Below are 114153 nucleotides of genomic sequence, written 5' to 3'. Positions count from 1 at the left end.
CCCTCGTTCTTCGGGGCGGCGAAGGCCTGCAGCTGCACGGCGCTGTCGCGCAGCACGACGGTGGCCGCGACGATCGCGTCGCCCGCCACCTCGACCCGCAGCTCCATGCCCTCGACTCCGGGCACGAAGACGCCCCCGAGGTCGACGCGGCCGTCCTCCGGCGTGGTGACCTCGGAGATGTCCCACGGTCCGTCGGGCCGGGGCGCCGGCGGAAGGTTCACCCGACGCGGCGCGTCGGCCGATGTCCCACCATCGCCGGACCCGACCTCCTCGACGACCTGCTCGGCCTCGCCCGCTGCGTCCTCAGCGGCACCGCTCTTCTTGCGACGTCCGAACACGTCACTGTCCTTCCCGGTCGGATACGACCGAAGCGTATCGATTCCCACCCGTTGAGCCGTCCACGGCGGCATGGCCGCCGGTGGACCCGAAGCCCCCCTCGGCCCGCGCCGAGCCGGGAAGCTCCGCCACCTCGTGGAAGCGAACCTTCTCGACCTGCTGGACGACCAGTTGGGCAATCCGGTCGAACCGCTCGAACCGCACGCTCTCGCGCGGGTCGAGATTGACCACGATCACTTTGATCTCTCCACGGTACCCGGCATCCACCGTCCCCGGGGCATTCACGAGCGCGACTCCGCAGCGGGCGGCCAGGCCGGAGCGCGGGTGCACGAAGGCCGCGTACCCGTCCGGCAGCGCGATGGAGACGCCGGTGGGCAGCACGGCGCGCTCCCCGGGGGCGAGGACGGCGGCCTCGGTGGTCACGAGGTCGGCTCCGGCGTCGCCGGGGTGCCCGTAGGCCGGGATCGGCACCTCCGGGTCCACTCGCCGGATCAGTACGTCGACAGGGTTGCGCATCAGGGGTTCACCTCGAAGGCGCGGGCGCGCCTTACCTGGTCGGGGTCGGACATGGCGGCCTGGATCTCCTCCGGCCGGCCGTTGTCGATGAAGTGGTCGACCTTGACCTCTATGAAGAGTGCCTCGGCGCGGACGGCGACGGGGCCCTCGGGCCCGCCGATCCGGCCGACGGCGGTCGAGAAGATCTTGCGGCCGTGTACGGCGGTGACCGCGGCCTCCAGGTGGAGCACGGTGCCGACCGGGACGGGCCGGACGAAGTCGGTCTCCAGCCTGCCGGTCACGGCGATGACCCGCAGCAGCCAGTTCAGGGAGCCGAGGGTCTCGTCGAGCGCGGTGGCGAGGACGCCGCCGTGCGCGAGGCCGGGGGCGCCCTGGTGGTCGGGGGTCACGGTGAACTCGGCGGTGACGGTCACGCCCTCGCCCGCCCGCGCCTCCAGGTGGAGGCCGTGGGGCTGCCCGCCGCCGCACCCGAAGCAGTGCTCGTAGTGCGAACCGAGCAGCTCGCCGGGGGCCGGGGCGTCGGGGTGGCGTACCGGCGGTATGGCGTCGGCCGGCGGGGTGAGGGCGGCAGATGTTGCAGTCACAGGCGCAGACCTTACCCGCGCGGCCGGGCGCGGGTCGCGCCGTGCCAAGCTTGGACGCATGCAGCCTTCCGTGCCGTCCCCCGCCGCCTCCTCCGAGCCTTCGCCCGTGCCGTCCGCCGAGTCGTCCACGGGGACGCCCGTCGCGTCGTCCCCGGTGACGGCCTCGGGGGCGACCGCGCCCCGCTTCGACGAGCGGCTGACGGCGCCCCGGTCGTGGTGGGTCATCGCGGGCCTGCTCGGCCTCTCCGGCGGCCTGGTCATGTTCCCGCTGGGTACGGTCCCGACGCTGGGCGGTCTGATCGTGGCGGCGGTGCTCGCCGGTGTGGCGGTCTCCTCGTACGGCTCCGCCCGGGTCCGGGTGGTGGCCGGTTCGCTGGTGGCGGGCGACGCGCGGATCCCGGTCTCGGCGCTCGGGGCGGCCGAGGTGCTGGACGCGGAGGAGGCGCGCGCCTGGCGCACCCACAAGGCCGACCCGCGCGCCTTCATGCTGATGCGCAGCTATGTGCCGCGGGCGGTACGCGTCGAGGTCACGGACCCGGCGGACCCGACGCCCTACGTGTACCTGTCCAGCCGCGAGCCGGAGGCCCTGGTGGCCGCCCTGGAGTCCGTACGCGCCGAGGCCTGACCCCGCGGGCCGCCCCGGGCCGGGTCTTCTCGTCCGGCCCGGCGGTGGGCGGCTAGAAGCCGATCTCCTTGGGGTTCTCGGGCTGGTCCAGTGGGGGCAGTCCCCGAAGGGTGTCCCAGGGAACCTGACGGGCGCGAAGGTCCTTGCGGATGTGCGCGGCGAGCTTCTTGGTGTCGCGCCGGTTCATGACCGCGCCCACGGCGGCGCCGACCATGAAGGGCGTGAGGTTCGGCAGGTTGCGCACCATGCGCTTCATGATCTGCTGGCGCAGTTCGCGCTTGAGCTGCCCGCCGAGCGCCGCGTTGACCGTGGTGGGCTTGGAGGGGTCGATACCCCGCTCCTCGGCCCAGGAGGTCAGGTAGGCCGTCGAGCGCTGGGGGATCCGGCCCGGCGGGCGCAGTCCGTACACCTCGTGCAGTTCGGCGATGAGTTTGAGTTCCACGGCGGCGACGCCGGTGATCTCGGCGGCCAGTTCGGCCGGCATGGCCGGCGGTACGGGAAGCATGGCGGCGGCGCCGACGCTCGCGCCGACGGTCGAGCTCGCGTTCGCCGCGCCCGTGACGAGCTTGTCGGCGATCTCCTCGGGTCCGAGCCCGGGGAACTGTTTGCGGAGGGTCGCCAGGTCGCGGACCGGGATCCGCGGGGCGAGATCGATCAGCCGGTCGGCCAGATGGCCGATGCCGGCCTTGGCGCTGTCGCCGCCGCGCTTCACGCCGTCCTTGACGCCGCGCGCGACGCCGCGCCGGACGGCGTCGATCCGGTCGCTGTCGATCTTGATCTTGTCGAGCTGTGCCCGCGCGGGGTTGGCCAGCCGCCTGACGGCGCCCAGACGCCCCTTGCGCGCCTCGCCCCGGCCCTCGCTCCGCTCAGCGGGGAGCCGTGCCGCGTCCGGCCCGGCGGCCGGCTCGACGTGCACACCGGTCACCGCCTCGATGTCCGCGACGACGGCTTCGAGCGAGGCCGAAGGGCCCCGCTCGTCGTCACGTGCACCGAGGGAGGGCAGGGAAGCGGCCTGCTCGGCGTCAGGGGCCGTCTGGGCACCCTCCGCCGGGCTCATGCCGCCCTTGTACGTCTCCGAGCTCCCAGGGAGCCGGAGACGCCGCTTCCGGGACGGTGTCTCGCCTGCCACGGCCGGGCGATCTCAGTCGCAGTCGCGGCAGATCGGCTGGCCGTTCTTCTCCCGGGCCAGCTGGCTGCGGTGGTGCACGAGGAAGCAGCTCATGCACGTGAACTCGTCGGCCTGCTTCGGCAGGACCCGGACGGCCAGCTCTTCGTTCGAGAGGTCCGCACCGGGCAGCTCCAGGCCTTCGGCGGCCTCGAACTCGTCGACGTCGACCGTCGAGGTCGACTTGTCGTTCCGGCGGGCCTTCAGTTCTTCAAGGCTGTCCGAGTCGACGTCGTCGTCGGTCTTGCGTGGGGTGTCGTAATCCGTTGCCATGTCGCTCTCCCCCTCTGGGTAGTTGCGGTGTCTCCAGCGCACGTAACGCGTGAGAGGTCGGACTTGTGCCCGACCTGAGGCGGAGATTTTGCCTCACATCAAGGTCTGTTACTCAATCGACACCCGTCGAGCGCTCTCACGAGTGATCGGCTTGGGGTGGCGAACCGGACCGTACACGGTCCTGCGGGTGCCCTTCACAAGCACCACCCCGTGTACTTCCCGTCATTCCGGGCCCCGGAAACCCGGACTTTTCCTGGTTTTCCGAGGGATTTCTCGGTCACGGAGAGTGGAGGTCAGGACACCCTCTCCTGTGATCGATCACACATGAGCGTCTCAGAAGCGGGGCCTGAGAATTCCGCGCAAAGCGAACGGAACCGGTCGGCTCGTGCAGTGTGTCAGATCGGCAGAGTGACACGCATCACGAGACCACCGCCCTCGCGGGGCTCCGCGATGATACGGCCGCCATGGGCGCGCGCCACGGACCGGGCGATCGACAGGCCGAGACCGACCCCCTTGTCGCTTCCCGTGCGCTCCTGCCGGAGCCGCCGGAACGGCTCGAAGAGGTTGTCGATCTCGTACGCGGGGACCACCGGTCCCGCGTTCGAGACGACCAGGACCGCCTGACCGTGCTCGGTCTCGGTGGTGACCTCCACCCAGCCTCCTTCCGGCACGTTGTACCGCACGGCGTTCTGGAGCAGGTTCAGCGCGATCCGCTCCAGCAGGACGCCGTTGCCCTGGACCACCGCCGGAGCGCGCTCGCCCCGGATCTCGACGCCCTTGGCCACGGCCTCCGCGTGCGTCTGGTCGACCGCCCGGGAGGCGACCTCGGCGAGGTCGACGGCCTTGCGCTCGATGATCTGATTGTCGCTCCTGGCGAGCAGGAGCAGGCCCTCCACGAGCTGCTCACTGCGCTCGTTGGTGGCGAGCAGGGTCTTGCCGAGCTGCTGGAGCTCCACCGGGGCCCCGGGGTCCGAGAGGTGGACCTCCAGGAGCGTGCGGTTGATCGCGAGCGGGGTGCGCAGCTCGTGCGAGGCGTTCGCGACGAAGCGCTGCTGGGCCGTGAAGGCCCGCTCCAGGCGCTCCAGCATCTCGTCGAAGGTGTCGGCGAGCTCCTTGAGCTCGTCGTCGGGGCCGTCCAGCTCGATCCGGCGGGACAGGTCGGAACCCGCCACCTGGCGGGCGGTACGGGTGATCCGGCCGAGCGGGGAGAGCACCCGTCCCGCCATGGCGTAGCCGAAGGCGAAGGCGATGATGCTCAGGCCGAGCAGGGCGAAGAGCGAGCGGCGCAGGAGGTCGTCGAGCGCCCGGTCGCTCTGGTATCGCAGACAGGCCGACACGGCGTCGTTGAACTGCTTGCCGCTGCCCTGGACGGGCAGCTCGCACGAGGACGTGGTGGGCTGCACCTTGCCCGTGACGATCTCGAACGGCAGTTTGGCCGCGCTCTCGCCCAGTGTCTGCGCCGTGAAGAGGTAGATGATCGAGAGCAGCAGGATGCCGGCGATCAGGAACATCCCGCCGTACAGCAGCGTGAGCCGTATCCGGATGGTGGGGCGCAGCAGCGGCCGGACAGGGTCCCTGGGGTCCCAGGTCGGCTTCGGCGGCGCCTGGGGGTGTGGCACTGAGGTGGTGGGCATCGGGTCAGATCCGGTACCCGGAGCCGGGCACGGTGACGATGACCGGGGGCTCGCCGAGCTTGCGGCGCAGGGTCATGACGGTGACGCGCACGACGTTGGTGAAGGGGTCGGTGTTCTCGTCCCAGGCCTTCTCCAGGAGCTGCTCGGCCGAGACGACGGCGCCCTCGCTGCGCATGAGGACCTCCAGGACGGCGAACTCCTTCGGCGCGAGCTGGACCTCCTTGCCCTCGCGGAAGACCTCGCGGCGGTTCGGGTCGAGCTTGATGCCGGCGCGCTCCAGCACGGGCGGCAGCGGCACCGTGGTGCGCCGGCCGAGCGCGCGCACCCGCGCGGTGAGCTCGGTGAAGGCGAAGGGCTTCGGAAGGTAGTCGTCCGCGCCGAGCTCCAGGCCCTCGACGCGGTCGCTGACGTCGCCGGACGCGGTGAGCATCAGCACGCGCGTGGGCATGCCGAGCTCGACGATCTTGCGGCAGACGTCGTCGCCGTGGACGAGCGGGAGGTCGCGGTCGAGGACGACGACGTCGTAGTCGTTCACCCCGATGCGCTCCAGAGCCGCGGCGCCGTCGTACACGACGTCGACGGCCATGGCCTCCCGGCGCAGTCCGGTGGCCACCGCATCGGCGAGCAGCTGCTCGTCCTCGACGACGAGTACGCGCACGTCGTAGTCCTTCCCTTGAGCCGCGGTCCGAAGGCGGACCGGCTGAGACCTGAGCACTGACTGTGCGCGTCCATCCTGCCCCGAACGCGCGTAAACCGGCTGTAAGACGGGTGTGCGGGGCCCGGGGCGCGGGGGTGGTGCAGAGGGGGCGTGCGGTGGGGCGCGTGACTCCTTCCGCGGTGGCCCGGGAAGAATTCACCTGATTCACGGGCCAGTTGAGGTTTCTGTGAGGAAGGGGGTGGGGAGGACGTCTGCACACCCCGTGATCACGCCCTGTATGTGGCGCGCCGCCTACCGCCTTCTGTCCCCCAGAGGCAGCAGTGTGTGATCCATCCACCCTCGGCACACCCCCGTGCCACCGGACCCACGACGAGGGGGCGCACGATGGACGCTTTCACCGCAGGCCTGCTGCACCGGATCAGGGCCGCGCAAACCGACCTCACGCGTGCTCGTGAGACGGGCGACGACTTCCTCGCGGACGTCGAGCAGGCCGAGCTGGACGACCTGCACCGCCTGGCCGCCGAGCACGGTGTGGAGGTCTCCGCACCGGTCGTCTGACCGGCCCGGCCCGTAACACGCGTCGAGGGCCCCGGAGCCGTACTGGCTCCGGGGCCCTCGCATATCCGGTCTCCGTGAAGACCAGGAGACCTTCTCGCTAGTCGTGCCAGGCCCCGAGCTCCTCCAGGAGCTCCTGGAGGGGCGCGAAGACGCCTGAGGAGGCCGCCAGCGTCAGCTCACCGGACTCCGGCTCCCCCGGTCGGCCACCGGTCAGCGCGCCCGCCTCGCGGGCGATGAGCGCCCCCGCGGCGAGGTCCCAGGGGTTGAGTCCGCGCTCGTAGTACGCGTCGAGGCGGCCGGCCGCGACGTCGCAGAGGTCGATCGCGGCCGAACCGCCCCGGCGGATGTCGCGGACGCGCGGGATCACGCGCTGGGCGACGTCGGCCTGACGGGCGCGACGGGACTGCACGTATCCGAAGCCGGTGCCCACGAGTGCCTGGTCGAGCTCGGGCGAGGGGCGGACGGCGAGGCGCCGCTCCCCCGCGTAGGCGCCGCCGCCCAGGACCGCCCGGTACGTCTCGCCGCGCATCGGCGCGTCGACCACGCCGACCACGGTCTCGCCGTCCCGCTCGGCGGCGATCGAGACCGCCCAGGTGGGCAGGCCGTAGAGGTAGTTCACGGTGCCGTCGAGCGGGTCGATCACCCAGCGGATCCCGCTCGTGCCGGGGCTCGACGCGCCCTCCTCGCCGAGGAAGCCGTCCTGCGGGCGGTGCTCGGCGAGGAAACCGGTGATCAGCTTCTCGGCGGCGATGTCCATCTCGGTGACCACGTCGATGGGGCTCGACTTGGTCTTCGCCACGGCCAGGTCGTCCGGCCGGCCGTCACGCAGCAGCGCTCCGGCCCGCCGTGCGGCCTCCAGGCCGAGGTCGAGCAGTTCGGCGAGCAGCGGGTCGCTCACGTCGTTCACGCCGTTCAGGTCGGTCACAGGGGCTCCTTACGCGTACGGACTGTCGGCACCGGCCGCCGCCGGCCGCTCCGCCCTGGCCGGGCAGCAGCCGATCGGGCACAGGTCGTGGGAGGCGCCGAGAGCGCCCAGGGCGCACCGCTCCACCCGGGTGCCCCGCTCGCGCGCCGCCCGCTCCAGGACGAGGTCGCGGACGGCAGCGGCGAAGCGCGGGTCGGCCCCGACGGTCGCCGAGCGCCGGACGGGCAGGCCGAGCTCGGCCGCCTTGGCGGTGGCCTCCGTGTCGAGGTCGTAGAGGACCTCCATGTGGTCGGAGACGAAGCCGATGGGGACCATCACGGCCGCGGGCACCCCGGCGCCGTGCAGCTCCTCCAGGTGGTCGCAGATGTCGGGCTCCAGCCACGGGATGTGCGGTGCGCCGCTGCGGGACTGGTAGACGAGCTTCCAGGGGTACGCGACGCCGGTCGCCTCGCGGACCGCCTCGACGATCACCCGTGCCACGTCGAGGTGCTGCCGCACGTAGGCGCCGCCCTCGCCGTGCTCGGCGACCGGCCCGGAGCTGTCGGCGGCGGAGTCGGGGATGGAGTGCGTGGTGAAGGCGAGGTGGGCCCCGTCGCGCACGGACGCGTCGAGGTCGGCGAGGGAGGCGAGGACGCCCTCCACCATGGGCTCGACGAAGCCGGGGTGGTTGAAGTAGTGCCGGAGCTTGTCGACGCGGGGCAGCGGAAGCCCCTCCGCTTCCAGGGTGGCGAGCGCGTCGGCGAGGTTCTCGCGGTACTGGCGGCAGCCGGAGTAGGAGGCGTACGCGCTGGTGGTGAGGACGGCGATGTGGCGTCGGCCGTCGGTGATCATCTCGCGGAGGGTGTCGGTGAGGTACGGCGCCCAGTTCCGGTTTCCCCAGTAGACCGGGAGGCGGAGGCCGGCCTCCGCGAAGTCCGTCCGCAGCGCGTCGAGCAGCGCGCGGTTCTGGTCGTTGATCGGGCTGACGCCGCCGAAGAGGAAGTAGTGCTGCCCCACTTCCTTGAGCCGTTCCTTCGGAATGCCGCGGCCGCGCGTCACGTTCTCCAGGAACGGGACCACGTCGTCCGGGCCCTCGGGGCCGCCGAACGAGAGCAGCAGCAGGGCGTCGTACGGGGCGGGATCGTGCTGATCGGACATGGCACCGATCCTCCCACCCGCCTCCGACGGTGGAGGGCGCGGCCCGACCGACGGCGTCCGGCCCCCGGCAGTCGTCCTGAATCAGGGTGCTCGTCCGAAAAAGGGGGATGACCGATCGACTTCAACACCGTAGGCTTTAGCTATTAATTACACGTGTTGAGTCGTCGCGCGGAGCCCGCTCCGGAGCACGGAGATCCGGAGAGCCTCTTGCCCAGCCCCTACCGCGCGATCTTCGCAGCGCCCGGAACGACCTCGTTCTCCGTCGCCGGTCTCCTCGGCCGCATGCCGCTGTCCATGATGGGCATCGGCGTCGTCACCATGATTTCGCAGGTCACCGGCAGGTACGGCCTCGCCGGCGCGCTCTCGGCGATGCTCGCGATGTCCGCCGCGGTCCTCGGTCCGCTGGTGTCGCGCCTGGTCGACCGTCACGGACAGCGCAAGGTGCTCCGCCCGGTGACGCTGATCTCGCTCGCCGGTGCCGCCGGACTCCTCGTCTGCGTACAGCAGAAGAGCCCGGACTGGACGCTCTTCGTCTTCACCGCCGTCATCGGCTGCGTGCCGAGCATCGGGGCGATGACCCGGTCCCGGTGGGCGGAGATCTACCGGGGCGACGAGCGGCGCCTGCACACGGCGTACTCGTGGGAGTCGATCGTCGACGAGGTGTGCTTCATCTTCGGTCCGATCATCTCCATCGGTCTTTCGACGACCTGGTTCCCCGAGGCCGGCCCGCTGTTCGCCGGGGTGTTCCTGGCCATCGGCGTCTTCTGGCTGACCTCGCAGCGCGCGACGGAGCCCGTGCCGCACCCGCGGGAGATCGGCGTGAAGAGCGTGTCCGCCCTCCGCTCCCCCGGCCTCCAGGTCCTGGCCCTCGCCTTCGTCGCCACCGGAGCCGTCTTCGGCTCGGTGGACGTGGTGACCGTGGCCTTCGCCGAGGAGCAGGGGCACAAGGCGGCCGCGAGCCTCGTCCTGGCCGTCTACGCGCTGGGCTCCTGCCTCGCCGGCGCCGTCTTCGGGCTCCTGCACCTCAAGGGCGAGCCGTCCCGCCGCTGGCTCCTGGGCGTCTGCACGATGGCCGTGAGTATGATCCCCCTCCTACTGGCCGGGAACTTGCCGTTGCTGGCCGTGGCGCTCTTTGTCGCGGGCCTGTCCATCGCACCGACGATGGTGACCACGATGGCCCTCGTCGAAGCGCACGTACCGCGCACCAAGCTGACCGAGGGCATGACCTGGACGGGTACCGGGCTCGCGGTCGGCGTGGCGCTCGGCTCCTCGGCCGCCGGCTGGGTGGTCGACGCGTCCGGGGCCGAGGCGGGGTACGTGGTGCCCGTCGTCTCGGGTGCGCTCGCGGTCGCGGTGGGTCTCCTCGGACATCGCCGGCTGCGCAAGCCGGCAACGGACCGGGAGGGGAAGCGTGAGCGGGACGACAACAGCGGGCTCGGGGAGCACCAGGACGGCGAGCAGCCCGTGGCGTAACTGGGCGGGGAACGTCACCTCCCGTCCGGTACGGGAGGTGAGCCCGGCCTCGGCCGAGGAGCTCGCCGAGGTGGTGCGCAAGGCGGCCGCGGACGGCCTGCGCGTGAAGACGGTCGGTACCGGCCACTCCTTCACCTCGATCGCGGCGACCGACGGCGTGCTGATCCGGCCGGGGCTGCTGACCGGGATCCGGCGGATCGACCGCGAGGCGATGACCGTGACGGTCGAGTCGGGCACTCCGCTCAAGCGGCTCAACGTGGCGCTGGCCCGGGAGGGCCTGTCGCTCACGAACATGGGCGACATCATGGACCAGACCGTCGCCGGGGCCACCTCCACGGGCACGCACGGCACGGGCCGCGACTCGGCCTCGATAGCGGCGCAGATCCGCGAGCTGGAGCTGGTCACGGCGGACGGGCAGCTGATGACGTGCTCGAAGGAGGAGCATCCCGAGGTCTTCGCGGCCGCCCGGATCGGGCTCGGCGCCCTCGGCGTGGTCACGGCGATCACCTTCGCGGTGGAGCCGGTCTTCCTGCTCACCGCGCGCGAGGAGCCGATGACCTTCGACCGGGTCACCTCGGAGTTCGACGCGCTGCACGCGGAGAACGAGCACTTCGAGTTCTACTGGTTCCCCCACACGGACAACTGCAACACCAAGCGCAACAACCGCAGCACGGGCCCCGCCGCCCCTCCCGGGAAGGTGAGCGGCTGGATCGAGGACGAGCTCCTCTCCAACGGGCTGTTCCAGGTGGCCTGCTCCCTGGGCCGCGCGGTCCCGCCGGTCATCCCCTCGATCGCCAAGGTCTCCAGCCGGGCCCTGTCGGCCCGTACGTACACCGACATCCCGTACAAGGTCTTCACCTCGCCGCGCCGGGTGCGCTTCCTGGAAATGGAGTACGCGCTGCCGCGTGAGGCGGCGGTCGCCGCGCTGCGCGAGGTCAAGGAGATGGTCGAGCGCTCGCCGCTCAAGGTGAGCTTCCCGGTGGAGGTGCGCACCGCCCCGGCGGACGACATCGCGCTGTCCACGGCCTCCGGGCGGGAGACCGCCTACATCGCCGTCCACCTCTACAAGGGAACGCCCCACCGCGCGTACTTCACCGCGGTGGAGCGCATCATGACGGCGCACGGGGGCCGCCCCCACTGGGGCAAGGTCCACACCCGTGACGCCGCCTACTTCTCCGAGGTCTACCCGCGCTTCGCCGAGTTCACGGCGCTGCGCGACCGGCTGGACCCGGACCGGCTCTTCGCCAACGACTACCTGCGCCGGGTCCTGGGCGACTGACGGTCACCCGGCGTCGCCCGTGGCCGGGGCCGACGGGGCTCCCGGATCGGCGGCGCCGGTGGTCGGGGCCCCGGTCGGCGCGGTCGGCGGCGCCGGATCCGTGGGCTCCGTCGGCGCCGTGGGCTCGGTCGGCTCCGTCGGTTCCGTCGGGGCGGTCGGGTCGGTCGTGGGGCCGGTCGGCGTCGGAGTGGGCGTCGTCCCGCCGTCGGTGGAGCCCGAGGACGTCGACTCCGGGTCGGGGGTCGCGGTGCCGGTCCCGCCGGTGCCCGGGCCGTCCGGGTCCGGGGTGGCGCCCGTCTCGGGGGTGCCGTCGCCGTCCTCCCGCTGTCCGGTGTCGCCGGCGGATCCGGACGGCGTCGGCGCCGGGTTCTCGGTCCGGTCCGGCGCGTCCTGCCCGGAGCTCCCGCGGACGACGGAGCCGAAGGTGGTGGTCCCCTGGGTGCCGCTGAAGTCCTGACCGGAGACCAGCTCGTAGGCCGTGATGCCGCCCATGGTGACGCCGAAGACCAGGGCCGCGGCGATCGCCGGGCGCTTCCAGCCGCGGACGCGGGTGCCGTGCGTGGTCGCCGCGCCGAACTCCTCGTCGGCCTGCTCGCCGCCCGGGACCGCGTACGCGCCGGGGCGCGCGATCGTGCCGAGCAGCATGGTCCGCCGGTCCCCGTCCCCCGCCGGACGCGCGGCCGGGAACGGCACCTGGCGGGCCTTGGGCTTGGCGGCGGCGGTCACGTCGCGCACCTGCTCGCCCGTCCGTTTGAGCAGGTGCTGGAAGAGCGGACCGCCGCAGGTGGCGATGATGCTGATCACGCCGGCGCCGACGATCGTGCCGTACACGCCGAGGGTGGAGGCGAGCTTGGCGGCGATGACCGCGGCCAGGGCACTGCCCGAGACCTGGGCCACGCTCAGGTCGATCCTTCTCCTGCCGCGATCGTTCTCCCCCGCGGCGCTCGTCCCCTGTCCCACCTCCGTCTTCTCCGGATTCTCCGGCTCGTCCGTGTCGGTCTCCGGCCTGTGACGCATCTCCGACCCCTGATGGCTCATCCGTTCGCCTTGCACCCAGAAGGGACAAATGGGCGGAGAGAATAGTTCCGCTTCTGTTGGTTCTGTGAAGAGGGACACGTGAGGGGGAAGATCGCGGAGACTCAACTCCCGTACCGCCCGAGAAGTTGGGCGGCGCGCCGGTCCACCCAAGTGGCCCGAATGGAGTACATTGGCGAACCCTGGGTCCGGACGCCTTCACGGGTGCCCGGGATCGGGTAGGGGGCCGAACGCGGCACTCGAACCGGCGGCGTCGCGCACCGCACGGAGACCCGCTGCACAGCGTGACCGTCAGTCACTCTGAGTGGCGAACAGGTAACCGTGCCATAACGACGCCCCAGGGTCCATGCCCGACACGCCGGGCAACTCGGCAAGGTAGTGGCAGGCTGCACCCGGGCAGGCCACACTCGACTAGCGGAAGCAGCGACGCACGTGACGTCGGCAGGCACCACCCGGGAGGTCCCCATGCCCGAACTGCGTGTCGTGGCCGTCTCCAACGACGGCACACGACTGGTGCTGAAGGCTGCTGACAGCACGGAGTACACACTTCCGATCGACGAGCGGCTCCGCGCCGCCGTGCGCAACGACCGCGCGCGTCTCGGTCAGATCGAGATCGAGGTGGAGAGCCACCTCCGCCCCCGTGACATCCAGGCGCGGATACGTGCCGGTGCCTCCGCCGAGGAGGTCGCCCAGCTCGCCGGTATCCCCGTCGACCGCGTACGCCGCTTCGAGGGCCCCGTCCTCGCGGAGCGCGCCTTCATGGCCGAGCGGGCCCGCAAGACCCCGGTCCGCAGGCCCGGCGAGAACAGCGGCCCGCAGCTCGGCGAGGCGGTGCAGGAGCGGCTGCTGCTGCGCGGCGCCGACAAGGACACCGTGCAGTGGGACTCGTGGCGCCGTGACGACGGCACCTGGGAAGTACTGCTCGTCTACCGCGTCGCGGGCGAGGTCCACACGGCCAGCTGGACGTACGACCCGCCCAGGCGGCTCGTCCAGGCCGTGGACGACGAGGCGCGGGCGCTGATCGGCGAGACGGACGACACGATCGCCGCCGCGCCGGAGCCGAGCTTCCCCTTCGTGCCGCGCATCGCCCGGCTGCCCCGGGACAGGCCCCTGGACCGGGCGCTCGACCGCCAGATGGACCGGCTGGAGCGGACGCCCGCCCCGGCGCCCGAGCCGGAGGAGGAGCGGGACACGCTGACGAGCCTCCTGGAGGCCGTCCCGAGCTTCCGCGGCGACATGGTCGTGCCCGAGCCTCCGGACACGGAGCCGTCGGAGGAGTCGGAGGCGGAGGAGCCGCCGGCCCCGGCCGCCTCGGCGGGCGCGGGTTCCGCGTACGCCGACGTCCTGATGCCGCGCGCCGTCTCTGGCCACCGGGACCGCCTCACCGGCACCACGGACCGCCAGGCCGAGGCCGACGGCGTCCGCCCCGGCCGCCGCGCGGCGGTGCCCAGCTGGGACGAGATCGTCTTCGGCACCCGGCGCAAGAAGCAGGAGTGACCGGCGCACTCGCCGGTACGTGAAGGGCCCGCGCCGGGCTGATCGCCGGCGCGGGCCTTTCGCGTGGGGCCACGGGCCTTTCGTGTGGGGCACGGGCGTTTCGTGCGGGGCGTGGGCCTTTCACGTGGGGCGCGAGCCGGTGCTCGTGTGGCGCGACCCGGTGTTCGTGTGATGCGACCCGGTGCTCGTGTGGTGCGACCCGGTGTTACTGCGGGTCCGGCCCGGTGGCCACCGGGCGGGCGGGGTCCCCCGACCACTCCGACCAGGAGCCGGCGTAGAGCGCCGCGTCGATGCCCGCGATCTCCAGGGCCAGGACCTCATGCGCGCCGGAGACGCCGGAGCCGCAGTAGACCGCGACCGGCGTGCCCTCGACCGCGCCCAGGGAGGTGAAACGGTCCCGCAGGGCGTCGGCAGCCAGGAACCGGCCGTCCGCGTCCACGTTCTCCGTCGTCGGGGCCGAGACCGCGCCCGGGATGTGCCCGCCGACCCGGTCGATCGGCTCCACGTCGCCCCGGTAGCGCTCCGCTGCCCGGGCGTCCAGGAGCAGCCCGGCGCGGGCCAGCTCCGCCGCCCCGTCGGCGTCGAGCAGACCGAGGGCGCCCGGCTCCGGCCGGAAGTCGCCCGGCTCCGGCTCGGGGGTCTTGTCGGAGAGCTCCCCCGTCCAGGCCGCGAGGCCCCCGTCCAGGACCCGCACGTCCGGGTGACCCGTCCAGCGGAGCAGCCACCAGGCGCGGGCGGCGCCCCAGCCGAGACCGCCGTCGTAGACGACGACGGGCCGTCCCGCCGAGACACCCGCCCGGCGCATCGCGGCCCCGAAGGCCGCCATGTCGGGCAGCGGGTGCCGCCCGCCCCTCCCGGGCGGTCCGGCGAGTTCCGCGTCCAGGTCGACGTAGACCGCGCCCGGGAGGTGACCGGCCTCGTACGCGGGCCGTCCGGGCGGGCCGGCGAGCGTCCAGCGGACGTCCAGGAGGACCGTCGGCCGCGCCCCGGCCGACTCGCTCAGAAGTTCGCTTGCGGAGATGATGGGCTTCATGGGTGTCATCCTCGCGCAGCCGGCACGGCCGCGGAGGAACATCCCGGCGCACTCCCGCGACAACGCGCCCCCCGAAACGCGCGCGGCCGGGACGCGCCGCCCGCCCGTCGGTGCGACCATCGGCCGTAGGGCCTGTCCGGCGGATCACGGCCGGATGGGCACTAGGGCACGCGGCACGGCCACGACGATGGTCCGAGGAGAGAGTGACGATGACCGAGGCGACTCGGCGCACACCCGGCACACCCTGCTGGGTGAGCCTGATGGTGCACGGGCTTGACGGGACACAGGAGTTCTACAACGCGCTCTTCGGCTGGGAGTTCGTGCCCGGCCCGCAGCACCTCGGCCCGTACGTCCGGGCACTGCTCGACGGCAAGGAGGTGGCGGGCATCGGCCAGCTGCCGCCGGACCGGCACCTGCCCATCGCCTGGACCACCTACCTGGCCACCGACGACGCCGACGAGACCGCCGAGACGATCCGCTGCTGCGGCGGCACGGTCGCGGTCGGCCCGCTGGACGCGGGCGAGGCCGGCCGCCTGGCGATCTGCTCCGACCCGGTCGGCGCGGTCTTCGGCGTCTGGCAGGCGGAGGCGCACCACGGCACGGCGGCCGCCGGGCCGCCGGGGACCCCGGTGTGGAACGAGCTCCTCACGTACGAGACGTCCTCGGTCGGCAAGTTCTACCGGTCGATCTTCGGCTACGAGGTGGAGCCGGTCGTCTCCGCCGACTTCGACTTCGCCACGCTCCACCTGGACGGACGTCCGGTGGCCTCCCTGCACGGCGTCGGGAACGCGCTGCCCAGGGACCGGGGCGCGCACTGGATGACGTACTTCGAGGTCGAGGACACGGACGGCGCCGCCCGGCTGGTCGCGGAGCTCGGCGGGCATGTGCTGCGGCCGCCGAGGAACGGTACGGCGGGGCGGCAGGCCCTGGTGACGGACCCGGAGGGCGCGGTGTTCACGCTCGTCAGGTCCGTCGACCACTGATCCCCGAGCCCCTGGTCACGGGGCGGCGGGTCAGGCCCGGCGGGCCCTGATCAGGCCGCGGCGGAACCGCGACGTGCCGGTGGCGACGGCCGCCGGCTCCGGGACGGCGAGCTCCGCCGCACCCGGCAGGCCCAGCTGGGTCAGCCGCAGCTCCGTGAAGTGGTGCGCGATGCCCGGCTCCGCGTGGTGCTCGGCCAGGAAGCGGGTGGCCTCCTCGCGGAGCCCCGGGTGGCTCTTGTGCCGCATGCAGTAGCCGACGGCCCGTACCAGGGGCGCGAGTGAGTCCGGGGCCACTCCGGGGAGCGCGGGCTCCTCTCCCCCTTCCAGGTCCGCGACCAGGTGGTCGACGACGGTGAGCGGGATCCGGTTGCTGTTCTCGAAGGGGGTGAGCCGTTCGAGGACCTCGGCCGTGCCCACGCGGGCGATCGGGATGCCGTAGTAGACGGCGGCGGTGAGCATCGCCGTGGAGAAGCAGCCGACGACGAGCCGCGGCCGGCACCGCTCGTAGAAGGTCTCGGCGAGCAGCGGCCCGTCGAGGACCGTCAGCCGTACGCCGAGCTCCGCCGCCTCCTCGTCGAGGGCCTGGGAGTAGCGGACGGGAGCGGTCGGGTGCGGCTTGAAGACCACCGAGGTGTGTCCGGCCGCGGCAGCTCCGCGCAGCATCCGCACGTGCAGCTCCTCTTCCTCCTCGGCGGTGAGGAGGTTGAGGGCGGCGAGGTACTGGCCGAGCAGGAGGGCCGTCGGCTCGGCGGCCACGGCCCGCGCGATCGGCGAACCCCCGTCCGCGTCCGCCCGCTCGTCGGCGCGGGAGGCCTCGGCGATCTCGGCGAGCACCGCTCGGAAGGCGTCGTCGGGGACGAGCTCGGGCTCGACCCCGTACTCGCTCAGGAGCAGGGGCTTCAGCCCCGGTACCAGATCGAGGTGGAGGACCCGGCGGATGCGGATGGCGATCGACTGGGCGAGGTCGGAGCGCGTCGGGCCGTAGCTCATGAGGCCGTCCGCGTAGACGTCGACCGAGCTCTCCGGGAAGGCGGCGGCGAGGGCCTTGGCGGGGTTGACCTGGATGGATTCGACGATCAGCTCGACCCGTGCGGTGCCGAGGTCCCAGGCGGTCCGCAGCACGCGCTGCCAGAGCGGGGACTCCTCGGGCCGGGGCGCCCAGGCGGCGGGGTGGTACGGGTGGATCGTCTCGTTCCAGTCGAGCGTGCCGTCGAAGCGGGCGGCGATCCGCTCGTAGCCGGTCATCGTCTCCAGGCGCAGCGCCGTCTCCGGGATCTCGGCGTTGTGCGAGATCAGCAGGAGCCGGCGGGCGTCCTCACGGGGGCCGAAGCGTCCGGCGTCCAGCGCGGCCGCGAGGGTGGCCGCGCCGTAGAGGGTGGACACCTGGAAGATCTGCACCAGGCGGGGGTCGTGGGCCGTGCCGGAGGCCATGGCGGAGTGCGTGTCGGGAGCCATGGGTCAGGCGGTCCTTCCGGTTTCGCGCAGGCTCCGGAGGAGCGTGCTGCGCGGGGTGTCCATCGTGGTCAGGGTCTCGTCGAGGACCTGCTGCGGCATGCGGCGCAGGGCGTCGCCGACGTCGGTGCGCAGCCGTGCGGCGACCTCGGGCTCGTACTTCCCGACCTTGCCCATGTGGAAGGCGATCATCGCGCAGTAGGTGCGGACGGCCTTCGGCAGGAATCGGTCCGCCTCGGCGTCCCGGGAGACGTCGTCGAGGAGGAGGTCGTACGAGGTGATGAAGTCCAGCTGCCGGTTGTCGGTGATCTGGGTGAGCGAGGTGGTGACACCGCGCCGGTAGAAGACACCGTGCAGGGAAAGCGCGGCGAACGTCCGGGCCTTGAGGTGGAGACGCCAGATCCAGAGGCGGTCCTCGGCTGTTTTCAGAGAGGTCTCGAAACGCGAGGCGCCGTTCTCGAAGAGCCACCCGCCGTAAATGCCGAAGGGGACGAAGGGATAGTCGACCATCGTCACCATGCTGGCGGGCGAGATGCCGTCCCTGGGGTCCATCACCGCGTCGCGGATCTTGGCCGGGGCGTATCGGATCTGTCGCTTCCGGCCTTCCGCCAGGACGTGGTCGGTACGGGCGAAATCGCAGTCCAGGCCGGAGATTCCGGCCACGGCGGCGCTCAGATGGCCGGGCGCGTACCAGTCGTCGCCGTCCAGGAAGGTGAGGTAGTCGCCCTTCGCCGCGTCGATTCCGGTGTTACGTGCCTGGGCGACGCCGAGATTCGTCTCGTGCCGGATGACGGTGGCGTTCGGAAGGCGGTCGCGCCAGCGGTCGAGGATTTCCGGCGTCTCGTCCGTCGAGCAGTCGTCGATCAGCAGGAACTCGAATTCCGGGTTCGCGTTGTTCGCGAGACTGCGCAGGGTGTCGGGCGCATAGGGCCCGACATTGTGGAACGGGACGACGACGGACAGCTTTGGCACTCGGAATCCCCATACTGAATCGAACAATTAAACGCCGGTACGGCGGGCACAGTAGCCGTCCACATTTCCGGCCGAACGATCCACGGGTGCACTCCGGGTGAACTCTTGTCGTCCCTGATGGAAACCCGTCAGGTCCGGGCGCGGAGGGACCGGCGACGCAGGAGCTCCGTCGCGGCCAGGGCGAGGAGCGCGGCCGCTCCGACGGCGCCGCCGAGCCGGAGACCCGGTGGCCGGAAGGAGCAGCTCACCGTGGTCGCCCGCCCGTCGAGGGGGACGGCGACGAGGCCCTGGTAGGCGCGGGCGGGTGCGGCTTCCGCGCCGCCCGCGGCGCAGCGCCAGCCGGAGACGCGCGGTGCGGCGAGCACGGCGACGCCCGTGCTGCCCGGGGGCAGTTCGGCCGTGACGCCGTGGCCGCCGGCGCTCACGCGGGTGGCGCCGGTGGCGGTGAGCTCTCGTACGGCGGAGTCGAGCCGTGCCCGGACGAGGCAGCCGACGGGTTGACCGGGCAGTCGGATCCCGGTCTTGGGCAGCAGGTCGATCCGCACCTCGCCGGAGGCGGGCACGGTACCGAGGGCCCGCATGGGGGCGCGTACGGCGGGCGGCTTGCCCTCGAACTCGACGGCGCCCTCCCCCGCCAGGGTCGCCGAGCCCTTGTACTCGGGGGCCCAGAACCAGACGTCGGAACCCGCCGGGCAGCGGGCGGTGAGGGTGCGTCCGGCGCGGCGCGTGTCCCGCGGCAGCTCGTACACCGAGGAGCCGAGGAGGAGTTCCTGCCGGACGAAGGCGGAGTCCCCCGGGCGCGGTGCACGTGCCGCGCGCGGACGGACGGTCACCAGGGGCGGTACGGGGGTCGTGGTGACGGTGACCGTGGCCCGGGGCAGGGCGTCCTGACGTACCGGCTCCGTGGGCTCCGAACGGATCCGGGCGCCGATGGAGAACAGGGCGTCGGTCACGGGGTTGTCGAGGGTGACCGGGTGCCGGCCCTTGGCGTAGGAGCCGAAGCCCAGCGCGGAGAGGGTGGACGACGTCACCTCGGCGGTGAGGCTGCTGTAGACCTCGGCGCCCTGGCCGCCGACGATCAGGACGTCGTTGCCGCCGGGCACCTCGCCGGGGTCCGTACGGTAGCGGGGCCAGGCGTCGGCGCGGGCCGCCTCGCGGGCGGCGGCGGTGTGCCAGGGACCGATCCGGGGCGACCAGGCGACCTCGCTCCGCTGCTGCTCCTCGATCCGCTTGCCGGTGACGGCCGTCTCGCCCGCCTGGGCGCCGACGAAGAGGACCAGGGCGAGGACGGGCAGGACACGGGCGGGCAGGGCACGGGTAGGCAGGGCACGGGTAGGCAGGGCTCGGGCGGGCAGGGCGCGGGCCGGCAGGGCGCGGGCGGTGTTCCGTCGGGTGCCTTCCCGGGCCAGGAGGGCCGCCGCGAGTGCCAGAGCCGCGGCGACGAGGAAGGCGGGGAAGGTCCATGCGTCGATCTCGACGCTCCCCCGGGCCGCCCAGGCCAGGGCGACCAGCAGCGCGCCGCCCGCGAGGAGCGCGCTCGGCCGGGGCACGCCCTGGGCGACCGAGAACCAGGCGGCGATGAGCAACAGCCCGCACAGGACGAAGGTCTGACGGTACGGAGCGCCGTTGGGCGAGGCTCCCGCGTGCCAGAGCAGATGGGTGGGCTCCCACTGGAGGGAGAGCGTCACCAGGACGACCGCCGCCGTCCAGCCGGCCCGGACGCGCGGGGCGACGGCCCCGTTGAACGGCAGCGTCAGGGCCAGGGCGAGGGCGGGCGTACCGATGAAGAGGGCGGGGCTCGAGACGCTCGCCGTGCCGGGCAGGAAGCGGGCGAGGACGTCCGTCCAGGGGACGGGCGCGAAGGTGGTCACGGGGGTCGGGTCGGCGACCTTGGTGGCGAGGAAGACGATCACGACGAGCGGCGCGGCGAGCCCGATGCCGATGAGCACGCCCCGGGCGGCGCGGAGTGCTCCGGCGATCCGCTGCCGGGCGGTCGCGCTCTCCTCGGCGGTGAGGAGCCGGACGGCGAGGAAGACGGCCGCACCGAGGGTGGCCATGTAGGCGGTGTAGAAGTTGGCGATCCAGGCCAGGGCGACGACGACGGGACCGAGGACGGGACGGCGGCCGGTGCGGGCCCACTCGCCGACCAGGCAGAGCAGCGGGAAGGCGACGAGCCCGTCGAGCCACATCGGGACGGTGGCGCCGAGGTTGAGGGTCCAGCCGGAGAGCGCGTACGCGGTGCCCAGCGCGGCGGCGACCGGCCAGGGACCGGGGCGCAGCCGCAGGAGCAGCAGCGCCGCCGCGCCTCCCGCGGCGCTGATCTTGACGGCCGTGACGACGTAGAGGGCGAGCTCGATCCGGTCCGCCGGGAAGAGGACGACGAGCAGGTCGAAGGGGCTGCTCAGGTAGGTGCCGATGTCGCCGAGGAAGTTGGAGCCGAAGCCGGTGTTCCAGTTGAGGAAGGCGTCGCCGTGCGTCTCGCCGCGGAGGAAGGCGCGCCAGTAGGCGTGATACGGCAGGTACTGCTGGCCGAGATCGACGACGTTCCTGGTCACGGGCCCGAAGGGGTACGTGCGGGACAGCGCGGTCGCGAGGCAGAGCAGCGCGGCGGAGAACAGGGAGGCGGCGAGCGGGGCGGCGGCGGCCGGGGCGAGCGGGCCCCGCAGCCGGAGACCCGGCCGGAGGACCCACCGGAGCCCCGACCGGAGACCCGGCCGGCGCCGGACCCCGCCGCCCCCCTCCTCGCCGTCGACCTCGTCGAGCACGGTCTCGGCGGCGGGGGGCACACGTCCTCCAGGGGGCGCACGGAGCGGGAACGCCCGGGGTGAAGTCGTCACGGGCCGACCGCCATTACCGCCGAGGCGGACGACCCGTAACCGATCATCAGGCGGTTTTCCGGTACACCCCGGGTGAACTCCCGGTGCCACGGGGTGGGTGGCTCAGCCGTTCGAGGCCCCGAGCTCGTCGACCGTCCGGGCGACGGTGCCGAACAGGTCGGAGACCGTCGTCAGGCTCGCGACCTGGAGCGCGTCGGACGCGACGACCGTGCCCGTGTCGTCCGGCGCCGCCAGGGGGCGGGTGGCGGTGGCCTCGGCGACGACGGTCGGGCGGTAGCCGAGGTTGAAGGCGCCCTGTGCGGTGAAGAGGACGCACATGTGGGTCATGAATCCGGCGATGACGAGGTCGCCGCCGGCGCCGGCGCCGAGGTCCTTGAGGGTCTCCTCCAGGTCCGTGCCGTGGAAGGCGTTCGGGACCTGCTTGACGACCACCTTCTCGCCCGCGATCGGGGCGACTTCGGCGCTGATCGAGCCGATCTCGGCCCGGATGTCGTACGGGGTGCCCTCGCCACCGTCGTTCACGACGTGCACGACGGGCGCTCCGGCGGCACGGGCGGCCGCGAGCAGGCGCGCGCCGGCGGCCACGGCCTCTTCGGCCCCGTCGAGCCGCATGACGCCGGTGCGGTAGGTGTTCTGGAAGTCGATCATGATCAGGGTGGACTCGCCGAGGCGCGGGAGCTCCTGGGGCAGGCCGATCACGTCGCGCAGGGTGGTGGACGCGGTCATGGTGGTTCCTTTCGATGCGTTACGGGACGGAGGAGCGGCTCGGGAAGGGACCGGGCGGCGCGCCGCGCGCCTAGGAGAGGTCCTTCGTGGCGCCGGCGGGCGCGAGGTCGACGAGCTTCCCGTCGATGCCCTGCTCCTGGAAGGCCTTCACCAGGGACTTCAGGTCTTCGGAGTAGATGTTCCAGCTGTCGGTGTGGACCGGGACGACCTTGCGGGGGTCGAGGTCCTTCGCCACCAGGGCGGCGTTCTTCGAGGTGAGGGTCAGCGGCGCGTTGTCGAGGATCGCGGGGGTGCGGGCGGCGCCGGCGAAGAGGACGGCCGTGTCGATGGGCCCGATCTCCTTCCTGACGCGGTCCCCGACCCGCTTCGCGACCGCGACCGAGGCGTTGTCGCCGGAGATGTAGGTGGTGGGGACGCCCTTGCCGCTGAGGACGAAGCCGGTGACCTCGCCGTCCGCCCCGCGGTCCACTCCGTCCGGCCCGTGCAGGGCGGGCACCGCGGTGACCGTGACGGTGCCGCCGGAGGTCTTCAGCTCGTGGGTGGCCCAGGATTTCAGGCCCGTGACGTGGTCGCCGAGGCGCTGCCGTGCGCCGGGCGTGGAGAGGACGACGGGCACGGTCCTGAGCAGCTCGCGGCCCTTGTCGTCGAGGTTGTCGTCGTGCTGGTCGTGCGAGAGCAGGACGGCGTCGATCTCGCCGATGCCGTCGGCGCCGACCGCCGGCGCCTGGTTCTTCTCCAGGCCGCTCTTGTACTTCTTCGGCGCGTCGAAGGTCGGGTCGAGCAGGATGCGCAGGCCGGCGATCTCCAGGATCGTGGTCGGCCCGCCGACGTGCGTGGCGGTGAACGCGGCGGCGGGGTCCGGCGTGGCCGATGCCTTCGAGCCGTCGGCGGTGCCCTTGCCGCCGCAGGCGGCGAGGAGGGCCACGCCCACGGCGGCTGCGACGGCGCCGGTGGCGACGCGAAGGAACGTCGAACGGTTCATCGGGGATTACCAGCTCTCTCGTGGCGAACGGGCGACATCTCGAAAGACGTCTCGGAGGCGGCCACCCCCCGGGAACGTTCATCACGCTAACACATTCCGTAATCATCGATAACAGCGTTCCGCGCCAACGCCCTCCAGCGGCACAAAACCCCAGGTCCCCCTTGTTAGCGCTGTTATCGTGGGAGCCATGTCGACGGCACGAGAGCGCATCCTGGAAGCCACCGGGGAACTGCTCGCCACCAAGGACGCCCTGGCGATCTCGACCCGGGCCATCTGCGACCGGGCGAAGGTCGGCATGCCCGAGATCTATCGCCAGTTCGGCGACAAGCAGGGGCTGCTCACCGCGGTCGCCGACATCGGCTTCGAGCGCTTCCTCGCCGCCAAGAGGCGCAATCCGCTCACCGACGATCCCGTGGCGGACCTGCGGACGGCCTGGGACAGCCACGTCGCGTTCGCCCTCCACAACCCGTACCTGTACCGCTTGATGTTCACGCCGACGGGCGACGCCAAGCCGCAGGCGATCAAGGAGGCGCAGGCCATCCTCCTGACGGCCGTGGAGCGCTGCCGGGACGCCGGGCGGCTGCGCATGACCCCCGAACTGGCCGGGCAGTCGATCCTCTCCGCCAACGTGGGCGTGTGCATGATGGCGCTGTCGTTCCCCGAACTGTTCGCGGGCGACGAGATCTCCCGGGCGGTGCGCGACGCCGTGATCGGCAAGGCCACCGGGGACGAGCGCGAGGACTCCAGGATCGGTACCGCGACGGTCCTCGCCCAGGCGCTGGTCGGCACCCTCACGGGCACGTCACCCGTCAGCGGCGCCGCCCTCGATCAGCTGACCCGCTCACTCCGCCCGCCTACCGCGCCCCCGGAGGCGTAACGGCTTCGAGGCCGAACCCCTCGACGCGCGCCTGCGAGCGGAAGGTGCGGCGGTACGTGTCCGGGGGCACGCCGACCGTGCGATGGAAGTGCCGGCGCAGCGTCGTGGCGGTGCCCATGCCGGTCGCCGTCGCGATGGCGTCGACACCGTCGTCGGTGGCCTCCAGCAACTCCTGGGCCCGGCGGATGCGTTGTGTCAGCAGCCACTGGAGCGGGGTGGTGCCGGTCGCCGCCCTGAAGTGGCGGCTCAGGTTGCGCGAGCTCATCCGCGCCTGGCGGGCCAGGCCCTCCACCGTCAGCGGTCGGTCGAGGCGTTCGACGATCCAGGGCAGCAGGCCGGTGAGCGGGTGGTCGTCCTGGGCGGGTACCGGGGTGGTGACGAACTGGGCCTGACCACCGGCCCGATGCGGGGGCACGACCAGGCGGCGGGCGACCGTGTTGGCGATCGCCGGGCCGTGGTCGAGGCGGACCAGATGGAGGCACAGGTCCATCGCGGCGGCCTTGCCGGCGGAGGTGAGCACGCTGCCGTTGTCCACGTAGAGCACGTCCGGATCGACCTCGACCCCGGGGTAGCGGTCGGCCAGGACCCGCGTGTGCGCCCAGTGCGTGGTCGCGCGCCGCCCGTCGAGGAGCCCGGCGGCGGCCAGGACGAACGCGCCCGTACACAGGGAGACCACCCGCGCGCCCGCCTCGTGGGCCGCGCGCACGGCGTCGACCAGCTCGGCGGGCGGGTCCACGTCGACGTCGGCCCAGCCGGGGACGATCACCGTGTCGGCGTACGGGAGCCGGTCGAGCCCGTGGTCGGGCTCCAGCTGGAACCTGCCGACCCGCACGGCGCCGGGTCCGTGGACGGCGAAGTCGTACCAGGGGTCGACCAGATGGGTCAGGTCGGCGCCGAAGACCTCGTACGCCACGGAGAGTTCGAAGTGCAGCATTCCGTCGGTGACGGCCAACGCGACTGTCTTCATGTCCGAAATTGTACGCACCATGTCGTTCCAGACACTCACGGCGGTCGATCGCCATCCCGCAAGATGTTCACAGTTGAACAAGTTGAGCGAACGAACAGACGAGTCGAAACTCAGAGCGGCAGGAGAAGTCGATGACTGCGGGTCAGGCGGTAGCGGTGTTCGGTGCTTACGGGCACACCGGGCGGTTCGTGGTGGCGGAGCTTCTGAACCGGGGGTTCGCGCCGGTCCTGACCGGACGCGACGCGGACAAGCTGGAGGCGCTCGGCGCGTCCCACCCGGGGCTCGCCGTCCGGCCGGCCACGGTCGACGACGCGGCCTCGCTGGACCGCGCCCTGGCCGGCGTGGCCGCCGTGATCAACGTCGCCGGACCCTTCGCCTCGACGGCGGCCCCGGTGATCGAGGCCGCGCTGCGCGCCGGGATCCCGTACGTGGACGTGGCCGCCGAGCTCGAGGCCAACGCCGACACGTTCGAACGGTTCGCGGACCGCGCCGCCGACGCCGGCACGGTCGTGATCCCGGCGATGGCCTTCTTCGGCGGCCTCGGCGACCTGCTGGTCACCGCGGCGATGGGCGACTGGACCGCGGCCGACGAGGCACACGTCGCGTACGCGCTGAGCAGTTGGCACCCCACCGCCGGAACCCGCAGCGCGGGCACGGTCTCCCGGGAGCGCAGGGAGGGCCGGCGCGTCGTGTTCAACGAGGGCCGGATGCAGTACCGCGACGACGCTCCGCCGACGACGAAGTGGGCCTTCCCCGACCCGACAGGCGTCCGGTCCGTCATCGGCGAGTTCACGATGGCCGACGTCGTCACCGTCCCGAGCCACCTCGCCATCCCCGAGGTCCGCACCTACATGACGGTGGAGGCGGCCAGGGACGTGGTGGCGCCGGAGACGCCGGCGCCGACCGCGGTCGACGCGAGCGGTCGCTCGGACCAGACCTTCGTCGTCGACGTCGTCGTGCGCTCAGGCGACGAGGAACGGCGCGCCACGGCGAGCGGCCAGGACATCTACGCCTTCAGCGCGCCGCTCGCGGTGGAAGCGGTGCACCGCGTCCTCACGGGGCAGTTCAGGACGGTCGGCGTCGCCTCCGCCGGTGCCGTCTTCGACGCACCGGACTTCCTCCGCACGCTGTCCGAGCGGACGTCGCTGTCCGTCGCCCTGGCCCCGCACGCTGGGTGACGAGGTACGCGTACAGGTCCATGCCCCGCGGAGCCTCGCGCTCCTCAGACGGCGGGGTCCTCGACGACGGCGGGCACACCCGAGGAGGGAAGCAGTTGCGGGATGCCGTCGACGATCGGATAGCGCCGGCGCAGACGCGGGTTGTAGAGGGCGCCCCGGAGCTCGTCCAGGATCAGCGGCCCCTTGTCGAGCGGGCAGGCGAGAATCTTCAGCAGCGGGCTGTCGGGCTTCATGGCCGGGTTCCTTCGGGTGGGGGGGTGTTCGTCTCGTGTCGCGGCAGGGTGAGCAGGACCGTCAGTGCGAGTACGGTGCCGCCGAGACGCAGTAACAGCCGCAACGGGTTGTCGGGCAGCGGCTCGTCGAACGCGATCGTGCCGCTCACGATGGTGAACACGCAGGTCACCGTCGAACACACCGGGACGATCAGTGACGCACGGCAGCGCTGCAGGGCGGTCTGCGACAGCACCAGTCCGCTGCCCCCCGTCAGCAGCAGAAGGTACGGGTACGGGGAGGCGAGCAGGGCGGGCACGGAGCCCAGGAGATCCGAGGTGTCCAGATGCCCGGAGACGCCCTTGACGGCGAGCGAGCTGACGCCGTAGATCAGACCGACCGCGACCGCGTAGGCCACTCCGGTGGTCGGCTGCCGATGGCGCCGGCGGGCGCGCCGCTCCGCGGCCGCGTAGAGCATGAGACCGGCCGCGAGGGTCGGCAGGCACACGGCCAGCAGGATGCCGGTGTGAGCGGTACGGCTGATCTCCTCGCTGGTCTCGTACAGCGAGGCCACCACCATCACCAGCGCCAGACCGATGACAGCCACCGCACGCCGCTCGCGACCGGAGGGCCGCTCGCCGAGCACCACCGACGAGAGCACGAGCAGGAGGACGAGACCGGACAGGAACAGGCCCTGGGCGGCGGCGATCGGCAGTGTGCGGTAGACGGCCAGCTGTGCGGCGAACCCCAGGGCCAGCGCCATGGCCCCGCAGAGCCACAGGGGTCGGCCGGCCAGCAGGAGGAGAGCCCGGCCCGGCTGTGCGGCACTCAGCGGCGGCATGCCGGCCAGCGCCCGCTTCTCCAGGACGAAGCCGGTGCTGTACAGGATGTTCGCGACCAGCGCGGCGGCCACACCCCACACCACGGGTTACTCCCTTCTCGCGTGTACGAGGAGGATGGACGCGAGCGACGGCGCCCCGCAGGCCAGCCGGTCCAGCGGACGAAGCGGGCGCGGGACTCCGTGGAACGGGGCACCGGCGACCTTCACCACCTCGAACCCGGACGCCGCCACGAATTCGCGCAACGCGCGGGCCGTGTACAACCGCAGATGGCCCACGACCTCGCTGCCCGGTCTGCCGTGGATGCGACGCAGACTCACCTCGGAGAACACCGGCTGGACTCCGGCGAGCAGCAGTGCGCGGTTGTACCAGGCGCCGAGGTTCGGAGTGGAGAGCATGAGATGCCCGCCGGGTCGCAGGACCCTGCGCAGTTCGTCGAGGGCACTGTCGGGGTCGACGAGGTGCTCGACGACCTCGCTGAACAGCACGGCGTCGGCGCTGCCGGAGGCGAACGGCAGCCCGCTGCCGGTCAGCTCGCCTCGGACGACCTGGCTGAGGCGCGGGGCCGCCCGGCGCAGGGCGTCCTGCGACCAGTCGATTCCCACGACGCGGTGCCCGTCGAGTACGCGGGCCGCGATCGCGCCCGCCGAGCCGTCCCCGCAGCCCACGTCGAGCACGGTCGCGGCCGGGCGGCCGGGCGCCACGGGGCCGAGCGCGTCGGCCAGCATCCGGGCCTGCCGCAGTGTCCGGGCTTCCCCGGAGGCGACGGGAACGGTGGGGTTCTCGTAGAAGTCCCGCAGCCCGGGGGCGCGCGGGCCCGGCGAAGTCGCCGCCGCCTCGGGCGACTTACCGGTTGCTGCCGAGCCGGTGGCTGAGCGGGTCATGACGGCCTCTTGGGGTTGTCCTGGGGGGAGCCGGGTCCGGCCGGCGTCGTGTCCGGCTGCGGTGTGTCGGGGTGGTACGGCCCGCCCGGGCTCCCTACGCCTCCCCGGGCCGCGGGCGCCTCGACGTCCGCGGTGCCGGCGCCCGGCTCGGCGGCCCCGGCGGTGGTGGCGGTGGCTGTGGCTGTGGCTGTGGCTGTGGCTGTGACAGTGGTGGCCGTGGCGGTGGTGGCTGTGGCGTCCGCCTCGGATTCCCCGGCCGGAGCGTCCCAAGCCTGAGCGTCCTCGACCTGGGCGAGAGACGTCGTCGACAGCGACTCCGCGAACAGGCCCGCCAGTTCCGCACCTGCCGCGTCGCCGAGCAGCGCCCGCGACCAGCGCAACGTCACATGCAGTCGCCCGCCGGTGGAAGCCGCCGCCACGCTCAGCCCGCGCGGCATCCGCGCCGGTGCGGAGAACCACACGGCCGTCGCCCGGCCCGCGTCGCCGAAGTCCAGCGCGTACGGCACACGTCCGATGTTGGTGACCAGAGCCGTCGACGTCCAGGACGCCGCCGCCCGCCGGGCGCCACGGGTGAGCACACCCCGGACACCAACCGGCAGCAGCGGTGCGGTCAGCAGACTCGCCCCGGCACCCATGGGGGCTCCCTGGGCCGACTTCAGCGCGCGGGTGCGCCGGGCGGTGGTGCGCAGCAGCCGGGCCACGGCCTCCGGGTCCGGCCGCTCACCGAGCAGCAGCTCCGTGTCGAGCGGGTCCTCGGCGGTCATGGCCACCTCGACGAGCCGGGTTCCGTTGCCCATAGGCATCCCCGTGCCGCGCGGGCGGTCGTCCACGGGCATCGTGAGCCTTACCGGACCGGCCGACCGGCCTTGCGAGACGTTCCAGCGACCCACCATCAGTGACGCGGCGACCAGCAGTTGGTCGTTGACGGTCCAGGGCGGAGGGCCTCCGTTCCGCCCTGCACGCCGCGGAACGGGCAGGTCCGCCTGCACCATGCCGTTGCCCACGGCACGGGCGCGTACCGGCCCGGGACGGGAGTCCGGCGCGACCCGCACGGGCCGCGCCCGTACGGTACGGCCGGTCGCGCCGGTCCCGCTCGGAGCCGAGCCCGAGCGCCCGGGCCGGACCCGCCCGGGAACCGGGAGGGCTCCCGTGCCGCCGTACAGTTCGGCGGTCGTGGCGAGCACCCGCAGCCCCGACGGCGCGTCGAGAGCGGTGTGATGCATCGTCAGCAAGAGAACGGTCTCGGTCCCGGTCCTGGACTCGGTCCCGGTCCCGGCCTCGGTCCCGGTTTCGGCCCCGGTTTCCGGAGGCTCGCCCGCCGCCGACGGCTCCCCGGCGACGGTTCCCCCGTCCAACCGGACGACTTCCAGGCGCATCGGCGGCGCCAGGGTGAGCGGCGGGCATTCCGTCAGGGCTCGGGCCCGGGCCCGGGCCAAGGCGTCAGGTCCCCGCCCGACGAAACTCACCGGATCGCTGTCCGGCCGACCGGTCAGTTCCCACGCGAAGGACCGCCGGTGCCCACGGTCGGGCACTTCCCGTGCCAGCACCCTGGGGTGCGTCAGCAGTGCCCGCTGGAACGCGGCCCGCAGCCGTACCGGGTCCAGCCTTCCGGGCAGATGGACCTCGATGTGCACGCTCTCCGGTTCGTCGTCACTGAGGCAGTGCCGCGACACCTCGTCGACGGTCGGAAAGGGAATCCGCACCCTGCCGGGAGGGGCGGCTGTCCCCCTCCCGGCGGCGGTCCACGGCGCGGTCACGAGAGACCACCGCCTTCCGGCCGCCAGAGGGGCGGCTCGGGCCGGCGCCCGTCGCCGGCGCTGCGCGGCCTGGCCGTGACCACCGGTCCGGCTTCCGGCCCGTCGGAACCGTCGTCGTCATGCCCGTCGCCGTCTTCCCACCCGGCGTCGCCTCCGTGCCCGGCGTCATCCCCACGCGCGGCGGCCGCGGACGTCGGCCTCACCGCCGTCACCAGCGCGGCGGACAGGGCCACCAGCGTGAGCACCTGCGCCAAGCCGCTGAACGCGCCCGCCCCGTCGGCGACCGGATCCCCGGCGCCCAGGGCAGCGACAAGCCCGGCGCCGGCCATCGCCGCCGCCGCTGTCGGCACCAGCACGCCCGGCCGGAACCGCGCCGCCACGGCGAGCACGGGCACGACCAGGGCCAGCGGCCCCGCCGCCACCGCGACGACCGCGGTCAGCGCGAGTGTTCCGAGCAGCATCCCCGGGGCCGCCGGTTCGGGCAGCTTCTCATCGGTGCCGCCGCCGTCGCGCCGGCGGCCCACGAAGGCCAGGGCGGCCAGTACGACGAGCGCGAGCGCACCGCCGATCAGGGCTGTCCGGTACGACCCGGAGGGCTCGAACTCCATGGTGACCGTGCCGGACGCCCCGGCCGGGACCACCCAGGCCTGCTGCCAGCCGTCGAGGCGCACCGGCTCGAGCTCCGCGCCGTCCAGGGTCGCCTTCCAGCCGTCGTTGGCGTTCTCGTAGGTCCGCAGGTAGGCGGCCTCGCCGTCGCCCGCCGACACCGAGACGGTCCGGCTGTCGTCGGTCCACCTGGTGACGGTGGCCTCACGACCCGCCGCTCCCTCCAGGGCCCGCGGGGTGCCGCGGGTCAGCGTGACGTCGGTGATCGCCAGCGGGCCCGTGTCACCCGCCTCCACCTCGTGATCGCCGGACGGGAGCTCCAGGGTGCCGTCCTTCTCCTCGCCCGCACAGAGGGCGACGGTGACGGGACGCCGCTCGGTGAGGTCCCGGACGAGTCCGGAGGCCTTCGTCTTGTGCAGGACACCGCCCACGGCGAGGTCCGGACCCTCCCCGCACGGCAGCGAGAAGCGCGCGGACGGCTTCGGCTTCGGCACCCGCAGGTCGGCCAGTGCGGGAACGTGCACCTCGCTCAGCCCGACGGGCAGCTGCAACTGCGCGTCCGCCACCGGATTGTGGACGGTGAGCGGCGCGACCCTGCTGATGGTGATGTCGAGCCGGTTCGTCTCGATCTCCGGGAAGCGGACCCGCCCGTTCTCGTCCACGTCGGCCACCGCGGCGCCGTGCGGAGAGCTGATCATCACCTGCTCGGGCCGGGTGGACACCCCTCCCGCCGGTGCGAGGATGATCTCGTCGATCTTCTTCATGCCGGGCCAGCTCAGGTGGACGACCGGCCGGTCGCCCGCGATCCAGGCGGTCGTCAGATCGCCGTCGACCAGGTTGCGGGCGCCGAGCGACGTGCCGTTGCGGCTGGTGGAGTCCACGGCGGCCGTCAGCCGGTTCTTCGATCCGGAGGCGGAACGGTCGAGCAGTTCGTCGAGCGCGCCCCCGGGTACGGCGACGGCTCGCGCCGACACCCGGTACTCGCCCGATTCCTTGGTGCTGAACCGCCGGTGCAGTCCCACCTCGGCCGACGCGGGCGACAAACCGCCCGCGTCGGTACCGCGGTGCAGGGAGTACACGGTCGCCGCCGCGTCGGTGCGCTCCGCGTCGGCGGGCAGCACCAGCATGCGCGTCACCTGCACGTCCGGAACCGACACCTCGGAGAATCCGGCACCGGAGAGGCCCGGGCGCGCCTGCTGCGCGGCAAGGACGGTGACCTTCATCCAGGAGGCCTCGCCGACGGGAGCCTTGACGGTCTGCGGCAGGCCGTTCGTCTTCAGGGGGCTGTCGGCCGAACCGCGGTCGGTCTCGATCCGCACCTGTGTGGGCGCCGCGCGCATGGCGTCGCCCGGCAGGGGCGTCAGCTGGAGGGAGGCCGGGATGTCGGTCGGCCGGGAGAAGTCCACTCGGAGCCACTGTCCGGCCGGCTCGCCCGGGCTGCCCTCGGCCCACGCGGTGTCCGGGTTGCCGTCGAAGGCGTTCACCGGGTCGTACTGCGGCAGGTGGAACAGCCAGTTGCCACTGCTGGAAGCCGTCACGGACGCGGCGCCGCGCAGCACCGCCGTCGTCTGGTGCTCGGTGCTGTCCGACGGCAGGATCTGCTTGGGCTTCTCACCCGGGTTCTGCAGGCTGCCGGAGTGATTGCGCTCGTCCGCGGTGTAGGTGTAGGAGGTGTTGTTGTTGACCAGGCCGAACCGGGTGTCGGCTCGGCGCAGCCCGTCCGCGACCGCCTTCACCGGTGCGACGACGCCCTTGGGCAGCGTGTCCCCGGCCAGTACGGCCGGCCGCCCGGCCATCGAGGGATCGGCGGACAGCTGGAGCAGCGCCTCCGGTCCGCCACTGACCACGGCCGTGTCGGCCACGGCCGAGACACCGACCCGGCCGGGCTTCCCGTCGCTGTCCTGCGGCTGGTAGATCTCCACGGCCTGGAGCCGCGGATAGAGCCCCTGCACCTGGAGCGGGGTGTCGGCGGCGATGCGTCCACCGGTCACCAGCGGGCCGAACCCGGTGGCCTTGCGGTAGCCGGACGCTTCCAGAGTCCGTTTCACCGTCTGCGGCGGGACATAGCCGATCTGGTCGGGGTCGAGGTCGTTGCGGACGACGACCTCGTGCATGCCGGCCCGTGCGAGGTACGCCCGAAGGCCCGGAACCTCGGCGCCGGACAGCAGCGCCTGCTCGACGGCGTCCGTCATACGGCGTGCTCCGGGAGTGCCGAAGGGGACGAAGTCCCGCTGCGCCCAGGGAGTCTCGGCCAGCACGTCGAACGGCTGGTCGATGGGGGAACCCCAGGTGTAGATGCCGTGCGCCGTCGCCGGGACGACCAGGGCGCGGCTGTGCCGGGCGTTGTCCTTGAGCCAGCCGGCGGCCTTCTCCCAGTGGGTGGGCAGCTTGGTGAACGCCCCGGGCTGGAGGATCGAGCCGTTGACGTACGGGAGCACCAGCCCGGGCAGTACCAGCACCGCCGCGGTCGCGGGCATCCAGCGGCGACCGCGGAGTGCGCGAGAACCCCTGCTCTCGGACAGCACGGCTGTCAGATGGGTCAGTCCGAGGACGAGCGCGAGGGCCAGTCCCGGCTGGAACTTGTAGATGTTGCGGAACGGCTTCAACGGACCGTTCAGCCAGTCCTGGACGGCACCGTGGAACGGACCGCCGAAGGCTCCGCCGTACCCGGCGAGCGCGATCAGGACGACGGCCAGCACGGTCAGGAGCAGCCAGCGGCGCTCCGGCAGGTCCCGCCGGGCCAGGCCCGCGAGGCCCAGCGCCGCGGCGAACGCCGAACCGAGAACGGTGATGACGGAGGTGGCGACGGTCCAGCCGGCCGGCAGCCATGCCTCACCGAAGTGCAGATAGGCCACCCAGTTGCCGGCGCCGCGCAGCAGCTCGGTCGCGGACATGGTGGCGGTGGTGGTGTCGGCCTGCTCGACGTACGGCATGAAGTTCTCGCCGTACGTGCCGAGCAGGAGCAGCGGCACCACCCACCACACGGTGGCGAGGACGACGCCCGGTATCCACCAGCCGAGGAGCGCGCGTCGGCGTCGGCCGGGCGGGCGGCTGAGGAGGTACAAGCCCACGGGCAGCAGCGCGGCCAGTGTGGAGGCGGCGTTCACGCCGCCCATGAAAGGGATCAGCAGGGCCGAACGGGCGGCGGCCTTCCGGGGGCTCGACGCCGCGGAGGTCAGCGGCAGCAGCACCCAGGGCAGCAGGGCGCCGGGCAGCGCGGCGGCGGACGTCGATCCGATGACGATCGTGAAGGTGGGCCACAGCGCGTAGACCACGGCGCCGAGGACCCGGGACGCGGGCGAACCCACGCGCAGCCGCTCGGCGAGCCTGAGCGCGCCCCAGAAGGCGGCGGTCACGATGACCGAGAGCCAGAGCCGTTCGGCCAGCCAGACCGGCACCTGTAGCAGGTCCATGAACGCGTAGTAGGGAAGCGCCGGGAAGGCGTAGCCGACGTACTGGTTGGCTATGCCGCCGAGGCCGACGTTCCCGTTCCACAGCGAACCGAGGTCGCCGAGGAAACGCCAGGGGTCGAGGGCCACGCCGAGTTTGGTCTCGAACGTCATCTTCCCGGGCGACACCGCGAGGAACGCCGCCAGGACGACGGCCCAGAAGCCGAACAGCAGGCGTCGTCCGCGCGGTTCGCCGGACGCCTCCGACGGCGTCGGGCCGGGCTGCGGCACCCGGGTGGGCGCCTGGACCGCAGTGGTCATGACCGTTCCTCGCTTCGCATGCTCATGGGCTTCGCCTGAGAATCAGCAGCAGATTCCAGGTGGCGATCTCGCGGAGTCCCGGCACCCGGGTGATCGTGCTCGCGAGGAACGGCCAGTAGCGTGACCGCGCGGTCACGACCTGCACGTCGTCGCGACCGCGGACGTGCCGCAGGGTGGAACCGATGTGGACGGGGAAGAGGTTCTCGCCGAGCGTGTGCTTGGCCGCACGGCCGGTGCGCCGTTCGTAGCGCGCGCGTGCCCGGTGGGCCCCGAGGTAGTGCCACGGCGCGGTCTCATGGCCTCCCCAGGGCGAGAGCCAGTTGGTGAACGACAGGTAGATCAGCCCGCCGGGGCGGGTGACCCGTGCCATTTCGCTGATGAACGTCTGCGGGTCCGACACGTGCTCAAGCACGTTGGACGAGAAGCACACGTCCGCGGCGCCGTCGGCGAGCGGCAGCAGATACCCGTCGGCGAGGACCGCGTCCTCGACGGTACGGCCGCGGGCGCTCAGCTCCCGCGGGTCGGGCTCGAACAGGTAGCTCTGCGCGCCACGGCGGCGGAACTCCTCGGTGAAGTGGCCGCTGCCGCCGCCGACATCGACGACGATCTTGTCGGTCAGGTCGACATGGCGTGCCACCTGTGCGACCGAGTCACGGGCCAGCAGCGTGTAACACCGGTCGGGATCGCCGGGTTCGCCCATGAACGCCCGGAAGAGGGCGGCCGATCGCCTCAGCGACGGATCCTTGAATCCGTGTTCGGTGGTCTCAGCCATGGACGCTCCTCTCGCGTCCCGGGGGCGCGATGCGGGCCGCGGCCTCGGCGGCGACCGCCTGGAACTGACGTACCGTCACATTCCAGCGGAAGCGCTCGGCGCGCTGCGCGGCGGCACGCCCCATGGCCGCGCGCCGGTCGGCGCTGAGGGACAGGGCGCACCACGCGGCGGCGAACGAACTCTCGCCCCGGGCGAGCACCCCGGTCTCCCCGTCCTCGATGGAGTCGCGCAGGCCGGGGATGTCGAATCCGATCGCGGGGGTGGCCCGCGCGGCCGCCTCGGTGACGACCAGCCCCCAGCCCTCGACGAGGGAGGGGTGCAGCAGCAGCCACGCCTCGCACATCAGCCGGTGCTTCTCGGCTTCCGACACCCGGCCGGCGAACGTCACGGAGGGGCCGGCCATGCCTTCGAGCCGCTCCCGTTCGGGGCCGTCGCCCACGATGACGAGTCGGCCGCCGGTGACGGGGCGCACCCGCTCCCACAGCCGTAGGAGCAGGTCGACGCGCTTGTACTCCACCAGTCGTCCGACGGCCAGGAACAGCGGCTCCTTCGCCTCTGGCAGCAGGGGACCGGGTTCTTCGACACCGTTGTTGACGATCCGGATGCGGTCCGCGGCCACGCCGATGGCGCGCAGCTCGGAGGCGGTCGACTCGGAGACGGCCACCATCAGGTTGTCGCGGTGGATCCCCGTCAGCGCCCAGTGCTCCAGCCTGCGTCCGAGGCGTGCCGCCGGGCCCGGGTAGCGCATCCGCCACAGATCGGTGTGCACGTGGTTGACCAGGCACAACGTCGCTCCGCGGTGCCACAGCGGCGCCAGGTACGGCATGCCGTTGCACACTTCGACCAGCAGGTCGCAGGTGCCGACCTCGCGGGCGAAGGTCGCTTTGGCGCGCGGGAAGTGACTCGCGTCACCTCCCGCGGAGACCACCCGGTAGTCGCGTGCGGCGGCCGGGCCGCCGCACACGAGCGTGACCTCATGACCGTCGACGGTCAGACCGTCGGCTATCCGGTCGATGAGCAGTTCTGAGCCGCCGGCGGCCTGGTTGGCCAGATCGCGGCGGGCGAGGAAGGTGATCCGACGCGGCACGGGCGCCCCGGAGGACGCGACGTGCGGGTCGAGAGCGAGCGAGTCGGCGAGGTGGCTGCCGGTGCGGGCTTGAGCGGGGACGGAACGTGAGTCCTTCTGGCCCGTGGCCAGAGCGGACGAGCGCTGGGGCATAGAGGTGCTCCAACTCGGCGGCTGCGGATGGGATGCGCATGGGGATGCGCAGGTCGGTCTGCCGGGCTTCCGGGGATGAAGCGCTGGGCTGGCTCGTACGGGGGTACTGCGGGCGCCGCGGTGGGCGGGCTGCCGAGGGTGGCAGCCGGTTCAAGCGGAAACGTTGGCCTTACCGCGGGGTAACATCAGTGTTCGGTCAAGCATTCGTTCCGGCTACTCACACCGATGACAATTTCGGGACTTCGGGCGACCCCGTTTTCCTCACTCAGTTGAGTGCTCGCCCCGCCGGGGGCCGCGGATCAGCAGCACGGCGCCGGCGACGGCCAGCAGACCGCCCGCGACGCCGCCCGCGAGGGGCGCGGTCTCGCCGAGCAGCTCCAGTCGGCCGCCGTCTTCGGAGGCCAGCTCGACCTGCTCGCGCCGGGTCGCCTCCGTGAACTCCAGCCGCTCGCTGGCCAGCAGGGTGACCGCGTCCTTCTGGGAACCCGGGGCCCGCAGCGTCTTCTTCGGCGCGATCAGCGCGTTCATGATCCGCCCCGTGCGCTGGTCCACGGTCAGCTCGATCCTCGCGTTGGAGTACCACTCCTCCGCCAGCAGCTGGCCCGGCTTCGAGCTGCCCACCAGCACCCCGGGGACCAGACGGGTGCCGGTCGGGGTGGCCTTGACGCTGCCGACGAAGCGGTAGCCCTCGCGCCCGCCGACCCTGGCGACCTCCTGGAACTCCAGCGGCACGGTGGCACCCAGGGTGCTGTCCCACCAGGAGTAGGAGCGCCTCTCGACGTCGAAGGGGAACTTCAGATAGGCCTCGCCCTCGAACGCGGGCTTCTCGTCGCAGCAGCGCACCGGCAGGTTCGTCCGGCGGTCGGTCACCCAGCGCTCGGTGGTCCACTGCAGGGATTTCCGCGGGTCGCCCAGCGCGAGCGTCTTCGGCGAGTCGATCTGCGTCGAAACGTCCCAGATCGCGTTTCCGCTGCGCTCGCCGCCCGCGACGTCCCCCAGCACCCGGCGGGTGATCGTGATCGTCTGGCCGTCCACCGTGGAGACGGACCCGGTGTCGAAGTAGCTGCCCTGACCGCTGAAGACCGTCGTGGAGTCCACATCGGTCGGTGTGCGCTTGGCGCGCGGCTCCACGTACCAGACCAGCAGCTGGGTGAACACCAGCAGGAAGACTCCGACACCCAGCAGAATCAGGGACAAAGGTGATATTGAACGACGCATACGGGTACTCCAATACGGGCGCGACGTGCGGGGGGGGCTCGTGGGCCGTGCGGGAAGGAGGCGCACACACGGGGTGCAGCCTGTCCGGGGCGAGAGTGCGTACCCGGGAGTAACAGTCCTGTGGCGGCGAAATTAGGCGCCTCTTGACCACCTGTCAATGCGCCTCCCATACTGGCCGCGCCGGACCGGGCCGGCGCGCTGGGTGACAGACCTCAATGACCGAGAGGCCGATCATCCTCATGCCCAGACTGCTCGCCGCCTTCCTGACCTGCGCCGCCTCCGCCCTCCTGGCCGCCGGCGCCGCCTTCGGAATCGTCACCGCTCTCGACGCCACACCCGAGCAGCCGAATGTGCCGCTCGTCACGTTCCCCGAACCGCCCGCGGACGGCAGGTCCGGCACGGCGGGCTCCGGAGCGGGCTAGGTTGGGACGTGAAGCCCGCAGACCGAGCGCGTACGGACCGGACACCCAGGAGTGGTGCGGTGGAAGCCTCGTCAGCGTGGCACGACGTGCCACGACAACGGATTCAGCAGTTCGCCGACCGCGCCCTGGAGCAGGTCCCCGACCTGGCACAGGACATCCTCGCCGCGATCCGGCGGGAGTATCCGAGCCTGGTGCTCCTCCCCGACGAGTCCGGGGAGCCGAAGGCTCTGGTGGCCATCCGGCACGCCCTTGAGCTCTTCGTGGAACAGATGACCACGGGGTCGAACCGGCCGCGCGCCCTCCCGGAGCTGTTCCGGGACTTCGGGCGCGGCGAGGTCTCACAAGGGCGCAGCCTGGACTCCCTGCAGGGGATCTACCGGCTGGGCGTCCGCCTTTCCTGGCGGCGTATGGCGGAGATCGGCCAGCAGGTCGACATCCCGCCTTCGGCCATGTACGAACTCGCCGAGTCCGCGTTCGAGTACCTCGACGTCATGGTGGCCCAGTCGGTACGCGGCTACGCCGAGGCCGTCGCCCGCCAGGCCGGGGAGCGCCTGCGCCTGCAACGGCTGCTCGTCGATCTCCTGCTCACCGAACACCGCACGGATCCGAGCGCCTTGCTCGCCGACCGCGCGGCCGACCTGGGCTGGCAGCTGCCCGGGAGGGTGGCGGTGGCGGTGCTGCTCCGTCCCGCCCAGGAGGCCGTCGCCCCTGCCGTGGGCGACGAGATGCTGCTCGACATGGAGGGCGTGCAGCCGCGCCTGGTCGTACCGGACCCGGACGCCCCCGGACGCGCGGAGTTGCTGGACCGGGCGTTGGCCGGCTGGTCCGGCGCGCTCGGCCCGTCGGTTCCCCTGGCGGAGGCCGCCACGTCGCTGCGCTGGGCAGAGGCCGCCGTCGGGATGATCGAGCAGGGTCTGCTGCCGCGAGGGCGGCTCCTGCACTGCGGCGAGCACGTCGAAGCCTTGGTGCTGCTGCCCGCGGGTGCGCTGATCGACGATCTGGCGCGGCGGCGGCTGGCGCGGCTTGACGAGGCCGGCGGCCCGGCGCACGCCAACCGACTGGCCGAGACACTGCTGGCCTGGCTGGAGACGCGGGGTGGCGCTCCGGAGGTGGCCGCCCGGCTCGGAGTCCACCCCCAGACCGTGCGCTACCGGCTGAGACAGCTCCGTGAGTTGTGGCGCGACGACCTGGACAACCCGGACCGCCGCTTCGAACTGGAGCTGGCGCTTCGCACCCGGCGGCTGCGCGGAGAGCTCTCCCCACCGCCTGACTGACCGCGCTTGGAGCTGTCAGGCGTTGTTGACGGGAAGGACGTCCGGCGAGAGCGCGCTCGCGTGGGCCGTGGCCGAGGTCATGAGGCGGCGGTGGTGGCGGCGGCAGAGGACCTCGTAACCGACCTCCCCCGCCGGCCGGTTCACGTCCCCGACCACCACCTGGGCGCCCTCGACGACCATCTGGCCACCGACCGTACGGGCGTTGTGCGTCGCCCTGGCCCCGCACCAGCACAGCGCCTCGACCTGGAGCTGCTCGATCCGGTCCGCCAGTTCGATCAGCCGCTGCGAGCCGGGGAAGAGCTTGGTCCGGAAGTCGGTGGTGATGCCGAAGGCGAAGACGTCCAGGCCGAGGTCGTCGACGATACGGGCGAGCTGGTCGATCTGCTCCGGCGCGAGGAACTGCGCCTCGTCGACGATCACGTAGTCGGCCTTGCCGCCCTGGGACAGCTGGGTGACGAGGTACGCGTACAGGTCCATGCCCTGCGGAGCCTCGACGGCCTCCGTCACCAGGCCGAGCCGGGAGGACAGTTTGCCCTCACCCGCCCGATCGTCACGGGTGAAGATCACGCCCTGGAGCCCGCGGGCGTCGCGGTTGTGGGCGATCTGGAGGGCCAGGGTGCTCTTCCCGCAATCCATGGTTCCGGAGAAGAAGACCAGCTCGGGCATGACGGGTCGGGGACCTTTCAGGTCGTGAGGGGGCGTGCGGCGCAGGGGTTCAGGAGCGGACTTCGAGCAGCGGGACGAGCTGCTCGGCGGGGGTCATGGACCCGTGCATGCCGACCATCGCCGACTCGTGGGGCTCGTTGACCGACGCGGTGATCGCGACGTCGTCGTGGGCCGCGGCGACCACGTCGCCGATCCTGCCGTACACCCGCTCGTCGATCTCGTCGCCGAACCAGCCGAGCGCGATGGCCTCGTCCCGGCTCGCCACCCAGAACTGCTCGCCGATCACCTCGCGCCAGCAGGTGAGGACGTCCGCCTCGGCGCCGGGGACGGCGTACACATGACGGGCTCGGCCCTCGCCGCCGAGCAGGGCCACGCCCGCGCGCAGCTCCCAGTCCTCGTCGAAGTCGATGCGGTGCTGCTCGTCGAAGGGGATGTCGACCATGCCGTGGTCGGCCGTGACGTAGAGCGCGGAGCGGGACGGCAGTTGCTCGGCGAGGCGCTGCACGAGCCGGTCGACGAACATCAGCTGTCCGCGCCAGGCGTCGGAGTCGATGCCGAAGCGGTGTCCCGCGCCGTCGAGTTCGCTGTAGTACGTGTAGACGAGCGAGCGGTCGCCGGCGGCGAGCTGCTCGGCGGCGAAGTCCATGCGCTCCTCGCCGGTGAGACGCCCGTGAAACGTTCCGCCGCTGAGCGCGACCTGGGTGAGCGGGGTCTGCTCGAAGATCGGGGAGGACACCTGGGCGGTGTGGATCCCGGCCGCGTGCGCGAGCTGGAAGACGGTGGGGTACGGCTGCCAGACGCGCGGCTCGGTCCACGGCCTCCAGCGCAGCTGGTTCATCAGGTCGCCGGTGTCGGGGTTGCGCACGGTGTAGCCGGGCAGCCCGTGCGTACCGGGGTACAGGCCGGTGCCGACCGAGGCGAGCGAGGACGCCGTGGTGGCGGGGAAGCCGGCGGTGATCGGGCGGCCCGTGCCACCGCGCGAGGAGCCGAGGAGCGAGGTCAGATACGGGGCCTCGTCCGGATGGGCCTTGATCTGCTCCCAGCCGAGTCCGTCGATCAGGAACACGCAGTTCCGGTCGGCCGGGGCCAGCTCGGCGATCCTCGCGTGGAAGCCGGGCACGCCCTGCCCCGCGACGAGCGTCGGCAGCAGGTCGCCGAGGGAGCCAAAGGTGTACTCGGGCACCGGCGCGGTGTCCGGGGACAGCGGGACCGGGTCGTCGGGCCAGCCGTGGGACACAGCCGTGGGCTGGACCATCAGCGCGTGGTGGCGGCGGTGGCCGCGATGGATTCGGAGAGCGCCTGGGCGAAGACGAGGGTCTGCCGGACGGTGTCCGGACCGTCGCCGGCCTCGCTCACCCGCAGGCTGAGGTCGTCGGCGGTGGCGTTGCCCGTGTAGCCGTGGTCGGCGTCGCAGTTGGCGTCGCCGCAGGCGGCGGGCTCCAGGTCGATGCGGGAGACGGCGCCCCAGCCGATGGTGAGCACCACCTCGCGGGGCAGCGTGCCCGGCGTGTACGACTCGGGGTTGGCGACGACACGGCTGACGACGACCGAGGAGATCCGGTCGAGCTTCACGGACTCGGTGGACGTCGTGGCGTACGGCGTCGGGGAGCTGGTGTCGGCGGCCTGCTCGTCGGTGTGGCTCACGATGAAGCGGTGCGGCGTCAGGACGAGGACGGTGACGTGGCGCCGGACCTCGTTCGCGTCGAAGGTGGTCTCCTGGTGCACCACGTACGACGCCACGGCCTCGCCGCCGACGGCGGCTTCCACCGCCTCGGCCACGAGGGCCGGGTAGTAGCCGCTGCGCTCGATCGCCGTGCGCAGCCCCTGGGTCGTCGTACCGCTCTTCGCCATGGACTCCATCCTACGGGGCCCTGGGCCCCCTCAGATCCTCAGTAACTCGGCAGGCGGCGCGGGCCGAGGTCGGTCCGGGGCGGGGGCGGGGCCAGCCGGACGGTGGCTCCGAGGACGGACAGTCCGCCCGGGGCCACGACGACCGGCTCCAGGGAGACCGCCACCACCTCCGGGTGGTCGTCGACGAGCCGGGAGACCCTGAGCAGGAGTTCCTCCAGGGCGGGGGTGTCGACCGGGGCGGATCCGCGCCAGCCGAAGAGCAGCGGGGCGGTGCGGATGGAACGGACGAGCTCGGCGGCGTCCCGGTCGGTGGCCGGGACCAGCCGGTGGGCCGTGTCGCCGAGGAGCTCGGAGGCCGCGCCGGAGAGCCCGAAGGAGAGGACGGCTCCGACGGCGGGGTCGATGGCGGAGCGGACGAGGGTGTCGACGCCCCGCGGCACCATCGCCTGGACGACGGGCTGGAGCTCCTCGGGCTTGCCGAGGACCTCGGTCAGCTCGGCGTAGGCGGTGCGGAGCTGTTCCTCGGTGGCCAGGTCCAGCCGGACACCGCCGAGGTCGGGACGGTGACGCAGGTGGGGCGCGGTCGTCTTGAGCGCGACGGGGTAGCCGAGCCGGCGGGCGGCGGCGACGGCCTCGTCGGGGCTGGGCGCGGGGAGGGTGGGCAGGACGGTGATCCCGTACCGCGAGAGCAGTTCCCCCGCGTCCGCGGTGTCGAGGGTCACACCCCGCGTGTCCGTTTCGCCGCCGTCGCCGCCGTCGCCGTCGCCGAGCACACGCTCGATGAGCGCGGCGGCGCCTGGCTCGTCGATGTCCTCGTACTCGGGCACCCGTCCGGGCTCGGCGGCCTGCCGCCGCCACTGCCCGTACCGCACGGCCTCGGCCAGGGCCCGCACGGCGCGCTCGGCGGCGGGATAGGCGGGAATGGTGGCCTGCCGGCCGGGGGCCGGGTCGGCGGCGGCGGCGGCAGGATCGGTGGCCGGGTCCGCGGTCGGGTCGGCGGCCGGATCGGCGGCCAGGTCGGCGGCCGGGCCGGTGCTCGGGGCGGAGCCCGGGGCGGCGGTCTCCCCGGCGGTCGGGGCGGCCCCCGTGACGGCTTCCGTCGCGGGGCGGGCCGGAGCCGATGCCGTACGGGTCCCGGCCGGTGCCGGCCTCGTGCCCGTCGGTGCCGGCCTCGTGCTCGTCGCGACCGCGAGGGCCTCCGCGAGGCCGCCCATCTCGACGTGGACGACGACGACGGGCTTCGCCGGGGCGGGTACGGACGCGACGGCCTCGCGCAGGGAGGCCGCGAGGACCTCCCCGTCGCCGGACTCGGTGGCGCCGTTCTCCCCGACCCAGGGGATCGCGGTCACCACGACCGCGTCGGACGTCTCGTCCGCGAGCGCCGCGGCCAGCGCGTCCCGGAAGTCGGCCGGGCCCGCCGCGGTCGTCAGGTCGAGCGGCCGCAGCGGGCGCAGTCCCTCGGTCAGGCAGGCGTCGTACGTGAGAAGGCCGAGCGACTCGGAGTTGCCGAGGATCGCGACCCTGGGCCCGGCGGGCAGCGGCTGGGCGGCGAGGAGCAGTCCGGCGTCCACGAGTTCGGTGACCGTGTCGACGCGGATCACCCCGGCCTGGCGCAGCAGCGCGGAGACCGTGGCGTGCGGGATGCGGGTGACGGGCACCCGGTGGCCGGGCGGCGCGCTGCCGCTGTGCCGGGCGCCCTTGACGACCACGACCGGTTTGACCGCGGCGGTGCGGCGGGCCAGCCGGGTGAACTTCCGGGGGTTGCCGATCGACTCCAGATAGAGGAGGACGACGTCCGTACCCGGGTCGTCGTACCAGTGCTGGAGGAAGTCGTTCCCGGACACGTCCGCGCGGTTGCCTGCCGAGATGAAGGAGGAGAGCCCCGCGCCGTGCCGGTGGAGGCCGGCGAGGAGCGCGATCCCGATCGCGCCGGACTGGGTGAAGAGCCCGATCCGCCCGGCGGCCGGCATGTGGGGGGCGAGTGAGGCGTTGAGCCGGACGTCCTCGGAGGTGTTGATGATCCCGAACGCGTTGGGCCCGATGATCCGCATCCCGTACGAGCGGGCCTGTCGTACGAGCTGGCGCTGGCGCTCCCGGCCGGCCGGGCCGCTCTCCGCGTATCCGGCGGAGAGGACGACGAGGCCCAGCACTCCGTGCTCGCCGCAGTCGGCGACGACCTCCGGCACGCGCTCGGCGGGGACGGCGACGATCGCCAGGTCCACGGGCTCGCCGATGGCCGCGACCGAGGGGTGGGCGGGGACTCCGTCGAGCTCCGCCGGACCGTCGGTGAGCGCGGCGTTCACCGCGTGGACGCGGCCGGTGAAGCCGGAGCCGAGGAGATTGCGGAGGACGGTCCGGCCGACACCGCCGGGTGCGCGCCCGGCGCCGACGACGGCGACGGAGCGGGGGGTGAGGAGCCGCTGGACGGACCGGGCCTCCGCGCGCTGCTCCCGCGCGCGCTGGACGGCGAGGGAGCGGTCGGTGGGTTCGAGGTCGAGGTGGAGCCGGACGGAGCCGTCCTCGAAGCTCCGCTTCTGGGTGTAGCCCGCGTCCGTGAAGACCTTGATCATCTTGTTGTTGGCGGGGAGCACCTCCGCGGCGAAGCGCCGGATGTCCCGCTCGCGCGCGACCGCGGCGATGTGTTCGAGGAGGGCGGAGGCGACTCCGCGTCCCTGGTGCGCGTCCTGGACGAGGAAGGCGACCTCGGCCTCGTCGGCCGGTCCCGAGGCGGGCATGCCGCGGTCGTCGATGCGGTCGTAGCGGACGGTGGCGATGAACTCGCCGCCCACGGTCGCGGCGAGGCCCACCCGGTCGACGAAGTCGTGGTGGGTGAACCGGTGGACGTCCTTGGCGGAGAGCCGCGGGTAGGGCGCGAAGAAGCGGTAGTACTTCGACTCGTCCGACACCTGCTCGTAGAAGCTGACCAGCCGGTCGGCGTCGTCGGCGGTGATGGGCCTGATGCGCGCGGTGCCGCCGTCCCGGAGCACCACGTCCGCCTCCCAGTGATCGGGATAGGCGTGCTCCGGTGATGCCGGTGGTGCCGGTCGATCCGCCGCTTCCGACTGCTCCGACGCGCTCTGCATGGGGCCAGCCTACGGCCGGTGTACGACACCGGCACCGGTCGCGCGGCGGGTGCGTGCCGTGCAAGGTGGGGAGGACCGAACGCCGGTCCGGTCCGGGTCGAAGGTCGGCACGAGCACCGCGCGCCACATGAGAGACTGGTCTAGACAACCCGCTTGAGACTTGAAGGGCAACACCATGGCTGAGCGCCGCGTCAACGTCGGCTGGGCCGAGGGCCTCCACGCCCGCCCCGCGTCCATCTTCGTCCGTGCCGCCACGGCTTCCGGCGTTCCGGTGACGATCGCCAAGTCCGACGGCACCCCCGTGAACGCCGCCTCGATGCTCGCGGTGCTCGGTCTGGGCGCGCAGGGCGGCGAGGAGATCGTCCTCGCTTCGGAGGCCGAGGGCGCCGAGATCGCGCTCGACCGTCTCGCGAAGCTGGTCGCCGAGGGACTCGACGAGCTCCCCGAGACCGTCTGACCCCGCGCTCCCCGTACGACGAAACCGCGACCTCCGGAATTCCGGTGGTCGCGGTTTTCGCTTTTCCGGAGCCGGTGTTTCCGGGCAGCACGAATAAGCTCCGTCGAATTCCTATTCTTTGTATACGGTGCGCGCGTTAATTCCGGCCGCTCGCCGTGTTGACGGCATGTTGCGAAACCCTCACACGGCCGCGCTCCGGCCTTTTGAGCCGGTACAGACCCAGCGAGCGCTCCGCGTGCAGCGCCGTCAGCGCCCTGGCCCGCTCGGCGTCGCCACGCGCGACGGCGTCCACGATGGCGCCGTGCTCGGACCAGGCCTCCACAGGGTGGGCGGGGTGGTCGACCGCGTACATCCAGGCGATCTTGTGCCGCAGCTGGGTGAGCAGCGCGGTCAGGGCCGGGCTGCCGGAGGCCTGCGCCAGCGTCTCGTGGAACCAGCCCCCGAGCGAGCGCAGATCCTCGCCCTGGCCGCGTCTGGCCCGCTCCTGCCCCAGCCTGACCAGGCCGCGCAGGACCTTCAGGTGCGCCTCGGTACGCCGCTGCGCGGCGCGGGCGGCGCCCAGCGGTTCGAGCAGGGCCCGCATGTCGAGCAGATCGGCCGCCTCCTGCTCGGTGGGCTCGGCGACATGGGCGCCGGCGTGGCGGCGGGTGACGACGAAGCCCTCGGACTCCAGGGTGCGCAGGGCCTCGCGGACCGGGACACGGGAGACCCCGTAGCGGCGCGCGAGCTGCTCCTCGGTCAGCCGCCCGCCCCGCTCGAAGACGCCGGAGACGATGTCGTCCCGGATCGCCGTGCATACCGATTGCGCGGGTACGCGCATGTCCGACCTCCGCCTTGGTCCGCGAGAGACAATTCGAGCGACGCCTGTTCCGCGTCCGTTCTGCGTCTGTTCCGCGACTCTATTGCAGCAGGCCGGAATTTCCGATGCCCCCATGGAATCCAGCCATATGTTTCGGTCAGCGAAAAGCCCCGGCTCAGTACGAGCCGGGGCTTTTGCGACGCGATCCGCGTGACGTCAGAGGCTGACGCCGCGGGCGCGGAGGTAGGAGATGGGGTTCAGGTCCGAGCCGTAGTCGGAGCCCGTCCGCGCCTCGAAGTGGAGGTGCGGGCCGGTCGAGTTGCCGGACGAGCCCGAGATGCCTATCTGCTGGCCCGGCTCGACGGTCTGGCCGACGTAGACCCCGATGGACGAGAGGTGACCGTACTGGGTGTACGTGCCGTCGTTCATCTGGATGACGATGTTGTTGCCGTACGCCCCGCCCCAGCCGGCCTCGACGACGGTGCCGGAGCCGACGGAGACGACCGAGCTGCCGTAGGAGGCGTGGAAGTCGATGCCGGAGTGGCTGCCGGAGGACCAGAGCGAGCCACCGGTCTTGTAGCCGGTGGTCACGTACGAGCCGCCCACGGGGAGCTGGAAGGAGTCGAGTCGCCGGCGCTCGGCCTCGCGGGCGGCGCGCTCGCGCTCCTCGCGGACCTCCTTGGCGCGGGCCTCCGCCTTGCGCTTCGCCTCGGCGCGGGCCTCTGCCTGGGCCTTCGCCTTGACGATGGCCTCGAAGGCCTCCTGCTCCTGGGCGGCGGCCTGGGCGTCGATCCGGTCCGCGAGCGAGTCCTCGGTGATCACCTGCGTGAGGCCGGTGTCCTCGGCGGAGCGGTTGTCCGTGTCGGCGGCGAGCGCCGGGGAGGCGAAGGTTCCGATGACGCCGGTGGTGGCGAGCGTCGCTACGCCGGCGATGCCCACGCTGCGGCGCGCCATCCGGCTCGGACCACGATGCTTCCCGGTGGCACGGGTGAACGCCATGTAGGGGCTGATCCTTTCCTTCCTTCTCGCCTACCGGGTTAGCTGACGGGTTCGGAGCAGGAAGGTCTCCTACGAGCCCCTCCGTACGTGACGAAGGCGCCCGATTCACCCCAGGGACTGTGTGGGTCCCCGGCTCCCCAGGCTCGCGCCTGACGGGGACTCGGCGATGACTGTCCGTTGCCGCGAATGCGGCACGTGCACCTGACGAACAGCCGCACCGACGCTATGGGATCGTCTGTCGATCACCAAACAGACAGGCCCGTTTGTAAGACATGCCACAGGGCAGACAGCCACCCTTGCCCTCAATTCGGGCAAAGCGGAAGGCCTCGACGAAATCATGACGTCGAGGCCTTCCGTCGCCGGGTCGGCGGGTGCGATCAGCCGGTCACCACGGTGACTTCACCGATGCCGAGCGCGCGCACCGGCTCCGCGATCTGCGCCGCGTCGCCCACGAGCACGGTCACGAGCCGGTCCACGGGGAAGGCGTTGACCACGGCCGCGGTCGCCTCGACCGTGCCCGTCTCGGCGAGACGCGCGTACAACTGGGCCTGGTAGTCGTCCGGGAGGTGCTGCTCGACCTGGTCGGCGAGCGTCCCGGCGACCGAGGCGGCCGTCTCGTACTTGAGGGGCGCCACCCCCACCAGGTTCTGCACGGCCGTCTCGCGCTCGGCGTCCGTGAGGCCCTCCGCCGCGAGGGTCCGCAGCACCTTCCACAGGTCGTCAAGTGCCGGGCCGGTGTTGGGGGTGTCGACCGAGCCGCTGATGGCGAGCATCGAGGCGCCGTTCCCCTCGGCGTCGGAGCGGAGCACCTGCCCGAAGGCCCGCACGCCGTACGTGTAGCCCTTCTCCTCGCGCAGGACCCGGTCGAGCCGCGAGGTCAGCGTCCCGCCGAGGCAGTACGTGCCGAGGACCTGGGCGGCCCAGACGCTGTCGTGCCGGTCGGCACCGATCCGGCCGATCAGCAACTGGGTCTGGACGGCGCCGGGACGGTCCACGATGACGACCCGTCCGGTGTCGTCCGCGGTGATCGGCGGCATCGGGAGCGGCTCGGCCGGCTCGCCGGTCCAGGCGCCCAGCGTCTCGGCGAGGACCTTGTCCAGGTCGACGCCGGTCAGGTCGCCGACGACCACCGCCGTGGCCGTGGCGGGCCGGACGTACGCCTCGTAGAAGGCGCGGACCGCGGCGGCGTCGATCGCCTGGACGGTCTCCTCGGTGCCCTGGCGCGGCCGGGACATCCGGGCCTCGGCCGGGAACAGCTCCTTGGAGAGCTGCTTGGCGGCGCGGCGGGCCGGGTTGGCCGTCTCGTGCGGGATCTCGTCGAGGCGGTTGTGCACGAGGCGCTCGATCTCGGTGTCCAGGAACGCCGGGGCGATCAGCGCCTCGGAGAGCAGCCCGAGCGCCTTGGGCAGCCGGGAGACGGGCACCTCGAGGGAGACCCGCACGCCGGGGTGGTCGGCGTGGGCGTCGAGCGTCGCACCACAGCGCTCCAGCTCGGCCGCGAACTCCTCGGCGTCGCGCTGGTCCGTGCCCTCGGAGAGCGCGCGGGCCATGATCGTGGCGACGCCGTCGAGACCGGCCGGCTCGGCGTCCAGGGGGGCCGGCAGGAAGAGCTCCACGGCCACGACCTGCTGGCCGGGGCGGTGGCTGGTCAGCAGGGTCAGGCCGTTGGCCAGGGAGCCGCGGTCCGGGGCCGGGAAGGCCCAGGGCCTGGCGACGCCCGGCTCGGGCTGCGGGTGGAAGTCCATGCTCGTCAAAGACACGGCAGCGTCGGTCACTGGTCCGCTCCCTCTTCCTCGTCGCTGTCGCTCTGTTCGGTGGCCACCGGCTCGTAGACGAGCACCGCGCGGTTGTCGGGGCGCAGCGTGGCCTTGGCGGCCGCCTGCACCTCCTCGGCGGTGATGTCGAGGACCCGGTCGACGGCGGTGAGGGCGAGCTGCGGGTCGCCGAACAGCACGGCGAACCGGCACAGTTCGTCGGCGCGGCCCGCGACGGTGCCGAGCCTGTCGAGCCACTCGCGCTCCAACTGGGCCTGCGCGCGCTCCATCTCCTCGGGCGTCGGGCCCTCGGCGGCGAAGCGGGCGAGCTCCTCGTCGACGGCGGCCTCGATCTGCGGGACCTCGACGCCGCCGGAGGTCTTGACGTCCAGCCAGCCCAGCGAGGGGGCCCCGGCGAGGCGCAGCAGGCCGAAGCCGGCGGCGACGGCCGTCCGGTCCCGGCGGACCAGGCGGTTGTGCAGGCGGGAGGACTCGCCACCGCCGAGGACCGTCAGGGCCAGGTCGGCCGCGTCGCACTCGCGCGTGCCGTCGTGCGGCAGCCGGTAGGCGGCCATCAGCGCGCGCGCCGGGACATCCTCGACGAGGACCACGCGCTGCTCCGAGCCCATGACGTCGGGCAGCGAGCCGTCGCGCGGGGGCAGCTTGCCGTCGTGGGAGGGGATGGAGCCGAAGTACTTCTCGACCCAGGCGAGGGTCTCCTGCGGGTCGATGTCGCCGACGACCGACAGCACCGCGTTGTTCGGCGCGTAGTACGTGCGGAAGAAGTTCCGCGCGTCCTCCAGCGTGGCGGCGTCCAGGTCCGCCATGGAGCCGATGGGCGTGTGGTGGTACGGGTGGCCCTCCGGGTAGGCCAGCGCGGTCAGCTTCTCGAAGGCCGTGCCGTACGGCACGTTGTCGTACCGCTGGCGGCGCTCGTTCTTGACGACGTCCCGCTGGTTCTCCATGGACTCGTCGTCCAGGGCCGCGAGCAGCGAGCCCATGCGGTCGGCCTCCAGCCAGAGCGCGAGCTCCAGCTGGTGGGTGGGCATGGTCTCGAAGTAGTTGGTGCGCTCGAAGCTCGTCGTGCCGTTGAGCGAGCCGCCCGCGCCCTGCACCAGCTCGAAGTGCCCGTTCCCGTGGACCTGCTTCGAACCCTGGAACATCAGGTGCTCGAAGAGGTGCGCGAGGCCCGTGCGGCCCTCGACCTCGTGACGCGAACCGACGTCGTACCAGAGGCAGACCGCGGCGACCGGGGTCAGGTGGTCCTCCGAGAGCACCACGCGCAGGCCGTTCGCCAACCGGTGCTCGGTCGCTGTCAGGCCGCCGGAGCCGGCCTCGGCCGTGGCCGTGTGACCCATGGGCATGTACGTCCCTTCGATCGCGATGTGAAAAAGTCCTGCCACTGTATGCAAGCGCGCCGACACCTCGCGAAGTTCCCGCCCCTTCCGGATGTCCCTCTTCCGGGTCGCGGTCGGCGTTGTCGGTGGCACAGTCCACAATGGTCCGCGTCAGATCAACCTTGTTGGTGAAGGAGCCGCAGCCGCGATGGCCCGCCGCAGCACGAAGACACCGCCGCCGAACGACGCGTACGAGGAGAGGATCCTCGACATCGACGTCGTCGACGAGATGCAGGGCTCCTTCCTCGAGTACGCGTACTCGGTGATCTACTCGCGCGCCCTCCCCGACGCCCGCGACGGCATGAAGCCCGTCCAGCGCCGCATCGTCTACCAGATGGGCGAGATGGGGCTCAGGCCCGATCGCGGGTTCGTGAAGTGCGCCCGTGTCGTCGGCGAGGTGATGGGCAAGCTCCACCCGCACGGCGACGCGTCGATCTACGACGCCATGGTCCGCATGGCACAGCCCTTCTCCATGCGGCTGCCCCTCGTCGACGGCCACGGCAACTTCGGCTCCCTCGGCAACGACGACCCGCCCGCCGCCATGCGGTACACGGAGTCGCGGATGGCCCCGGCCGCGCTGCTGATGACGGAGTCCATCGACGAGGACACGGTCGACTTCTCGCCGAACTACGACGGCCAGGAGCAGGAGCCGGTGGCGCTGCCCGCCGCCTATCCGAACCTGCTGGTCAACGGCGCGTCGGGGATCGCGGTCGGCATGGCGACCAACATGCCGCCGCACAACCTCGGCGAGGTGATCGCGGCGGCCCGCCATCTGATCCGCCACCCGAGCGCCGACCTCGAGACGCTGATGCGCTTCGTGCCCGGCCCCGACCTGCCGACCGGCGGCCGGATCGTCGGCCTGTCCGGCATCAAGGACGCGTACGAGAACGGCCGCGGCACGTTCAAGATCCGCGCCACGGCGACCGTGGACAACGTGACGGCGCGCCGCAAGGGCATCGTCGTGACCGAGCTGCCCTTCACGGTCGGCCCCGAGAAGGTCATCTCCAAGATCAAGGACCTCGTCGGCTCCAAGAAGCTCCAGGGCATCGCGGACGTCAAGGACCTCACCGACCGCAACCACGGCCTGCGTCTCGTCATCGAGATCAAGAACGGCTTCGTGCCGGAGGCGGTCCTGGAGCAGCTCTACAAGCTGACGCCGATGGAGGAGTCCTTCGGCATCAACAACGTGGCGCTGGTGGACGGTCAGCCGCTCACGCTCGGCCTGAAGGAGCTCCTGGAGGTCTACCTCGACCACCGCTTCGAGGTCGTCCGCCGCCGCTCCGAGTTCCGCCGGACCAAGAAGCGCGACCGGCTGCACCTCGTGGAGGGCCTGCTCGTCGCGCTCGTCGGCATCGACGAGGTCATCCGGATCATCCGGGAGAGCGACAACTCCGCTCAGGCCAAGGAGCGCCTGATGGAGCGCTTCTCGCTGAGCGAGATCCAGACGCAGTACATCCTGGACACCCCGCTGCGCCGCCTCACCAAGTTCGACCGCATCGAGCTGGAGACCGAGCGCGACCGGCTCACCGGCGAGATCGACGAGCTGACCGGGATCCTCGACTCCGACGCGGAGCTGCGGAAGCTGGTCTCGGCGGAACTGGCCGCGGTCGCCAAGAAGTTCGCCACCGACCGGCGGACGGTCCTGCTCGAATCGGCTGGCTCCTCCATCGCGGCCGTCCCCCTTGAGGTCGCGGACGACCCGTGCCGGGTGCTGCTCTCCTCGACGGGTCTGCTGGCCCGTACGGCGACGGCGGAGCTTCCTCCGGCCGACCCGGACGCGCCGCGCACCAAGCACGACCTGATCGTGTCCGCGGTGGCCGCCACCCAGCGCGGTGACGTCGGCGCGGTGACCTCGGACGGCCGGCTGCTGCGGATCGCGGTCATCGACCTGCCGCAGCTCCCGGACACCGCGGCCACCCCCAACCTCGCGGGCGGCGCGCAGCTCTCGGAGTTCCTGTCCCTGGAGGCGGACGAGTCGGTGGTCTGCCTGACCACGCTCGACGAGTCCTCGCCGGGTCTCGCGATCGGCACGCTGCAGGGCGTGGTGAAGCGGGTGGTGCCGGACTACCCGGCGAACAAGGACGAGCTGGAGGTCATCACCCTCAAGGACGGTGACCGGATCGTCGGCGCGACCGAGCTGCGGACGGGCGAGGAGGACCTGGTCTTCATCACCTCCGACGCCCAACTGCTCCGCTACCCGGCCGCGCAGGTACGGCCGCAGGGCCGGCCGGCCGGCGGCATGGCGGGCGTCAAGCTGACCGCGGGCGCCGAGGTGCTCTCGTTCACGGCCGTGGACCCGGCGGCGGACGCCATGGTCTTCACCGTCGCGGGCTCCACCGGCACCCTCGATGCCTCGGCGGGTACGTCGGCGAAGCTGACACCGTTCGACCAGTACCCGCGCAAGGGCCGTGCGACGGGCGGTGTCCGCTGCCAGCGGTTCCTGAAGGGCGAGGACGTCCTGATCCTGGCCTGGGCGGGCACCACCCCGGCACGGGCCGCGCAGAAGAACGGGACCCCGGTGCCGCTGCCGGAGGTCGACCCGCGCCGCGACGGCTCGGGCACGCCGCTGCCCCAGCCGGTCGACGCACTGGCCGGCCCCGCCTGACCGTCCGGGCAATCACGAAGGGACCCCTTTGGGGCCGGCCGCAAGGCCGACGCCAAAGGGGTCTTCCCGTACCTCCCGTACGGCACCCAGCTCATCCCACTCGCCGCGATCCCGGCCCTCGCGGGCGACGACGCCCAGAGCGTGAGGCCGCGCAGTTCGCCGGGGTCTCCGCCTCGATGGGCAAGGCCGTCGCGGACGACGCCGTGGAGGATCGCCGCCGACAGCCTCTGAGCCGACCGGGCCGACCGGGCCGACGGGAGGTCAGGAGAGCGTGGCGTCCTGGACCTGGTCAGGCTCCTCGTCGGTCTGCCGCACGTACCGCAGGACGCCCCACATGCTGTGCTCGTCGGGGGCGTCCCGCGGACCGTTCTGCTCGCATCCGGCGAGCTCCTTGCGCAGGGCGGCGGCGTCGATGCCGGAGCCGATCAGGACGAGCTGGGTGAGCCGCTCCTCGCCGGCGGGCCATGGCTCGGGGTAGAAGCGCAGGAAGCGGCCGACCGCGTGAACGGCGTAGCGGTTGTCCGGGTCGGCGGCGCCGAAGTCGACGAACCCCTTGATCCGGTAGAGACCCTCGGGCCTGGAGTCCAGGAACGTCATCAGCCGGCGCGGGTGCAGCGGGACCGAGGCCGTCAGCGAGAGGGTCTCGTAGGCCGCGTGCGGGTGGGCATGGGTGTCGTCGCCGGGGCCGTACAGGATGTCCTCGATCGACATCTGGCCCTCGATCTCGCCCTCGGGGGCGACCCGGTCGAAGAGCAGCTCCGGCTCGATCCTGCCGTGGGAGGTCTCGACCACGGCGGCGCGCCCCGCGAGGCCGGCCACGGTGTCCCGGACGGCCCGCAGGCGGTCCTCCGAGACCCGGTCGGCCTTGTTGACGACCACGAGGTCGGCGAGGGCGAGGTGCCGGTCGGTCTCGGGGTGGAGCCTGCGGGTGGCGTCGAACTCGGCCGCGTCGACGAGCTGGACGAGCCCTCCGTAGACGATCCGCTCGTTCTCGCTGGCCAGGACCATGCGGACCAGTTCCTGTGGCTCGGCGAGGCCGCTCGCCTCGATGACGATCACGTCGAGCCGGGACTCGGGCCGGGTCAGGACCTCCAGGTACTCGTCGAGCTCGCTCGCGTCGACCGCACAGCACAGGCAGCCGTTGCCGAGGGAGACGGTGGAGCCGACCTGTCCGGCGACCGTCATCGCGTCGATGCCGATGTCCCCGAAGTCGTTGACCATGACCCCGATGCGGGTACCCCGGGCACTACGCAGCAGGTGGTTGAGAAGCGTGGTCTTCCCGGCCCCGAGAAACCCGGCGAGGACGACGACGGGGATCTGCTGCGTGCTCAAGGGTCGTGCCTCCGGTCGCGGATTCCTTCCCACGGTGGTGGGAAGGCCCCAGGATAGGCGTGATCGTCCGAGCCCGGCCGAAAGCACCGGCCGATCCGAACCGCCCGGGCTTCCGGCACGGCCGGCAGCCGCCGACGGCCTGGATCCGGTACGGCCGAGATCCGCGACGGCCTGGATCCGGGACGGCCGGGATCCGGCTCAGGCCCGCCCGGACCGCCCGGGACCCGGGGCACCCCGGGCGATACGGGCCCAGCGAGGAAACCAGGACCGCACGGGCATCCGGGACCGCCTAGCGATCCGGCGCGCCCGGGATCCGGCACGACACGGGCATCCGATGCGGGCCGGGGATCCGGCGCAGCCGGGAAACCGCGGCCGCGCCCGGGGACCCGGGACCACCCGGCGATCCGGCCCAGCCAGGAGACGGGGATCACCCGGAGGGCCGGGACATCCTACGAGGCGGCGCGGCCGGGGATCCGGCACGACCCGGGGGTCCGATGCGGGGCGGGGGTACGGACGGGCTCGCCGTCGCGCCGACGAGGCCGCCGCCGCCGGCCTGACGCCCGGGCGCATCCGGACCGCCCGGGCCCCCGCCAGGGCCCGTATTTCCGGTCCCGGGGCCCGGACGCTTACCTTTTCTGGCATGAGCCCCGCACAGACCAGCCCCGCGCGCCCCCTCGCGCGCCGTCGGCGGTTCGGGTGGCCCCGGCGGGTGTTCGCGCAGGTCCTGCTGATGCAGTTGGCCATCGCGACCGGTGTGACCGTCCTCGCCACCGGTCTCTTCCTCGCCCCGCTCAGCGCCCAGCTCGACGACCAGGCCATGCGGCGGGCCCTGGCCATCGCCGAGACCACCGCCTCCCCAGGGCTCGCCGCCGGCCTCGTCGGCACCCCGCCCGCGGCGCGGGGCCCGGTGCAGACGGAGGCCGAACGGATCCGGGTGGCCACGGGCGCCGAGTACGTCGTCGTCATGGACACCCGCGGAGTGCGCTGGTCCCACACCGACCCCGCCCAGATCGGCCGGCGCGTCTCCACCGACCCGAGCGCCGTCCTCGCGGGGCGGGAGGTGATGGAGATCGACAGCGGCACGCTCGGCCGCTCGGCGCGCGGCAAGGCACCGCTGCGCGACGCGGACGGCCGGATCATCGGCGCGGTATCCGTCGGCATCGAGTACGACAGCGTCCGCGACCGGCTCCTCGCCGCGATCCCCGGCCTCCTCGCGTACGCGGGCGGGGCGCTCGCGGTCGGGGCCCTCGCCGCGTACCTGATCTCCCGACGGCTCCAGCGGCAGACGCACGACCTGGCCTTCTCCGACATCTCCGCGCTGCTCGCCGAGCGCGAGGCCATGCTGCACGGCATCCGGGAGGGTGTCGTGGCCATCGACCGCACCGGCTCCGTACGGCTCGTGAACGACGAGGCGCAGCGCCTCCTCGGCGTCGGCCCCGAGGCCGCGGGCCGGCCCGTGGACGAGGTCCTCGGCCAGGGCCGTACCGCCGACGTCCTCGCCGGCCGGGTGACGGGCGAGGACCTCGTCACCGTCCAGGGCCACCGGGTCCTGATCGCCAACCGGATGCCCACGGACGACGGCGGCGCCGTCGCGACCCTGCGCGACCGCACGGAGCTGGAGCGGCTCGGGCGCGAACTGGACTCGACGCGGGGCCTGATCGACGCCCTCCGCGCCCAGGACCACGAGCACGCCAACCGGTTGCACACGCTCCTCGGCCTCCTGGAGCTGGACATGCACGAGGAGGCGGTCGAGTTCGTCACCGAGGTGGTCGGAGTCCACCGGGCGACCGCCGAGCAGGTCACGGAGAAAGTCCACGACCCGCTGCTCGCGGCGCTCCTGGTCGGCAAGGCGACCGTCGCCGCCGAGCGCGGCGTGTCGCTGCGGATCTCCCCGGAGTCCCTGCTTCCGGACCGGCTCGTCGACCCCCGTGAGCTGGTCACGGTCGTCGGCAATCTGGTCGACAACGCCCTGGACGCCGTCGCGGGCACGCCGGGCGCCCGGATCGAGGTCGCGTTCCGCACCGACGTCCTCACGGTCGTGCTGCGGGTCACGGACAGCGGGCCCGGCGTCCCCGAGGAGCGCCGCGAGCTGATCTTCACCGAGGGCTGGTCGACGAAGGAGCCGCCGCCCCACGGCAGGCGCGGGCTCGGTCTCGCCTTCGTCCGTCGGCTGGCCGAGCGCCGGGGCGGCACGGCCCGCGTGGCCGCGGCCGCGGACGGGGGCGCGGAGTTCACCGTCGTCCTCCCGGACGCCCTGACCGAACCGGAGCCCGGCGGAACCGCCCTCCCGCCGGAGCCCGCCGAGGAGGCGGCGCGATGATCGACGTGCTCGTGGTCGACGACGACGTGCTCGTGGCGCGGATCAACGCCGCGTACGTCGCGAAGGTCCCCGGCTTCCGGGTGTCCGCCACCGCCCACTCGACCGCCGAGGCGCTGACCGCCCTGGCCGAGCACCCGGTGGACCTGATCCTCCTCGACCACTACCTGCCGGACGAGAACGGCCTCGCCGCCGTACGGGAGCTCCGCGCGCGCGGCCACCAGTGCGACGTGATCATGGTGACCGCCGCCCGGGACGTGGCCACCGTGCAGGCGGCGATGCGCCACGGCGCCCTCCAGTACCTGGTCAAGCCGTTCAACTTCGCCGGGCTGCGCTCCAAGCTGGAGGCGTACGCGGCGCTGCGGCGCGCCCTGGGAGCGGGCGGCGAGGCGGAGCAGGCGGAGGTGGACCGGATCTTCGGGGTCCTGGCGGCGGGCACCGTCGCCCCTGACCTGCCGAAGGGGCACTCCCCCACGACGGCCGAGCTGGTCCGCCAGGTCCTGCTCGCCGCCGGCGGGCCGCTCTCCGCTCAGGAGATCGCCGAGCGGGCCGGCGTGAGTCGCCAGACCGCCCAGCGCTACCTCAAGCTCCTCGAACGCACCGGCCGGGTGAGCCTCTCGCTCCGGTACGGCGAGACGGGCCGCCCCGAGCACCGGTACGCCTGGGCGGCCTCACCGCCCGCTCCCTGAGACCCGCCCACCGTCTGAGACCGCCCGCCTCGTGAGACCCGCCCACCGTCTGAGGGCTCTCCCTCTCAGACGGCCCCGGCCCCGGTCAGCGCCCGGACCTCGGCCTCGGCGTGCCGCGCCTCGTCGGGCGGCTCGGTCGAGGTGACCGTACCGATCCAGCCCGCGAGGAACCCGAGCGGGATGGAGACCACGCCGGGGTTCTGCAGCGGGAAGACGTGGAAGTCGACACCGGGGAACAGTGCCTCCGGGCTGCCCGAGACGACCGGCGACAGCAGGACGAGCAGAACCGCGGGGACCAGCCCGCCGTACACCGCCCAGACCGCGCCCCGGGTGGTGAACTTCCGCCAGAACAGCGAGTAGAGCAGGACGGGCAGGTTGGCGGAGGCGGCGACCGCGAAGGCGAGGCCGACGAGGAAGGCCACGTTGAGATCGCGGGCGAGCAGTCCGAGCCCGATGGCGGCGGCGCCGATCCCGGCGGCCGCGAACCGCGCCACGGTCACCTCGCTGTACTGCTTCTTCGCGTGCCGGCGGCGCAGCGAGCTGTACAGGTCGTGGGCGACGGAGGCCGAGGAGGCGAGGGTGATCCCGGCGACGACGGCGAGGATGGTCGCGAAGGCGACGGCGGCCACGATGGCGAAGAGCACGGTGCCGCCGGTGGAGCCCGCACCGCCGCCGAGGTCGAGGGCCAGCAGCGGGATGGCAGTGTTCCCCGACGCGCTGGAGGCGCGGACCTCCGTGGGTCCGATCAGGGCGGCGGCGCCGAAGCCGAGCACGATGGTCATCAGGTAGAAGCTGCCGATGAGGCCGATGGACCAGACGACGGAACGGCGGGCGGCGCGGGCGGTGGGCACGGTGTAGAAGCGCGACAGGATGTGCGGCAGTCCCGCGGTGCCCAGGACCAGGGCGATGCCGAGGCTGATGAAGTCGAGGCGTGCGGTCCAGTCGCCGCCGTAGCGCAGCCCGGGGGCGAGGAAGTCCCGTCCGTGGCCGCTGCGGTCGGCCGCGGTGGAGAGCAGGCTGTTCACGTCGCCGTGGAAGCGGAGCAGGACGAGGACGGTGAGCACGATCGTGCCCGCCATGAGCAGGACGGCCTTGACGATCTGGATCCAGGTGGTGGCCCGCATGCCGCCGAGCGACACGTAGATCACCATCAGCGCCCCCACGCCGATCACGGTCCAGGAGCGGGCCGCCTCGCTCGTGCCGCCGAGCAGGAGCGCGACCAGGCTTCCGGCGCCGACCATCTGGGCCACGAGGTAGAGCACGGAGACGGCCACGGAGGAGGTTCCGGCGGCGATCCGCACCGGCCGCTCGGACATCCGCGCGGCGACGACGTCCGCGAGCGTGAACCGCCCGCAGTTGCGGACGAGTTCCGCGACGAGCAGGAGGACGACCAGCCAGGCGACGAGGAAGCCGACGGAGTACAGCATGCCGTCGTAACCGTAGAGCGCGATCAGCCCGGAGATGCCGAGGAAGGAGGCCGCGGACATGTAGTCGCCTGCGATGGCGAAACCGTTCTCCATAGGCGAGAACAGCCGACCCCCGGCGTAGAACTCCTCCGCCGATCCGTGCCGGTTGCGGCTCACCCAGGTGGTGATCCCCAGGGTGATGGCGATGAAGACGCTGAAGAGCACGAGCGCCAGGGTCTGGTGGTCTCCGGTCACCGCTGCGCCACCCCTCGGGTCATCTCCTGCGTGTCCCAGCGGAGTTCGAGGGCCGCCCGATCCCGGCGCAGCCGCGCGTGGCGCGCGTAGGCCCAGGTCAACAGGAAGGTGGTGAGGAACTGCCCGAGCCCCGCGACCATGGCCACGTTCACCGCGCCGGCGACGGGCCGCGCCATGAACCCGGGCGCCGCGGTCGCCGCGACGACGTAGGCGAGGTACCAGAGCAGGAACGCGAGGGCGGCCGGGAAGACGAAGCGGCGGTAGCGGCGGCGCACTTCCTGGAACGCGGGGCTCCGCTGGACCTCCAGGTAGATCTCCGCCGCGCTGGGATCGCGCTGCCGCGGCACTGCCGTGTCGTACTGCTCCACCGGCCAACTCTCCTTGTCAGCGAACCGTTTCGGTCGCGTGCCCAAGGATGGACAGAGCGGGAAGATCCCGGACTCTTCTCCTCCCTCTCTTCACCCCATCAGGTGACAGTTCCCCCCTGTGACCTGACCGGGCCGTGCTGATATGCGTACCGCACGGCCCGGTCCTGCGCGTGACCTCCGTCAGGCGTCGATGCGCGAGCGGTCGAGCGTCGCCGCCGAGCTGGTGATGAACTCCTTGCGGGGCGCCACGTCGTTGCCCATGAGGAGGTCGAAGACCTGCTCCGCCGAGTCCAGGTCGCCGATGTTGATCCGGCGCAGGGTGCGGTGGCGCGGGTCCATCGTGGTCTCCGCGAGCTGGTCGGCGTCCATCTCGCCCAGACCCTTGTAGCGCTGGATGGAGTCCTTGTAGCGGACGCCCTTGCGCTGGAATTCCAGCAGGGTCTGCCGCAGCTCGCCGTCCGAGTACGTGTAGACGTACTTGTCCTGGCCCTTCTTGGGCTGGACGAGCTCGATCCGGTGCAACGGAGGCACGGCGGCGAAGACGCGTCCCGCTTCGACCATGGGCCGCATGTAGCGCTGGAAGAGCGTCAGCAGCAGGCAGCGGATGTGCGCGCCGTCGACATCGGCGTCGACCAGCAGGACGATCTTCCCGTAGCGGGCCGCGTCGATGTCGAAGGTGCGGCCCGAGCCCGCTCCTATGACTTGGATGATCGCCCCGCACTCGGCGTTCTTGAGCATGTCCGAGACCGAGGACTTCTGGACGTTGAGGATCTTGCCGCGGATCGGCAGCAGGGCCTGGAACTCGCTGTTGCGCGCGAGCTTGGCCGTACCGAGGGCGGAGTCCCCCTCGACGATGAAGAGCTCGCTGCGCTCCACGTCGTCGCTGCGGCAGTCGGCGAGCTTGGCCGGCAGGGAGGAGGACTCGAGCGCGGTCTTCCTGCGCTGCGCGTCCTTGTGCTGACGGGCCGCGATCCGGGTCCTGGCGGCGGCGACGGCCTTGTCCAGGACGGCGCGGGCCTGCGCCTTGGCATCGCGCTTGGTGGAGGTCAGGAAGGCCTTGAGCTCCTTGGCGACCACGTTCGCCACGATCCGGCGGGCGGCGGAGGTGCCCAGGACCTCCTTCGTCTGCCCCTCGAACTGCGGCTCGGCGAGGCGGACCGTCACGACGGCCGTGAGCCCCTCCAGGGCGTCGTCCTTGACGATGTCGTCCTCGGCGACGCGCAGCATCTTGGCCGAGCGGAGCACTTCGTTCACCGTCTTGGTGATGGCCTGCTCGAAGCCGGAGACGTGGGTGCCGCCCTTGGGGGTGGCGATGATGTTGACGAAGGACTTGACCGTGGCGTCGTAGCCGGTGCCCCAGCGCAGGGCGACGTCGACGGCGAGCTCGCGGGTGACCTCGGTCGGGGTCATGTGCCCGCGCTCGTCGAGGACCGGGACGGTCTCCTTGAAGGTCCCCGTGCCGGTGAGGCGCTGGATGTCGCAGACGGCCTTGTCCTGCGCGAGGTACTCGCAGAACTCGCTGATGCCTCCGTCGAAGCGGAAGGTCTCCTCGCTCTTGCCGATCCCGGCCAGGTCCCGCTCGTCGCGGACGACGATCGTGAGGCCGGGCACGAGGAAGGCGGTCTGCCGGGCGCGCTGGTGGAGCGTCTCCAGCGAGAGCTTGGCGTCCTTGAGGAAGATCTGCCGGTCCGCCCAGTAGCGGACCCGCGTGCCCGTGCGGGTCTTGGGGACGCGCTTGCCCTTCCGCAGGCCGTTGCCCGGGTCGAAGGGGCTGTCGGGGCCCTGCTCGGTGAAGATGCCGGGCACGCCGCGGCGGAAGCTGATGGAGTGCGTGGAGCTGTTCCGGTCGACCTCGACGTCGAGGCGGGCCGACAGGGCGTTGACCACGGAGGCGCCGACGCCGTGCAGACCGCCGGAGGCGGCGTACGAGCCGCCGCCGAACTTTCCGCCGGCGTGCAGCTTGGTCATGACGACCTCGACGCCGGAGAGACCGGTCTTCGGCTCGACGTCGACCGGGATGCCCCGGCCGTTGTCCCGGACCTCGACGGAGCCGTCGTCGTGGAGAATGACGTCGATGTGGTCGCAGTAGCCGCCGAGGGCCTCGTCGACCGAGTTGTCGATGATCTCCCAGATGCAGTGCATCAGGCCGCGGCTGTCGGTGGACCCGATGTACATACCGGGGCGCTTGCGGACCGCTTCGAGCCCTTCGAGTACGAGCAGGTGCCGCGCGGTGTAGTTGGAAGCGTCACGGTCTGCGGTCAGCAGCGCACTGGACGGCACGGACGTTTCGGCGGTCACGCGGTTCGCTCCTCGCTGAATTTGAAAACCGGCCCGGTGGGGTAAGGCCCGGCGTCGTTCACCGGTCAGAGGGTACCGATGCCTGGTAGAGCCGTTGTCACGCCACCCTCCCCGTTTCGTCATGCTAGTCCAGAGTCGTATGGATGTTCGATCCCTCGAAGGGGTGACGCGAACATCACGTTCCCTTCCAGGCATGAACCATTTAGGCTCCGGGCACGTCCTCATCAACAACCGGCAACCACGCCGGGAGGACGCACCGAGACAAGCAACGCGAAATCCGTAGAGCGACGCAATACGGCTCATTCGCCGCCAACCGGCAGCAGACAGCCACCTTGGGAAAAAGTTTCGAGGAAAAGCCACGAGCGGGAACGTTTCCGGCCTGGTTGGATGTTGACCCTGGTACGACAGCTCGTCGAGCTAGAGAAGAGGCGACGTGACTACTGTTCTGACCCCCGCGAGCCCCCTGACGGCCGCTGACCGCTGCGACCGCTGCGGCGCCCAGGCGTACCTGCGCGTCGTCCTGACCAGCGGAGGTGACTTGCTCTTCTGCGCCCACCACGGCCGCAAGTTCGAGCCGGAACTCAAGAAGATCGCCGCTGAGATACAGGATGAGACGGACCGGCTCACCGACGTGCCGGCCCGCACGACGGGCGACGAGCACTGACGCCTCGCACACCCGACGAGCCCAGAGCCGGTCGCTGACCGGACGGCGGGCGGCCACCCCCGCAAGCAAGGGGGGTGGCCGCCCGTTCTCGTACGCCAGGTGCAGCCGCCCATAGCCGGCCGAGGCCCGCTCATGGCCGCCCAGGCCCGCTCCTGGCCGCCCAGGCCGCCCGTAGCCACCCAGCTCCGCTCGCGGCCACGGGCGCGGACGCTCGTCAGATCCGCTCCGGCAGCACCGCCGAGACCCTCGTGTAGACACCCGGGTTCTCCGCCTGCCCGCAGCCGCTCCCCCACGACACCAGGCCGACGAGCAGCCCCTTGGCCACCAGGGGTCCGCCACTGTCCCCCTGGCACGCGTCCCTGCCGCCCTGCGGGTCGCCCGCGCACAGCATCGTGTCGCTGCGGTACGGGACTCCGAAACCGCCCGGGTACGCCCGTCGGCACTCCGTGTCCGGCAGCACCTGGACGCGGGTCGTCCGCAGCGTGGAGGCGTAGGTCCCGTTGCCGGTCGTGTCGCCCCAGCCGTAGACGTCCGCCTCCGTACCGGGCGTGTACGCCGGATCCCCGGCGCGGGCGACGCCGATCACGTACGACTGCGGCAGCGCGCTCGCCAGTGTCAGCACCGCGAGATCGCCCGAGTTCGTCGTCGGGTCGTAGTCGGGGTTGATCCAGGTGTCCGAGATCCCGACCTCCTGCCCGCCCTGCCCTCGCAGCGCGGCACGGCCGGCGATGACCGCGAAGTCGCGGACCTCCCACGGCTCGCCGCCGAGGGCCTCTCGGCCCAGGCAGTGGGCCGCCGTGAGCACCTTGGTCGGCGCGACGACGACGCCGCCGCAGAACTGCCCCGCCCGGGTACCCCCGAACCGGTCACGGCTGGACAGCGCCACGACCCACGGCGCGTCCGCGATCAGGGCCTGCCGGCCGCCCACGACGACGCTGTCGGCTGCCGCGGGAGCGGCGGTGGCGACCTGCCCCGCCGCCGCCGTGATCAGGCCCAGGGCACCCGTCAAGGCACGGGTGAAGGGACCACGCATGGAGCCTCCTGACTCTCCGGTGATGTCCGTTCACCCAGCGTCCTGCACACGCCCGCCCCCTGCACCCGCGCACACGCGAAGGGCCCGGTTCCTCCCTTTCGGGGAACCGGGCCCTTCGCGTGTCGCTCTGCGCCTCGGAACGGATCAGTCGAGGTAGTCGCGCAGGACCTGCGAACGCGACGGGTGACGCAGCTTCGACATCGTCTTCGACTCGATCTGACGGATCCGCTCGCGGGTCACGCCGTAGACCTTGCCGATCTCGTCCAGCGTCTTCGGCTGGCCGTCGGTGAGGCCGAAGCGCATCGAGACGACACCCGCCTCACGCTCGGAGAGCGTGTCGAGCACGGAGTGCAGCTGCTCCTGGAGGAGCGTGAAGCTCACCGCGTCGGCCGGCACGACCGCCTCGGAGTCCTCGATGAGGTCACCGAACTCGCTGTCTCCGTCCTCACCCAGCGGGGTGTGGAGGGAGATCGGCTCACGGCCGTACTTCTGGACCTCGATGACCTTCTCAGGGGTCATGTCGAGCTCCTTGGCCAGCTCCTCCGGGGTGGGCTCACGGCCCAGGTCCTGGAGCATCTGACGCTGCACGCGCGCGAGCTTGTTGATGACCTCGACCATGTGCACCGGGATACGGATGGTGCGGGCCTGGTCGGCCATGGCGCGGGTGATCGCCTGACGGATCCACCAGGTGGCGTACGTGGAGAACTTGTAGCCCTTGGTGTAGTCGAACTTCTCGACCGCGCGGATCAGACCGAGGTTGCCCTCCTGGATCAGGTCCAGGAAGAGCATGCCGCGGCCGGTGTAGCGCTTGGCCAGGGAGACCACCAGACGGAGGTTGGCCTCCAGGAGGTGGTTCTTGGCCCGGCGGCCGTCCTCGGCGATGATCTCCAGCTCGCGCTTGAGCTTCGGCGCGAGCTTGTCCGAGTTCGCCAGCTTGTCCTCGGCGAACAGGCCGGCCTCGATGCGCTTGGCGAGCTCGACCTCCTGCTCGGCGTTGAGCAGCGGGACCTTGCCGATCTGCTTGAGGTAGTCCTTGACCGGGTCGGCGGTGGCACCGGCGACGGCGACCTGCTGCGCAGGAGCGTCGTCCTCGTCATCGTCGGACAGGACGAAGCCCTTGCTCTCGCCCTCGGTCTCTTCTTCCTCGCCCTTGCCGGGCGCGACCTCGTCGAGGAGCTCCTCGCCCTCGGCCTCGTCGCCGTCCTTCTTGGACGTGGTCTTCTTGGCCGCCGTCTTCTTGGCGACGGTCTTCTTGGCCGCCGCCTTCTTGGCGACGGTCTTCTTCGCGGCCGCCTTCTTGGCGGGCGATCCGGCCTCGTCGGCCAGGTCGTCGCCGTCCGCCGCAGGAGCCGTTGCGGCCGAGACGGTGGTCTTCGTCACGGTCGTCCTGGCAGTGACGGTCTTGGTGGCGGTGCGCTTGGCCGGGCTCTTCGCGGCGACGCTCTTGCGGGCGCGCTTCGGCGACTCCGCTGCACTGACCATCAGCGTCACACCCTCTTCCTCGAGGATCTGATTGAGGCTGCGCAGAACATTCTTCCACTGGGTTGGCGGAATCTGGTCGGCTTCGAAGGCCCGACGCACGTCATCGCCGGCGATCTGCCCATCAGCCTTTCCCCGCTCGATGAGCGCCATCACAGACTCGGACTCGGCGATCTCCGGCGGGAGCGTACGGGATGTGCTGGCCGACACGAACAACCTCTCGGAACGATGGAAACGGCTTCCGGCCCCGCCCTGGATAGGGCCGGAGCCGACGACCGTCGGCGGGAGATGTGCCGACGGCGCGGGTTGGGCCGGGGAACTGCACAGCGCCTCCAACGGCTGCTGTATTCCTTCCTCGGCTGTCACCTCTTAGGTCATCGCACGGCTCGGAAGAGTGTTACGCCCAATCTCCGTGGCCCGAGTCACACCTCATACGGGACGTAACAGCCGAAGCGGTAGATCATGGCACATTCGCGCCGCCGGAACCCTGGCGCCATCCGGGGAGACCCGACCGGGCTCCCCGGAACGCGCTCGGACCCGGCGGCGCGCGATGCGTGTGCCTCCGCGCTCCCGGCCACGACCCGCGGTCAGTGTTCGCGGGGGGCGGGAACGACGCGCTCCACCTCGGGGTGGACGGTCAGCAGCTGCCGCATGGCCGCCTCGGCACCCTGCGCGTCCCCCTCCGCCAGGGCGTCGACGATCCGGGCGTGGTGACCGAGGCACGCCTCGCTCGGGCGGTCGCAGCCCGTGACGGGACCACCGGAGACCTGGAGCGCGGCGCCGACGATGGCGGAGAGGTGCTCCAGCATGCGGTTCCCGGCGAGCTGGATGAGCAGGGAGTGGAACTCGGTGTCCGCGCGGGAGAAGGTGATCGCGTCGCCCTGCGCGTACGCGTGCCCCATGATCTCCACCATGTCGGAGAGGCGCTGCTGGACGTCCTCGCGGCCGTGTCCGGCGGCGAGGCGGGCGGCCAGGGGCTCGATGGTCCAGCGCAGCTCGTTCAGCTCGCGGCGCTGGTCGTCGCGCAGCGGGCCGAAGGCACGCCACTCGATGATGTCGGCGTCGAGGAGGTTCCAGTCACTGACGGGCCTGACGCGCGTGCCGACGTTGGGGCGGGCGCTGACGAGGCCCTTGGCCTCCAGCACGCGCAGCGACTCGCGCACGACGGTGCGTGACACCTCGAAGCGCTGGCCGATCTCCTCGGGGACGAGGGGGCGGTCGGCCCCGAGGTCGCCGGAGACGATCATCTGGCCGAGCTGCTGGACGAGCTGGCCGTGGAGACCCCGACCCCGGCTGCCGGTGCTGCGGCGGCCGACGCGGCCCAGATCGGTTTCCACGCCCTCCCAGGAGGGCGGACCCACGCGGCCGGCGCCGGGCGCCTCCGCGTAGGGGTAGCGGTCGAGATCGCCCGGGGCGCCGAGGCCGGACTCGACGGGGCGGGCGGCGGTCATCATGGTGTGCGCAAGGGTACTCACGCATCCTTTGTCGGCGTTGCCTCCGTGACCCTTGAGGTCTTTGGTGAAAAGCACACGAAAGGGTGATCGGCACCCCCTACACAATTGACGATTATTCAGACATAGGGGGCGATCTTTAAGGGAGTTGCCCGAAAACCGGAATCTTTCGATCCGCAAGTGATCACCAACGGGCCCTCCGGCGAAGCCCGGTGAACACATAAGCGCAGAGCAGGCCGGTCAACATCAGCGAGAGCGCCACCCCCGCGGGCTGTCCGACCACCCGCAGCGCCCCCGCCAACCACCGGTCCGCGCCCGGGGACCACTGCGGACCGGCGATGTCGCGCAACCGAGCCGGCAGCCCTGCGACCGAACGCACCGACGGGCCGGTGAGCACCATCCGCAGGAGCGGAACGAAAGCTACGGGTACGGCGAGGACCGCGGCCACACCGGCGGCGGCGGCCCGGAACACCCCGGCGCCCAGCACCCCCGCCCAGGCGCATCCGACGAGCAACCCCAGCCAACTCGCACACAGTGATGGCCAGTTCTTCGGTACGGGGATCAACTCGCCCCCGTAGACGAGTCTCAGGGCCCCCAGGTCGGCCGCCACGACGAGCGTCCCGAGGCCGAGGGCCACGGCCGCCGCCACGACGAGTTTGGCGAGCAGCAGGCCGAGCCGCCGGGGCACGGCGCCGCGGCCCGCGGTGAGCGCGGGGTAGCGGTACTCCTCGCCGAAGGAGAAGGCGCCGATCAACCCGGCCCCGAGGGCGGCGGGCGGCAGCGGAGAGATCTCGGGCCACCCGGCGAGGACGACGGGCAGCGCGGTCGAACCCCCGCGCGCGAGGAGCAGGGCCAGGGTCGCGGAGACGAGGAGGACCACCGCCACGACGAGCGGGGTGCTCGGCACGCCGACGAGCCGGCGGAGCTCGTACCGCAGCGGGCGCGAGGGCGAGCGGGCCGGCCTCCGGGCGTGGGGCTTCTCCTCGGTCGAGTCGCCACGCGCGGTGGCGCGGGACGCCGGCTCGGCGTCCCGCGAGGGCGGGACTCGGTGTCGCGGGGAGCCGTGCCCGGACGCGTCAGACCCGGGCGCACCGCCTTCCGAGGCTCGGGGCGGGGGCGCCGTGTCGCCGGTCTCGTCGGCGAGCCGGTGGACGACCACGCCGTGCCGGAACGCGGTGTCGCCGACGGCGGCGCAGTCGCTGCCGTAGACCGACAGCAGGTTGCCGTCCTCCGCGACCACCTCGACCGGCCGGCGGGCGGCTCGGGCCTCCTGGGTCACGGCGGCGGCCAGTCGCGCGACGTGGGGGGTGCGGACGGCGACGCGGGGCCGCAGCCGGGTGCGCGCGAACTCGGTCGCGTCCTGGTCGGCGACGACGCGGCCGCCGTCGAGGGTGACGACCCGGTCCGCGTGACGAGCCGCGTCCTTCGGGTCCTGGGTCGTGTAGAGCACCGTCCCCCCGCCGGCCGCGTGTGCGCGCAGGAGCTCGTACACCCACGCGCTCTCGGTGACGGAGAGACCGGCACCCGGCTCGTCGAGCAGCAGGGCGTGGGGGGTGCCCAACAGGGCGCACGCCAAGCCGAGTCGGCGCTCCGCACCGAGCGGAAGCGTGCCGATCCGCCGCCCTTCGAGGCCCGCGAGGCCGACGGTCCGCAGCACTTCACCGGACCGTGCGACGGGAGTTCCGGAAGCGGCGCAGAGCATCCGCAGCTGCCCGCGGAGCGTGCGGGAGGGGTGCCCGGGGACGTCGCCGAGGAACACGCCGACCTCGCGCGACGGATGGGCCACACCGTTCAGCGGCCGACCCCGGAAGTACGTGATCCCGCGGCCCGGCTCGAGGTCGAGCATGAGCCGGAGCGTGGTGGTCTTGCCGGAGCCCGGGGGGCCGAGGAGCGCGGTCACGGCGCCCGGCCGCGCCTCGAAGGTCAGATCGTCCACGGCGGGCGGGCGATCGCGGCGGGGAGTGCTGGTCAGTCCGATTGCCTGGAGCATCGCTTCTCTCGCGGTAGGTGACACCGCTCCGCGGCAGGGCGGCGCTACCGCAGCAAGATAACGCTACATTTCGGACTTTCGGCGCAGGTTTGGCGCCCTGGGGCGCCGGACGGCCGGGTCGGTCAGACCTCGGGGCGCAGCATCGGCGGGTTGAGGAGCGTGGCCCCACCTGCCCTGAAGAGCTGGGCGGGACGGCCCCCCTGACGGGTCGTGGTGCCTCCGGCGGGGACCAGGAAGCCGGGCGTGCCGGTCACCTTGCGGTGGAAGTTCCGCGGGTCGAGGGCGACGCCCCAGACGGCCTCGTACACGCGCCGCAGCTCCCCGACGGTGAACTCCGGCGGACAGAACGCCGTGGCCAGGGAGGAGTACTCGATCTTGGAGCGGGCCCGTTCCACTCCGTCGGCGAGGATCTGGGCGTGGTCGAAGGCGAGCGGCTCGGCTCCCCCGCCCACAGCTCCGTCGCCCCCGGCCTCGCCGAGCAGCTCCCCGACCGGTTCCCAGCGGGCGCTGTTCGCGTCTCCGCCCGCCCGCGGCGCGGGAAGGTCCGGCGCCAGCGCCAGGTGCGCGACGCTGACCACCCGCATCCGCGGGTCGCGGTCGGGAGCCCCGTACGTGGCCAGCTGCTCCAGGTGCGCGCCGTTGCCCGGTACGGGCGGCGGGTCGCCCGGGTCGTGGGCGTGGAGTCCGGTCTCCTCGACGAGCTCACGGGCGGCCGCGGCGCCGAGGTCCTCGCCCTCGCGGACGAAGCCGCCGGGGAGCGCCCACCGCCCCTGGAACGGCGGTTCCCCTCTCCTCACGATCAAGGTGCAGAGCGCGTGGCGCCGCACGGTGAGCACGACCAGATCGACGGTGACAGCGAAAGGCGGAAAGGCCGACGGGTCGTAGGGAGACATGCCGCGATCATAGTCGTCTCCCTGACGATAAACACGCGTCGCGGAAGGATCGGCGACGACTTCTTCGCCGCGCCGCGAAGCTTCCGTCGTGTCTGCGCCCGGCATCCCGTCACACCCCCAGTTGAAGGCCCTCTGCGGCCTCCTCGACCATACCGAGACCGAGCCTGCCGACCCGCACGGCGAAGGGCTCGCCCGCCACGACGAGTCCCGAAAGACGGATCGCTCCCAGCGGGGCCGAGGGCATGGGGTGCACCGCCACGGAGCGCCCCGGCGCATCGGGGCGGATCCCGGCGAGGGCGACGAGCGCCTGGACCGCGCCGGCCGCCGCGACGGCCGCCGGCCTGCACGCGGCCGGGTGCGGCACCGGACGCCCTCCCGCCGTCCGCTGCTCCCCCGCGTACATCTCGGGGAGCCGGTAGTCGAAGGCCGCCGCCGCGTCGAGCAGCCCGCGGAGCAGGGACGCGGCCTCCTTCTCGTGGCCGGTGGCGGCGAGGCCGGCCACGGCGACCGCCGTCTCGTGCACCCGGACCGCGCCGGCCCGGTGTCCGAAGGGGTTGTGGCCGGCTTCCTTGGTCCCGAGGCCGCGCAGCCCCCAGCCGGAGTCGAGGGCCGGGGTGGCGAGCAGTCTGGCCACCTGCTCGGTCTCCGCCCGGTCGAGCAGGCCTTGCGCGTACCGGCCGCCGCCCAGCAGTCCGGTGTCGAGCAGGTGTGCGGCCCAGCCGCCCAGCTGGGACCAGGTCCGGCCGTCAGGCGCGCGGGCGACGGCAGGCCTGCCCCCCGCCCGGTCGTCGAGCCAGAAGTCGCGCCGGAACCGCTCGCGCAGTGTCCGTGCCCCCTCGCGCAGGTCGTCGCCCCCGGGCCTCCCGCAGGCGTCGAGCAGGTCGGCGCCGAGCAGAGCCGCACGGTACGCGTGCGCCTGGGTCTCGGCCCGCCAGGGCCCGGCGGGCCCCGGGTCGGGCACGAAGCCGCTGTGGCCGACCGTACGGCGCAGCCAGCCCAGGCATCGCTCCGCCACCGGAAGAAGCTCCTCCAGGTCCGCGGCGGGCAGCCCCCAGCGGCGGGCCTCCGCGAGAACGGCGGGAAAGGCGAGCGTGGCCTCGATGCCCGTGCAGCGGGGCGGAAGGTGCGGGCCCGCGTCCCTGAGGGGGCCGGGGAGACGACCGGACTCGGGCCCGGTTCCCTGGAGTTGGGCGCGGCCCAGCGCACGCAACGTGGTCGCGGCCAGCCGGGTCCCGAGAGGCAGGACCATGCGGGCAGCCCAGAGCGCCTCGGCGGTGACCGGTCCGCAGCGCCAGGGGACGCCGGCCGCGAGATGGACGTCGGCGGGGTGGGCGGGGTCCCGCTGGAGCAGGGCCCGCAGATCCTCGACGGAGGCGCGAAGCAGCTCGCCCGGGCGCGGGTCGTCACCCTCGGCCCACGCCTCGGCGATGAGGTGGCCGCCGGGCCGCCCTCCGCCGGCCCCCGAGGAGGCGGCGGGCCCGGCCGCCCGGTCGCCGCGCACCTGGAGCCGGATCGTGAACGGCGCTCCGGGCGCCAGTTCGGCCTCCCACCGCAGGACGCCCGCCGCCGCCAGGGAGTCCATGGGCGGCGGGTCCGCGGTGACGGCGACGGATCGTCCGTCGCCCGCGGTCCAGCGCAGTCCGGTGCCGTGGACGCTCGCGGCGAGTTCGGGTCCCGCCCTGCCGGACGCCACCGCGCCCAGGTCCGCGAGATCCGTGCCCAGAGCGATCTCCACGGGGAGGCGGAGGAGGCGGGGGGTCGCGTTGCGCAGGGTGATGCGCTCGGCTCCGTCGGCGCCTCGCGAGCGCTCGACGGCGAGCCCGGGATCGGGTCCCGCGTCCCCGGGGACTCGCAGGACTCCGAGGAAGACGGCCCGGTCGGCGGCCGCCATCCGCCCCTGGAGCGGGAGGGGTTCGCGCCCCGCCACCCGCAGGACGCAGCGGGACAGGAGCCGTCGGCCCGCCGCGTACACGCCCTCGGGTCCGTCTCCCGTGAGCTGGCCGTGCTCGGCGCAGACGGCGAGGGCGGGCAGGGCGACGCAGAGGAGCGCGCCGTGCACCGAGGGCAGTTCGCCCGGCCGCACCGCGCGTGGGGGCGCGGCACCCACGCCGGACGCGGGTCCGTGCGCGGGTCCCTTCGGGTGTCCTGCGGGGCGCCCGGGGGCCGGGACGGGGCTGAGGGCCATGGCGGGTGTGGGGTGCTCTCTGTGCGGTCCGGGCGGCCGGCGGGGCGTCGGCGGCACGGTGCGTCCGACTCCGCCAGAGACGTGAACGCGCGCGCGGGCGGCCGGGTCACGGTCGTCATCGGCCGCTCCTGCTGCCGCGCTGCCCGCCGTGGCGCGGGGCGCTGGTCCTCGGCCTGCCCGTGGCCGGGCCGCTCGGCCGGACTCCGGCCGGTGCCCCGCGGTCCCCGCCGGTCTGCCGTCCGGGCTTCCTGAGGCTCTGCCGGGCGCTTTGGGGGCGGGCGGCGGTCCGGGTCCTGACCCGCCGGGTGGACGCGGGAGCGGCCTGCTCCGCCGCGCCGCGGGTGTCCCGCTCGCTCCTCAGGCAGGAGCGCAGCGACTCGGGGTCCAGCCCCTCGTTGCAGGCCTGGTGCAGCAGTCGGGCGAAGACGTACTCGGGATCTGCGTCGAGGGCGAGTCCCAGGGCGACCCGGGCGGTCGGTTCGTCGCCGGTGGACCAGGCCGCCCAGCCCGCGAGGGTGAGCGGCGCGGCGGCGTGCTCCTGGTAGGGGGTGACGCAGCGGCGGGCCAGGACGCGCCAGAGCCGTAGGGCGGCGGTGCCCTCCCAGCCCTCCATCCATTCGGCCGCGCGGTCCCGGGTGGCCCGGTCCTGGAGGCCCAGGATGAGCGCGGCCGCCTCCTCCGTACCGATCAGGGCGTCGTCGGCCGCCTCGGCCGCCGCCACCCCGCCGGAAGGCTGCCTGCGGGCCGCCGGGTCGGCGAACCGCCGGAGGATCTCGCGGGCGGTTCGCAGCGTCGTCTCGCGCACTTCTTCGCGTCCCTCGCCGGGCGGACCTTCGAGGATCCGGGGCACGATCGCGGCGGCGGCCGCGTCGAGGGCGGCGCGTTGCGCTTCGTCCGCGGGCGTGCCGTGCGGCTTGAGCCGGGCCTCCATGTCCCGGAGCGAGCCTCGTACCTGGATTCCGGCGTAGGCGGCGGTCGCCGCCGCCACCGAGGTGCCGGCGAGCCCCATGGGCGTGCCGCCGGGCGGGCAGCACCGCTCGTTGGGGCAGCAGTAGGAGAAGTAGAGCCCGTCGGAGATGCAGAGGGCTTCGAAGACGGGGATGTCGAGGGCTCCGCAGGCGGTGCGCAGTCGCTGCGCGAAGGGGCGAAGCCGCTCCATGACCCTGCTGCCCGTCTCGCCGGGCTCCGGGTCCTGGCACAGGAAGACGACGATCCCGTCCGGTCGGTCGCCGTTCCGGTCGCCGCTCTCGACGAGGCATTCGGCGAGGTGGTCCGCGGTGGACGCCCATTCGCGGGGTGAGCGCGGGATACCGAGCCTGACCCGGCCGCCGAAGCGGCCGCGCTCGCCGTGGAGTCCGACCAGGACGACGGAGTCGGTGGGGTGGAAGCCCAGCATGAAGGGCAGGGCGTCGGCCAGTTCCGCCGGACCGCGCAGGGTGATCCGCGGGGCACGGGAGGGGATGCTGGATTCGTGGTGATTCGCGTTCATGGTCACGACGGTCTCGTGATCTCCCGAATCCCGAAAGCCCTGTGGATAACTCCGGAGCGTGACACCCGCGGCCCCGTGGAGTTGTCCACAGGGCCGACGTCGCGGCTGCTCCGAAACCCCTATGCTCGTGACCGTTTGACGGTGCGTGAGGGGTTCGCGGGGTCAGCCCGAGGCGGCGAGCACCAGCGGAAGCACCTGTTCGGCACCGGCCTGGCGGAGCAGGCGGGCGGCGACCGCGAGGGTCCAGCCGGAGTCGGTGCAGTCGTCCACGAGCAGGACGGGGCCGGGAGTTGCCGCCAGCGCGCCCGCCAGGTCCTCCGGGACGGCCAGGGCACCGGAGAGTGCCCTGAGGCGCTGGGCCGAGTTGCTGCGACGTGCCGCGTGCGCGCCGTTCGGATCGGTGTACGTCAGGGTGCCCAGGAAGGGGAGGCGCCCGATGGTCGCGATGCCCTGCGCGAGGGAGCCGACCAGCTGCGGGCGGGTCAGGGACGGCAGGGCGACGACGCCCACCGGCCGGGCGGACGCGTCCGGGACGTTCGGCGCCCAGCCGCCCGGGGAGCGCGCCCAGTCGGCGAGGACGGCCACCGCGGCCCTGAGGACGTCGTCGGGGACCGGACCGTCGGGTGTGGCGTCGGCGAGCAGCGGGCGCAGCCTGTTCCCCCAGCCGATGTCCGAGAGCCTCCCCAGGGCGCGGCCCGTGGAGCACTGCTCTCCGGCGGGGATGCGCCCCTTGAGGTTGACGCCCAGCGCGGGCATGCCCGTCGGCCACATCCGGCGCGGCTCGACCTCCACGCCCGGGCGGTCCAGCTCCTTCGCCGCTCCGGTCAGCGTCTCGGTGGAGACGGAGGAATCCGCCCAGGGCCCCGCGCAGTTGTCGCAGCGGCCGCACGGGACGGCCCCTTCGTCGTCCAGCTGACGGCGCAGGAACTCCATCCGGCACCCGGAGGTGCTCACGTAATCGCGCATGGCCTGCTGCTCGGCGGCCCGCTGCCGGGCCACCCACGCGTACCGCTCGGCGTCGTAGGTCCACTGCCGGCCGGTGGAGGTCCAGCCGCCCTTCACCCGCTTGACGGCCCCGTCCACGTCCAGGACCTTCAGCATGGTCTCCAGCCGGGTGCGGCGAAGATCCACCGCCGCTTCCAGAGCCGGTACGGACAGCGGCCGTCCGGCGTCGGCGAGGGCCGAGAGGGTCTGCCTGACCTGGGCTTCGGGCGGGAAGGCGGTGTCGGCGAAGTAACGCCAGATGGCCTCGTCCTCCTTGCCCGGGAGCAGGAGGACGTCGGCGTGCTCGACCCCGCGTCCCGCGCGGCCGACCTGCTGGTAGTAGGCGATGGGGGACGACGGCGACCCCAGGTGCACCACGAATCCGAGGTCGGGCTTGTCGAAGCCCATGCCCAGCGCCGAGGTCGCGACCAGCGCCTTGACCCGGTTCTCCTGGAGGTCGACCTCGGCCTGCAGCCGGTCGGCGTTCTCCGTCCGGCCCGTGTAGGAGGCCACCGTGAAGCCGCGCTGGCGCAGGAAGGCGGTCGCCTCCTCAGCGGCGGCCACGGTGAGGGCGTAGATGATCCCCGACCCCTGGAGCTCGTCCAGGTGCTCGGCGAGCCAGGCCATGCGGTGCGCGGCGTCCGGGAGCCGGACCACACCGAGGCGCAGGCTCTCCCGCTCCAGCGGGCCGCGCAGCACGAGGGCCTCGCCGGCCCCGGTGCCCAGCTGCTCGGCCACGTCCGCGGTCACGCGTGCGTTGGCCGTCGCGGTGGTGGCCAGTACCGGCACCCCGGGGGCGAGCTCGGCGAGCATCGCCCGCAGCCGGCGGTAGTCGGGCCGGAAGTCGTGCCCCCAGTCCGAGATGCAGTGCGCCTCGTCGACCACGAGGAGACCGGTCGTGGCCGCGAGCTTGGGCAGCACCTGCTCCCGGAAGTCCACGGAGTTGAGGCGCTCCGGGCTGACGAGGAGAACGTCGGTCTCGCCGCGCTCGACCTCCTCGTAGATGGTGTCCCACTCCTCCGGATTGGCCGAGTTGATCGTGCGCGCCTGGATGCCGGCACGCGCCGCCGACTCGACCTGGTTGCGCATCAGGGCCAGCAGCGGCGAGATGATCACCGTGGGGCCCGAGCCGCGCCGCCGCAGCAGAGCGGTGGCGACGAAGTACACCGCCGACTTGCCCCAGCCGGTCCGCTGCACCACCAGCGCCCGCCGGCGCTCCTCCACCAGGGCGGCCACCGCCTGCCACTGGTCTTCCCGCAGCCGCGCCGAACTTCCCGGCGCACCGACGAGCTCAGCGAGGATGGCATCGGCTTCGGCACGGAGCTCCTGGTTGTCCATGCCCCCATGCAACCCGATGGCACGGACAATCGCCCAACTCACGCAGCGTGATACTCCGCTCGCACGCTGCTCGACCGCCGTGCGAGCGGTCGGAGGCAGCCTGAGACGGAAGGAAGGTTTCCGCAGAGGCTCGCGCCCCCGGCGGTGAAACAGGAGGGGAAACGGGGAGTGAACAATGGGCAACTGGGCAGGGATATGAAAGGCATACCGTCGCATTCCCGTCAGTGACTTCAATTGCTCATTGCCGCTCGCGCACGGGCCAAGCAAGAATTGGGAAACCGCCCCGCACGGCCCGTCAGCGGCCTGGAAGGACCGTGCCGTGGTGCGCCCTCACCCGACCTTGCCCGCCGCGCGGGCGCGCATCCGAAGGGAGGACCGTGACCCTCGGATTCGCTCCGTCCACAGCCACCTCGACCACATCGTCGCCCGAGTCCGCCAGCCGCCTCTCACGGACACTCGAACCGGCCGAGTGGGCCGCGGCGGGAATCCCCCTGCTCGGCAATCCGCGTGAGGTCGTCAGCGGCCTGCATTCACGTCATGCCCCCACACCCTCGACGGCGGTCGTTGCGGTCCTGGACCACGAGGAGCGGCTCACCGCCAGCGCCTCATTCGTCCGCCGCCCCATGCCCCCCGACGGCTGGGAGTTCCGCAACGCGCTCCTCGCGCACCTGCGGCGCGTCCTTCCGCACGATCTCCGGCGCCGTGCCCCGGTACGGACAGCGGTCCTGCTGTACTGCCGCGAGGGCGACGAGCGCTGGACGGAGGAGGACGGAGCCTGGATGTGGGGGCTCCGGGACGCCTGCACGTTGCACGGCCTCCGCTGCGGCGCGTACATCACGCTGACCCGCGGCGGCTGGCAGGTGCTCGGCGAGGGGCGGGGAGGCCGTCGGCCCAGCTCCGACTCGCACCCGGTCCCTCTCGGGAGCGAGTCGGCCGAACTGGGCCACCTCACACCGAGAACGGCGAGCGGCGCGTCCGAACCCCTGCGCCGGGCCGCCGCACGCTGACGACGGCACAGCAGAGCGATAACGGCCGAGCACGCACCGACGCCACACGCTGACACGGCCGTACGACGCCGTAGTGGACGCCCCGCCCGCCGGGCCGGTCTTCGGCACGGCGGGCGGGACGGTCGGTCGGCGGGCGGGACGGTCAGCGGCGGGTCGGGACGGTCAGACGCCGGCGCCGACGAGCGCCGCGACGCGCTCCGGATCGCCGCAGACGATCAGCAGCGCACCCGCGCGGGCCATCGCCAGCGGCAGGGCCCGGGCAGCGGTCTCGTCACCGCCGTTGACGGCGACGATCACCACGGGCCGGACGGCAGCCCGCTCGACGGCGGCCGCGTCCGCGAAGAACACGTCGTCGCCGGTGTCCTGCTGAGCCCAGTAGGCGGCCTCGCCGAAGGTCAGCTCGTGCGCCGCCCACGGGTGCTGGTCGCCGGTGGTCAGCACCAGGACGTCGCCGGGTGCCCGGCCGCTCTCCAGGAGCAGGTCCAGGGCCTCCTCGGCAGCGTCCAGCGCACCGTCGGCCGGGGCCGCGATCACCTGGAGCTGCGGAGTGGACCGCTGGTCGGAACGATTCTCCGAACCGGTGGCCGGAGATCGCCCGGCACCGGGGTGCGGGCGCGGGGCCGGCGGCGCGGGCCTGGCCGGGCCGGGGCCCGGGTGTCCGGGACGCGGAGAGGCCGCGGAACGCGGGCCGGGTACGGGACGGGGGGTCGACGCGGTGGTGGCGCGGGGACCCTGGGCGCTCTCGTGAATCTGAGGCTCCTCGGGGGTGAGAGGCATGGGTGGATATCTATCAAACGCCGCTGCACGAGGCATCGGCGGGTGGGCACACAGGTGCGCCCCGGCTGCTCGGACGGCCCTGGAGAAGGGTTCGGCAGCCGGAAGTTCAGAAGTCGAAGCCGAGTTGGCCCCCGCTTTCCAGCGCGGCCGCCTCCGCGGAGAGACGGACCTTTTTGAGGTGACGCCACTGGGGCAACGCGTCCAGGTACGACCAGGAGAGACGGTGGTACGCGGTGGGCCCGAGCTCCTCCAGCGCGGCCTTGTGGACCGGCGAAGGGTAGCCCGCGTTCGCCGCGAAGCCGAACGCGGCACAGCCCTCTGCGGCGCTCCCGAGCTCCGCCATGACGGTGTCCCGACGGACCTTGGCAATGACGGAGGCGGCGGCCACGGCGACGCAGGACTGATCGCCCTTGATCACCGTGCGGACCTGCCAGGGGCCGCCGAGGTAGTCGTGCTTGCCGTCGAGGATCACCGCGTCCGGCCGGACGGGAAGCCCTTCGAGGGCCCGGACCGCCGCGAGCCGGAGCGCCGCGGTCATCCCGAGTTCGTCGATCTCCTCCGGGGAGGCGTCGCCGAGGGCGTACGCCGTGACCCACTGCTCCAGCTCCGCGGCCAGCGCGGTACGGCGCTTGGGGGTGATCAGCTTGGAGTCGGTGAGTCCGGTGGGCGGCCGGCGCAGCCCTGTGACGGCGGCGCACACCGTGACGGGACCGGCCCACGCCCCGCGCCCGACCTCGTCGACTCCGGCGACGATCCTGGCGCCGGTGGTCGCTCGGAGCGATCGCTCGACAGTGTGGGTGGGAGGTTCGTACGGCATGGCGCCAGCCAGGTTACGCCGCCCGGTGCCGCCTGCGATACCCGGATTCCCCTCAGGCCGGCCTCGGGCTGTTCTCAGACCGGCGTCGGGCCGATCTCAGGCCGGCCTCGGGCTGCTCTCAGGCCGCCCCGACGCGGAGCAGCGGCATCATGACCCGGTCGATCATGTCGGCGATCTCGCGGTCCGGCCATTCGCTCCCGCACACTTTGGAGCGGTACATCATCAGGGCGGGGACCACGTCGAGCACCAGGTCGCCGATCGCGTCGGCCCGCACGTCACCGCGCTCGATTCCGCGCCGCAGCACGTCCTTGAAGAGCCGGGTCGAGGGTTCGGTCACGCCCGCGACGATCAGGTCGTGGAACCTCCCCGCGGACTCCGCGTCGCATTCGTGAAGGACCGCGCGCAGGGCGAGGCCGGGCTTGGAGAACATCACGTCCCGGACCCGGAGACACAGCGCGTACAGGTCCTCGCGGACGCTCCCGCGGTCCGGCGCCTCGTCGAGCGTCGGCAGCCCGGCCTGGAGGGCGTCCGCGACGAGGTCTTCCTTCGACGGCCAGCGCCGGTACACCGCGGCTTTGCCCGTCTGCGCGCCGACCGCGACACCCTCCATCGTCAGACCGTTCCAGCCGACGCTGCCCAGCTGTTCGAGCGTGGCCTCCAGAATGGCCCGTTCCAGCACCGGGCCACGGCGTCGCGGAGACGCCCCCTCCGGCCGGGCGGCGGCCGTGGAGCGCGAAGTAACCATCAGGATCTCTCCGTTGAGCAAGTCGGTCGGGACGAGTCGGGACGCGGCAGTACCCAGTGAACGGTTGCGTTCACTGAGGGGGACTCACTACCGTGGAGAACAGTGAACGGGTGCGTTCACTAATTCTTCCGTGGGGGATCCATAGTGACAACTTCTCCGGTGGACACACAGACCAAGAACGGCCCTGCTCGCGCCGGAGGGCGGCCGGGTATCGCCCTGGCCGTCATCGCCGCCTGCCAGCTCATGGTCGTTCTCGACGCCACCATCGTGAACATCGCGCTGCCGCACATCCAGGACGCGCTCTCCTTCTCGACCACCGACCTCTCCTGGGTGCTCAGCGCCTACACGCTCACCTTCGGCGGGCTGCTGCTCCTCGGCGGACGCGCGGGAGACATCCTGGGGCGCCGCCGGGTGTTCATGGCCGGCATCCTCGTCTTCACCTTCGCCTCCCTGCTCGGCGGCTTCGCCCAGGAGCCCTGGCAGCTGCTCGCCGCACGCGCCTTGCAGGGCGTCGGAGGCGCCATCGCCTCGCCGACCTCGCTCGCGCTGATCACCACGACGTTCCCCGAAGGGCCGGAGCGCAACCGCGCGTTCGGCGTGTTCGCCGCCGTGTCCGCCGGTGGTGGCGCGATCGGGCTGCTCGCGGGCGGCATGCTCACCGAGTGGCTCGACTGGCGCTGGGTCCTCTTCGTCAATGTCCCGATCGGCCTGCTGATCGCCTACCTCGCCCCGCGCTACATCGCGGAGTCCGAGCGCCACCCCGGCCGTTTCGACATCGCGGGCGGCATGACCTCGACGCTCGGCATGGCGGCGCTGGTCTACGGGTTCATCAGCGCGTCCGAGAAGGGCTGGAAGGACCCGCTGACCGTCGGCTCCTTCGTCGCGGCCGTGGTCCTGCTCGTGGCCTTCGCCGTCGTGGAGTCGAGGGCCAAGGAGCCGATCACCCCGCTCCGGATGTTCGCGGAACGCAACCGCTCGGGCACGTACGTCATCATGCTCAGCCTGTCGGCCGCCATGTTCGGCATGTTCTTCTTCATCGTCCTGTGGGTCCAGGACGTCCTCGGGTACAGCCCGATCCAGTCCGGTCTCGCCTTCCTGCCGGTGACGGTCGCGATCGTCACGGGCGCGGGGCTCGCGCAGCGGCTGCTGCCGGTCCTCGGGCCGAAGCCGTTCATGGTGGGCGGCTCGGCGATCACCGGGATCGGCCTCTTCTGGCTGACGTTCATCACCTCGGACAGCAGTTACGCCGGCGCCGTCCTCGGCCCGATGGTCCTGTTCGGCTTCGGCATGGGCCTCAACTTCGTGACGCTCACACTCACGGCCGTCTCCGGGGTGGCCCCGCACGAGGCGGGCGCCGCGTCGGGTCTGCTCAATGCCACCCAGCAGGTCGGCGGTTCACTCGGCCTGTCCATCCTGGTCACGGTCTTCGGCACGGCGAGCCGCGAGGAGGGCCAGAAGCAGGCACCGGGCTTCCTGGCGACCGCGACGCCCGAGCAGCAGGCGGAGTTCGCGAAGACGCACGAGCTGCCCGCGCCCTGGGGCCATGAGGTGCTGACCTCGGGCATCGCCTCGGCCTTCACCGCCGCCGTAGGGATGGTGCTGATCGCGCTGGTCACGGCGGTCCTGGTGATCAGGGTCCGCAAGAGCGACCTGGAGGCCCTGAGCGGCCGGGCGGAGGCGGCCGGACCGGTGGCCTGAGGCGGGACCGTACGCCCGCCTGATCCGGCTCGTACCCCAGCCTGACCCGGCTCGTACGCCCGCCTTACCCGGCTCGTCCCCGGCCTTACCCGGCTCGTATGCCCGCCTGAGCGCGTCTGTACGCGCCCCTGACGCGTCCGTACGCCCACCTGGACACACATCGTCCTGAACGGGGTCCACAGGCCTCCGAGTACGCCGATGTCCCCCGGGCCCCGACACGGGCCCGGGGGACATCGCACACGTCAGACAGCCGTCCCGTCCGGGACCCACCCCGGAAGGTCCTCGGTCTGCCGCAGCCACTCGGCAGGCGGAGCCCCGTACGCCGCGGAGGCCACGACGCCGCCGGCGATGGCACAGGTCGTGTCGACGTCGCCGCCGACCTGCGCGGTCGTCCAGAACATCCGCTCGAAGTCGCCCAGGGCCCGCGCCGCCGACCAGAGGGCGAAGGGCACGGTGTCGTGCGCGCTGGTCCGCCGGCCGCTGCCGAGCACCGCGGCGACCGTGCCCGCGTCCCCGTAGTCGAGCATGTCGCGCGCCCGACGCAGGCCCGCCCCCACCGCGCTGCGCGGCACCAGCGCGACGACCCCGTCGAGCAGCGCCTCGGGTGTGGGCGGTCCGGCCGGGTCGGCGGCGAGGGCGGCGGCGGCCGCCACGGCCATCGCTCCCACCACGGCCTCGCGGTGCTGGTGTGTCGTGTACGCGGAAATCTCGGCCTGGTGCGTCGCCTGCTCCGGATCGTCGGCGTACCAGGCGCCGAGCGGGGCGATCCGCATCGCGGCGCCGTTGCCCCAGGACCCCTGCCCGTTGAAGAGGGCGGCGGACAGCTCCCGCCAGTCTCCGCCCTCCCTGATGAGCCGGAGCATCCGGTTGACCGCCGGACCGTAGCCCCGGTCGAAGTCGTGGTGGTGCGCGAAGGACAGGGCGAGCGCGTCCTGGTCGATGCGGTCATGGCCGACGAGGACGGCGAGGACGGAGCAGGCCATCTCGGTGTCGTCGGTCCACTGCCAGGGGCCGGGCGGCAGCTCGCGCCGCTTCAGCAGGGGGTAGTGGGCGGGTACGAAGAACTGGGAGCCCAGGGCGTCTCCCACGGACAGCCCGCGCAGGCTGGCCAGGGCGCGGTCGAAGCGCCGGTCGAGTGAGGAGTCAGCGGTCATCGCTCAGCCACTCTATCCGGTGTGCCCGTACGGTTCCGGGGTACGCCAGCGTGCGAACGGCCTGTCCAGCCGGTATCTCCCGTCCTCGCCCAGCAGGAGCGTGCGGCTCTCGGCGTTGCCGGGGTTCGACAGGGACTCGAAGTCCGCGACCGTCCAGTGGAACCAGCGCATGCAGAACAGGCGCATGGTCAGTCCATGGGTGACGAGGAGGACGTTCGGCGGGTGGTCGGGGGCCTCGAAGCTGCGGTAGAGGCTCTCCAGGAAGGCCCCGACCCGGTCGTAGACGTCCGCCCCGGACTCGCCCTGGGCGAAGCGGTAGAAGAAGTGCCCGTACGCGTCCCGGTACGCCTTCTGCAGGCGTACGTCCTCCCGTTCCTGCCAGTTGCCCCAGTCCTGCTCCCGCAGACGCGGCTCCTCCCGCACCCTCATCTGCTCCCGGGGCAGCCTGAAGGCCCGGAGGGTCTCATGGGTGCGGCGGTACGGCGACACGTAGACGCTGACCTGTTCGTCCCCGAACAGCTCCCGCAGCCCCTCCCCCGTCTCCTCCGCCTGCCGCCACCCGGTCTCCGTGAGGCGGAGCGCGTGATCGGGCTCGCGTTCGTACACCGTGTCATCGGCATTGCCCTCGGACTCTCCGTGCCGTACGAGAACGATGCGCCGCGGTCGTGCCATACCCCGACCCTAGATCGAGGGCGCGTGGCGGGCTCGGCCGAGTCCCCTGTCGGAGCCATCCGGAGTTAGGTCCAGGCCTCCGGTCCCGGCGTAAGGATCCGGCGGAGCCGTGCGCCCTCAGACCGTCCAGGCCGCGTCGAGCTGCACCACGTCGCCGGTCAGCGCCGCCACGTCGGCATCGGTCTTGGCGCGCAGACCCAGCCGCTCGACGCGCTCCACCCGGTACTTGCCGTGCTCCGCGGCGGAGCGCCACATCGACAGCACCAGGAACTCACTGCCCGGCGCCTCGCCGAACAGGCCCCGCAGCATGCCGGGGGACCCGGCCATCGCCGGGTTCCACACCTTCTCCTGCATGAGCGCGAAGTGCTCGGCACGGTCCTCGTGGACGCGGCAGTGCGCCACCCGTGCCACGTCGGCGTCGCCGAACTTCGGCTCGAACCCCGTCTTCACGTCGAAACGGTGGTCGAACAGCTTGACCTGGATGTCCTTGTACGTGCCCACCTGCGAGGCCGCCAAACGATCGTGCGACCGCGCCATGAACGAGTCGTAGAAGGCCCGGCTCTCCCAGAACGCGAAGATGTGGGCGACGTCCGGCCGAGCCCGGCTCCACCCGCCGCCCTGGCCCCGGAATCCCGGCTCACCGAGCAGCCCCGCCCATTTCCGCTGTCCCCGCTCGAACCCTCGACGGTCCACCACGGTGCAGCGAATCCACTTGACCAGCACCGCGCCATCGTACGGGCCTTGGGGGCGCCCCGGCAGTGCGCGTCAGACTCCCACCGGGTGCAGTCGCTCCAGCCCGGCGCGCTCCTCGTCGTCGATCTCGATGCCGAAGTCATCCTCCAGGACCGCCGCCAGCTCCCCGACGGTCACCACTCGTTCCTCGGTGGCACCGTCCGTACGGACACTCGTCAGCGTCTCGCGCACCAGCGCCCTCCGCACCTCGGCCCCGGGCCGCTGCGCCACGACCTGGCCGAGAAAACGCGATTCCGGGTGGCTGGAGCTGAAGTGGTTCATGACCGTGAAGTCACCCGGGTACAGGGTCTGCGGAGAGAACGCGTACAGATCGGTCCAGCCGTGCGGACGCAGGGAACGCAGTACGTGGATGCCCTCGTCCTCGGTCTCGATGCCGAACGTCCAGCCGTCCTGCTCCACGCGGGCGCCGTCCCGCAGGGGAACCGGCTCCAACGGCCCCTGCCAGCCGAACCCCACGTCGGCGAGCCACTGTTCGCCCTCCGCCTCGACGACCAGCAACGCGTGGGTGACGGGCAGCAGCGCCCCACCCCGCGTACGGTTGCGGGCTCCGCGCCCGGCCACCGGGAAGCCGATCCGCTCCAGTGCCGCCGCGAGGAGCGAGTTCTGTTCGTAGCAGTAGCCGCCCCTGCGGCGGCGGACGAGCTTGGCCTGAAGGCTCGGCAGGTCCAGGGGGACCTGCCGCCCGAGGGCCACGTCGAGGTTCTCGAACGGAACGGACCGGACGTGCGCCCGGTGTACCGCGGTCAACGTTCGACGATCGGTGGCGAGTTCCCCGTCCCGTCCGATGTCGTAGCCGATTCGAGCCAGATAGGCGTCGAGATCCAGCTCGTCACCACTCCACAAACCGCTCTCCCCCTCCACCGTCGGGTCCACTGTCGTAGGCCCATGACACCATGAGCAATCTCCCCGCGACCACGGGCTTTTGAGCGTGGCGGGGGCGACGGTCGAGGCGTACGCGGAGGCGTGCGTGGAGAGGGGAAGCACCGTGAGCGGACTCAACAAGGGCGTGGCGAGGGTCGAGGTGACGCTCAAATGGGACCCTGCCCCGACCGGTGCGCCGGCCCACGACCTGGATCTCGTCGCCGGCGTCTTCGCGGCCGACGACCCACACGGGTCCCCGGTCTACCTGGTGCACTTCGGCAGCCGCTCCCCCGACGGCACGATCACGCTCCACCGTGACAGCCGTACGGGGCAGGGCTTCGGCTACGACGAGGCGATGACGCTCGAGCTGGACCGGCTGGCACCCCGCTACGCGCGCGTGGTGGTGGGCGTGACCGTGCAGCAGGCCGGCGGCAGGCTGACCTTCGGCGACATAGCGAGCACCGGCATTCGGGTCCGCGAGGGGTACACCGACCTTCTGAGCCACGACTTCACGGACGTGTCGGGCGCCCTGTCGGCGACGGTCGTGGAGTTCACCCGGGACGGTGCGGACGGCTGGTCGTACCGCGCGATCAGCCGGGGCTTCGACGCCGACCCGAGATCCTTCGCGAAGGTCCTCGGTTCCACACCGGTCTGACGAGCGTGTGAAAGAGGGTGCCGACCGACGGCCGACACCCTCTTTCGCACTCGCCGTACCGGCCGGGGCCGCGAGGCCCTCCCGTGCCGTGCCACACCGCAGCAGCCACGACCGGACGGACGGGTGATCCTCTCTGGGCGACACGACTGGAACAGCGTGGTCGGGGTGCCGGGCAGTCCACTCCCGGGCGACTCGCTCACAGGCGGGCGGACAGCTCGATTCTCTTGATCATGCCGGGAAGCCCGCCACCACCATGCCCTCCGCGACGCGCCTGGCGTCACCAACGCCGAGGGCGGTGGCTCCGGAAAACCGGAACCACCGCCCTGACCAGGGATGTCACCCCTGGGCTATGCCGTGAATCAGCTGCAGCCGCTGGTGGAGCCGCAGCCCTCGCAGATGTAGCAGGAGCCGGCGCGCTGCATCTTCGTACCGCAGGAGAAGCAGAGCGGGGCGTCGGCGCTGATGCCGAGCTGCATCTCGACGAGCTCCGCCGAGGTGTGCGCCGTCTTCGGGGCCGGGATCTCGGCCTGCGGGGCCGGGGCCGGGACGGCCTTCAGCTCCTGGGCGCGGGGCGCGGACTGGGCCAGGGCCTCGACGTCGACCTCGTCGTCCTCGGCCTGCTCGTACGAGCCGGTGTCGAGGTGGCGCTGACGCTCCTCGGCCGAGTGGATGCCGAGGGCGGAACGCGTCTCGAAGGGCAGGAAGTCGAGCGCCAGGCGGCGGAAGATGTAGTCGACGATCGACTGCGCCATCCGCACGTCCGGGTCGTCCGTCATGCCGGCCGGCTCGAAGCGCATGTTCGTGAACTTCGAGACGTAGGTCTCCAGCGGAACGCCGTACTGCAGACCGACGGAGACGGCGATGGAGAAGGCGTCCATCATGCCGGCGAGGGTCGAACCCTGCTTGGACATCTTCAGGAAGACCTCGCCGAGACCGTCGTCCGGGTAGGAGTTGGCGGTCATGTAGCCCTCGGCGCCACCCACGGTGAAGGAGGTGGTGATCCCCGGGCGACCCTTGGGCAGACGCTTGCGGACCGGACGGTACTCGACGACCTTCTGGACGGCCTCGCGGATCGTCGCCTCGGACTTCGCGGTGACCTCGACCTTCTCCTCCTCCTTCTTCTTGGCGGAGAGGGGCTGGCCCACCTTGCAGTTGTCGCGGTAGATCGCGAGCGCCTTGACGCCCATCTTCCAGGCCTCGTAGTAGACCTCTTCGACGTCCTCGACCGTGGCCGTCTCCGGCAGGTTCACGGTCTTGGAGAGGGCGCCCGAGATCCACGGCTGGATGGCGGCCATCATGCGGACGTGGCCCATCGCGGAGATGGAGCGCTCGCCCATGGCGCAGTCGAAGACCTCGTAGTGCTCGGTCTTCAGGCCGGGGGCGTCGATCACGTTGCCGTGCTCGGCGATGTGGGCGACGACCGCCTCGATCTGCTCCTCCTGGTAGCCCAGGCGGCGCAGGGCCTGCGGGACGGTGCCGTTGACGATCTGCATCGAGCCGCCGCCGACCAACTTCTTGAACTTGACCAGGGCGAGGTCGGGCTCGAGGCCGGTGGTGTCGCAGGACATCGCGAGACCGATGGTGCCGGTCGGGGCGATGACCGACGCCTGGGCGTTGCGGAAGCCGTTCTTGGCGCCGAGGCGGACGACGTCCTGCCAGGCCTCCGTCGCGGCGGCCCAGATCGGCGAGTCCAGGTCGTCGAAGCGGACGGCCTTGGTGTTCTCGTCGGCGTGCTGCTGCATGACGCGCTGGTGCGGCTCGGCGTTGAGGGCGTAGCCGTCGTACGCGCCGACGACCGCGGCGAGCTCGGCGGAGCGCTTGTACGAGGTGCCGGTCATCAGGGAGGTGATGGCACCGGCGAGGGCGCGGCCGCCGTCGGAGTCGTACGCGTGGCCGGTCGCCATCAGCAGGGCGCCGAGGTTGGCGTAGCCGATGCCGAGCTGGCGGTAGGCGCGGGTGTTCTCGCCGATCTTCTCGGTGGGGAAGTCGGCGAAGCAGATGGAAATGTCCATCGCGGTGATGACGAGCTCGACGACCTTGGCGAAGCGGTCGATCTCGAAGGACTGGTTGCCCTTGCCGTCGTCCTTGAGGAACTTCATGAGGTTCAGCGAGGCGAGGTTGCAGGACGTGTTGTCCAGGTGCATGTACTCGCTGCACGGGTTCGAGCCGTTGATGCGGCCGGACTCGGGGCAGGTGTGCCAGTGGTTGATCGTGTCGTCGTACTGGATGCCCGGGTCGGCGCAGGCCCAGGCGGCCTCGGCCATCTTGCGGAAGAGCGACTTGGCGTCGACCTCCTCGATGACCTCGCCGGTCATCCGGGACGTGAGGCCGAACGTGCCACCGGACTCGACGGCCTTCATGAACGTGTCGTTCACGCGGACGGAGTTGTTGGCGTTCTGGTACTGGACGGACGTGATGTCGTCGCCGCCCAGGTCCATGTCGAAGCCCGCGTCACGGAGGGCGCGGATCTTCTCCTCCTCCTTGACCTTGGTCTCGATGAAGTCCTCGATGTCGGGGTGGTCGACGTCGAGGATGACCATCTTGGCCGCGCGACGGGTCGCGCCGCCCGACTTGATGGTTCCCGCGGAGGCGTCGGCGCCGCGCATGAAGGAGACCGGGCCGGAGGCGTTGCCGCCGGAGGAGAGCAGCTCCTTGGAGGAGCGGATGCGGGAGAGGTTCAGGCCGGCGCCGGAGCCGCCCTTGAAGATCATGCCCTCTTCCTTGTACCAGTCGAGGATGGACTCCATGGAGTCGTCGACGGCAAGGATGAAGCAGGCGGAGACCTGCTGGGGCTGCGGGGTGCCGACGTTGAACCAGACCGGCGAGTTGAAGCTGAAGATCTGGTGCAGGAGGGCGTAGGCCAGCTCGTGCTCGAAGATCTCGGCGTCGGCGGGGGACGCGAAGTAGCCGTACTCCTCGCCGGCCTTGGTGTACGTCTTCACGATCCGGTCGATGAGCTGCCTGAGACCGGTCTCGCGCTGCGGGGTGCCGACGGCCCCCCGGAAGTACTTGCTGGTGACGATGTTGACCGCGTTCACCGACCAGAAGTCGGGGAACTCGACGCCACGCTGCTCGAAGTTGATCGAGCCGTCGCGCCAGTTGGTCATGACGACGTCACGACGCTCCCAGGCCACCTCGTCGTACGGATGCACGCCAGGGGTGGTGTGGATGCGCTCGATACGCAGGCCCTTGCTCGCCGACTTGGCTCCCTTGTTGCGGGAACCACGTGCCGGGCCGCTCGCCGTCTCTGTCATGCCGCCTCCCATATACGGGCAAAACACACTTTGGCACCCAGAAAGTCCCAGGGCACCGTCTTCTGTACGTCTTTCGGTACTACTGCCACGAGGACCGCACAGGTCACCCGGGGCACATCTGTCGGGCCGCTCGGCGGCCGATCGCCGGGCCGTGGTCGGCCCGGACCGCCGATCAGTCGGCGGCGGTGGCGGGAACGGGGACCTCAGGGGTCGCACCGGTCCCGCGGTTCTCAGCGGGAGACCGCTCACGGAGGTCCGCGATGGCGGTCTCGAAGTCTTCGAGGCTGTCGAAGGCCTTGTACACGGACGCGAAGCGCAGGTACGCGACGAGGTCGAGCTCCTGCAAGGGACCGAGGATGGCCAGACCCACGTCATGAGTGGTCAGCTCGGCGCTCCCGGTGGCGCGCACCGCCTCCTCGACCCGCTGGCCGAGCTTGGCGAGGGCGTCCTCGGTGACCGGTCGCCCCTGGCACGCCTTGCGCACGCCCGAGATGACCTTGGTACGGCTGAAGGGCTCGGTGACACCGGACCGCTTCACCACCATGAGCGAACACGTCTCCACCGTGGTGAAACGGCGGGAGCAGTCGGGGCACTGACGGCGGCGTCGGATCGACGTCCCGTCGTCGGTGGTGCGACTGTCGACGACACGGCTGTCGGGGTGCCTGCAGAAGGGGCAGTGCATGGCTTCCGACCCTCCCTCACGGCACGACTGATGAGCCTCGCCCGGCCGTCAAGACCCTGCGAAGCGACCTCCAGCATAGGCGATGTGGACGCCCCCAGCAGACCGGGGACCACTACCCCTGGGCGGTCGGTGTCATCCAACCACTAGATCTTGGGTTAGGGGCGATTCCGCCCCTTGCGCGTGTCGCGGATCGCCCGCTCCCGCACTTCCGGCCTCCCGGGTGCGACACTGGGAGGGCACACCCGATGCCCGCGGCCCAGCGGCGAAGGCTACCGTAATGACCGAATTGGGTTCGCGGGGCACTGCGGAGTGACGGTACTCATACACCCCTACACATGCCCACGTAAGGCAATCTGCGAATTTTCACTCGAACGTGTGTTTGGCGCAACCTTTCGAAAGCCACTACCGTTGTGCCAGCCAGGGAGACAAATTCGAGAGGGGCCGACGACGTGACCACCACCGCAGACAGTGCCACCATCACCGCCCAGGACCGCTCCCAGGGCCGACTCGAGCCGGTGCATGCCATGAATGACGCAGCCATGAACGGCGAGGAGCCCGGGCGCCCCGCCCGAGCCCTTCCCGGGCGACCTCCAGGCATCAGGGCCGACAGCTCCGGCCTCACCGACCGGCAGCGCCGGGTGATCGAGGTCATCCGCGACTCGGTCCAGCGGCGCGGCTACCCGCCGTCGATGCGCGAGATCGGCCAGGCCGTGGGGCTGTCCAGCACGTCGTCGGTGGCTCACCAGCTCATGGCGCTGGAGCGCAAGGGCTTCCTCCGCCGTGACCCGCACCGCCCCCGGGCGTACGAGGTGCGCGGCTCGGACCAGCCGAGCACGCAGCCGACGGACACCACGGGCAAGCCCGCCGCGTCGTACGTCCCCCTCGTCGGCCGGATCGCGGCCGGTGGGCCGATCCTGGCCGAGGAGTCCGTCGAGGACGTCTTCCCGCTGCCCCGGCAGCTGGTCGGCGACGGCGAGCTGTTCGTCCTGAAGGTCGTCGGCGACTCGATGATCGAGGCCGCCATCTGTGACGGCGACTGGGTCACCGTCCGCCGCCAGCCCGTCGCGGAGAACGGCGACATCGTCGCCGCCATGCTCGACGGCGAGGCCACCGTGAAGCGCTTCAAGCGCGAGGACGGGCACGTCTGGCTCCTCCCGCACAACGCGGCGTACCAGCCCATCCCCGGCGACGAGGCCACCATCCTCGGCAAGGTCGTGGCGGTGCTCCGGCGGGTGTGACGCTCACCGCCGGCTCTGACCGGGCCCCGGGACCCACTGCGCCGGTCCCGGGGCCCTGCCGTGCGTGGAAACGCACGGCAGGGAATCAGTCGCTCGCCGCCGCCTTCGACGCCGCGTCGATCGCCGCCAGCGACTTCCGCACCTGGTTGCGGTCCGTGGTGTACCAGAAGTCGGGCAGCGAGGCCTTGAGGTAGCTGCCGTACCGCGCCGTGGCCAGTCGGGGGTCGAGCACCGCGACGACACCCCGGTCGCCCGTCGCCCGGACGAGCCGACCGGCGCCCTGGGCCATCAACAGAGCCGCGTGCGTGGCCGCGACCGCCATGAAGCCGTTGCCCCCGGCCTCCTCTACCGCCTTCTGGCGCGCGCTCATCAGCGGGTCGTCCGGCCGCGGGAACGGGATCTTGTCCATGACCACCAGCTGGCAGCTGGCACCCGGAACGTCCACGCCCTGCCAGAGCGACAGCGTGCCGAAGAGGCAGGTCTTCGGGTCGGCGGCGAAGTTCTTGATCAGCTCACCGAGGGTGTCCTCGCCCTGGAGCAGGATCGGCAGCTCCGGATTCCTGCTCCGCAGCTCCTCCGCCGCCTGCTGCGCCGCCCGCATCGAGGAGAACAGGCCGAGCGTGCGGCCGCCGGCGGCTTCCATCAGCTCGGCGAGCTCGTCGAGCATGTCGCCCCGCTCGCCGTCCCGCGCGGGGCGGGACAGGTGTTTGGCGACGTACAGGATGCCCTGTTTCGGATAGTCGAACGGGGAGCCGACGTCGAGGCCCTTCCAGACGGGCAGATCGTCCCCCGTGGTGCCCTCGGGAGCGAGGCCGAGCGAGGCCCCGACCCCGTTGAAGTCGCCGCCGAGCTTGAGGGTGGCCGAGGCCAGGACCACGGACCGCTCCGTGAAGAGCTTCTCCCGGAGGAGACCGGAGACAGTCAGCGGCGCGACCCGCAGGGAGGCACCGAAGCGGTCGTGCCTCTCGTACCAGACGACGTCCCACTCCGAGCCCTGGGTGATCCGCTCCGCCACGCCGTGCACGGTCTCCACGGAGGCCATGGCTTGCTTGCGGACGGCGTCCTCGTCCTGCACGGACCGGTCCCGGGTCGATCCCAGGGCCGTGATCACGGCGCGGGCCGCGTCGCGCAGCGCCATCAGCGCGTAGGCGAGGTCCTCCGGGATCGCCTCCAGGCGGCCCGGCAGCGCGAGCTCCATGACCCGCTCGAAGCCCTCGGCGGCGGTCTGCAACTGGTCGGCGACCTTCTCGTCGACGAGCTTCGCGGACCGGCGCACGGCGCGGTTGACCTGGCCGGGGGTGAGCTCGCCGGTGGCGACACCGGTGACCCGGGAGACCAGCTCATGGGCCTCGTCGACGATCAGCACCTCGTGCTGCGGGAGCACCGGGGCGCCCTCGATGGCGTCGATGGCGAGCAGCGCGTGGTTGGTGACGACGACATCGGCGAGCTTGGCGCGCTCGCGGGCCGCCTCGGCGAAGCACTCCGCCCCGTACGCGCACTTGCTCGCGCCCAGGCACTCCCGGGAGGAGACCGAGACCTGGGCCCAGGCCTTGTCGGAGACGCCCGGGGTCAGGTCGTCCCGGTCGCCGGTCTCGGTCTCGTCGGACCAGTCGCGGAGGCGCAGCAGGTCCTGGCCCAGCTTGCTGGTGGGCGCGGCCGCCTCGAAGGGGTCGAAGAGGCCGTCCTCCTCGTCCTGCGGGACGCCTTCGTGGAGCCGGTGCAGGCAGAGGTAGTTCGACCGGCCCTTGAGCATGGCGAACTGCGGGCGGCGGCGCAGCTGCGGATGCAGCGCGTCGACCGTCCGGGGAAGGTCGCGCTCGACGAGCTGGCGCTGGAGCGCCAGGGTGGCGGTGGCGACCACGACCCGCTCCCCCTGGGCCAGCGCCGGCACGAGGTAGCCGAGCGACTTGCCCGTGCCGGTTCCGGCCTGGACGAGGAGGTGGGAATTGTCGTCGATGGCCTCGGCCACGGCCTCGGCCATGGCGACCTGGCCGGGGCGCTCCGTGCCGCCGACGGCGGAGACGGCGGCGTGGAGGAGGTCGGGGAGGGATGGCTTCGTCATAGCGCTTCCAGCCTACGGGGCGACACTGACAGCCCGGTCACACGCACGCCTCACGCGAGCGGGTTGGGGACGGTCCCGTGGACGGCCGCGTGCGGGCGCTCGGGCCGGTCGCGGTAGCCGTCCAGGTGCAGACGGTTGCGGTTGAGGCAGAGCCGCTCGATCCGGGGCGTGAGGAGGTCGAAGAGCTCGAACCGTTCCTTCAGCTCGGGGAAGCGTGCTTGGTGGCGCAGGATCTCCGCGCGGACGAGGGCCCAGAATTCCGTCTCGGGGACGCCGAGTTGTTCCTCGCAGAGCGGTGCCAGATACCGGAAGACGCCGACGAAGAGCCCCGAATGGATGAACTGGATGAGGAAGTCGGGTTCCTCGGTGAGCAGCACCGAGCGGACGTCGGCCGGCATCGTGTCGTGCTCGGGAAGGGGCTGGGCGCTGATGTTCACGTCGTCGACGAAGTCCTTGATCGCCAGACGTACGGGCACGTCCTCGTCGTCGTAGACGACGATCGCGTTCTCGCCGTGCGGCGAGAAGACCGTGCCGTACCGGTAGAGGAAGTGCAGCAGCGGGGGCAGCAGGGCGCCGAAGAGGTGCCGGAGCCAGACGGCGGGGGCGAGTCCGGACCGCTCGACGAGCTCCGCGACGAAGGCCCGCCCGTTCGGGTCGGTGTGGAGCAGCGAGGCGAGGGTGCGGGCGCGCTCGCCGGGGGGCAGTCGGAGCGGCTCGCGCCAGATCGCGCCGAGGAGTTCCTTGTACTGGTACGGGACTTCGGGCAGTCGGTCGTAGAGGGGGTGCTCGACGGTGACGGACGCGACCTCGCCGAGGAGGATCACTCCGCACTCGTCCCGCAGGAACGCGTCGCCGTCGCGCAGCCCGTGGACCCAGGCGGTCACGGCGGGGGCGGCGACGGTCCGTTCGGTGGGCAGCCCGCGCCAGACGAGGGTGTTGAGGACCGACAGCGGGAGTTTGACGGTGCGCCTGTCGGGGCGGCTGGTGTTGAGGAACGTACGGACGGACTGCTGGGGCAGCCGGAGGTCGCCGTCGGCGGAGAGCGGGACGACGGTGCCGGCGGCCACGGCCGGGGCGTAGAGCGGGAGCAGGACCTCGTCCCACTGCCAGGGGTGGACGGGCAGCAGGAGGTAGCCGTCGGGTTCGTGGCCGCGGGCGGTGAGTTCGGCGCGGAAGGCGGCGTGGACCTCGGGGTCCAGTTCCTGGTCGTAGAGGCGGTCGGGGGTTTCGAGGCCGGCGACGCCCCGGTAGGCGGCGATGCGGTTGCTGACGGCGATCCATGGCAGTCGGGTGGCGCGGCGTGCCTCGGGGGCCCAGCGGGCGGCGTCGGTGGCGGAGAATCCGATGCGGCCCTTGTTGAGGACGAGCCAGGGGTGGCCGGTCTGGTGGCCTTCGAGTTCGGCGTAGGAGAGCTCGGCGAGCCGGTCGGCGGGGAGCGCCGAGCGGTCGAGGCGGGCGTCGGCGGCGAGGGTGGCGGAGAGTTCGCGGATGAGATGGCCGAGGGTGGCGCCGTCGAGCCGGAGGAGGCTCCGGGCGCGGACCAGGAAGTCGAGGGGGTCCGTCATGGGGCGGCCCTCGTGGGCGATCGAGTCGGCGGCGACCCGCCAGGCGCCGTAGGCGCCGCGGCGGGCACGGAAGGTGAGCGTGGTGCCGTCGTCGAGCCGGAGCGCGTGGTGGTCGGGCTCGCCGTCGTCGGCCGGGACGGGTTCGACGATCTCCTCGTAGGCGAACTCGGCGAGTGCTTTGGCGAGAAGGCGGGAGGAGACCCGGGTCCAGGTGGCGGAGGTCAGCTCGGGGGGCGCGAGCAGCTCGGGTTCCGGCGTGGTGGCGAGGGGCGTGGCGGGCTGTTCGGAGTCGTGGGGTGCAGGGGACGTCGACACGAGGACTCCTCGGGGTGGGAACCGCTGTGGGTCGAGCGGTGTATGTAAGGCAGAGGGGTGTTCACAGAGCGTGACGCAGGGAGCGTTCGCGGATCATGAGCGCGGCTCGTTTGTCGGGGAGGTCGACTTCCGCCGCGTAGCGGAAGCCGGCGCCGAGGAAGGCCGAGACGGAGGGGGTGTTGCGGATGTCGGGTTCGGCGACGACTCGGGTGCATCGGGGGCGGTGGTCGAGGACGAGCTCGGCGACGGCGTGCAGGAGGGCGGTGCCGACGCCCCGGCCGCGGTCGGTGACGCCTCCGACGAGGAGATGGATACCGGTGTCGTGGGGGCGGGCCGGGTAGTGCCGGGCGAGCGGGTCGAGATCGGCGCGGTAGATCTCGAAGTAGCTCATGGGCACGTCGTCGAGGACGCCGAGGCAGGGGACGCTCCGGCCGTCGCCCTGGAGCTGGGCGCGGAGGTGCTCGGCGGTCACGGTCTCGGGGCCGGCGAGCTCCCAGAAGGCGGCGACCGCGGGGTCGTTCATCCACCGGGTGAGGAGTGGCAGGTCGCGGTCGAGGCGGACGGGGAGGAGCTGGAAGGCGCCGAAGCGGGTGGTGGTCGGGTCCCAGTCGGCGACGGAGTCGAGGAGGTCTCCGCCGGAGGGGCCGCCGCCCGGGGCGGGCGACGGGCCATGTGACCGGGCGGATGACGGGGCTCCGGCGGCGAGGAGGGCGACGAGGTCGTCGACCCTCAGGTCGAGGGTGTCGTCCCAGGGCGGTCCTACCGGGGGTCTGGTGGGTGGCACGGTGTCGCTCTCCTCTCGGCGGTGCGCTCGGGGCGTGGGTGCTCCGGCTGCGGGTTCAGGTGCGGAGGGGGTTGGTGACGGTGACGTAGACGGACTGGGTGTCGACCGGCCCGACGAGCTCGTCGAGGCCGTGCAGGCGGGTGAGGAGGTTGGCCTTGCTGCGCAGGGTCGCGGCCTCCAGGAGCCGGTGCGGAAGGGGTGAGCCCAGGCTCGTGGCGGAGGTGAGGAAGCTGCGGAGGGCGGCGAGCAGGACGCGCTCGTCGGCGAGGTGCTGGGCGCCGAAGGCGCCGATCAGACCGAGGACGTTGTTGATGCCGAGGTAGTAGGCGAAGCGCTCGTCGGTGACCTGGTCGGAGACGAAGGTGTCGCTGTGGGCGCCGATGCCGGGCAGCCGGGTCTCCAGCTCGCCGCGGTGTGACTCGCGGAAGTAGTAGCCCTGGTTGTCGCGGTAGCGGCCGCCGACGGGCCAGCCTTCGGGGTCCAGGAGCACCAGGGTGTTCTGTTGGTGGGCCTCCAGGGCGATGCCGGCGTGTCCGTCGAGCCAGAGGATGGGCCGGACGACCTGGTCGAGGTAGCGCAGGAACCACTCGGCGGCGACGGCCGTGGTGGGGCGGCCGGTGCGGGTGGAGAGCCGGCCGATGACGTCGGCGAGCCGGGAGCGCATGGTGGTGGCCCCGGGCCAGGGGCGGGGGGTGGTGAGGGAGGCGATGCAGACGGCGTCGTCGCCGGGCCCGAAGGGGTTGTGGCGGATCATGACGTCGAGTCCGGGGACGGGCGTGCCGTCCGCCGTGTCCACGGCGAGCCAGGCGGGGTCGCGGATGATGTCGAAGCCGGGGTGGGCCGCCTGCCATTCGTCGACGAGGCCGGTGCGCAGGAGCCGGTGGACCTCGACGCCGCGGTGGAGTTCCTTGCGGAGGTTCTCGCGGCGGGAGTTGGTGATGCGCAGGCCGAGGGAGAGCTTGAGCATCGCCCGTGCGCCGGGGCGGTGGACGGTGCGGACGGAGGAGGTGGGGTGCCAGGGGCTGCCGTGGAGGCCGAGGTCGTGGAGGAGGCCTGCGTCGAGGAGCTCGCGGACCTCGGGGCGGTGCAGGAGCTCGCGGGCCTGCCAGGGGTGCAGGGGCAGTGGTGCGGTGCCGGCGGGGAGGGTGAGCCCCTCGGCGAGGCCGGCGGTGAGCTGTTCCGCGGTGACGTGGCGGCCCTGCTCGGTCCAGGCGGAGTCGGCGGCCAGGACGTTGGGGTCGACGGCGACCCAGTGGAGGGGGAAGGAGCCGTGGAGTTCGGGTGAGTAGAGCCGTGCCTCGGCCTCGGAGAGTCCTTCGCGGCTCTTGGGCGTGGGGTGCAGGGGGTGGCCGAGCAGGAGGGACTGTTCGGCGGCGAGGAAGAGGTCGGCGTCCGGATGGGGGTGGGGGCTGAGGCGGCGTTCGGTGAGGAAGTCGGCGGTGCGCCGGGCGGAGTCGGCGACCCGGCCGACGAGTTCGGTGCCCTCGGGGCGGCCGGTCTCGCGGCTGAGCAGGGCGGCGACGGTGACGGCGTCGACGGTCGGGACGGAGGCCGGGAGGCCTTCGAGGGAGGGGGCGCCGAAGCGGTGCCAGCCGGTGGCCGACCAGTAGCGGACGGGGACGAGGAGGGCGGTGCCGCTGGCGTCGAGGGGGACGCGCAGGGTGGTGGAGTCGGGGGCTGGCAGGTTCTTCTCCCGGACCCAGCAGCGGAGCAGGCTCTCGATGGTCGCCACGTCGGCGGCGCGCTGGGGGTCGGGGTCGTCCAGGGGGTCGGGCGCGGTGGCTCCGGCGGCGGCCGGGCGGGGCGGCCGTGGGTCGTACGGTCCGACGTGTTGGCGCGGGACGGTGGGCTCCTCGACGGCGAGGGGCGCTGCGGTCTCGGTCGCCGGGGAGGTGGGGGTGGCGTTCACGGGGCTTCCTTGGGGTGGGGCCGGGGGCGGGTCCGGGGTCAGTGGGACAGTCCGGGGGTGGTCCGGGGTGCGCCCGTCGTGGGGGTGTGGGCCCGTTCGGCCGCGGCCAGGGCGTCGGCGAAGCGGTCGAGGACCGCGGTGGCCTGTTCGTCGGTGAGGGTGAGCGGGGGCAGGAGCCGGACCACCGCGGAGTGGCGGCCGCCGAGTTCGACGATGAGTCCGCGGGCGAGGCACTCCCGCCGGACGGCGAGGGCCAGGGCGGGGGCGGCGGGCGGGGCCGGGTCGTCCGGGCCGGCCGCGTCGGGGTCGACGAGTTCGACGCCGATCATCAGGCCGCGGCCTCGGACGTCGCCGACGCAGGGGTGGGCGGCGGCGAGGCCCTGGAGTCGGCCGAGGATGCGGGCGCCGAGAATGCCGGCCCGTTCGGCGAGCTTGTTCTCGCGGACGTACGCGAGGGTGGCCGTTCCGGCGGCCATGGCGAGCTGGTTGCCGCGGAACGTGCCGGCGTGGGCGCCGGGTTCCCAGGCGTCGAGCTCGGACCTGTAGACGATGACGGCGAGCGGGAGGGAGCCGCCGATGGCCTTGGAGAGGACCATCACGTCGGGCACGACACCGCTGTGTTCGACGGCCCAGAACGCGCCGGTGCGGCCGACGCCGGTCTGGACCTCGTCGACGACGAGCGGGACGGAGCGGTCGGCGGTGATCCGGCGCATCCGGCGCATCCAGTCGTCGGGGGCGGGGATGACCCCGCCTTCGCCCTGGACGGCCTCGACGATCATTCCGGCGGGGGTGGTGACGCCGCTCTTGGGGTCGTCGAGGAGGTTCTCGGTCCAGCGGGCGGCGAGTTCGGCGCCGCGGTCGCCGCCGACGCCGAAGGGGCAGCGGTAGTGCTGCGGGTAGGGCAGCCGGGTCACGCGGACGTCGGTCGCTCCGCCGGAGGCGGAGAGGGCTCCGGCCGTCATGCCATGGTAGGCGCCGGTGAAGGCGAGGAGTCCGTCGCGGCCGGTGGCGGTGCGGACGAGTTTGAGGGCCGCTTCGACGGCGTCCGTGCCGGCCGGTCCGCAGAACTGGATGCGGGCGTTGTCGGCGAGTTCGCCCGGCAGGGTGGCGAACAACTCTGAGGTGAAGGCGTCCTTGAGGGGGGTGGCGAGGTCGAGGACGTGGAGCGGTGCGCCCGAGTCGAGGACCTTCCTGATCGCCTCCAGGACCACGGGGTGGTTGTGTCCCAGCGCGAGGGTCCCGGCACCGGAGAGGCAGTCCAGGTAACGGCGGCCGTCCGCACCCTCGATGGTCAGGCCGCGGGCCCGCACGGGGACGATCGGCAGGGACCGGGCGTAGGTGCGGGCGGCGGACTCGCGCTGCGACTGGCGGCGCAGGATCGCCTCGTACCCGGCCCCTGGGTCCGTCGCGTCGCCCGTCGGGCTCCGCACCTGCGCGGCCGGTGCGACGGCAGGAGCTGATTCGGTCACGGCCACGGCTCGGTGTCCTCCCGCTGTAACGGTTGCGTTGCACATCGGGACGTCGCGGAGCCGCCGCAAGGGCCGTCCTGAACGCCGCCGTTGTGTCCCCCGTACGTACCAACGACGGGAACTGCCGGGGATCACGGGCCGGGTGACAAGAACTTGGCGTGTCCCGGATCACGGCACGGCAACGGCTGAACGGCATTCGGAACCGGCGGCGGGGCAGGTACCGTCCCCTCCGGCACCGGCATAGTGGGGGGCCGCCGGTCGCCGTCCGCGAGGACGCGGCCATCGTTCACCCATGCACACATTGATGTAGTCCCAGGGGGATCACGAGATGCGATCGATTCGCCCGCTGCTGATGGCGGCTTCCGCCGTCGCGGCGCTGACGCTCACCGCGACGGCCTGCGGCCCGAGCGAGGAGAACGCGGGAGACAAGCCCAGCGCGCCCGCGAGCCAGAACCCGGCCGACAAGATCCAGATTCCGGAGGACCTGAAGGACCGCCTGAAGGAACACGGGATCGACCTCGACAAGTGGCGCGACGGCGAGTGGAAGAACTGGGACCGCGACACGTGGCTCCGTGAGGCCAAGGACTTCGTCAATCCGATCATCGAGGACCTCTGGGACCCGGACCGGATGCGGGAGGCCGAGCGCCCCGACAAGCCGGTCGAGGAGGAGGACATCTCGGGTGACGAGGGTGTCACCGACCCGACTCCCGCCGCGGTGAAGGCGAAGGCCGTCGCCCCCAAGTACCACGGCAACGCGCCCGAGGCCGGGAAGGTCTTCTTCGACGGCCCCGAGGGCTCGCTGGTCTGCTCGGCCACCGTGGTGCAGGACCCGGCCCACCCGGGCAAGTCCAACCTGGTCTGGACGGCCGGGCACTGCGTACACAAGGGCAAGCAGGGCGGCTGGTACCGCAACATCGCCTTCGTGCCCTCGTACAACGACTCCGCGCTGCCGACCTCCGAGCTGGAGAAGGCGACGCGGGAGCAGATCGCGCCGTACGGCGTGTGGTGGGCGGACTGGGTCAAGACCTCCGACCAGTGGATCGCCCAGGGCGCGTCCACGGGCGGCGCCGGAGCCCCGTACGACTTCGCGGTCATCCAGGTGACCCCGGAGAAGGGCGGTTCGGGCAAGTCGCTGGAGGAGACGGTCGGTTCGGCCCTCCCGGTGGAGTTCAACGCGCCTGCCGTGCCGAAGGTCGCGAGCCTGACGGCGACCGGTTACCCGGCGGCGCCGCCGTTCGACGGCCAGAAGATGTTCCAGTGCCAGGACAAGCCGGGCCGGCTGTCGCTGAAGGCGGAGCAGCCGACGATGTACCGGATCGGCTGCACCATGACCGGTGGTTCGTCCGGCGGTGGCTGGGTGGCCGAGGGCAGTGACGGCAAGCCGGCGCTGGTGTCGAACACCTCGATCGGCCCGTCGACGGCCGGCTGGCTCGCGGGTCCGCGTCTCGGACCCGAGGCCAAGGCCATCTTCGACGAGGTCAGCAAGAAGTACGCCGGGCAGTAGACACGGCACGGAGGCGGGGCCCGCGGGTCCCGCCTCCACCCATGTCCGGTCGGCGGCCCACGTCCCGGACGCGGAACTCATCACAGGGGGAATGCACATCATGCGTTCTGTACGACTCACACCGGCCGTCCTCGGCCTGGCCGCGGCGCTCGCGCTGACCGCCACGGCCTGCGGCCCCACCGAGACCCCGGCGGCCGACAAGCCGGCCACGGGGGCGAGCAGCTCCGCGCCCGCCGCCGACGGCGCCGGCGACGACCTCGCCAAGGACCTCGCCGACAAGCTCAAGAAGCACGGCGTCGACCTGGACAAGTGGAAGGACGGCGAGTGGAAGAACTGGGACGAGGCGACCTGGCTCCGTGAGGCCGAGGACTTCGTCAATCCGGTGATCGACGGCCTCTGGGACCCGACGCGTATGCAGTCGGCGAAGAGCCCTGACCAGACGATCACCGCGCAGGCCGGCACGGGCGGCACCGATCCGACGCCCCGGCCCGTCAAGGCGCAGCGCGAGAAGACGCCGTACCACCGCAACGCGGCCCCGGTCGGGAAGATCTTCTTCGACTCGCCCGAGGGTCACATGGTCTGTTCCGGCACCATAGTGAAGGACCCGCGCCGGCCCGGGAAGTCCAACATGGTCTGGACGGCCGGGCACTGCGTCCACGCGGGCAAGCGCGGCGGCTGGTACCGCAACATCACCTTCGTGCCGGCCTACAACGACCTCGGCAAGTCGCCCGCCGCCCTGCGCAACGCGCAGCCGCACGAGATCGCGCCGTACGGCCAGTACTGGGCCGACTGGGCGGTGGCCTCGGGCGAGTGGATCCAGCGCGGCGGTACGAGCCAGGCCTGGCCGTACGACTACGCCGTGCTGCACGTGCAGCCCGAGCGGGGCCGCAAGTCGCTGGAGGAGACCGTCGGTGCCGCGCTGCCGGTCGACTTCTCCGCGCCGACGGCCGCGCAGGCCGGGACGATGGGTGCCTGGGGCTACCCGCAGGCACCGCCGTACAACGGGCTGATCATGCACAAGTGCCTCGACCGCGCGACGCGGCTCACCACGGCCCCGGCCACGCCGACGATGTACCGGATCGGCTGCACGATGACGGCCGGTTCCTCGGGCGGGGGCTGGTTCCGTGCGCTGCCGAACGGGAAGACGGCGCTGGTGTCGAACACGTCGATCGGCCCGGCCGGCAGCAACGGCTGGCTCGCCGGACCGCAGCTGGGCAAGGGGGCCAAGGCGGCCCACGAGATGGTCAGCAAGAAGTTCGCCCGCTGATCCGAGCGATCACAGGGCACCGCACCGCATCACGACAGAGGGCGCTGTCCTCCTCCCCCGAACGGGAGGAGGACAGCGCCCTCCGTGGTCGTGCCGTGGCTCAGTGCGCGGCGGGAACGTACGGCGCGAGCATCGCCGCCAGCTCCTCGTGCACCCGGGCCTTGAGCAGGGTGCCCTCCGGGGTGTGCTCCTCGGACTGCACCTCACCCTCGGCGTGCACCCGCGAGACGAGGCCGCCCTGCGTGTACGGCACGAGGGCTTCGAGCTCGACCTCGGGGCGCGGCAGTTCGGCGTCGATGAGCGCGAGCAGCTGCTCGATGCCCTGGCCCGAACGGGCCGAGACCGCGATGGAGTGCTTCTCCATCCGCAGCAGGCGCTGGAGGACCAGCGGGTCCGCCGCGTCCGCCTTGTTGACGACGACGATCTCCTTGACGTTCACCGCGCCGACGTCCCGGAAGACCTCGCGCACGGCGGCCAGCTGCTCCTCCGGAGCCGGGTGGGAGCCGTCCACCACGTGCAGGATGAGGTCGGAGTCCCCGACCTCCTCCATGGTGGAGCGGAACGCCTCGACCAGGTGGTGCGGCAGGTGCCGGACGAAGCCGACGGTGTCGGCCAGGGTGTAGACCCGGCCGGTGGGCGTCTCGGCCCGGCGCACGGTCGGGTCGAGGGTGGCGAACAGGGCGTTCTCCACGAGGACGCCCGCGCCGGTGAGGCGGTTGAGCAGGGAGGACTTGCCCGCGTTGGTGTAGCCGGCGATCGCGACCGACGGCACCTTGTTGCGGCGGCGCTCCTGCCGCTTGATGTCGCGGCCGGTCTTCATCTCCGCGATCTCCCGGCGCATCTTCGCCATCTTCTCGCGGATGCGGCGCCGGTCGGTCTCGATCTTGGTCTCACCGGGACCGCGGGTGGCCATGCCGCCACCGCCGCCGCCACCCATCTGACGGGACAGCGACTGACCCCAGCCTCGCAGTCGCGGCAGCATGTACTGCATCTGCGCGAGTGCGACCTGTGCCTTGCCCTCTCGGGACTTGGCGTGCTGGGCGAAGATGTCGAGGATGAGGGCGGTCCGGTCGACCACCTTCACCTTGACGACGTCTTCGAGGGCGATGAGCTGGCCGGGGCCGAGTTCGCCGTCGCAGACGACGGTGTCGGCGCCGGTCTCGACCACGATGTCGCGCAGTTCGCGCGCCTTGCCGGAGCCGATGAAGGTCGCCGGGTCCGGCTTGTCACGGCGCTGGATCACGCCGTCGAGCACGAGGGCGCCCGCCGTCTCGGCGAGGGCCGCGAGCTCCGCCAGGGAGTTCTCCGCGTCCTGCACGGTCCCCGAGGTCCAGACGCCGACCAGCACGACGCGCTCCAGGCGCAGCTGGCGGTACTCGACCTCGGTGACGTCCTCGAGCTCGGTGGAGAGGCCGGCGACGCGCCGCAGGGCCGCGCGCTCGGAGCGGTCGAACTGCTCGCCGTCCCGCTCTCCGTCGATCTCGTGGCTCCAGGCGACGTCCTCTTCCATCAGGGCATCGGCCCGAAGGCTCTCGGTACGGTTCGTCTCCGCGAAGCGCTGCTCGTCCTGGGAAGGGGAAGAAGAGGAGGTCATTGGGTCCTTACGTCGAATGACGTCGCCTGACAGCGACGAAGCTGGTTCTGTATCCGTCGCAACGCGTGACGGCGCCGGAAGATTCCCGGTTCCGGCCGCGTCGCCGACCTGATGATGGTGGCACGGCCCGGCGGGGCCCGTCACCCGGGTTTCGGCGCGGTCCCGGCGGCCTCGGGCGGGCGGGTGCGCCAGTCGGGGTGCCCGGGCATGGGCGGGGTCTTCGCCGCGTACAGCCAGTCGCGGAAGAAGGCGGTGAGGTCCCGTCCCGCGATCTCGCCGGCCAGGGCCGTGAAGTCGGCGGTCGTGGCGGTGGAGTCCCGGTGGTCCGCGACCCAGCGGCGCTCCAGGCGCTGGAAGGCCTCGGTGCCGATCTCCTGCCGGAGGGCGTAGAGGACGAGGGCGCTGCCGTCGTAGACGACGGGCCTGAAGAGGCTGATCTTGTGGCCGGGCGAGGGCGGCTCGGGCGCTGCGGGCGGGCCGCCGGCGGCCCGCCACTCGTCGGAGGCCGCGTAGGCCGCCTTCATGCGCTTCTCCAGGGATCTGCCGGCCTTCTCCTCCGCGTACAGCGCCTCGTACCAGCTCGCGTGTCCCTCGTTGAGCCAGAGGTCGGACCAGGTGCGGGGCGAGACGCTGTCGCCGAACCACTGGTGGGCCAGCTCGTGCACCATGATCGAGTCGACGTACCACTCCGGGTAGCCGGGCTCCGTGAACAGGCCCCGCTCGAAGAGGGAGAGGGTCTGCGTCTCCAGCTCGAAGCCCGTTTCGGCGTCGGCGACGAGCACGCCGTACGTCTCGAAGGGGTACGGGCCGACCTGCCGCTCCATCCACTCCAGCTGGCCGGGGGTCTTGCGGAGCCAGGGCTCCATCAGCTCCCGGTCGGCGGTCCGCACCACGTCCCGTACGGGCAGGCCGCCGGGGCCGCTCCGGTGCACGACGGTGGAGCTGCCGATGGAGACCTGGGCGAGTTCCGTGGCCATGGGGTGGCGCGTGCGGTACGTCCAGGTGGTGGTGGCGCCGTGGTCGACGCGGCCGGCGGGCAGGCCGTTGGCGACGGCGGTGAGCGCGCGGGGGGCGGTGATCCGGAAGGTGAAGTACGCCTTGTCGGCGGGGTGGTCGTTGGAGGGGAAGACGCGGTGGGCGGCGTCCGCCTGGTTGGCCATGGCGAGGCCGTCGCCGGTCCGGACCCAGCCGCCGGTGTCGGCGGGGCCGGTGGGGTCGCTGGTGTGCGTGACGGTGATCTCGACGGGTTCGCCGGCGTCGATCGGCACGGCGGGGGTGATGATCAGGTCCTCGCCGCTGCTCGTGTACGAGGCCGGCAGGTCGTCGACGGTGACGGCGGAGACGGTCCCGTGGGTGAAGTCGAGGTTGAGCCGCTCCAGGTCCTCGGTGGCGAGGGCGTCGATCCGGGTCACGGCGGCGAGCGGCTTCGTGTTGACCCCCGGGTAGGTGAGGTCGAGGTCGTACGCGAGGACGTCGTAGCCGGGGTTGCCGAGGTGCGGGAAGAGCGGGTCGCCGATGCCGAGCGGCGCCGGTGCGGGCAGCGCGGCGGCGACGAGCCCGGTCGAGGCGGCGACGAGGACGGCTGCGCGCAGCCACCGCGCGCGGGGCAGGGGGTTTCGGACGAGCGGCATGGGCCAGGCCTTTCCGGAGGACTGGCCCTACGGCTACCAGGGGTTTCCCCGCTCCTCCGGGCGGCGCGCTCGCCCGCCACCCGAAGGGGTCATGTCGGGTCGCGTCGGTTCACGCCGTGCCGTGCCCTGTCCTGCTGGCGGTTCACGTCGTACACCCCCGGTACGTCCCGCATGGCCCGCATCAGGGCGGGGAGCCCGGCCGCGTCGGGGAGGTGGAGGGTGTACGTGTGGCGGACGCGCTGTTCGCTGGGCGGCTCGACGGTCGCGGAGACGACGGCCGCCCCGGCGGTGGCGATGGCCTCGGTGAGGTCGGCGAGGAGGCGCGGCCTGCCGAAGGACTCGGCGACGAGGGTGACCCGGCACTGTGCGGTGTCGCCCCAGCGGACGGTGACGGGCTCGCGGCCCACCCCACGCATGGTCTCGACGGCCGCGCAGGCGGCCCGGTGGACGGTGACCGAGCCGCCGCGGACGCGGAATCCGGTGATCTCGTCGGGCGGTACGGGGGTGCAGCAGCCGGCGGGGCGGACGGCGGCGGGCGGCTCGCCCTCCAGGTCGGCGTGGAGCACGGCGCCGGACCGCCGGTCGGCGGGGACGTTGACCTGGGGCCGGGGACCGGCGTCGGCGGGGGCCGCGGCCGCTTCGGGGTGGGCCTGGAGCCAGCCGGTGATCGCGATCCGCGCGGCGGCGGTACGGGCGTGGTCGAGCCACTCGGGAGAGGGCCCGGACACGGTGTCCTGGGCGAGCAGCAGCTGGACGGTGTCCCCGTCGCCGAGGACGGTGCTCAGGGGGGCGAGGCGGCCGTTGACCCGCGCGCCGAGGCAGCCGTGGGCGGCCTCGCCGTGCTGGGCGTAGGCGGCGTCGACACAGCTGGCTCCGGTGGGCAGGCTGATCGTGCCGGGGGCGCTGCCGTCGGCGCTGAAGACGGTGATCTCGTCGTCCTCGGCGAGGTGGGCGCGGAGCGAGCTCCAGAAGGTGTCGGGATCGGGGGCGGACTGCTGCCAGTCGAGGAGCCGGGAGAGCCAGCCGGGGCGGGTGGGGTCGACGCGCTCGCCGTCCTCGGCCTGCGGGTCGGGGGTGGGGACGTGGACGGGCGGCCCCGGGGGCGGCGTGGGACCGGTGTCCGGTTCCTGGCCCGTGTACGGACTGCCGAGGGCGACGACTCCGGCCTCGGCGACCGTGTGCATCCGGTGGGTCCTGATGAGGATCTCGGCCACGGCCCCGTCGGGGGCGGCGATCGCGGTGTGCAGGGACTGGTACAGGTTGAACTTGGGGGCCGCGATGAAGTCCTTGAACTCGGAGATCACCGGGGTGAAGCAGGTGTGGAGCTCGCCGAGGACCCCGTAGCAGTCGGCGTCCTCGGCGACGAGGACGAGGAGCCGCCCGAAGTCGCAGCCGCGCAGCTCGCCGCGCTTGAGGCGGACGCGGTGCACGGAGACGAAGTGCCGGGGCCGGACGAGGACCTCGGCGCCGATGCCGGCCTCGCGGAGGACGGCGCCGACCTGTTCGGCCACGGCGTCGAGGGCGTCTCCCGCGTGGGAGTTCTCGGCGATGAGGGCGCGGGTGTTCTCGTACTCCTCGGGATGGAGGATCGCGAAGACGAGGTCCTCCAGCTCGGTCTTGAGGGCTTGGACCCCGAGCCGTTCGGCGAGGGGGATGAGGAAGTCCCGGGTGACCTTGGCGATCCTGGCCTGTTTCTCGGGCCGCATCACGCCGAGGGTGCGCATGTTGTGGAGACGGTCGGCGAGTTTGATCGACATGACCCGGACGTCGTTGCCGGTGGCGACGAGCATCTTGCGGAAGGTCTCGGGTTCGGCGGCGGCGCCGTAGTCGATCTTCTCCACCTTGGTGACGCCGTCGACGAGGTAGGCGACCTCGTCGCCGAACTCCCGGCGCACCTGGTCGAGCGTCACCTCGGTGTCCTCGACGGTGTCGTGGAGGAGCGAGGCGGTCAGGGTGGTGGTCTCCGCGCCGAGTTCGGCGAGGATGAGCGTGACGGCGAGCGGGTGCGTGATGTACGGCTCGCCGCTCTTGCGGAACTGGCCGCGGTGCGAGGACTCGGCGAGGACGTAGGCCCGGCGCAGCACCGCGAGGTCGGCCTCGGGGTGGTGGGCCCGGTGCGCCTCGGCGACATGGCTGATGGCGTCGGGCAGCCGGTCACGGGGGGCCGGTCCCGCGGTGGCGCCCAGCAGGGCGGCGCGGCCGAGGCGGCGCAGGTCGATCCGGGCGCGTCCGCGTCTGCGGACGGTCGTGTCGGTGACGGCGGCGTCGGCCGCGCTCACAGGGTTGGTGGCCTCTGCGCTCATGGGGCACCTCCGGCAACGTCGACCGGCGGTGGGCGGGCCAGGCGTGCCCTGGGGGCCGGTGCTTGATGCTACCGACCCCACCACGTGGCGCAGTCACGCTCTCGCTCAGCGTGAATCGGATCACCCATTCGAGCGACAAATCAGTCGTTGACTGTTTCGATTCCCTGGATTCCCGCGGGAACGGACAGCCACGCCGGGTCGATGGTGCCCTCGGCGACGATGACGGCGGGTCCGGTCATCTCGATCTCGCCGTCGGGGTGCTCGGTGATGACGAGGGTCCCGCCGAGGACGTCGACGGTGTACGTGACGGGGGTGCCGCTCGCGGTCGGGTCGGCGCCGTCGCGGCGGGCCGTGGCGACGGCGACGGCGCACGCGCCCGTGCCGCAGGAGCGGGTCTCGGCGGCGCCGCGCTCGTGGACCCGCATGGCGACGTGCCGGGGGCCGCGGTCGGCGACGAACTCGATGTTCACCCCGTCCGGGTAGACCGCGGCGGGCTCGTAGGGCGGCTCCGTGAGGAGGTTGCCCGCGTGGCCGAGGTCCTCGACGAAGGCGACCGCGTGCGGATTGCCCATGTTCACGTTCCGCGCGGGCCAGCTGCGGCCGTCGACGGTGACGGTGACCCCGGCCTCGGACAGGACCGCGCGGCCCATGGAGACGGTGACGGAACCGTCCTTGTCGAGGTGGACGCGCTTGACCCCGCCGCGGGTGGCGACGTCGACCTCGCCCGCGGTGACGTGCCCGGCGTGCTGGAGGTAGCGGGCGAAGACCCGGACCCCGTTGCCGCACATCTCGGCGACCGAGCCGTCGGCGTTCCGGTAGTCCATGAACCACTCGGCCTCGTCGGCCAGGTGCCGCGCCTCGGGGTGGGCGGCGCTGCGCACGACGTGCAGCAGCCCGTCCCCGCCGATGCCGGCCCGTCGGTCGCAGAGCCGGGCGACGGAGGCCGGGCTCAGCTCGACGGCGTTGTCCGCGTCGGGGACGATCACGAAGTCGTTCTCGGTGCCGTGGCCCTTGAGGAAGGGGAGCGGCGAGGTCTGCGTGCTGGTCACGAGATCAACTGTACGGGGCGGGTCCGACAGCCGGCGCGGCCGTCCACAGGGCGGCCGGGGTCCGTCGGGGCCTGGGCCGCGCTCAGCGGAGGCGGGCGACGCGCCAGACGGCCAGGGCGACCAGGACGGCGATCGTCGCCACGTACAGGGCGAGGACACGCCAGTCGGGGCGCTCGCCCGAGCCGCGCTGCGGAAGGCCGGGCCAGGTGTAACCGACCTTGCGGGCGGCCATCATGCCCCAGCCCGCCGCGCAGGAACTGATGAGCAGTCCGAGCATGGCGAGGACGGCGCCGCCGTCACCCGAACCGAAGGCGAGCGGGAACGCGAACATCAGGGAGCCGACGGCGGCGAGGCCGACGATCGGGGCGAGCTGCCAGATCCGCAGGCGCCGCTGCGGCCTGAGCTCGACCTCCACCTCGACGGCGTCCACCTCGACGGCGGTGCCTTCCGCGTCGTCAGGACCGTCCGGTGTCAGGCCCGGGGCCCCGACCGGGGCATCGCCCGTCGAGTCGCCCAGGACCGCTTCCTGCTGTTCTCTGTCGCGAGGGCCGGCCTCCATCGCCACGCGCCCTCCCCACTCGGACTCCACTTGGTCGATCGATGCTCGATGATGGCACGCTCCTGACCGCCTGACTGACGGGCAGGGCGTCCCGATGCCATCACGTGATCAGGCTGTAACCGCTCGTTCGACCAACGACAGCGCCTCTCGCGGGAGTTCCCCGCGATGATCAACGGCTCCGCTGAGCCAGTGGACGCGCGGGTCGCGGCGGAACCAGGAGTCCTGGCGACGGGCGAAGCGCTTGGTGGCGCGTACGGTCTCGGCGCGCGCCTCGTCCTCGGTGCACTCCCCCGCCAGCGCGGCGAGGACCTGCTGATAGCCGAGGGCGCGGGCGGCGGTGCGGCCCTCGCGCAGGCCCCGCGCCTCCAGGGTGCGCACCTCGTCGACGAGGCCGGCCTCCCACATCCGGTCCACGCGCGCGGCGATCCGCTCGTCCAGCTCGGGGCGGCCCACGTCGACGCCGATCTGGACGGTGTCGTAGACGGAGTCGTGTCCGGGCAGGTTGGCGGTGAAGGGCTTGCCCGTGATCTCGATGACTTCGAGCGCGCGGACGATGCGGCGTCCGTTGCTGGGCAGGATCGCGCGGGCCGCCTCGGGGTCGGCCTCGGCGAGTCGGGCGTGCAGGACGCCCGAGCCGCGCTCCTCCAGCTCGGCTTCCAGCCGGGCCCGGACGGCGGGGTCGGTGCCGGGGAACTCCAGGGCGTCGACGGCCCCTCGTACGTACAGGCCGGAACCGCCGACGAGGACGGGGGTGCGGCCGGCCGCGAGCAGTCGGTCGATCTCGGCGCGGGCCAGTCGCTGGTACTCGGCGACGCTGGCGGCCTCGGTCACGTCCCAGATGTCGAGGAGGTGGTGCGGGACGCCGTCCCGTTCCTCCAGCGTCAGTTTGGCGGTCCCGATGTCCATCCCCCGGTAGAGCTGCATCGAGTCGGCGTTGACGACCTCGCCGCCGAGCTGCTGGGCCAGGAATACACCCAGATCGGACTTTCCGGCCGCAGTGGGACCGACTACGGCGATGACCCGCGGGGCGGGAGCTGCGCTTCTCACCGCACCAGTCTCGCAAACCTCCCGGCCCGTCCCCGAACGAGCTACGTGACGACCCCCATCCGGCTTCGTTGCCTGTTGCGAGGTTCCGGCCGTCGATCACCGCCGAGCCCCTCCCATCCGAGTACGCTATGGAGTGAATATGGGCGTTTTTGCAGTGTTTCGCCGTAAGAAGAAGGATGTGGTCGAGGCCTCGTCGGAGGAGACCGGGGCCGTCGTGGCGTCGGAGGACGACGAGGTGACGGAGGCGAAGGCGGAGACGGAGACGGAGGCCGCGGAGATCCGTGCCGGGATCGACGCCGATGCCGGCGCCGACACCGACGTCGAGGTCGATGAGGACGTCGATGGCGGTGGCGACGCGGCTGCCCGCATCGACGTCGATGGCGCCGACAAGGCCGAGGCCGCCTCCGAGGTCGTGGAGATCCCGAAGCAGCAGTCGGCCGAGGCCGCCGCGGACAACGAGGCAGGCGAAGGCGCCCGCAAGTAGGCCCCCGGGGTCCTGGGGGCAGGACACGAAACACGGAACACGGATCCCCCGAGGGTCCGCGGAGGGAAGGTGCCCCATGGGTCTCCTGGATTCGCTGAAGGCCAAGCTCGCCCCTGCCAAGGACAAAGTGGCCGACCTCGCGCAGCAGCACGGGGACAAGATCGACCACGGTCTCGACAAGGCCGCGAAACTGGTCGACGAGAAGACCAAGGGCAAGTACAGCGACAAGATCCAGTCCGGTACGGGCAAGGCCAAGGACGTAGTGGAACGGATCGGCCACAAGGACGACGGCACTCCCGGGAGTGGCGGCACGACCCCGCCGCCGGCCGCCTGACGACCGGCGTCACCCGTAGACGACAGTTCCCCTCCGCACGGCGTATGTCGTGTGTCGTGTGTCGTCCTGTCAGGACCAGGCGGCGACGATGTACTCCACGCCGTACGGGGCGTCCTCATGGAGGAGTCGACCTTCCAGCCCCGCGCCCTCGGCGGCGCCCGCCAGGACCTGCCAGGGCGCGCGGCCGGCCGCCTTCAGCTCGTACGCGAGCTCCTCGTCGAGCGCGAGCAGCGCGGGCACGTCTGCGGTGCCCAGGGCGCGGGCGGCCCCGGCGTCGAAGCCGGCCGCTCGTTCGTCCAGGTAGCCGGGCGCCTTCACGGTCCGGCAGGCGCTGCCGTCCCCCATCACGAGGAGCGCGACCCGTCCGGCGGAGGCGGCGAGCTCACGGCCGGTCGCGGCGCAGGCCTCCGCCGTCTCCCGCTCGCCCACGCCCCGGCCCTCGACGGGCGCGTCGGCCCAGTCGGCGCGGCCGAGCAGCCAGGCGCCGACGGCCAGGCTCGCGGGCAGGGAGCGGTCGGCGGCGGGCCCGTCACCGAGGCGTACGGAGACGTCGACCCCGAAGCCGGCGAAGGAACCCGTCGAGCCGGCCGGGAAGACGCCGGCGGCGTCCGCGGCGGCGGGGCCGACGACGTACAGCCGGTCGGGGCGCGAGGCGGCGAGCAGTCCGACGGCGTCGGCGCAGGCCGTGCGCGCGGCGTCCAGCTCGGGGGCGGCGCCGGTCGCGACCTCGGGCAGGAGGAGCGGCGGACAGGGGCAGACGGCTGCGGCGACAAGCATGATCCGCACCCTACTGCGCGGCCGGTCGCGCTCCCCCGTCGACGCCGGGCGCGGCGCCCTCACGGCCACCGGGCGCCACGCTCTCATGACCACCGGTCGACACGGCCTGACGGCCACCGGGCGCCACGCCCTGATGGCCCCAGGGCGCCGCGCCCTCGTCGTCCCCCGCCACGCGCCCCCAGGCGCGCGCCCTCGTGGTCAGTGGCTCCCGCAGGCCGGTGCGTCGGCTGCCGGGAGCGGCTCCGGGACGCCGATCTTCGGGAGGCCGAGGAGCACGCCCGCAGGCTTCGCGGCGGCCGCCGTGGTGCGCTTCTCCCAGGCGTCGCCGGCGCGGGTACGGCGTACCGACGTCGTCGGGCCCTCGGCGAGCAGGTGGTGCGGGGCGGCGTAGGTGATCTCGACCGTCACGACGTCCCCGGGCCGGACGTCCTGCTCCGGCTTGGTGAAGTGGACGAGCCGGTTGTCGGGGGCGCGGCCGGAGAGGCGGTGCGTGGCGCCGTCCTTGCGGCCCTCGCCCTCGGCGACCATGACCTCCAGAGTGCGGCCGACCTGCTTCTTGTTCTCCTCCCAGGAGATCTCCTCCTGGAGCGCGACGAGGCGCATGTAGCGCTCCTGCACGACGTCCTTGGGGATCTGGCCGTCCATCTCGGCGGCCGGGGTGCCGGGGCGCTTGGAGTACTGGAAGGTGAAGGCGTTCGCGAAGCGGGCCTCGCGGACGGCGTGCATCGTCTGCTGGAAGTCCTCCTCGGTCTCGCCGGGGAAGCCCACGATGATGTCGGTGGAGATGGCGGCGTGCGGAATGGCCGCGCGGACCTTCTCGATGATCCCGAGGAAACGCTCCTGCCGGTACGAGCGGCGCATCGCCTTGAGGATCGAGTCCGAGCCGGACTGCATCGGCATGTGCAGCTGCGGCATCACGTTCGGCGTCTCGGCCATCGCCGCGATCACGTCGTCGGTGAAGTCACGGGGGTGCGGGGAGGTGAAGCGGACCCGCTCCAGGCCCTCGATCTGCCCGCAGGCCCGCAGCAGCTTGGAGAAGGCCTCGCGGTCGCCCAGGTCCGAGCCGTACGCGTTGACGTTCTGGCCGAGCAGGGTGATCTCGGAGACGCCCTCGGCGACCAGGGCCTCGACCTCGGCGAGGATGTCGCCCGGACGGCGGTCCTCCTCCTTGCCGCGCAGCGCCGGGACGATGCAGAAGGTGCAGGTGTTGTTGCAGCCGACGGAGATCGAGACCCAGGCGGCGTAGGCGGACTCGCGCCGGGTCGGCAGCGTGGAGGGGAAGGCCTCCAGCGACTCGGCGATCTCGATCTGCGCCTCCTCCTGGATGCGGGCGCGCTCCAGGAGCACCGGCAGCTTGCCGATGTTGTGCGTACCGAAGACCACGTCGACCCAGGGGGCCTTCTTGACGATGGTGTCGCGGTCCTTCTGGGCGAGGCAGCCGCCGACGGCGATCTGCATGCCCGGGCGCGTGGTCTTCATCGGGGCGAGCCGGCCGAGGTTGCCGTACAGCTTGTTGTCGGCGTTCTCCCGCACCGCGCAGGTGTTGAAGACCACGACGTCGGCGTCGCCGTCGGATCCGCGGGGGGCCTTGACGTAGCCCGCCTCTTCCAGCAGACCGGAGAGCCGCTCGGAGTCGTGCACGTTCATCTGGCACCCGTAGGTACGAATCTCGTAGGTCTTGGATCCTTCAACGCTCACTGCGGGACTCCGGTCGCTGCTGCTGGTCATGAGTCACCAGGGTAGGCGGTCCGGGGAGTGCCCCCGCTGGTTCCCGTCGACCCGTTCACACAAAGGCGTGTTCATTCGAACATCACCGTGATAGAAATGGGTCATGGGTGTCGCCAATCGTCTGGACCTGACCCTGCGATTGGTGCAGGGCTCCGACCGGGTTTCCGTGTCGGAGCTCTCCCATCGACTGGGCGTATCGGAGATGACCGTGCGCAGGGACCTCGACGCGCTGGAGCGTCAGGGCCTCGTGCGCCGCGTGCACGGCGGCGCCGTCGCCACCCGTGTACGCGACGAACAAGCCGGCTTCTCGGCGCGGGAGCCGTGGCAGGCCGCCACCAAGGACCGTCTGGGCTCGGCCGCCGCCGCGCTGGTGGAGCCGGGGTCACGCGTCCTCCTGGACGCGGGGACCACGACCGTGCACGTGGCCGAGCACTTGGCCGCCCGCGGCCCGCTGACGGTCGCCGTGCTCAGCATCCAGGCGGCGGTGGTCCTGGCCGACAGACCGGGGATCGACCTGCTGGTCGTCGGCGGCCGGTCGCGTCCCGGCGAGCGGTCCCTCGTCGGCCCGCTCGCGCTGCGCACGCTGGAATCGCTGGCCTTCGACTGCTTCCTGATGTCCATCGGCGGGGTGCACGCCGAGCACGGCTGGTCGGAGTTCTCCCTGGACGACGCGGCCGTCAAGCAGGTCGGACTCGCCCGGGCCGACCGCACGGTCGCGGTGGCGGACGCCACCAAGCTCGGCGTGCGGGCGTTCAGCCGGGTCGCCGAGCTGGGCGTGGCGCACCACTTCGTCACCGACCGCGCCGCCGAGGACGCCGCCACGCACCCCGGGGGCCCTCAGACGCTGGACGCGCTGCGGGACGCGGGCGTCGACGTACACCTGGCCTGAAACCGCCCACCGCACCCGTCCGTGTGCGGCGCGTACCCGGGCCGGTGCCACGTGCCCTGCGCTCGTAGGCCGTGCTCGTACCCCGTTCTCGTACCCCGTGCTCGTACCGAGGAGTGATCCGCTCGTGACCACCGTTCCCCGCCCGCTCATGATCCTCGTCGCCGGCCCCTACCGCTCGGGCACCGGCGACGACCCCCTCAAGCTCGAAGCGAACGTACGGGCGATGAACGAGGTCGCTCTCCTCCTCTTCCGCGCCGGGCACCTGCCCGTCACCGGCGAGGCCCTCGCCCTCCCGCTCCTGGAGGCCGCCGGCGGCGCCCGCCCCGGCGACGCGCTCTTCGACGAGGTCTTCCACCCGGTCGCCGAGCGGCTGCTCTCCCGCTGCGACGCGGTCCTCCGGATCGGCGGCCCCTCCGAGGGAGCGGACATGATGGTCGACCAGGCCCGGGCGCAGGGCAAGGACGTCTACGGTTCCCTCGCCGCCGTCCCGTCCGTCGTCCCGGCCACCGCCCGATGACCGCCGGCGTCGACACCCCCGACCGCCGCGGCCGCACCGGCCTCGACCGGCAGGGCCGCGACCTGACCGGCAACCCGCGCGTGCGGATCCGTGACGTGGAGGTGCTGTCCTGCGACTGGTACGTGCTGCGCAAGACCACCTTCGACTACCGGCACAGCGACGGGCACTGGAGCCGCGAGCAGCGCGAGACCCACGACCGCGGCGACGGCGCGACGGTCCTCCTCCACGACACCGCACGCCGTACGGTGCTGCTGACCCGTCAGTTCCGCCTCCCCGCCTACGTCAACGGGCACCCCGACGGCATGCTCCTCGAAACCGCCGCCGGACTCCTGGACGACGAGAGCCCGGAGGAGGCGATCCGGCGGGAGGCCGCCGAGGAGACCGGGCACACCATCGGGGCCGCCGAGCACGTCTTCGACGTCTACATGAGCCCCGGCTCGGTCACCGAGCGGCTGCACTTCTTCGCCGCCCCCTACGACGCGGCGGAGTTCTCCGGCGGTGGCGGCGGAATCGCCGCCGAGGGCGAGGACATCACGACCGTGGAGCTCCCCTTCGCCGAGGCGCTCGCCATGGTCCGCGACGGCCGGATCGCCGACGCCAAGACCATCATGCTGCTCCAGTGGGCGGCGCTCGACGGACCGTTCCGGCCGGAGTGACGACCCTGCGGTTTTCCGCAGGAAGCCGGGCGGGAAGCCCCATACCGGGGCTGAGCCGGGATTTCTAGGTTGGAGACGTGCCGGGGAGCTCGCCCCGGCGCCTCCCTCGCCGCTTGGAGACCCCGTCATGCCGCTCCCCCACCAGTTGCTCGTGGCCCAGGCCGCACAGGAACCCGCCGACGGTGTCGCCGGATGGGCCACCGGGCTCGTCGAGACGATGGGCGGGCCAGGCGCGGGGCTCGCCATCGCCCTGGAGAACCTGTTTCCGCCGTTGCCCAGCGAGGTGATCCTGCCCCTGACCGGCTTCGCCGCCGGGCAGGGCGTGATCAGCCTGGCGTCGGCGCTGTTCTGGACGACGCTGGGCTCGGTGGCCGGGGCCGTGGCCCTCTACTGGATCGGCGCGCTGTTCGGGCGGCGGCGCATGCACGCGCTCTGGGCGCGGCTGCCGCTGGTGAAGGTCTCCGATCTGGAGGCAACCGAGGAGTGGTTCGCGCGGCACGGCACCAAGGCGGTGCTCCTGGGGCGGATGGTGCCGATCTTCCGCAGTCTGATCTCCGTGCCGGCCGGCGTCGAGCGGATGCCGGTGCCCCTCTTCCTCCTCCTCACGACGGTCGGCAGCCTCGTCTGGAACAGCGTTCTCGTGATGGCCGGTTACTGGCTCGGGGACCGCTGGGACCTGGTCGAGGGGTACGTCGGCGTGCTGTCCAAGGCCGTCCTGGCGCTCGCGTTCGTGGCCCTGGCCGCGTATCTGGCCGTACGGCTCCGGGGGCGCGGGCGCGCCCAGCACCGCCGCACCTCGTGACCGGCGAGCCGGGACACGTACCGTCGCTCGTGGGCGGCGAGCGGGGACACGTATCCTCCGGACGATCTTGTAGGGCCCCGGGGCCGGGGCTAGCCTCGGGAACCGTGCGAGGAGACGAGCCGAGGGACGCGCGGGTGGACGCGCGGGTGGACACGCGGGTGGACCCGCAGGGGGACACGCGGCGGGACACCGTGCCCGGA

Annotated in this window: 95 protein-coding genes and 1 riboswitch (2 of these 96 cut by a window edge); of the genes, 28 read left to right on the top strand and 67 right to left on the bottom strand. The window is 72.3% G+C overall.

The genetic code is table 11. From position 1 onward, the window contains the following. The 3 genes in view from ACFWWU_RS23500 to ACFWWU_RS23490 are tightly spaced (at most 1 nt apart) and all read right to left on the bottom strand, a layout consistent with a single transcriptional unit that may run on beyond the window. On the bottom strand, positions 1 to 338 hold the 5' portion of the coding sequence (locus ACFWWU_RS23500) for a DUF3710 domain-containing protein (RefSeq protein WP_384147783.1). 433 nt of this gene lie to the left of the window's left edge; only the first 338 of its 771 coding nucleotides appear in the window; the start codon lies at positions 336 to 338; the stop codon falls past the left edge of the window. Between the two features lies 1 nt (position 339). After that, positions 340 to 852, bottom strand: a complete 513-nt coding sequence (dut, locus tag ACFWWU_RS23495) for a dUTP diphosphatase (RefSeq protein WP_024758522.1) — start codon at positions 850 to 852, stop codon at positions 340 to 342. Continuing rightward, positions 852 to 1436 (bottom strand): PaaI family thioesterase, encoded by a 585-nt coding sequence (locus ACFWWU_RS23490; RefSeq protein ID WP_384147782.1) that lies wholly within the window; start codon positions 1434 to 1436, stop codon positions 852 to 854. Before ACFWWU_RS23490 ends, dut begins: the two co-directional genes overlap by 1 nt. A 58-nt stretch (positions 1437 to 1494) precedes the next feature. On the opposite strand from ACFWWU_RS23490, the gene ACFWWU_RS23485 reads away from it, so the two are divergent. Next, positions 1495 to 2061, top strand: a complete 567-nt coding sequence (locus ACFWWU_RS23485; protein WP_384147781.1) for a DUF3093 domain-containing protein — start codon at positions 1495 to 1497, stop codon at positions 2059 to 2061. Positions 2062 to 2113: 52 nt separating this feature from the next. On the opposite strand, the gene ACFWWU_RS23480 is transcribed toward ACFWWU_RS23485, so the two are convergent. The 4 genes from ACFWWU_RS23480 to ACFWWU_RS23465 all read right to left on the bottom strand — a co-directional run bounded on the left by ACFWWU_RS23480 (position 2114) and on the right by ACFWWU_RS23465 (position 5791). Continuing rightward, on the bottom strand, positions 2114 to 3190 hold the full coding sequence (locus ACFWWU_RS23480) for a hypothetical protein (RefSeq protein WP_384147780.1): 1077 nt from the start codon (positions 3188 to 3190) through the stop codon (positions 2114 to 2116). 12 nt (positions 3191 to 3202) lie between these two features. Next, a complete protein-coding gene (locus tag ACFWWU_RS23475; RefSeq protein WP_003955561.1) occupies positions 3203 to 3499 on the bottom strand; it encodes a DUF4193 domain-containing protein in 297 nt (98 codons plus the stop codon). 395 nt (positions 3500 to 3894) lie between these two features. Beyond that, the gene (locus ACFWWU_RS23470) at positions 3895 to 5133 is read right to left on the bottom strand and encodes a sensor histidine kinase (protein WP_384147779.1); all 1239 of its coding nucleotides are present in this window, start codon (positions 5131 to 5133) and stop codon (positions 3895 to 3897) included. A 4-nt stretch (positions 5134 to 5137) separates the two neighbouring features. Continuing rightward, positions 5138 to 5791 carry a response regulator transcription factor gene (locus ACFWWU_RS23465; protein ID WP_024758527.1) on the bottom strand — a complete coding sequence of 218 codons (654 nt, stop codon included), beginning with the start codon at positions 5789 to 5791 and terminating at the stop codon, positions 5138 to 5140. Between the two features lie 384 nt (positions 5792 to 6175). Here ACFWWU_RS23465 and ACFWWU_RS23460 point away from each other — a divergent pair, with 384 nt between their 5' ends. Further along, positions 6176 to 6349 (top strand): hypothetical protein, encoded by a 174-nt coding sequence (locus ACFWWU_RS23460; protein WP_317599935.1) that lies wholly within the window; start codon positions 6176 to 6178, stop codon positions 6347 to 6349. Between the two features lie 97 nt (positions 6350 to 6446). Here ACFWWU_RS23460 and ACFWWU_RS23455 read toward each other — a convergent pair whose 3' ends face one another. Then, positions 6447 to 7247: an inositol monophosphatase family protein gene (locus tag ACFWWU_RS23455; RefSeq protein ID WP_384147821.1), complete on the bottom strand. Its 801-nt coding sequence runs from the start codon at positions 7245 to 7247 to the stop codon at positions 6447 to 6449. A gap of 36 nt (positions 7248 to 7283) precedes the next feature. Then, a complete protein-coding gene (locus ACFWWU_RS23450) occupies positions 7284 to 8411 on the bottom strand; it encodes a ferrochelatase (RefSeq protein WP_384147778.1) in 1128 nt (375 codons plus the stop codon). 207 nt (positions 8412 to 8618) lie between these two features. Between ACFWWU_RS23450 and ACFWWU_RS23445 the strand changes: the two genes are divergently transcribed. Together ACFWWU_RS23445 and ACFWWU_RS23440 are read left to right on the top strand one after the other, a co-directional pair. After that, entirely contained in the window at positions 8619 to 9884 is a 1266-nt protein-coding gene (locus ACFWWU_RS23445) for an MFS transporter (RefSeq protein WP_384147777.1), read from the top strand. After that, positions 9823 to 11163: a D-arabinono-1,4-lactone oxidase gene (locus ACFWWU_RS23440; RefSeq protein WP_384147776.1), complete on the top strand. Its 1341-nt coding sequence runs from the start codon at positions 9823 to 9825 to the stop codon at positions 11161 to 11163. Before ACFWWU_RS23445 ends, ACFWWU_RS23440 begins: the two co-directional genes overlap by 62 nt. A gap of 3 nt (positions 11164 to 11166) precedes the next feature. Here ACFWWU_RS23440 and ACFWWU_RS23435 read toward each other — a convergent pair whose 3' ends face one another. Beyond that, complete coding sequence (locus ACFWWU_RS23435) at positions 11167 to 12180, bottom strand: hypothetical protein (protein ID WP_384147775.1); 1014 nt, start codon at positions 12178 to 12180, stop codon at positions 11167 to 11169. Positions 12181 to 12630: 450 nt separating this feature from the next. On the opposite strand from ACFWWU_RS23435, the gene sepH reads away from it, so the two are divergent. Next, positions 12631 to 13695 (top strand): septation protein SepH, encoded by a 1065-nt coding sequence (gene sepH, locus ACFWWU_RS23430; protein WP_384147774.1) that lies wholly within the window; start codon positions 12631 to 12633, stop codon positions 13693 to 13695. A gap of 205 nt (positions 13696 to 13900) precedes the next feature. Here sepH and ACFWWU_RS23425 read toward each other — a convergent pair whose 3' ends face one another. Further along, complete coding sequence (locus ACFWWU_RS23425) at positions 13901 to 14728, bottom strand: sulfurtransferase (protein ID WP_384147773.1); 828 nt, start codon at positions 14726 to 14728, stop codon at positions 13901 to 13903. 209 nt (positions 14729 to 14937) lie between these two features. Here ACFWWU_RS23425 and ACFWWU_RS23420 point away from each other — a divergent pair, with 209 nt between their 5' ends. Next, positions 14938 to 15711, top strand: coding sequence for a VOC family protein (locus ACFWWU_RS23420; RefSeq protein WP_384147772.1), 774 nt, complete (start codon positions 14938 to 14940; stop codon positions 15709 to 15711). 30 nt (positions 15712 to 15741) lie between these two features. Here the strand turns inward: ACFWWU_RS23420 and ACFWWU_RS23415 are convergent, their stop codons facing one another. The 5 genes from ACFWWU_RS23415 to ACFWWU_RS23395 form a co-directional block, all read right to left on the bottom strand. Next, positions 15742 to 17166: a polysialyltransferase family glycosyltransferase gene (locus tag ACFWWU_RS23415; protein ID WP_384147771.1), complete on the bottom strand. Its 1425-nt coding sequence runs from the start codon at positions 17164 to 17166 to the stop codon at positions 15742 to 15744. A 3-nt stretch (positions 17167 to 17169) separates the two neighbouring features. Then, positions 17170 to 18135, bottom strand: coding sequence for a glycosyltransferase family 2 protein (locus ACFWWU_RS23410; RefSeq protein ID WP_384147770.1), 966 nt, complete (start codon positions 18133 to 18135; stop codon positions 17170 to 17172). 128 nt (positions 18136 to 18263) lie between these two features. Further along, on the bottom strand, positions 18264 to 20921 hold the full coding sequence (locus tag ACFWWU_RS23405; RefSeq protein WP_384147769.1) for a YfhO family protein: 2658 nt from the start codon (positions 20919 to 20921) through the stop codon (positions 18264 to 18266). Between the two features lie 153 nt (positions 20922 to 21074). Continuing rightward, positions 21075 to 21698, bottom strand: a complete 624-nt coding sequence (locus ACFWWU_RS23400; protein ID WP_384147768.1) for an isochorismatase family protein — start codon at positions 21696 to 21698, stop codon at positions 21075 to 21077. Between the two features lie 70 nt (positions 21699 to 21768). After that, the gene (locus tag ACFWWU_RS23395; RefSeq protein WP_384147767.1) at positions 21769 to 22680 is read right to left on the bottom strand and encodes an MBL fold metallo-hydrolase; all 912 of its coding nucleotides are present in this window, start codon (positions 22678 to 22680) and stop codon (positions 21769 to 21771) included. A 187-nt stretch (positions 22681 to 22867) separates the two neighbouring features. Here ACFWWU_RS23395 and ACFWWU_RS23390 point away from each other — a divergent pair, with 187 nt between their 5' ends. Continuing rightward, positions 22868 to 23557: a TetR/AcrR family transcriptional regulator gene (locus ACFWWU_RS23390; protein WP_384147766.1), complete on the top strand. Its 690-nt coding sequence runs from the start codon at positions 22868 to 22870 to the stop codon at positions 23555 to 23557. Here ACFWWU_RS23390 and ACFWWU_RS23385 read toward each other — a convergent pair. Beyond that, a complete protein-coding gene (locus tag ACFWWU_RS23385) occupies positions 23535 to 24524 on the bottom strand; it encodes a helix-turn-helix domain-containing protein (protein WP_384147765.1) in 990 nt (329 codons plus the stop codon). The two genes, ACFWWU_RS23390 and ACFWWU_RS23385, sit on opposite strands and share 23 nt — an antisense overlap. A gap of 131 nt (positions 24525 to 24655) precedes the next feature. Between ACFWWU_RS23385 and ACFWWU_RS23380 the strand changes: the two genes are divergently transcribed. Further along, entirely contained in the window at positions 24656 to 25702 is a 1047-nt protein-coding gene (locus ACFWWU_RS23380) for a saccharopine dehydrogenase family protein (protein WP_384147764.1), read from the top strand. A 44-nt stretch (positions 25703 to 25746) separates the two neighbouring features. Here the strand turns inward: ACFWWU_RS23380 and ACFWWU_RS23375 are convergent, their stop codons facing one another. The 8 genes from ACFWWU_RS23375 to ACFWWU_RS23340 all read right to left on the bottom strand — a co-directional run bounded on the left by ACFWWU_RS23375 (position 25747) and on the right by ACFWWU_RS23340 (position 36917). Beyond that, positions 25747 to 25935 (bottom strand): Trm112 family protein, encoded by a 189-nt coding sequence (locus ACFWWU_RS23375; protein WP_384147763.1) that lies wholly within the window; start codon positions 25933 to 25935, stop codon positions 25747 to 25749. After that, positions 25932 to 26837 carry a DMT family transporter gene (locus ACFWWU_RS23370; protein ID WP_384147762.1) on the bottom strand — a complete coding sequence of 302 codons (906 nt, stop codon included), beginning with the start codon at positions 26835 to 26837 and terminating at the stop codon, positions 25932 to 25934. The genes ACFWWU_RS23375 and ACFWWU_RS23370 overlap by 4 nt, the downstream gene beginning before the upstream one ends. A 3-nt stretch (positions 26838 to 26840) precedes the next feature. Beyond that, the gene (locus tag ACFWWU_RS23365) at positions 26841 to 27635 is read right to left on the bottom strand and encodes a class I SAM-dependent methyltransferase (RefSeq protein ID WP_384147761.1); all 795 of its coding nucleotides are present in this window, start codon (positions 27633 to 27635) and stop codon (positions 26841 to 26843) included. Next, complete coding sequence (locus ACFWWU_RS23360) at positions 27632 to 28858, bottom strand: condensation protein (protein WP_384147760.1); 1227 nt, start codon at positions 28856 to 28858, stop codon at positions 27632 to 27634. Before ACFWWU_RS23360 ends, ACFWWU_RS23365 begins: the two co-directional genes overlap by 4 nt. A 530-nt stretch (positions 28859 to 29388) precedes the next feature. After that, positions 29389 to 33708 carry an alpha-(1->3)-arabinofuranosyltransferase family protein gene (locus ACFWWU_RS23355; protein WP_384147759.1) on the bottom strand — a complete coding sequence of 1440 codons (4320 nt, stop codon included), beginning with the start codon at positions 33706 to 33708 and terminating at the stop codon, positions 29389 to 29391. Between the two features lie 22 nt (positions 33709 to 33730). Beyond that, positions 33731 to 34480 carry a class I SAM-dependent methyltransferase gene (locus ACFWWU_RS23350; RefSeq protein ID WP_384147758.1) on the bottom strand — a complete coding sequence of 250 codons (750 nt, stop codon included), beginning with the start codon at positions 34478 to 34480 and terminating at the stop codon, positions 33731 to 33733. Then, positions 34473 to 35699, bottom strand: a complete 1227-nt coding sequence (locus tag ACFWWU_RS23345) for a glycosyltransferase family 4 protein (protein WP_384147757.1) — start codon at positions 35697 to 35699, stop codon at positions 34473 to 34475. The genes ACFWWU_RS23350 and ACFWWU_RS23345 overlap by 8 nt, the downstream gene beginning before the upstream one ends. A gap of 261 nt (positions 35700 to 35960) precedes the next feature. Next, on the bottom strand, positions 35961 to 36917 hold the full coding sequence (locus ACFWWU_RS23340) for a DUF3068 domain-containing protein (RefSeq protein ID WP_384147756.1): 957 nt from the start codon (positions 36915 to 36917) through the stop codon (positions 35961 to 35963). 215 nt (positions 36918 to 37132) lie between these two features. Between ACFWWU_RS23340 and ACFWWU_RS23335 the strand changes: the two genes are divergently transcribed. Together ACFWWU_RS23335 and ACFWWU_RS23330 are read left to right on the top strand one after the other, a co-directional pair. Then, positions 37133 to 37339 (top strand): hypothetical protein, encoded by a 207-nt coding sequence (locus ACFWWU_RS23335; protein WP_384147755.1) that lies wholly within the window; start codon positions 37133 to 37135, stop codon positions 37337 to 37339. Positions 37340 to 37425: 86 nt separating this feature from the next. Continuing rightward, positions 37426 to 38613, top strand: a complete 1188-nt coding sequence (locus ACFWWU_RS23330) for a PucR family transcriptional regulator (RefSeq protein WP_384147754.1) — start codon at positions 37426 to 37428, stop codon at positions 38611 to 38613. Positions 38614 to 38628: 15 nt separating this feature from the next. On the opposite strand, the gene ACFWWU_RS23325 is transcribed toward ACFWWU_RS23330, so the two are convergent. Genes ACFWWU_RS23325 through ACFWWU_RS23310 form a run of 4 tightly spaced genes read right to left on the bottom strand, consistent with a single transcriptional unit; the run spans position 38629 to position 44213 of the window. After that, on the bottom strand, positions 38629 to 39279 hold the full coding sequence (locus tag ACFWWU_RS23325) for a thymidine kinase (protein WP_384147753.1): 651 nt from the start codon (positions 39277 to 39279) through the stop codon (positions 38629 to 38631). Between the two features lie 49 nt (positions 39280 to 39328). Further along, entirely contained in the window at positions 39329 to 40534 is a 1206-nt protein-coding gene (locus tag ACFWWU_RS23320; protein ID WP_384147752.1) for an alkaline phosphatase family protein, read from the bottom strand. After that, the gene (locus ACFWWU_RS23315; protein WP_384147751.1) at positions 40534 to 41130 is read right to left on the bottom strand and encodes a DUF5998 family protein; all 597 of its coding nucleotides are present in this window, start codon (positions 41128 to 41130) and stop codon (positions 40534 to 40536) included. Before ACFWWU_RS23315 ends, ACFWWU_RS23320 begins: the two co-directional genes overlap by 1 nt. Positions 41131 to 41168: 38 nt before the next feature. Further along, positions 41169 to 44213, bottom strand: coding sequence for a GNAT family N-acetyltransferase (locus tag ACFWWU_RS23310; protein ID WP_384147750.1), 3045 nt, complete (start codon positions 44211 to 44213; stop codon positions 41169 to 41171). 175 nt (positions 44214 to 44388) lie between these two features. On the opposite strand from ACFWWU_RS23310, the gene ACFWWU_RS23305 reads away from it, so the two are divergent. Then, positions 44389 to 44670: an HPr family phosphocarrier protein gene (locus ACFWWU_RS23305; RefSeq protein WP_384147749.1), complete on the top strand. Its 282-nt coding sequence runs from the start codon at positions 44389 to 44391 to the stop codon at positions 44668 to 44670. A gap of 136 nt (positions 44671 to 44806) precedes the next feature. Here the strand turns inward: ACFWWU_RS23305 and ACFWWU_RS23300 are convergent, their stop codons facing one another. The 4 genes from ACFWWU_RS23300 to ACFWWU_RS23285 form a co-directional block, all read right to left on the bottom strand. Next, positions 44807 to 45490, bottom strand: a complete 684-nt coding sequence (locus ACFWWU_RS23300; RefSeq protein WP_384147748.1) for a GntR family transcriptional regulator — start codon at positions 45488 to 45490, stop codon at positions 44807 to 44809. 195 nt (positions 45491 to 45685) lie between these two features. Further along, positions 45686 to 46468, bottom strand: a complete 783-nt coding sequence (locus tag ACFWWU_RS23295) for a M23 family metallopeptidase (RefSeq protein ID WP_384147747.1) — start codon at positions 46466 to 46468, stop codon at positions 45686 to 45688. Between the two features lie 12 nt (positions 46469 to 46480). Then, positions 46481 to 46644: riboswitch (cyclic di-AMP (ydaO/yuaA leader) on the bottom strand. 201 nt (positions 46645 to 46845) lie between these two features. Beyond that, positions 46846 to 48213: a M16 family metallopeptidase gene (locus ACFWWU_RS23290; protein ID WP_384147820.1), complete on the bottom strand. Its 1368-nt coding sequence runs from the start codon at positions 48211 to 48213 to the stop codon at positions 46846 to 46848. 26 nt (positions 48214 to 48239) lie between these two features. Next, entirely contained in the window at positions 48240 to 49586 is a 1347-nt protein-coding gene (locus ACFWWU_RS23285; protein WP_384147746.1) for a M16 family metallopeptidase, read from the bottom strand. Positions 49587 to 49767: 181 nt separating this feature from the next. Between ACFWWU_RS23285 and ACFWWU_RS23280 the strand changes: the two genes are divergently transcribed. Beyond that, complete coding sequence (locus tag ACFWWU_RS23280; RefSeq protein WP_384147745.1) at positions 49768 to 52224, top strand: DNA topoisomerase (ATP-hydrolyzing) subunit A; 2457 nt, start codon at positions 49768 to 49770, stop codon at positions 52222 to 52224. Between the two features lie 261 nt (positions 52225 to 52485). On the opposite strand, the gene ACFWWU_RS23275 is transcribed toward ACFWWU_RS23280, so the two are convergent. Beyond that, complete coding sequence (locus tag ACFWWU_RS23275) at positions 52486 to 53556, bottom strand: CobW family GTP-binding protein (RefSeq protein WP_384147744.1); 1071 nt, start codon at positions 53554 to 53556, stop codon at positions 52486 to 52488. Between the two features lie 640 nt (positions 53557 to 54196). On the opposite strand from ACFWWU_RS23275, the gene ACFWWU_RS23270 reads away from it, so the two are divergent. Beyond that, positions 54197 to 55876 (top strand): ATP-binding protein, encoded by a 1680-nt coding sequence (locus tag ACFWWU_RS23270; protein WP_384147743.1) that lies wholly within the window; start codon positions 54197 to 54199, stop codon positions 55874 to 55876. Further along, entirely contained in the window at positions 55873 to 56562 is a 690-nt protein-coding gene (locus ACFWWU_RS23265) for a response regulator (protein ID WP_384147742.1), read from the top strand. Before ACFWWU_RS23270 ends, ACFWWU_RS23265 begins: the two co-directional genes overlap by 4 nt. Before the next feature lie 65 nt (positions 56563 to 56627). Here ACFWWU_RS23265 and ACFWWU_RS23260 read toward each other — a convergent pair whose 3' ends face one another. The 3 genes from ACFWWU_RS23260 to ACFWWU_RS23250 all read right to left on the bottom strand — a co-directional run bounded on the left by ACFWWU_RS23260 (position 56628) and on the right by ACFWWU_RS23250 (position 60889). Continuing rightward, a complete protein-coding gene (locus ACFWWU_RS23260; protein WP_384147741.1) occupies positions 56628 to 58223 on the bottom strand; it encodes a cation acetate symporter in 1596 nt (531 codons plus the stop codon). Then, on the bottom strand, positions 58220 to 58657 hold the full coding sequence (locus tag ACFWWU_RS23255; RefSeq protein WP_384147819.1) for a DUF485 domain-containing protein: 438 nt from the start codon (positions 58655 to 58657) through the stop codon (positions 58220 to 58222). Before ACFWWU_RS23255 ends, ACFWWU_RS23260 begins: the two co-directional genes overlap by 4 nt. Positions 58658 to 58771: 114 nt before the next feature. Then, positions 58772 to 60889 (bottom strand): type IIA DNA topoisomerase subunit B, encoded by a 2118-nt coding sequence (locus tag ACFWWU_RS23250; RefSeq protein ID WP_384147740.1) that lies wholly within the window; start codon positions 60887 to 60889, stop codon positions 58772 to 58774. A gap of 433 nt (positions 60890 to 61322) precedes the next feature. Here ACFWWU_RS23250 and ACFWWU_RS23245 point away from each other — a divergent pair, with 433 nt between their 5' ends. After that, positions 61323 to 61553, top strand: coding sequence for a hypothetical protein (locus tag ACFWWU_RS23245; protein ID WP_024754955.1), 231 nt, complete (start codon positions 61323 to 61325; stop codon positions 61551 to 61553). 214 nt (positions 61554 to 61767) lie between these two features. Here ACFWWU_RS23245 and ACFWWU_RS23240 read toward each other — a convergent pair whose 3' ends face one another. The 8 genes from ACFWWU_RS23240 to ACFWWU_RS23205 form a co-directional block, all read right to left on the bottom strand. Further along, positions 61768 to 62586 (bottom strand): serine protease, encoded by an 819-nt coding sequence (locus ACFWWU_RS23240; protein WP_384147739.1) that lies wholly within the window; start codon positions 62584 to 62586, stop codon positions 61768 to 61770. A 144-nt stretch (positions 62587 to 62730) separates the two neighbouring features. Further along, positions 62731 to 64275, bottom strand: coding sequence for an RNA polymerase sigma factor (locus ACFWWU_RS23235; RefSeq protein WP_384147738.1), 1545 nt, complete (start codon positions 64273 to 64275; stop codon positions 62731 to 62733). A gap of 377 nt (positions 64276 to 64652) precedes the next feature. Then, a complete protein-coding gene (locus ACFWWU_RS23230; RefSeq protein ID WP_384147737.1) occupies positions 64653 to 65540 on the bottom strand; it encodes a FadR/GntR family transcriptional regulator in 888 nt (295 codons plus the stop codon). 160 nt (positions 65541 to 65700) lie between these two features. Next, entirely contained in the window at positions 65701 to 67506 is a 1806-nt protein-coding gene (locus ACFWWU_RS23225) for an ATP-binding cassette domain-containing protein (RefSeq protein ID WP_384147736.1), read from the bottom strand. A gap of 122 nt (positions 67507 to 67628) precedes the next feature. Beyond that, positions 67629 to 68399, bottom strand: coding sequence for an NUDIX domain-containing protein (locus ACFWWU_RS23220; RefSeq protein WP_384147735.1), 771 nt, complete (start codon positions 68397 to 68399; stop codon positions 67629 to 67631). A gap of 109 nt (positions 68400 to 68508) precedes the next feature. Continuing rightward, complete coding sequence (locus ACFWWU_RS23215; protein WP_384147734.1) at positions 68509 to 70584, bottom strand: glycogen debranching N-terminal domain-containing protein; 2076 nt, start codon at positions 70582 to 70584, stop codon at positions 68509 to 68511. A 115-nt stretch (positions 70585 to 70699) separates the two neighbouring features. Further along, a complete protein-coding gene (locus tag ACFWWU_RS23210; protein ID WP_384147733.1) occupies positions 70700 to 72073 on the bottom strand; it encodes a DUF4192 domain-containing protein in 1374 nt (457 codons plus the stop codon). A 162-nt stretch (positions 72074 to 72235) separates the two neighbouring features. Next, on the bottom strand, positions 72236 to 74395 hold the full coding sequence (locus tag ACFWWU_RS23205; RefSeq protein WP_384147732.1) for a RecQ family ATP-dependent DNA helicase: 2160 nt from the start codon (positions 74393 to 74395) through the stop codon (positions 72236 to 72238). Positions 74396 to 74772: 377 nt separating this feature from the next. Between ACFWWU_RS23205 and ACFWWU_RS23200 the strand changes: the two genes are divergently transcribed. Then, positions 74773 to 75402, top strand: coding sequence for a hypothetical protein (locus ACFWWU_RS23200; RefSeq protein WP_384147731.1), 630 nt, complete (start codon positions 74773 to 74775; stop codon positions 75400 to 75402). Positions 75403 to 75564: 162 nt separating this feature from the next. On the opposite strand, the gene ACFWWU_RS23195 is transcribed toward ACFWWU_RS23200, so the two are convergent. The 3 genes from ACFWWU_RS23195 to ACFWWU_RS23185 form a co-directional block, all read right to left on the bottom strand. After that, on the bottom strand, positions 75565 to 76179 hold the full coding sequence (locus ACFWWU_RS23195; protein WP_384147730.1) for a hypothetical protein: 615 nt from the start codon (positions 76177 to 76179) through the stop codon (positions 75565 to 75567). A gap of 106 nt (positions 76180 to 76285) precedes the next feature. Beyond that, the gene (locus ACFWWU_RS23190; RefSeq protein WP_384147729.1) at positions 76286 to 76996 is read right to left on the bottom strand and encodes a ribonuclease HII; all 711 of its coding nucleotides are present in this window, start codon (positions 76994 to 76996) and stop codon (positions 76286 to 76288) included. 118 nt (positions 76997 to 77114) lie between these two features. Continuing rightward, on the bottom strand, positions 77115 to 77741 hold the full coding sequence (locus ACFWWU_RS23185; protein WP_384147728.1) for a TetR/AcrR family transcriptional regulator: 627 nt from the start codon (positions 77739 to 77741) through the stop codon (positions 77115 to 77117). Positions 77742 to 77885: 144 nt separating this feature from the next. On the opposite strand from ACFWWU_RS23185, the gene ACFWWU_RS23180 reads away from it, so the two are divergent. Then, the gene (locus tag ACFWWU_RS23180; RefSeq protein WP_384147727.1) at positions 77886 to 79439 is read left to right on the top strand and encodes an MFS transporter; all 1554 of its coding nucleotides are present in this window, start codon (positions 77886 to 77888) and stop codon (positions 79437 to 79439) included. A 242-nt stretch (positions 79440 to 79681) separates the two neighbouring features. Here ACFWWU_RS23180 and ACFWWU_RS23175 read toward each other — a convergent pair whose 3' ends face one another. From ACFWWU_RS23175 to ACFWWU_RS23160, 4 genes are all read right to left on the bottom strand, one after another. After that, positions 79682 to 80593: an ADP-ribosylglycohydrolase family protein gene (locus tag ACFWWU_RS23175; RefSeq protein WP_384147726.1), complete on the bottom strand. Its 912-nt coding sequence runs from the start codon at positions 80591 to 80593 to the stop codon at positions 79682 to 79684. 12 nt (positions 80594 to 80605) lie between these two features. Next, complete coding sequence (locus ACFWWU_RS23170) at positions 80606 to 81265, bottom strand: histidine phosphatase family protein (RefSeq protein ID WP_384147725.1); 660 nt, start codon at positions 81263 to 81265, stop codon at positions 80606 to 80608. A 117-nt stretch (positions 81266 to 81382) separates the two neighbouring features. Continuing rightward, the gene (locus ACFWWU_RS23165; protein WP_384147724.1) at positions 81383 to 81988 is read right to left on the bottom strand and encodes a YdbC family protein; all 606 of its coding nucleotides are present in this window, start codon (positions 81986 to 81988) and stop codon (positions 81383 to 81385) included. 42 nt (positions 81989 to 82030) lie between these two features. Next, positions 82031 to 82861 (bottom strand): arylamine N-acetyltransferase, encoded by an 831-nt coding sequence (locus ACFWWU_RS23160; protein WP_384147723.1) that lies wholly within the window; start codon positions 82859 to 82861, stop codon positions 82031 to 82033. 142 nt (positions 82862 to 83003) lie between these two features. Between ACFWWU_RS23160 and ACFWWU_RS23155 the strand changes: the two genes are divergently transcribed. After that, positions 83004 to 83534 (top strand): TerD family protein, encoded by a 531-nt coding sequence (locus ACFWWU_RS23155; protein ID WP_384147722.1) that lies wholly within the window; start codon positions 83004 to 83006, stop codon positions 83532 to 83534. Positions 83535 to 83893: 359 nt separating this feature from the next. Here ACFWWU_RS23155 and ACFWWU_RS23150 read toward each other — a convergent pair whose 3' ends face one another. Together ACFWWU_RS23150 and nrdR are read right to left on the bottom strand one after the other, a co-directional pair. Then, entirely contained in the window at positions 83894 to 86788 is a 2895-nt protein-coding gene (locus tag ACFWWU_RS23150) for a vitamin B12-dependent ribonucleotide reductase (protein WP_384147721.1), read from the bottom strand. Positions 86789 to 86960: 172 nt separating this feature from the next. After that, positions 86961 to 87470, bottom strand: a complete 510-nt coding sequence (gene nrdR / locus ACFWWU_RS23145) for a transcriptional regulator NrdR (protein ID WP_384147720.1) — start codon at positions 87468 to 87470, stop codon at positions 86961 to 86963. Between the two features lie 449 nt (positions 87471 to 87919). Between nrdR and lexA the strand changes: the two genes are divergently transcribed. After that, entirely contained in the window at positions 87920 to 88708 is a 789-nt protein-coding gene (lexA, locus tag ACFWWU_RS23140; protein ID WP_024754934.1) for a transcriptional repressor LexA, read from the top strand. A gap of 85 nt (positions 88709 to 88793) precedes the next feature. On the opposite strand, the gene ACFWWU_RS23135 is transcribed toward lexA, so the two are convergent. From ACFWWU_RS23135 to ACFWWU_RS23115, 5 genes are all read right to left on the bottom strand, one after another. After that, positions 88794 to 90770, bottom strand: a complete 1977-nt coding sequence (locus tag ACFWWU_RS23135) for an ATP-dependent DNA helicase (protein WP_384147719.1) — start codon at positions 90768 to 90770, stop codon at positions 88794 to 88796. A gap of 50 nt (positions 90771 to 90820) precedes the next feature. Further along, the gene (locus ACFWWU_RS23130) at positions 90821 to 92650 is read right to left on the bottom strand and encodes an IucA/IucC family protein (RefSeq protein ID WP_384147718.1); all 1830 of its coding nucleotides are present in this window, start codon (positions 92648 to 92650) and stop codon (positions 90821 to 90823) included. A 61-nt stretch (positions 92651 to 92711) separates the two neighbouring features. Continuing rightward, positions 92712 to 93434: a GNAT family N-acetyltransferase gene (locus ACFWWU_RS23125; RefSeq protein ID WP_384147717.1), complete on the bottom strand. Its 723-nt coding sequence runs from the start codon at positions 93432 to 93434 to the stop codon at positions 92712 to 92714. Positions 93435 to 93489: 55 nt separating this feature from the next. Continuing rightward, complete coding sequence (locus ACFWWU_RS23120) at positions 93490 to 95343, bottom strand: IucA/IucC family protein (protein ID WP_384147716.1); 1854 nt, start codon at positions 95341 to 95343, stop codon at positions 93490 to 93492. Positions 95344 to 95381: 38 nt separating this feature from the next. Next, a complete protein-coding gene (locus ACFWWU_RS23115) occupies positions 95382 to 96818 on the bottom strand; it encodes a diaminobutyrate--2-oxoglutarate transaminase family protein (protein ID WP_384147715.1) in 1437 nt (478 codons plus the stop codon). A 322-nt stretch (positions 96819 to 97140) separates the two neighbouring features. On the opposite strand from ACFWWU_RS23115, the gene ACFWWU_RS23110 reads away from it, so the two are divergent. Further along, entirely contained in the window at positions 97141 to 98316 is a 1176-nt protein-coding gene (locus ACFWWU_RS23110) for a trypsin-like serine peptidase (RefSeq protein WP_384147714.1), read from the top strand. A gap of 100 nt (positions 98317 to 98416) precedes the next feature. After that, positions 98417 to 99583 (top strand): trypsin-like serine peptidase, encoded by a 1167-nt coding sequence (locus ACFWWU_RS23105; RefSeq protein WP_384147713.1) that lies wholly within the window; start codon positions 98417 to 98419, stop codon positions 99581 to 99583. Between the two features lie 100 nt (positions 99584 to 99683). On the opposite strand, the gene hflX is transcribed toward ACFWWU_RS23105, so the two are convergent. The 6 genes from hflX to miaA form a co-directional block, all read right to left on the bottom strand. Further along, a complete protein-coding gene (gene hflX, locus ACFWWU_RS23100; protein ID WP_384147712.1) occupies positions 99684 to 101177 on the bottom strand; it encodes a GTPase HflX in 1494 nt (497 codons plus the stop codon). A 140-nt stretch (positions 101178 to 101317) separates the two neighbouring features. Further along, positions 101318 to 102808: a M1 family metallopeptidase gene (locus tag ACFWWU_RS23095; RefSeq protein ID WP_384147711.1), complete on the bottom strand. Its 1491-nt coding sequence runs from the start codon at positions 102806 to 102808 to the stop codon at positions 101318 to 101320. Positions 102809 to 102897: 89 nt separating this feature from the next. Next, positions 102898 to 105111, bottom strand: coding sequence for a RelA/SpoT family protein (locus ACFWWU_RS23090; RefSeq protein WP_384147710.1), 2214 nt, complete (start codon positions 105109 to 105111; stop codon positions 102898 to 102900). A 140-nt stretch (positions 105112 to 105251) separates the two neighbouring features. Next, positions 105252 to 106160, bottom strand: coding sequence for a diaminopimelate epimerase (gene dapF / locus ACFWWU_RS23085; RefSeq protein WP_384147709.1), 909 nt, complete (start codon positions 106158 to 106160; stop codon positions 105252 to 105254). Between the two features lie 82 nt (positions 106161 to 106242). Next, the gene (locus ACFWWU_RS23080; protein WP_384147818.1) at positions 106243 to 106719 is read right to left on the bottom strand and encodes a hypothetical protein; all 477 of its coding nucleotides are present in this window, start codon (positions 106717 to 106719) and stop codon (positions 106243 to 106245) included. A gap of 108 nt (positions 106720 to 106827) precedes the next feature. Then, positions 106828 to 107766: a tRNA (adenosine(37)-N6)-dimethylallyltransferase MiaA gene (gene miaA, locus ACFWWU_RS23075; protein WP_384147708.1), complete on the bottom strand. Its 939-nt coding sequence runs from the start codon at positions 107764 to 107766 to the stop codon at positions 106828 to 106830. Between the two features lie 178 nt (positions 107767 to 107944). Between miaA and ACFWWU_RS23070 the strand changes: the two genes are divergently transcribed. Continuing rightward, the gene (locus ACFWWU_RS23070; RefSeq protein WP_384147707.1) at positions 107945 to 108250 is read left to right on the top strand and encodes a hypothetical protein; all 306 of its coding nucleotides are present in this window, start codon (positions 107945 to 107947) and stop codon (positions 108248 to 108250) included. 76 nt (positions 108251 to 108326) lie between these two features. Beyond that, positions 108327 to 108584: an antitoxin gene (locus ACFWWU_RS23065; RefSeq protein ID WP_384147706.1), complete on the top strand. Its 258-nt coding sequence runs from the start codon at positions 108327 to 108329 to the stop codon at positions 108582 to 108584. A 69-nt stretch (positions 108585 to 108653) separates the two neighbouring features. Here ACFWWU_RS23065 and ACFWWU_RS23060 read toward each other — a convergent pair whose 3' ends face one another. Together ACFWWU_RS23060 and miaB are read right to left on the bottom strand one after the other, a co-directional pair. Further along, positions 108654 to 109361, bottom strand: coding sequence for a class III extradiol dioxygenase subunit B-like domain-containing protein (locus ACFWWU_RS23060; protein ID WP_384147705.1), 708 nt, complete (start codon positions 109359 to 109361; stop codon positions 108654 to 108656). A 198-nt stretch (positions 109362 to 109559) separates the two neighbouring features. Then, positions 109560 to 111089: a tRNA (N6-isopentenyl adenosine(37)-C2)-methylthiotransferase MiaB gene (gene miaB / locus ACFWWU_RS23055; protein ID WP_384147704.1), complete on the bottom strand. Its 1530-nt coding sequence runs from the start codon at positions 111087 to 111089 to the stop codon at positions 109560 to 109562. A 103-nt stretch (positions 111090 to 111192) separates the two neighbouring features. Here miaB and ACFWWU_RS23050 point away from each other — a divergent pair, with 103 nt between their 5' ends. The 5 genes from ACFWWU_RS23050 to ACFWWU_RS23030 form a co-directional block, all read left to right on the top strand. Beyond that, the gene (locus ACFWWU_RS23050) at positions 111193 to 111978 is read left to right on the top strand and encodes a DeoR/GlpR family DNA-binding transcription regulator (RefSeq protein WP_384147703.1); all 786 of its coding nucleotides are present in this window, start codon (positions 111193 to 111195) and stop codon (positions 111976 to 111978) included. A 148-nt stretch (positions 111979 to 112126) separates the two neighbouring features. Beyond that, positions 112127 to 112495, top strand: coding sequence for a DUF4406 domain-containing protein (locus tag ACFWWU_RS23045; protein WP_384147817.1), 369 nt, complete (start codon positions 112127 to 112129; stop codon positions 112493 to 112495). After that, a complete protein-coding gene (locus ACFWWU_RS23040) occupies positions 112492 to 113151 on the top strand; it encodes an NUDIX domain-containing protein (RefSeq protein WP_384147702.1) in 660 nt (219 codons plus the stop codon). The genes ACFWWU_RS23045 and ACFWWU_RS23040 overlap by 4 nt, the downstream gene beginning before the upstream one ends. A 127-nt stretch (positions 113152 to 113278) precedes the next feature. Beyond that, positions 113279 to 113953, top strand: coding sequence for a DedA family protein (locus ACFWWU_RS23035; protein ID WP_384147701.1), 675 nt, complete (start codon positions 113279 to 113281; stop codon positions 113951 to 113953). 158 nt (positions 113954 to 114111) lie between these two features. Beyond that, positions 114112 to 114153: the 5' end (the start) of a sensor histidine kinase gene (locus tag ACFWWU_RS23030; RefSeq protein ID WP_384147816.1), read on the top strand. 1140 nt of this gene lie beyond the right edge of the window; only the first 42 of its 1182 coding nucleotides appear in the window; it begins with the start codon at positions 114112 to 114114; its stop codon lies beyond the right edge, outside the window.

Source organism: Streptomyces sp. NPDC058650, from assembly GCF_042717315.1.
GTDB lineage: Bacteria > Actinomycetota > Actinomycetes > Streptomycetales > Streptomycetaceae > Streptomyces.
Note: the sequence above shows the minus strand (reverse complement) of the source record. Positions and strands in the feature narration are given on the sequence as shown.

What these genes read in the sequence shown, in the direction of transcription:
- ACFWWU_RS23340 (WP_384147756.1), bottom strand. Translation starts at nt 36,917, where the DNA reads ATGCGTCGTTCAATATCACCTTTGTCCCTGATTCTGCTGGGTGTCGGA.
- ACFWWU_RS23185 (WP_384147728.1), bottom strand. Translation starts at nt 77,741, where the DNA reads ATGGTTACTTCGCGCTCCACGGCCGCCGCCCGGCCGGAGGGGGCGTCT.
- ACFWWU_RS23425 (WP_384147773.1), bottom strand. Translation starts at nt 14,728, where the DNA reads ATGAAGCCCATCATCTCCGCAAGCGAACTTCTGAGCGAGTCGGCCGGG.
- ACFWWU_RS23310 (WP_384147750.1), bottom strand. Translation starts at nt 44,213, where the DNA reads ATGCAGAGCGCGTCGGAGCAGTCGGAAGCGGCGGATCGACCGGCACCA.
- ACFWWU_RS23280 (WP_384147745.1), top strand. Translation starts at nt 49,768, where the DNA reads ATGGCCCGCCGCAGCACGAAGACACCGCCGCCGAACGACGCGTACGAG.
- ACFWWU_RS23315 (WP_384147751.1), bottom strand. Translation starts at nt 41,130, where the DNA reads ATGGCGAAGAGCGGTACGACGACCCAGGGGCTGCGCACGGCGATCGAG.
- ACFWWU_RS23135 (WP_384147719.1), bottom strand. Translation starts at nt 90,770, where the DNA reads ATGACGAAGCCATCCCTCCCCGACCTCCTCCACGCCGCCGTCTCCGCC.
- ACFWWU_RS23470 (WP_384147779.1), bottom strand. Translation starts at nt 5,133, where the DNA reads ATGCCCACCACCTCAGTGCCACACCCCCAGGCGCCGCCGAAGCCGACC.
- ACFWWU_RS23105 (WP_384147713.1), top strand. Translation starts at nt 98,417, where the DNA reads ATGCGTTCTGTACGACTCACACCGGCCGTCCTCGGCCTGGCCGCGGCG.
- ACFWWU_RS23040 (WP_384147702.1), top strand. Translation starts at nt 112,492, where the DNA reads ATGACCGCCGGCGTCGACACCCCCGACCGCCGCGGCCGCACCGGCCTC.
- ACFWWU_RS23305 (WP_384147749.1), top strand. Translation starts at nt 44,389, where the DNA reads ATGGCTGAGCGCCGCGTCAACGTCGGCTGGGCCGAGGGCCTCCACGCC.
- ACFWWU_RS23090 (WP_384147710.1), bottom strand. Translation starts at nt 105,111, where the DNA reads ATGAGCGCAGAGGCCACCAACCCTGTGAGCGCGGCCGACGCCGCCGTC.
- ACFWWU_RS23435 (WP_384147775.1), bottom strand. Translation starts at nt 12,180, where the DNA reads ATGCGTCACAGGCCGGAGACCGACACGGACGAGCCGGAGAATCCGGAG.
- ACFWWU_RS23475 (WP_003955561.1), bottom strand. Translation starts at nt 3,499, where the DNA reads ATGGCAACGGATTACGACACCCCACGCAAGACCGACGACGACGTCGAC.
- ACFWWU_RS23325 (WP_384147753.1), bottom strand. Translation starts at nt 39,279, where the DNA reads ATGCCCGAGCTGGTCTTCTTCTCCGGAACCATGGATTGCGGGAAGAGC.
- hflX (WP_384147712.1), bottom strand. Translation starts at nt 101,177, where the DNA reads ATGACCTCCTCTTCTTCCCCTTCCCAGGACGAGCAGCGCTTCGCGGAG.
- ACFWWU_RS23195 (WP_384147730.1), bottom strand. Translation starts at nt 76,179, where the DNA reads ATGCCTCTCACCCCCGAGGAGCCTCAGATTCACGAGAGCGCCCAGGGT.
- ACFWWU_RS23415 (WP_384147771.1), bottom strand. Translation starts at nt 17,166, where the DNA reads ATGGCTCCCGACACGCACTCCGCCATGGCCTCCGGCACGGCCCACGAC.
- ACFWWU_RS23035 (WP_384147701.1), top strand. Translation starts at nt 113,279, where the DNA reads ATGCCGCTCCCCCACCAGTTGCTCGTGGCCCAGGCCGCACAGGAACCC.
- ACFWWU_RS23385 (WP_384147765.1), bottom strand. Translation starts at nt 24,524, where the DNA reads ATGAAGACAGTCGCGTTGGCCGTCACCGACGGAATGCTGCACTTCGAA.
- nrdR (WP_384147720.1), bottom strand. Translation starts at nt 87,470, where the DNA reads ATGCACTGCCCCTTCTGCAGGCACCCCGACAGCCGTGTCGTCGACAGT.
- ACFWWU_RS23360 (WP_384147760.1), bottom strand. Translation starts at nt 28,858, where the DNA reads ATGCATCACACCGCTCTCGACGCGCCGTCGGGGCTGCGGGTGCTCGCC.
- ACFWWU_RS23080 (WP_384147818.1), bottom strand. Translation starts at nt 106,719, where the DNA reads ATGGAGGCCGGCCCTCGCGACAGAGAACAGCAGGAAGCGGTCCTGGGC.
- ACFWWU_RS23045 (WP_384147817.1), top strand. Translation starts at nt 112,127, where the DNA reads ATGATCCTCGTCGCCGGCCCCTACCGCTCGGGCACCGGCGACGACCCC.
- ACFWWU_RS23345 (WP_384147757.1), bottom strand. Translation starts at nt 35,699, where the DNA reads ATGCCCCAGCGCTCGTCCGCTCTGGCCACGGGCCAGAAGGACTCACGT.
- ACFWWU_RS23225 (WP_384147736.1), bottom strand. Translation starts at nt 67,506, where the DNA reads ATGCTCCAGGCAATCGGACTGACCAGCACTCCCCGCCGCGATCGCCCG.
- ACFWWU_RS23320 (WP_384147752.1), bottom strand. Translation starts at nt 40,534, where the DNA reads ATGGTCCAGCCCACGGCTGTGTCCCACGGCTGGCCCGACGACCCGGTC.
- ACFWWU_RS23300 (WP_384147748.1), bottom strand. Translation starts at nt 45,490, where the DNA reads ATGCGCGTACCCGCGCAATCGGTATGCACGGCGATCCGGGACGACATC.
- ACFWWU_RS23060 (WP_384147705.1), bottom strand. Translation starts at nt 109,361, where the DNA reads ATGCTTGTCGCCGCAGCCGTCTGCCCCTGTCCGCCGCTCCTCCTGCCC.
- ACFWWU_RS23295 (WP_384147747.1), bottom strand. Translation starts at nt 46,468, where the DNA reads ATGGCGTTCACCCGTGCCACCGGGAAGCATCGTGGTCCGAGCCGGATG.
- ACFWWU_RS23175 (WP_384147726.1), bottom strand. Translation starts at nt 80,593, where the DNA reads ATGACCGCTGACTCCTCACTCGACCGGCGCTTCGACCGCGCCCTGGCC.
- ACFWWU_RS23210 (WP_384147733.1), bottom strand. Translation starts at nt 72,073, where the DNA reads ATGAACGCGAATCACCACGAATCCAGCATCCCCTCCCGTGCCCCGCGG.
- ACFWWU_RS23450 (WP_384147778.1), bottom strand. Translation starts at nt 8,411, where the DNA reads ATGTCCGATCAGCACGATCCCGCCCCGTACGACGCCCTGCTGCTGCTC.
- ACFWWU_RS23420 (WP_384147772.1), top strand. Translation starts at nt 14,938, where the DNA reads ATGACCGAGGCGACTCGGCGCACACCCGGCACACCCTGCTGGGTGAGC.
- ACFWWU_RS23265 (WP_384147742.1), top strand. Translation starts at nt 55,873, where the DNA reads ATGATCGACGTGCTCGTGGTCGACGACGACGTGCTCGTGGCGCGGATC.
- ACFWWU_RS23050 (WP_384147703.1), top strand. Translation starts at nt 111,193, where the DNA reads ATGGGTGTCGCCAATCGTCTGGACCTGACCCTGCGATTGGTGCAGGGC.
- ACFWWU_RS23365 (WP_384147761.1), bottom strand. Translation starts at nt 27,635, where the DNA reads ATGACCCGCTCAGCCACCGGCTCGGCAGCAACCGGTAAGTCGCCCGAG.
- ACFWWU_RS23350 (WP_384147758.1), bottom strand. Translation starts at nt 34,480, where the DNA reads ATGGCTGAGACCACCGAACACGGATTCAAGGATCCGTCGCTGAGGCGA.
- ACFWWU_RS23215 (WP_384147734.1), bottom strand. Translation starts at nt 70,584, where the DNA reads ATGGCCCTCAGCCCCGTCCCGGCCCCCGGGCGCCCCGCAGGACACCCG.
- ACFWWU_RS23110 (WP_384147714.1), top strand. Translation starts at nt 97,141, where the DNA reads ATGCGATCGATTCGCCCGCTGCTGATGGCGGCTTCCGCCGTCGCGGCG.
- ACFWWU_RS23240 (WP_384147739.1), bottom strand. Translation starts at nt 62,586, where the DNA reads ATGCGTGGTCCCTTCACCCGTGCCTTGACGGGTGCCCTGGGCCTGATC.
- ACFWWU_RS23065 (WP_384147706.1), top strand. Translation starts at nt 108,327, where the DNA reads ATGGGTCTCCTGGATTCGCTGAAGGCCAAGCTCGCCCCTGCCAAGGAC.
- ACFWWU_RS23335 (WP_384147755.1), top strand. Translation starts at nt 37,133, where the DNA reads ATGACCGAGAGGCCGATCATCCTCATGCCCAGACTGCTCGCCGCCTTC.
- ACFWWU_RS23485 (WP_384147781.1), top strand. Translation starts at nt 1,495, where the DNA reads ATGCAGCCTTCCGTGCCGTCCCCCGCCGCCTCCTCCGAGCCTTCGCCC.
- ACFWWU_RS23390 (WP_384147766.1), top strand. Translation starts at nt 22,868, where the DNA reads ATGTCGACGGCACGAGAGCGCATCCTGGAAGCCACCGGGGAACTGCTC.
- ACFWWU_RS23285 (WP_384147746.1), bottom strand. Translation starts at nt 49,586, where the DNA reads ATGCCCATGGGTCACACGGCCACGGCCGAGGCCGGCTCCGGCGGCCTG.
- dut (WP_024758522.1), bottom strand. Translation starts at nt 852, where the DNA reads ATGCGCAACCCTGTCGACGTACTGATCCGGCGAGTGGACCCGGAGGTG.
- ACFWWU_RS23170 (WP_384147725.1), bottom strand. Translation starts at nt 81,265, where the DNA reads ATGGCACGACCGCGGCGCATCGTTCTCGTACGGCACGGAGAGTCCGAG.
- miaB (WP_384147704.1), bottom strand. Translation starts at nt 111,089, where the DNA reads ATGACCAGCAGCAGCGACCGGAGTCCCGCAGTGAGCGTTGAAGGATCC.
- ACFWWU_RS23205 (WP_384147732.1), bottom strand. Translation starts at nt 74,395, where the DNA reads ATGGACAACCAGGAGCTCCGTGCCGAAGCCGATGCCATCCTCGCTGAG.
- ACFWWU_RS23460 (WP_317599935.1), top strand. Translation starts at nt 6,176, where the DNA reads ATGGACGCTTTCACCGCAGGCCTGCTGCACCGGATCAGGGCCGCGCAA.
- ACFWWU_RS23270 (WP_384147743.1), top strand. Translation starts at nt 54,197, where the DNA reads ATGAGCCCCGCACAGACCAGCCCCGCGCGCCCCCTCGCGCGCCGTCGG.
- ACFWWU_RS23150 (WP_384147721.1), bottom strand. Translation starts at nt 86,788, where the DNA reads ATGACAGAGACGGCGAGCGGCCCGGCACGTGGTTCCCGCAACAAGGGA.
- ACFWWU_RS23400 (WP_384147768.1), bottom strand. Translation starts at nt 21,698, where the DNA reads ATGACCGCGTCCACCACCCTGCGCGACGTGATCGGCCTGCCCCAGGAG.
- ACFWWU_RS23395 (WP_384147767.1), bottom strand. Translation starts at nt 22,680, where the DNA reads ATGAACCGTTCGACGTTCCTTCGCGTCGCCACCGGCGCCGTCGCAGCC.
- ACFWWU_RS23290 (WP_384147820.1), bottom strand. Translation starts at nt 48,213, where the DNA reads ATGGACTTCCACCCGCAGCCCGAGCCGGGCGTCGCCAGGCCCTGGGCC.
- ACFWWU_RS23095 (WP_384147711.1), bottom strand. Translation starts at nt 102,808, where the DNA reads ATGCCGCTCGTCCGAAACCCCCTGCCCCGCGCGCGGTGGCTGCGCGCA.
- ACFWWU_RS23380 (WP_384147764.1), top strand. Translation starts at nt 24,656, where the DNA reads ATGACTGCGGGTCAGGCGGTAGCGGTGTTCGGTGCTTACGGGCACACC.
- ACFWWU_RS23355 (WP_384147759.1), bottom strand. Translation starts at nt 33,708, where the DNA reads ATGACCACTGCGGTCCAGGCGCCCACCCGGGTGCCGCAGCCCGGCCCG.
- ACFWWU_RS23220 (WP_384147735.1), bottom strand. Translation starts at nt 68,399, where the DNA reads ATGTCTCCCTACGACCCGTCGGCCTTTCCGCCTTTCGCTGTCACCGTC.
- ACFWWU_RS23375 (WP_384147763.1), bottom strand. Translation starts at nt 25,935, where the DNA reads ATGAAGCCCGACAGCCCGCTGCTGAAGATTCTCGCCTGCCCGCTCGAC.
- ACFWWU_RS23190 (WP_384147729.1), bottom strand. Translation starts at nt 76,996, where the DNA reads ATGCCGTACGAACCTCCCACCCACACTGTCGAGCGATCGCTCCGAGCG.